This is a genomic window from Methylobacterium sp. 77, from assembly GCF_000372825.1.
GTDB lineage: Bacteria > Pseudomonadota > Alphaproteobacteria > Rhizobiales > Beijerinckiaceae > Methylobacterium.
Genome location: NZ_KB910516.1, coordinates 1,464,297 through 1,575,376, shown reverse-complemented (window position 1 = coordinate 1,575,376; position 111,080 = coordinate 1,464,297). Strand labels below are relative to the sequence as shown.

The following is a 111,080-nucleotide window of genomic DNA, read 5'->3' as shown; positions in this document are numbered from 1 at the left end:
CGACAAGCTGGCGATCTGAAGCCGTGGGGGCCGCTCGAAAGGATCACGCCGGCGTGCCGATCCCTGGTCGCTCCCTCCGCTTCACCGACAGCACGTAGAAGGCGACGCTCGCCACGGATGCTCCGAAGACCATGAGCAGGGTGTCGGATGCCCGCATCGCCGCCGCTAAGAGGGCGAGGAGATGATGGAGGGCGAAGTCATCCCTCCACCACGTCCCGAGCTTCATCACGCAGACCAACGAACCGACGATGACGGGCGCCGCGAGGCTCCATGGCATGAGGTGTCGTTCGATCGAGCGCTTGCACACCACGCCGCAGCCGATCGCGATGAGGATGAACGGGCCGGCGACGAGGAAGCCGAGCGGAACGAAAATGACCGTCGCGGCGAAAACCTGCAGCGCGTCGAGCGCCAGCGATCCGGTCGACTTTGCGCGACCGGCAACGACCCAGTGGCCGAGGACGAGGAACACCGCAGCGACCACGCCGATGAACCCGCAGACGAAGATGCGCGCGGAAATGGGCCAGGACGCGGAGTTGCCGATCATGGCCGACCCTCCGCTGGCGTGATCCGGCGAAGGCCCAGGCGCGGCATCAGATCGCCCGGCTGCTTCAACTCCGAGACCAGCCCGAGGCGTCGCATCGCCAGCAACGCCCACCAGCCCGGATCGTGCTGGCCCGGCTCGATCCCGAGCCGGGCGGATTCCGGCCAGGCATGGTGGTTACCGTGCCAGGCCTCGCCGAAGGTGATGAGCGACGCGGCGGGAAGATCGTGTCCCTGCACCGCGACCCCGTCCACCGCCCAGCCCTGCGGGCCGCGTCGATGGGTCAGGTGCCCGACGAGCCAGTGCCCGGTGAGGCTCACGGCGATACGGACGGGAATGCCCCAGACCAGCCACGGCATTCCGCCGAGGGCATAGAACAGGATCGCCCACGGGATCTGCTGCGCCATCCATGTCGCCTCGACCCAGCGCAGGAATCCGTCCCGGACGAGCCGCTCTTCCGGCACGAAGCGAGGAGGGTGCGCGAGGTCGAGACGGCAATGCATCTGCCACCATGCGTCGACCATGAAGGGCGCGCGGTGCGCGTGGAGGTCGTGGCACACGGCCTGTCGCTGTGCCCGATCGCGGGTGTCGTGAAGCCGGACCATGCCCATTGGCCCGGCCATGCCCACCAGCGTGCCGAGATAGATCAGCCCATGCTCCACCCAGAGCGGTGCGGACAGGCTGCGGTGAATGAGAAGGCGGTGCAAGCCGATGGAATGGCCGAGACAGAGCGTGACCGCGCTCGTCACGAGGAAGAGCATCACGGCCCCCGGCGTAACGTAGGCCGGGGCCAGACCGATGGCGGCGAGGGTCATGCCTCCGGCCCAGAGCGATCGGGCGGGCGCCCAGCGCACCCGCCCCTCCGTCGCGGATGTATCCGGCCCTGCGATGATGCGGGGCGTGGAGAGAAGCGCCATGTCGTCCTCCTGTTGATTAGGCAATTACCTAATTACGCCAGCATGCGATTTGTCAATCGTTAGCTCATCACCTAAATACCGGGACACATCGAGGTCCGACCCCATGCAGCGCGTCTTCGAGGCCCTGACGTCCCCCGTTCGCCGGAAGATCCTCGCCTATCTCGCGCATACGGAATTGAGCGCGGGCGAGATCGCCTCACGCTTCGACATGTCGAAGCCCTCGATTTCACAGCATCTCTCGGTTCTGGAAAATGCCGGTCTGGTTGCGAGCGAGAAGCGGGGCCAGTTCGTGTTCTACCGGCAGGTCGAGGGTAACCTCGCCAACACCCTCGCCGGCTTCGTGCAGGAGGTCTGTCCGGTGGGCCGTCCCCTCAGGCACGAGAGCGCTTCCCTGGCTGCCGACCGCAAGGCGGGCAAGGACGGCTAGCCCGATCCGGCAGCCGTCTCCCGGGACGACGCGTCCCGGCGCGACGAGCATTCGCCGGTGAATTCCAGACCCGCGCCTGCGGAACCGACGGGCTCGCCCGCCATCCAAGGCGTTTAGACGTTCGACTTGGCGTTTAGACCTCCGGCTTGGCGTTTAGACTTGCGACTTGGCGTGTGGACTTCCAGCTTGGCGTGTAGACTTCCGGCTTGGATCGGAGCCGTGCCGCCATCATGCGATTCGTCGTCCTCGCACTCGTCCTGTCACTCGCGACCGCGACAGCGGCATGGAGCGCCGACGATCCGGTGATCGCGGCGGCGACGGACCTGACCGGAGAGGTCATGTTCCTCGAATCCGGCGCGCCCGGCATGGTGCTGGTGGTCGTCCGTGGCGACGGCACCTTCATTCGCGGCTACGGCGAAACCGAGAAGGGCAATGGGATCAGGCCGGACGGAGCGAGCCTGGTGCGGCTCAATTCCATCACGAAGGTCTTCACCACGGAAGTCCTGGCCTCCCTCGTCGCGGAGCGAAAGCTCGCCCTCACCGATTCGCTGCAGCGGTTCGCCCCCGGGATGCAGGTCCCGGCCTTCGCGCAGCGGCCGATCACGCTCCTCGATCTCGCGACCTATTCGGGCGCGCTTCCGCGCGAGATCGGACAGGCGCCGGAGGGCGCGAATCCCCGTGCATGGCCGACCCATGACGACCGCTGGGCGTGGCTGCGCGGATACACGCTGCCTTGGGCCCCCGGCACCGTCACCTCCTATTCCAATGTCGGGTTCGACCTTCTGGCCGATGCGGTCGGGACGGCGGGTGGCGCGCCCTACGCCCATTTGCTGAACAGCCACGTCACGATGCCGCTCGGCATGACCGATACGGGTCTCTCGCCGACGCCGGACCAATGCGCGCGATTGATGATCGGCTCCGGCCTCGGCGGCCCCGCGACCTGCGTCGACACCCAGGCGACCGGTGGAAGCGGCGGCCTCTACAGCACGGGCAACGACATGGCGCGCTGGCTGCGCCACAACCTGTCCGCCGCGAGCGGCGTGCTCGCCCTGAGCCACGCGGTCTATCGCCAGCGCCAATCGATGCCAGCGGCGATCGGCTTCGATGAAGCCTCGCCGATGGCGGGCCTCGCGCTCGGCTGGGTGTCCGTGGCGGCCAAGGACAGCGAACCGGCGCTCCTGGTGAAGAGCGGGGGAGGCGCCGGTTTCATGAGCTACGTGGCCTTCGCGCCCGGCCGCGACGTCGGCGTGTTCGTCGTGGTGAACCGCATCGATTTCGCGATGTTCGCCACCTTGACCGGCGTGACGCACAAGCTGATCGCCGGCCTCGCCACGCGCTGAGGCCAACGGCGCGGCGCGCGGAGCGTCCCACCCGGTTCGGCACGGGACGAGCGACGCATTGCCGGTTGCCTCCCTTGTCCGCCTATGGTCTTCCAGCGGCCTTATCCGGAACCGGCCTGAAGGCTTGCCATGCGTCGTGCCCTTCCTCTCATCTTCTTCGCCCTCGGGCTCGTGGCGCTCGGCGTCGCGGCCACCGTGATGCTCGTGCCCAATGCCGGGCAGGTGACGACCAGCAACGTCGGCGGGCCGTTCACCCTGACCAACCAGGACGGCCGGCGCGTCACCGAGCGGGACTTCGCCGGGGCGACGCATCTCGTCTTCTTCGGCTTCACCCATTGCCCCGATATCTGCCCGACGACGCTGCAGCAGATCGGCGACGTGCTCCAGGCGCTGGGCCCCAAGGGCCGGGACACCAAGGCGCTGTTCATCGCCGTCGACCCTGAGCGCGACACGCCGGACGCGCTGAAGACCTATCTCGCCAGCTTCGACCCGCGCATCATCGGCCTCACCGGTTCGTCGGACGAGGTGGCCGCCGTCGTGAAGGCCTACCGCGCCTATATCCGCAAGGTACCGACCAAGGAGGGCGACTACACGATGGAGCACACGGCGCTGGTCTACATCATGGATGCGAAGAACCGCTTCGTCAGCGCCCTCAACCTGACCAAGCCGGCCGACCAGACAGCGGCGGACCTCGCCAAGGTGATGTGACGCCTCACGGTGGGGGCCGCGGTTTCAGCGCCCCGCTGCGCGAGGTCCGGGACAGGCCGTGCTCGGTCTTGTTCCAGCGGTCGGGCGCGAGGACCAGCTCGATCACCCCGCGCCACGCCGCGAGGCTGACGAGCAGGAAATAGACCGGCAGCAGCGGCACGAAGGGGATGAGGTCGTGCCATCCCCGGCGCCGGCAGCCGATATAGGCCGGCATGAGCATCGCCACGAAGCCGGAGACGAGCACCGTGATCGCAGCGCCCGTGGGCAGGTTCGACCAGAAACTGGTCCCCGCCTCGATCCGGCTCGGCCAGAGCGAGACCAAAGCCGGCAGCATCAGGAACGGATAGGCCAGGGCCGAGGCCACCGTGCCGGGGATGAGGGCCAGCGCGCACAGGCTCGCCAGCGGTCCGAGTTCGCGGACGGCGACGAGCGGGTTGCGGCCATGGGTCAGGCTCGTCTGGAGAAAGCCCTTCATCCAGCGGGTGCGCTGGTTGAGCCAGGCCTTGTAATGGGCCGGCGCCTCCTCGATCGTGCTGCTCGGCAGGTCACCCACATCGTAGCCGGCCCGCGCCAGACGCAGGCCTAGATCGGCATCCTCGGTGACGTTCCAGGCATCCCAGCCATGGACCGCGCGCAGGATATGGGTGCGGAAATGGGTGGATGTTCCCCCCAGCGGCGTCGGCAGACGCCAGGCCGCGAGAGCCGGGCCGAGCACGTCGAACAGGGCGGTGTATTCGAGGGCGAAGCATCGCGTCAGCCAGGAATCGCGGGCATTGTCGATGACGAGGCGCCCCTGCAGGCAGGCGGTACGCGGGGAGGCGCGGGCGAAGGCCTCGGCCGCCGCGCGCAACTGGCCGGGATCGGGCACGTCCTCCGCATCGTAGACGACGAGGCAGCTTCCGCGCGCCAGCGGAAGGGCCGCGTTGAGGGCACGCGGCTTGGTCTTGGGAAGGCCCGGCGGCACCACGACGACGTCCACATGCGCCGGGAGGGCGAGGCGGGCGAGCGCCGCTGCCGTGGCGCCGTCATCGGCCTCGGTGAGGAGTTTGATATCGAGCTTCGTCACCGGATAATCGAACTGCGTCAGCGCGCCGAGGAGACGGGGGACCACCGCCGCCTCCCGGTAGAGCGCGACGAACACCGTGTAGACCGGCAGGTCGGCATCCGGCAGCCGCTGGCCGGGAGGCCGATCCGGCTCGACACCGCTCGTCGGTCCGATGGCGGCCACGCGAAAGGTCAGCAGGGCGAGGAACCCGACCTGCACCAGGATCCAGACCGCCGTCATGAGCAGAGCCGGAAGGCTGGCGGCGACGAGGACGACCGCGCCGAAGAGGAGGCTCGCGAGGGCAATGATGGGCGCCGCCGGGGCGGCATTGTAGGCCCAGTCCGGCCGGCGCCTGACCAGCTCGTCCGAGGCATGGGCCGCGATGGCCGCCGGCCGTTGAGCGAAGATCGCGCGGCGCAGGGCCGTCGGGGTCGTGATCGCCGGCATCAGCCCGGTGGGGCTGCGCCCCTCCAGCAATTCGACGACCGCGCGCCCACGCGGTGCATAGACGAAGGCCGCGCCCATCCCCGGGGCGAGGGGAGCGACGCCCGCGATCAGGCTGTCGGGAAACCGCGCGCCCGCACCGAGGGGCAGGGCGTCGCCGAGAAAGCGCGCGCCGAGAGTGAGCGCCAGGACACGGTAGAACCTCTCCTCCTCGATCAAACCCGACTGGATCAGGGCGGTGGCGGCATCGGTGCCGCTCGCCCGCGCCAGGGCGGCGGCTTTCGCCAGCAGCATCGGTGAGACGGCATGGCCCAGGAGAAACGCGATCTCCGGCGGCAGCGCCACCGTTTCGCCGCGCAAGCTCCTGAAACCGAGGATCGACATCGGAACCGGCTCCCCGCGGCCCGGGAACGTGGTAGGGGGAGAGCCGTGAGCCAGACGATTCCCGCGCACAACCAGTGCGATACGAATACAACCAGCGCGTCAAGCCGCCTCAAGCGGGGCGTGGCCGCCTTGCTGGTGGCGGCATTGCTCCCGGCCTGGCCGGCTGCGGCGCAGGAGGCGGCGGCTCCGGGGGTGACGATCCCGAATTTCTGGAACCCGCGCAGCCGTCTCGAACGGATCGAGGCGCCGCAGACGGCACGCGCCATCCGTTTTCTCACCGACGACGAATTCCCGCCCCTGCATTTCGCGGGGCCGGACGGCGCGCCGACCGGTTTCGTGGTGGAGCTCGTTCGGGTGGTCTGCGAGCGCCTGTCGATCAGCTGCACCATCCAGGCGCGGCGGTTCGATACGCTGCTCGACGCCCTGGCCGAGCGGCAGGGCGACGTGGTCGCGGCCGCGATCCCGCTGACGCCGACCCTGCGCAGCCGCTTCCTCGCCACCCGCCCGTATTTCCGCTGGCCGGCGCGCTTCGCCGCCCGCAGCGACAAGGGCCTGCCCGCCCCCTCGGCCAAGGCGCTCGCGGGCAAGTCCGTCGGCATCGTCGGCGGCAGCGCCCATGCGGCCTACCTCAAGGCGTTCTTCCCGAAGGCGGAGGGCCGCGAATTCACCGACCTCGCCACGGCCGAGGGCGCGCTCCGGCGCGGAGATGTCGATTACGTCTTCGCCGACGGGCTGAACCTCGCCTTGTGGATCGGCGGCATCGACTCGTCGAATTGCTGCGCGCTGGTGGGCGGCGACTATTTGGAGAACCGCTATTTCGGCGAAGGCATCGGCCTCGTCACGAGGCGCGAGGACACCGCCCTGTCGCGCGCCCTCGACGAGGCCCTCCAACGGGTCTGGGACGAGGGAAAATACGCCGAGCTGTATCTGCGGTTCTTCCCCGTCAGCCCGTTCTGACCCGGGCGCCTGCCGACCGGCGGGCGGTTCTACCGGCAGATATTCAGGATTCCACGCGCCTCCTCCGCCAGTTGCCGCGTCAGGTCCGCGGCGCCCAACTCCCGCGCCAGCGATGCCGCCTGTCCCGACCAGAGCGGTGAGAAGTCGCCGACGCCCTGCGCCTCCGCGCGCTGGCGCAGGGGCTGGAGGGCCACGGCGGCCGTGGGAAAGGCCGGCGCCTCAGGGCTCACCGGGCCGAGTTCCCGCATGGCCCGGTTCAGGAGCCCCCGCGCAGGGCGGCCGGTGAACACATTGGTGAGCGCGGTGTCCTCGTCGCGCGCCGCCCGCAGGGCTGCGAGATGGACGGCGGAGGTGCCGGCTTCCGGGCAGAAGAGGTAGGCGGTCCCGATCTGGGCGGCCGAGGCGCCGAGCACGAGGGCGGCCGCGACGCCGCGCGCATCGGCGATGCCGCCCGCCGCGATCACCGGAACGCGGACCGCGTCGACCACCTGCGGCACCAGCGAGACGGTGCCGACCTGGGATTCGAGCGCCTCGGCGAGGAACATGCCGCGATGGCCGCCGGCATCCGCGCCCTGCGCGATGATCGCGTCCACGCCGCGCTCGTCGAGCCAGCGGGCCTCGCGGACCGTGGTGGCCGAGGAGAAGACGAGGCAGCCCGCTGCCCTGACGCGGCGGAGCAGGGCGTCGTCAGGCAGGCCGAAATGGAAGCTGACCACCTTCGGGCGAACCTCTTCCACCACCGCGCAGAGCGCCTCGTCGAAGGGCGCGCGGTTGGCCATCGCGATCGGCGCCGCGGGATCGAGAGCGAGCTCCCGATAATATGGCGCCAGCCTCTCCCGCCATGCGGCTTCGCGGGCCGGATCGGGCGCGGCCGGCGCGTGGCAGAAGAAGTTCAGGTTGAACGGGCGGTCCGTGCCCTGGCGGATCAGCGCGACCTCGCTGCGGACCTGCTCCGCATTCAGGGCCGCGCAGGCCAGCGACCCGAGACCGCCGGCACCGGAGACGGTGGCCGCGAGCCCGGCCTTCGGTCCCACCATCGGGGCCTGGACGATGGGATGCTCCAGACCGACGAGATCGAGAAAACGTCTGTCAGGCCACATGATGCGCATTCCTTCCGGGCGGGGAGGGCGTCCGTTCTACACCATCGGACCGCGACGGACCCGTTCTCACTGCGAAGGACAGGGTTCAGGTCCGCAGCCACCTTCCGCTCGCGGCGACGCCGACGAGCAGGCCCGCGACCACGAGGAAGGCGATCGACAGGCTGGTCACGTGGGCGAGGAAGCCGATGGCGGCGGGTCCGGCGAGAATGCCGGCATAGCCGAGCGTCGTCACCGCCGGGATCGCGAGGCGGGCCGGCATCACGTCCTGGCGCGCGGCCGCCGTGAACAGCACCGGCACGATGTTGGCGCAGCCCGCGCCGACCAGGGCATAGCCGATGAGGCCGGCGGGCCAGGACGCGATGCCGGTGACGAGGAGAAGGCCGGCGGCGGCGACGAGCGCGCCGAGCACGACGATGCGGGCGCGGCCGATACGGGCCACGACGGCATCGCCCGTGAGCCGTCCCACCGTCATGGTCAGGGCGAAGGCGGCGTAGCCGAGGCCGGCCTGGGACGGAGAGAACCCGCGCTCCTGAATGAGGAAGACGGCGCTCCAATCCAGCGCCGATCCTTCGGTCAGGAAGACGACGAAGCAGAGCAGGCCGATGAACAGCACCGATCCGCGCGGGATCGCGAAGGACGGTCCGCCGTCGCCGCCCTCGGCGGGTATCAAACCGGGCAGGGCGGCGAGGAGCGCGGCGGCGATGCCGGCGACCACCACGAGGGTCGCGGTGATGGGCGAGAGCCCCGCGCTCAGCATCGCGCTGAACCCGGCCGCGCCCAGGATGCAGCCGAGGCTGTAGAGACCGTGAAAGCCGGACATGAGCGGGCGCCCGGCCCGGCGCTCGACCACCACGGCCTGGATGTTCATCAGGCAATCGAGGACGCCCAGGCCGGCGCCGAACAGCATGAGCGCGGCGGCCAGCAGCAGGGGCGGAGAGGCGAGGGCGAGAAGCGGCAGCGTCAGGCCGATCAGGGCCACGGCGGCGATCAGCACCGGACGCGTGCCGAAGCGCAGGGCCAGCGCACCGGCCGCCGGCATGCCCAGGAGGGAACCGATGCCGAGGCACAGGAGCAGCAGGCCGAGGCTGCCGTCATCGAGCCCGGCCCGCGCCTTCACGAACGGCACCAGCGGCGCCCAGGCCGCGATGCCGAAGCCGACGATGAGAAACAGCAGGCGGGTGGAGCGGCGTTCGGATCGGGCGGGGGCCGGGGTTTCGGTGAAGGCGGTGGTGGCGGTCGTGGTGGTCGTGGTGGTCGTGGTGGTCATGGAGCTTTCTGGGACACGCGGATGTCACGGGAGGCGATGCCGCACTCTCTCCGTCGGACGCGGCAAACGTATGAACCGCGCATGCAAGCGCGGCGGCGAGGCTCCGCCCGTCAGGAACGGCCGGGATTGACCCTCGGGTCGGCCTGGAGCCGCGCCACGGCCAGATCGATGAAGGCGCGGACCTTGGCCGGAGCGCGCCTCCCCTCCGGGCTGACGATATGGACCGGCATCGGCGCCGTGTCGGGATCGTCGAGGATCAGCCTGAGCCGGCCCTCGGAGACCGACGGCGCGACCTGATAGGACAGCAGACGTGCGATGCCCTGGCCGGCGAGGGCGGCCGCGAGGGCGGCGTCGATCGTGTTGCAGACCAGCCGGGGATGCAGGGCGCCGCCCGCTCGTTCCTTGCCGCTGGACAGTTCCTTGCCGCCGGACCTGCCTTCGCCCGGCGATCCCGTGCTCATCGAGCCGATGATGGCGTGGTCCCGAAGATCCCGCATCGTCGCGGGTGTCCCGTGCCGGTCGAGATAGCCGGGCGTGGCGCAGAGCACCCGGCGGACGGTGCCGACCCGGATCGCCACGATCCCGGAATCGGCGAGATGGCCGATGCGGATGCCGACATCGGCGCCTTCCTCGACCATGTTGATCACGCGGTCGAGGAACAGGGCGCGCACGCCGACGGCGGGATGGCGCGCGAGATAATCCAGGATGACGGGCAGCACGTAGAGCCGGCCGAATTGAACCGGAGCGGTGACCGTCAACGTCCCCGACGGGGTCACGGAGGAGCCGGCCGCGACGGCTTCCGCCTCCTCGATCTCCGCGAGGATGCGCCGGCAATCCTCCAGGTAGCGTCCGCCCGCCTCCGTGAGTTTGAGGGAGCGCGTGGTCCGCGTCAGCAGCCGCGTCCCGATCTGGTCCTCGAGCGACGCCACCGCACGGGTGACGGCGGGCGGACTCATGTGAAGCTGGCGCGCGGCACCCGCGAAGCTGCCGTTGTCCGCGACCCGAACGAAGACCCGCATCGCCTGCCAACGATCCATGCCGTCCTCTCCCGCTTCCGCCGATTATTCCATTCTACGGAACAGTCGATTGCAGGGAATGCCGGTTCACACAATCCAGGGAAGGGTCTCTGATGCGGATGCCGCCGGCGCCTTGGTCCGGTCATCGAGGAGATCCGTCATGAAGCTGTTCCACATGTCGCTGTCCGGGCACGCGCACCGGGCTCGCCTGTTCCTGTCCCTGGTCGGCGCTGCTCACGAGATCGTCGAGGTGGATCTCGCAGCGGGTGCTCATAGGGCGCCCGAATTCCTGAGGCTGAACTCGTTCGGGCAGGTGCCCGTGCTCGTGGACGGCGACACCGTCGTTCCGGATTCGAACGCGATCCTGGTCTACGTGGCAAAGAAGCTCGGGCGCTCGGATTGGCTGCCGGAGGATGCGTCCGGCGCGGCGCGGGTGCAGCGCTGGCTCTCGGTCGCTGCCGGCCCCATCGCCTTCGGACCGGCCGCCGCCCGCCTCGTCACGGTGTTCGGCGCCGCCTTCGACGCGGCGGAGGTGATCGCCCGAGCCCACCAGATTCTCGGCCGCATCGAAGCCGAACTCACGGGCCGGGACTGGATCGCCGCCGACCATCCGACGATCGCGGATGTGGCCCTCTACAGCTACATCGCCGCCGCGCCCGAGGGGAATGTCGACCTGACGCCCTATGCCGACATCCGCGCCTGGCTCGCCCGCATCGAGGCCTTGCCCGGCTTCGTGCCGCTCGCCGAAACGCCGGCCGGACTGCGCGCCGCCTGAAACCAACCCCTGTCACGGGAGAACCCCCATGTCGTTATCGGAACACGATCCAGCCTCGCCCTGGCATCCGGGCGAGGTCGCGATCCAGAAACATGTCGGCGTCGCCGAGCGGATGGGCGAACTCGGCCCGCGTGTGATCCGCGACCGGATGATCGATCAGCATCGCGACTTCTACCGGCGCTTGCCCTTCGTGGTGCTGGGGGCGGTGGACCCGGCCGGCGAGGTCTGGGCGACGCTTCGCACCGGTCCGCCGGGTTTCCTCGATGCGCCGGATCCGTTCCATCTCCATGTCCGGGGAACCGCCGATTCCCGCGATCCCGCCGAGGCGGGTCTCATAGACGGCGCCGCGATCGGTCTTCTCGGGATCGATCTCGCGACGCGCCGACGCAATCGCCTGAACGGAATCGTCGGGCGCCGGGACAAGGACGGTTTCGAGATCCGCGTGCAGCAGAGCTTCGGCAATTGTCCGCAATACATCCAGGTCCGAGACGTCCAGGTCCGAGACATCCGGGTTCGAGAGGCGTCCCACTCCATGGGTGATCGTGCCGAGGCCGCTCCCGCCCTCGCGCATCGCCTCGACGACGGCGACCGCGCGCTCATCGCCGGCGCCGATACCTTCTTCGTCGCCAGCTATGTCGAGGGGGACGATGGCGAGAGGCAGGTCGATGTCTCGCATCGCGGCGGCCCGAAGGCATTCGTGCGGATCGGCGAGGACGGTGTGCTCACGGTCCCGGATTATTCCGGCAACCGGTTCTTCAACACCCTCGGAAACATGCGCGCCAATCCCCGCGCCGGGCTCGCCGTCATCGACTTCTCCACCGGCGATCTGCTGCAGATGACGGGACATGCCGAGGTGCTTCTCGACGCTCCCGAGATCGCGACCTTTCCGGGTGCCGAAAGGCTCTGGCGCTTCACGCCTCGGGCTCTGATCCGGCGCGCGGGCGCATTGCTCGCGTCACCGCCTCGGCCCATGCGTTGACCCTCCAAGGCACGCTCCCTAGGGTGCCCGGCTTCGCCGGCTCGTTTCCAGGCTTCCCGCATCTTCTCGCAGAACTGACGCTGTTCCCATGTCCGCCCCGACCGCTTCGTCCCCGCTCGTCCTCGACCCCGCCTCCGTGGAGGCCGCCGCCCATGCAGCCGCCTGGCCGTTCGAGGAGGCGCGCAAGCTGGTGGCGCGGCTGGAGCGCAAGCCGAAGTCGGAGGTGCTGTTCGAGACCGGCTACGGGCCGTCGGGCCTGCCGCATATCGGCACGTTCGGCGAGGTGGCGCGCACCTCGATGGTGCGCCACGCCTTCCGCGTGCTGACCAACGACAGCGTTCCCACCCGCCTCATCGCCTTCTCGGACGACATGGACGGCCTGCGCAAGGTTCCGGACAACGTGCCGAACAAGGAGATGCTGATCCGGGCGCTCAACCAGCCGCTGACCAGGGTGCCCGACCCGTTCGGCACGCATGACAGTTTCGGCGCGCACAACAACGCCGAACTGCGCCGCTTCCTCGACGCGTTCGGCTTCGACTACGAGTTCCGTTCGGCCACCGAATGCTACCGCTCGGGCGTGTTCGACACCGCGCTTCTCACCGTGCTGGAGCGGTACGAGGCGGTGATGGCGATCATGCTGCCCTCGCTCAGGGCCGAGCGCTCGGCGAGCTACTCGCCGTTCCTGCCGCTCCACCCGGAGACGGGGGAGGTGATGCAGGTGCCCATCGACGAGGTGCGCGTGAGCGCCGGCACCCTGGTCTGGCGCGACCCGAAGACCGGCGAAGCCTACGAGACCCCCGTCACCGGCGGCCATGCCAAGCTGCAATGGAAGCCCGACTGGGCCATGCGCTGGGTGGCCCTCGGTGTCGATTACGAGATGGCCGGCAAGGACCTGATCGATTCGGTCAAGCTTTCGGGCGAGATCGCGCGGGCGCTCGGCGGCGAGCCGCCGGAGGGATTCAACTATGAACTCTTCCTCGACAAGGAAGGCCGGAAGATCTCGAAGTCCAAGGGCAACGGCCTGTCGATCGACGACTGGCTCGTCTACGGCACCGCCGACAGTCTCGCCCTGTTCATGTACAGCAAGCCGCGCGAGGCCAAGCGCCTGTTCGTGGAGATGATCCCGCGTCAGGTCGACGATTACCTGAACTTCCTCGAGAAGTTCCCCGGCCAGGAGCCGGCGCAGCGGCTCGGAAACCCGGTCTGGCATCTCCATGCCGGCCATCCGCCCGCGGCCGAGGCCGTGGGCAAGGGCGGCGCCTTGAACTTCGCCATGCTGCTCAACCTCGCCGCGGTGGCCAACACCGAGGACCCGGCGGTGCTGTGGGGCTTCATCCGCCGCTACGACCCGGAGATCGGTCCGGAGACCCATCCGGTCCTCGACCGGCTGGTCGGCCACGCGCTGGCCTATTTCCGCGACCTCGTGCGGCCGGCAAAGGTCTATCGGACGGCGACGGAGGAGGAGAGGGCGGCCCTCGCCGACCTGTCGGCGACCCTGGACGCCCATCGGGGATCGACCGATCCCGAAGGGCTGCAGGCTGTGGTCTACGAGGTCGGCCGGCGGCACTTCCCCGACCTGTCGGGCAAGGCCAAGAGCCCGGACGGACGCCCCGGCGTGTCGCAGGCGTGGTTCACCACGATCTACAACGTGCTGTTCGGCGAGGCACGCGGGCCGCGCTTCGGTTCGTTCGTCGCGCTCTACGGGGTCGCGGAGACGCAATCGCTCATCGAGCAGGCCTTGTCCGGCGCGTTCGTGCCGGCTTCGTCCGAGGCGGCCGCTGCCGTCTCGTAACCCTTGATGTGATCGATCATCCAGCGACCCGCCGGACCCGGCGGGGCGTCGGCGCGGTAGATCGCGTAGACCGGCATCTCCAGCATGGCCGCCTCGGGCCCACCCGCGATCCGCAGCGGCACCAGGGTCCCGGCGGCGAGATCCCGCTCCACGGCGGAGAGCGGCATGCCGCCCCAGCCGAGCCCGGCAAGGAGGAACGCGTGCTTCGCCCCGAGGTCGGACAATCGCCAGGTCCGGGGCGAGAAGACCCCGTATTCCCGCCCTTCCGACAAACGCGAGCGGTCGCTGAGGACGAGCTGGGTGTGCCGGGCAAGGATCTCCATGGGGATCGGAGCGGCCTCCGCCGCGAGCGGATGCGTGGGTGCGGCCACCATCAGCAGCTTCACGCGCAGCAACGGCTCCTTCACCAGTCCCGGCGGCAGGAGAGGCAGGCTCACGAACATCCCGAGGCGGCACCGCCCCTCCAGCACCGGTTCGGCCACCGCGCCCAGGGCCTCGACCTGCAATCGAAGCGGAACCGAGGGAAACGCCTCGGCGAAGGCACGCGCCGCCGCCGTCAGCACCGGCATCGGAAACAACACGTCGGCGACCAAGGAAAGTTCCGGTTCGAGCCCGGCCTGGAGGCCCTTGGCGCGGACCTTGAAGGCGTCGATGCTGTCCGCCACGTCGCGCGCATCGGCGAGAAGGCTGCGTCCGCGCTCGGTCAGGACCGGCACGCGGCCGGTCCGCTCGAACAGAGCCAGGCCGATCTGTCCTTCGAGATTGGCGATCGTCTGGCTGATGACGGATTGAGCCCGCCCGAGCTTGCGCCCGGCCGCGGAGAAGCTCCCGGCTTCCGCTGCCGCGATGAAGGTTCGGAGCTGGTCGAGGGAGAAACCGTCGAGCATGGTATCGGCAAAGACGATGGATCGGATCGAGAATGATAGGCTACGCCGGAAGATAGAGGAAAGCTAGACCGGCTTCAGAGCCTCACCACGCGCTCGAAGACGAAGGGTCCTTGCCATGTCGACCATCACCGCCAACACCGTCCCAACCGCCTCGAAAGGCTTCGCCATCACCTCATGGGCGGTGCGCCTCCTCCTCGCCGCCGCCTTTCTCGCCGCAGGAAGCGCCAAGCTCGCCGGAATCCCGATGATGGTTCAAACCTTCGACGGAATCGGCATCGGCCAGTGGTTCCGCTATCTCACCGGCGCCATTGAAGTGGCGAGCGCGGTGCTGCTGCTCCTGCCCTCCACGCGTCTCGTCGCGGCCATCGCCCTCGCCTGCACCATGCTCGGCGCCATCGTCACCCATCTGGCCATCATCGGCGGAACGCCCCTGCCGGCCGGGATGCTGCTGGTTCTGACCCTCGTCGTGATCGGCCTGCACCGGTCGGACAGCGATCGTCTCAAGGCCCGCCTGCGCTGAACCCGTGACCGATCCTACACCGACAGCCCGAGCTGCCGCAGGCTCAAGGCCCAGACGCGTTCTTGAAGATCGTGGTCGCGGCCGATGCTCGAGGTCGGGACCGGGCGGCATCTGGAGAAGTACAGTCCGCTGACGGTCTCCACCTCCGGCGATGTCGCGAGGTGGAGCGACGTCGCGGCGCCATCGGCGGGGTTGGCCAGGAAGGGCCGGATCAGCGACCAGCCGAAGCCGAACCAGCCTCCGGTGCCGCCGGCGAACCCGCTGGCGATGACGCCCGGATGGAGGGAATTCGCGGTGACCCCGGTGCCGACGAGGCGGCGGGCGAGGGCGGCCGTGAACAGCACGTTGCCGAGCTTGGCCTGCGCATAGGCCTTCAGCGCCCCGTAACGCCGGGCACCGTCGAGATCGTCGAAGTCGGTCCGGCCGCGTTTATGCGCCATCGAAGCGACGTTGACGACGCGGGCGGGCGCGCTCGCCTTCATCAGGTCGAGCAGTTCCAGGGTCAGCAGCATGTAGGCGAGATGGTCGAGGGCCCAGGTCCGCTCGAGCCCGTCGACGGTGAGATGCCGAGAATCGAAGATGGCGCCGGCATTGTTCACCAGCACGTCGAGACGGGCGTAGCGCCCCCGCACCTCGGCGGCGAGGCGCCGGATCTCCGCCTGCGAGGAAAGGTCGGCGAGGAAGACGTCGATGGAGGCGCCGGCCACGGCCTCTCGGAGGCGAGCGGCCGTGGCATCGGTGCGGCCGGCATCGCGGCCGACGATCCCGACCCGGGCACCGGCCCGCGCCAGACCCAGAGCTGTCTCGTAGCCGATGCCGGAGGTGGCGCCGGTCACGAGACAGGTTTTCTCCGGGATAGACGGCACGGGCGCCGTCATGGCCGCGGGAAGCGATCCGGGATCAGAAGATCATCTTTCCGGCAGCAATGGCCAGCACGACGATGACGATCGCGATCACCAGGAACACGCCGAACAGGATCCGCGACAGCGAGCGCGCGCCGGACGCGATCCCGGTAAAGCCGAGGCCGCCCGCCAGGAGCGAGATGACGAAACAAATGAGGGCCCATTTCAAAAGGGTCATGCGCGCAGAACTCCACCGTGCGGAACGACCGATAACCGTCTCGTCGGAAAAGCGTTCCGCTCAAGCTTGTCACGCGGTCCGCACCACCGGCGGGGGGGCGGGATCGGCATTCGCCAGGATGGTGGCGGCGAGCGCGTGATAGAGCCCCTCGCGGCAGATCAGCTTGGAGACCGCATCCGCGATCAGGGCGGTGACCATGAGCGGAATCATCATCGAATGGTCCTGGGTCATCTCGGTGACGATGACGAAGGCGGTGATCGGCGCCTGCAGCGCGCCGGTGAGGTAGGCGACCATGCCGATCAGCACCAGCGCGCCGATGGGCACGTCGACGAACAGGCCGTGCAGCCAGACGCCCATCCCCGCCCCGATGCTGAGCGAGGGCGCGAACAGGCCGCCGGGTATGCCGCTGATGGAGGAGAAGACCGTCGACAGGAACTTCAGCGGGGCGTAGGCCGGATTGCCGGCATCGGTGCCGTGGAGCATGGCGCGGGCCTCCTCGTATCCGGTGCCGTAGACCGTGCCGCCGGAGGCCAGCCCGCACAGGGCGACGCCGAGCCCGCACAGGCCGCCGAACACGATCGGATGGCGACGGATGGCGCCGCCGATCCGCCCGGGCAGCCCCCTGGCGAACAGGATGGTGACGCGGCCGAACACGCCGCCGGCGACACCGCCGAGCACGCCGAGGATCGGCACCGCGATCCAGCCGGGGCCGAAGGGCAGGAGAGCCTTGGTGGTGCCGAAATAGGTGTAGTCGCCCTGGATCGCGAGCGCCGTCAGGCCGGCCGCGATGACCGTGGCGACGATGAGCCCGCTGGTGCGCGCCTCGTAGGTCCGGCTCAGTTCCTCGATGCCGAAGACGATGCCGGCGATGGGTGTGTTGAAGGCGGCCGCGACCCCCGCCGCTCCTCCTGCGAGGATGACTCCGGGCAGGCGATCGGCGTCGAGCCGGCCGACGGCGGCCATGATCGCCGCCCCCACCTGCACGGTCGGCCCCTCGCGCCCCGTCGAGGCGCCGCAGGCGAGGCCGAAGGTCATCACCAGAATCTTGCCGAACGCGGTCTTGAGGGAGACCAGGGCGCCGCGGATCTCGGGATCCTCGGTATGGCGCGCGGCGATCACCTGAGGAATCCCGGACCCTTGCGAGTTCGGGAACACCCGGATCGACAGCAGGATCGCGATGGCGAAGCCCAAGGGCGTCACCACCAGGGCGATCAGGGGGGAGGGCGCCAGCACCCAGCGGAACACGTCCTGGGCCCAGTCCGCGAGCTTGGCCATCGCCACGGCGGCAAGCCCGACGCAGAGGCCTCCGAAGAGAAACAGCAGGCGTTGCCGCCAGAGCGGCGCTGCGTCGAAGGCCGCGCCGCGCAGGCGGGACAAACGCGTCCGCGAGGGAGGGGAGGCGGGGTTGGGCTCAAGCACGGGAACCGGCCCCGACAAACTCCGCCCTCACGACAAACTTCGACATCACGGCGACACGCTCGATCGACCATCCGAGGGGTGGAACTGGAACGGAACCGGCCCCGTCATGTCGGCCTCGGAACGACGGAGGGATGACACGGCCCATCCGCCGGAACGAGCCCGAACCTTCAAGGCGAAGTCAGAACCTCGGGAGTGCTCGTCACGCAAGGCGCATACCGTCTTTCAGCTTCTCTTGCGCACCGTCTTCTTCACCTCGCCCTCGGCCGCGCAGAGCTCGCCGACGGTCTTGAGATAGGCTTTGGCGTCGAACTTCCTCAGCGAGTTCTCGCTCTGGTACCGCACCGTTCCGAAGATCGGCCGGCGCGCCCAGGGTCGGTCATGCAGGCCGTAGACCCAGGCGACGTTGGTGAAGGAATTCGCGTCGCGGCCATCGAGGAAGTAGCGGTTGTTGAGCCGCAGGGTGCGCTTGAACCCCTCCTCCGCGCTCGGGGACCATTCGAGGATCTTCTTGCCCCAGTACATGCGCAGGTGGTTGTGCATGTAGCCGGTCACCCGCATCTCGGCCTGGGCCGCGTTCCAGTATTCGTCATGGGTCTTGCCCTCGGCGAGCTGCGCCTCGGAATAGAGGTGCGGGCGCTCGTCATCGGCATGGTCGGCCAGGGCTTTCCGCGCCCATTCCGGCACCGCATGGGCGAAGCTGTCGTAGCGCTCGGTATAATGGACGTGGTTCATCGCGAGCTCTCGCCGCACCACGAGTTCTTCGAGATAGGAGGCCCTGTCCTCGGAGACGCCCGCCTTCGAGGCTCGCACCGCGAGGGCGATCTCCACCGGCGAGATCTGTCCGAAATGCAGGTAGGGACTCATATGCGAGGCGGCGCCGGCCTCGGGCCGGTTGCGGTCGCTGCCATAGGAGCGGAACGGCCCGGCGAGATAGGCTTTGAGGCGCCGGCGCGCTTCGGTTTCGCCGCCGGTGAAGCGTTTGACCGGGTTCACCTCACGGTCGAGGCTCATTCCGGCCAGCACCGCATCCGGGTCCGAGATGTCGATCTCGCTCTTGGGCAGGCCGCGCTTGGGCGATCCGAGCCCAGCCTTGTGGGTCACGTCGCGGGGTTTGAGCGCCTCGACATATTCGTCGAGGAGCTTCGTGATCTTGGGGCGAAGGGTCCGCGCCGCGTATTCGTGCTTGGGCGATGCGGTCTCCACCGGCACCACCACATCCCCCTCCACCTGAACGATGCGGACCTTGGCCGCCTTCACGATCTCGCCGTACCAGCGCTTCTGGATGGCGAGGTAGCCACGGTCGAGGACGAGGAGGGCCGCCTTGTCGGACAGCGCGATGGCGATGTCCGCCGGGGACGCCTTGCGCATCACGAAATGGATGCCGCGCGCCTCCAGCCCCGCCTTCGCATCGGCGAGCCCCTGCAGCAGGAAGGCGTAATGGCGGGCATTGGCCTCGGGAAAGCCATTCGTGCCGTCGAGCAGACCGAAACAGGCGACGACGGGAAGACCGAGCCGATTGGCTTCCTCGATGGCGAATTCCAGGGCCGGATTGAAATGCGCCCGGTTGGCCTGTTGCATCAGGTAGAGGACGTAGGATGCACCCGTATTCGGGTCGCCGTCTTTCAACTCACGGATACGCTTCGCCTGAATCGCCATCGTATGAAACCGACCTCATGGTCTGGTGAAATCCGCCCCGCCTGGCGCGAGAGCAGAAATTAAGGATTTGGTTACGAGTCGGCCGCGAGGAGCGGCGGGCGTTGCATTCGCGGCCCTGAATTCAATGCAAAGGCAATGACTTGGATGCCGATCATTGCCACAGACGATGCAGACGAGGCGGAATACTAAGGCCGAGCTTGAACTGAGACATTTTCGTTACAGAAGGATTTGGAAGTGTGCCGGCGCACGAAAAGAGATCGCCGCGTTGCGCGAACGACCTTGCAATTTTGAGTGGGACGATCAGATTGTGCATTGCGGGAACGCGATGGCGTCGCGGTCCTGCTGCCCTTCTTGGGCGTTTCCTCCCTAGACTTCGGGCCGCTCTTCGGAGCGGCCTTTTTTCTGGTCGCAGCCGATTGTCCGGCCGCAGCCGCGGGACGGTCATCCGCGGGCTCGCGCCCGGATCATGAAATTGTCGTAGGTGTATTCCGCCACCTGGAACCAGAGATATTCCTCGTTCCGGAACGTCTTCATCGCCTCGTAGATGCGCTTGAAATCGGCATTCTTGGCCGAAATCTCGCCGTAGACGTCGTTGGCGTGCTTCAGCGCCGCTTCCATCACGTCCTGGGGGAAAGGGCGAAGCTGCGCGCCGCCCGCAACGAGGCGGCGAAGCGCGCGGGGATTGCGGGCGTCGTACTTCGCCTGGACCTCGGCATGAGCCTGCGCGGCCGCCGATTGAAGGATCGCGCGATAGGCTTTCGGCAGGGCCTTCCACGCCTCCGCGCCGATCCAGAAGTGCAGCATCGCGCTGCCTTCCCAGAAACCGGGGTAATGGTAGGTCGGCGCCACCTTCTGCAATCCGAGCTTCTCGTCGTCGTAGGGGCCAATCCACTCGGCCGCGTCGAGCGCCTTCGATTCCAGCCCCGCATAGATCTCCGGCCCCGGATTCCCCTGCGGCACGGCACCGAACTTCGCCAGGACCTGCGCGCCGAGGCCGGCGATGCGGATCTTGAGGCCCTGGAGGTCGGCGACGCTCTTCACCTCGCGACGGAACCAGCCGCCCATCTGAGCCCCGGTATTGCCGCCGGGCAAGCTCACCACCCCGTGCTTGGCGAAGACCTCCGCGAACAGGTCGGCGGCGCCGCCCTGGAGCCACCATGCATTCTGGCCGCGGGCATTGAGGCCGAAAGGCATGGCGGTGGCCAGCGCGAAGGTCGGGTCCCGACCGGTCCCGAGGGTCGCCGGCGCATGCCCCATCTCCACCGAAGCGCCGGACACCGCATCGATCACGCCCTCGGCCGGCACCGGCTCGCCCGGCGGCAGAACCTGAATCTGGAACCGGCCATCCGTGGCCTCGGCGACGAGGCGGGCCAGGGTCTCCGGCGCGCCGAACAGGATGTCGAGGGATTTCGGGTAGTGCGAGGCCAGCCGCCAGCGCATCTCGGGCATCGCCTCGGCCCGTGCCGCCCCCGTCGACAAGGCTGCGGCGGCACCGCCGAATCCGGCGGCGAGCAGGCTGCGTCGCGCAGGGTGTGAGGCCATGAAAACTCGCTTCGCCCTTATCTCGGTTCGTTCACGAACGGGGCAGGAGGCAAATCGATCCGCTTTTCGTCCCGCTCCCCGCCCTCTTCGTCCGGCCCGCTCGCACCACCGCGCAGGATGGATCAGGGCGGGCTGGCATAGGTGAAGGTCCCGTCCTTCCACACATAGAGCACATAGCCCTGCGCCGTGACATCGCCCTTGCCGTCGAATCCGACCGGGCCGAGGACGAGGTCGAAGCGCTCGGTATGCAGGGCCGCCGCGATGCGCCGCGCATCCGTGCTGCGCGCGAAATTGCCCGCCTCCACCAGCGCCTGAAGAGCGGCATAGCCGTAGATCGTCGAGCCTTCCACGTCGCCGCCGGCGGCCTTCAAGGCCTGGACGACGGCCGCCGCCTCGGGCTTGCGCCGCGGATCGAGATAGAAGGTCATCAGCACGCCGTTGCTGGCCGGGCCCGCGGCGGTGGCGAAGTCCTGCGTGGCGATGGCAGAGGTGCCGAACCATTGCGGCCGGAAGCCGCGCTCGGCCGAGATGCGCACGAGCCGGCCCATTTCCAGGGCGTCGCCGCCGTAATAGGCCACGGCGATCCCGGCATCCCTCAGCCGGTCGGCGAGGGCGGCGTCATCCGCATCGCTCGCGACGAAGGCCGTGGCCAGCGCCTCGTTGATGCCGATCCGGTTGAGGTTGTCCTTGGTCGCGGCGGCGAGGGCGCGCGAGCCCGGGCTCTGGTCGTTGAGAATCGCGATCTTCTTGTCGCGGAACCGCTCGGCCAGCGCGGTCGCGGAGAGCTTGGCCTGGTCGTCGTCGCGCCCGCAGACACGAAACACGTTCGGCAGGCCGCGATCGGTGAGCTTGGCCGCGACGGAGGCCGCGGTGACCATGGTGATGCCGTTGGCGGCATAGACCTCGGAGGCGGCGAGCGAGGCGTTGGAACAGACATGCCCGACGACGAGGCGCACGTCGCTCAAGGCGTAATGCTTGGCCACCGCCACGGCCTTGTTGGAATCGCAGGAATCGTCCTGGACGTCGAGCTGGATAGTCTGTCCGGCAAGGCCGCCCTTGGCGTTGGCGTCGCGGACGGCGGCGCGGACGCCGCGAAGGACCTGCTCGCCGACGGCGACGTAGGCCCCCGATTGCGGAACCGCCACGCCCACCGTCACGTCGGCCCGGGCGGCGGAACCCAGGAAGGCGAGGGCTGCAACGGTGACCAGGAGCCGGGAGGCGAGCGCTCCCGGCGCGGCGACAGCGCCTCGGTTCAGGGTCGCGCGCAGGGTCGCGCGAAAGTCCCCGCTCGCCGGCCCGAAGAAGCGGGCCACCCGTCTCATCCTCATGTCGCCCCGCCCCAAAACCCGTCCGGCCCACCGAAAGACAAGCAGGCCCCGCGAGTTACCCCCCGGCTCCCATGGCATGGCGGAGCCGTGCGGCAAGGCCGGCCAGAACGCAAGTCCCTCGGAACCCCATCGTCACATGCTCGGATGCCCATGCAGACCCGCCACCCGAAGACCGGTCGGGATCGTCCCGATCCACGCGCGATCGGGAAGGCCTCAATCGAGCGCAGTCCCGACGCGCACGCCGGTGGTGATCGGCGAGGCGGCGGCGGCGAAGACGGAGAGCACCTTCTTGATCTCGGTGAACGGCGCGTTCGAGACATAGATCATGTCGCGGTTGCGCATGCGGAAGGCCTGGGTGAGGAACAGGCTGTTGGGATCGCGCATGTCGACCCGGTAGACCACCGGCACGAGAGGCGTGCCGAGAAGCGGGCTTCCCGGCTTGAGGCGGCGCACCACCGGGGCCGGCTCGAAGCGGAAGATGAAGGTGCCGGTCGGATCGGCATCGACATCGCGCTGGCCGCGCGCCTTGGCGAGCGCCTGCGCCAGGGTGATGCCCTCGGCCTGGAACGGGATTTCCGTCGCCTGCCCCAACGCACCCACCGCCAGGAAGGTCTGGGGATCGCGGACCAAGGTGAGGTTGTCGTTGGGCCGCAGGTAGATGTTCTCTTTCGGGTTCGAGACGACGGTGGTCAGCGGCACCGTGGCCGTCGTTCCGCCGCGCGACAGGCGCACGAAGGTCTCGTTGACCGGCGTCTTGACGCCTCCGGCCGTGGCGACGACGTCGAGGATGCGGTCGCCCTGGGCACCGAGGGGGACGCGGGCGCCGCCGATGGATTCGCCGCCCACCGTCACCGATTGCGAGACCGGACGGGTCACCGAGACGATCACCTGGGGCTGGATCGCCTTGCCGGCGAGCTCGGTCTCGATCAGCGACTGGACGTCCTGGGCGCGTCGTCCCGCCACCTGGATCCGGCCGGCATAGGGCACCGAGATGGCGCCGTCGCGCGAGACGATCTGCTCGGGCAGCTGCGCCGCCTTCGAGCCGGCGGAGAACGAATTGACCGTGAGAGGGCCCGAGAACAGCCCGCCCGACCCCGCCTCGAACACCGAGACGGAGACGGCATCGCCGACGCCGATCACCGGCTCGGCCGGCAGGCGGCGGTCGCCGAAGGACGCGAACAGGCTGTCGAGGGGACGCCCGCGCATGGCCTCGACCACGGCGGCGTTCATCTCGATGAGTTCGTAGCGGGCGAAGGTCCCCTCGCTCGTCGCCTGATCCGCCCCATCCACCACGGCCGAGGTCGACGGACCGGCAGCGGGCAGGAAGGCGTTGCATCCCGACACCGAGAAGGCGGTGAAAAGGACGATCGGCAGAATGCGCATGCAGTTTCGCCTGACGGTTTCTCTCATCCGCTGCCTAGACCAAAGCCGCGTCACTGTCCGTGGCGAGCCGGTCACACTGCCGGCCCGACGGGCCGAATGGGACGGCTCGTCCCCGATACCCACACCCGCCATACGTCCAATCTGATGCGTCGGGCACCGGCGCGGCGCATGGCGAGGTTCGAGACCCGGCGGAGGCGTTTGGCCCGAATTCGCTCCCTTCCCTCGGCAAAAGCGATCGCCTCATCGAAAGCGCTCGACGCTGAGTGGACGTCCATGCGAATTTCCGGAGCACGAGCAGGGGGCGCCTGCGAGGATACACGAGCGACAAGCAGGGCACCTTTGTCTGACACCATACCCGACGGTCCTCCCAGCCGATCCGCGGAGAGCCCTCGCGCCGACAGCCTCCAAAGCCCCGTGCGGCGGCGGCACGTCTTCTATGTGCCGGGCTACGATCCGGAGGGGCGCACCCGCTACCGCATGCTCTTCGTGCGCGAGCTGACGCTCTATGCCAAACGGTTCGGAGAGCCCAAGCGCCGCCCCGGACGCGCGGTCATGGGCGAGGACGGGCTGTCCCAGCGCTGGACGGTCGCCGCCGAACCGGCGGTGGCCGGAGCGGAGACGAGCTACGACGTGCTCCTGTGGGACGACATCGTGCTCAAGGATTTCGCCCGCTGGCGCATCCTCAGCGTCCTCCTGCTGTTCATCGGCAGCCTGCACGCCATCGTGTCGGGCATGATGGTGAAGTTCTACCGGCTGAACTGGAAATACGGCAACGTCATCCTCTATCCGCTCGGCCTGATCCTGCTCCTCACCATCGTGAGCGGCCTGATCGCGCATCAGGTCCATGCCCATCTCGGCGAAGGGTTCGGGCACAGCCTGCGCTGGCCGATCTGGCTGACGGTGCCGCTGGCGCTCATGGCCGGCATCGTCTGGATCAAATCCCTCGACGCCGTGCTCGAACGGGCCTTCTTCTGGCAATTGCTCAACGACTGGGTGTTCAACTGGCAGCACGGGCAGGGCTGGCGCCCGGATTACGAAGCCCGTGTCGATGACCTCGCCGCCCTGGTCGTGGCCAGGCTCGCGACGTTCCGGGCGGAGGGGATCGAGCTCGACGAGGTGCTCATCCTGGGTCATTCTACGGGCGCGCTCACGGCGGTGGAAGTCGCCGCCCGCGTGCTCGCCGCCGATCCGGTGATCGGCACGGGGGCGACCTCGCTCGCCTTGCTGACCCTCGGCTCGGGGCTCCCGATCGTCGCGATGCAGAGCAGGGCGCGCCGGGTGCAGTCGGACATCGCGAGCCTCGTCGTCTCGGACCGCGTCGTCTGGGTCGATTATTACGCCCCTCAGGACTGGATGAACTTCCCCGATTTCGATCCGGTGGAGCGGTTGCCCCTCGATCTCGGCGGCCACGCCCCGCGCAACCCTCTCGTGCGCTCGGCCAAGTTCCGTGAGATCATCGATCCCGCAACCTACCTCAAGGTACGATGGCGGCCGTTCCGGATGCATTTCCAGTTTCTCTTCGCCAACGATCGTCGGGGCGACTACGATTTCTTCGCCATGGCGCTCGGCCCGCAACGCCTGCGCGACCGCGTGACCGGGCCTCGGGTCGCGGCTGCGACCGAGACGGCGACGAAGCCTTGAGCGCGGAACCGGGCCGGCAGATGCCTCGGGTCATCGTGGTGATGGGCGTCTCGGGCTCGGGCAAGAGCACCGTGGCCGGCCTGCTGGCCGGTCGCCTCGGCTGGGACTTCGTCGATGGCGACGCCTTCCACACCCCGGCCCATGTCGCCAAGATGCGGGAGGGCCACGCCCTCGACGATGCCGACCGCGCCCCCTGGCTCGAAGCCATGGCGGCCTGGATCGGCACTTGCCTGGAGACGGAGAGGCCGGGAATTCTCGCCTGCTCGGCGCTGAAACGGGCCTATCGCGACGCGCTCGTCCGGGGCCGGGCCGGCATCCGTATCGTCTATCTCGAAGGCGACCGCGACCTGATCGCGACACGGGTGGCGGTCCGGACCGGCCACTTCATGCCGGCGACCCTGCTCGACAGCCAGTTCGCCATCCTCGAACCACCGAGACCGGAGGAGGGGGCCCTGGCGGTGCCGATCGTCGGCAGCGCCGATGCGATCGTGGCAACGATCCTGAGCGAACTGGGTTTGCACCCCGACGCGTCAGTTCCGCAGGATTCAGCATGACATCGGGCCGCCCCTCCGACGATCGGCAGATCGCCTTCGTGATCTCCGACGTGGACGGCACCCTCGTCACCTCCGACAAGATTCTGACACCCCGCAGCATCGACGCCGTGCGGCGGCTCGCGGCGGCAGGCATCGGTTTCACCATCGCGTCCGCCCGACCGCCCATGGGGCTCACGTCGCTGATCGCCGAGCTGGAACTGGAACATCCGATCGGTGCCTTCAACGGCAGCACCCTGATCGACCCCGACGGAAGCGTCATCGCCGAGCATCTCATTCCGGAGGAGACGGCGCGCGATGCCGTGCGGCTCTTCGGCGATCTCGATCTCGACGTCTGGGTCTTCGCGCGGGGTCGATGGAACCTGCGCGACCCGCAGGGGGCCTATACCGATCTGGAGCGGCGGACCCTGCAGGCCGAGCCCACCGTCGTCGCGGATCTGGGAACTCTCCTCGACGGGGCATCGAAGATCGTCGGCGTCAGCGCGGATGCCGATCACCTGGCCGAATGCGAAACGAAAGTCGCCGAGGCTCTCGGGAACGGGGCCGATGTCCACCGCTCGCAGGCCTATTACCTCGACGTGACGCCGCACGGGCTGGGGAAGGGAAGCTTCGTCGACGAGATCGCCCGCCGTCTCGGCATCCCCCATGCCCGGATCGCCACGTTCGGCGATGCCGACAACGACGTCCCGATGTTCGCGCGAAGCGGGTTCTCGGTCGCCATGGGCAATGCACAGGATGCCGTGAAACGGGCCGCCTCGGCGGTGACGGCGGGAAACGACGACGAGGGGTTCGCCAAAGCCGTCGACGAATTTCTCTTGACGCGCTGAAGCGCGACCCTTCGCACGGCGCGTCGCCGCGACCCAGCCCCTTGGCATTGCTCGCAAAACCACCCGACTAGGCGCTACCGAAGACACGTCGCCTGTGCCATGTGCGCCACAGCACACGGGGAAACGGCCTCGCTTCCCCGCAATCATGGCAGCGGAGCCGCCTTCCGGCCTCAATTGGCCTCGACCCTGGCCGTCAGATCAAGAACGACGCCACCGGGTCTTCGAATGAATCAGCGCCTTTTGCTTCTCGCCGTAGCTGCGGTCGTCCTGCCGGGCCCGGTTCTCGGTCAGGGCACTGCGGCGCGCGACAACATCGATGCTTTGATCGAGGAGCAGGCGAAGGCAAACGGGGTCCCGGCGAGCTTCGTCCATCAGGTCGTCAAGCGCGAGAGCAACTATAACCCGAATGCGAAGGGCGGCAGCGCCCTCGGGTTGATGCAGATCAAGCACGCAACGGCGAGGGGCCTCGGCTATCGCGGCGACGCGGCAGGACTCTACGATCCGAAGGTCAACCTGCGCTACGGCATCGCCTATCTCGCCGGTGCCTATCGCACCGCCAAGGGCAACATCCACCAAGCCTATACCTACTACAACCGCGGCTATTATTACGCCGGCAAGCGCGAGGGTACGCTCGTCGCCGGCCTCCAGGATACCACGCCGGCCACGCCGCAATCGGGTGCCGCCTTCGGCGACGTCTTCGCCCGCGGCTTCGGCGGCCAGCGCACCACGCAGCCCGATGCCAATATCACCGCCGCCGCCACGGCCCTGGCCTACGCTCCGAGCCCCACTCTGCAGACCGTGCCGACCGAACTGGTCGAGGTCCCGCTGCCGCCCCGGCGTCCGGCCGCACTCTCCGGCCTCGCACCGGCAGTGGCGGAGATCGGTCCCGCCCATGCGCCGGCGGTCACTCCCCAGGCGAAAGCCCTCGCGGCGCTGTCGCTCGATCCGGTCGTCGCCCATTCGGCCGCCGCGACGGTAACCGCCGAGACCACCCTCACCGAGACCGTGGAAGTTCCCTTGCCTCCGCGCCGCCCCTCGGCGATCGTTCTCGCCTCGGCCGGCCGGCCGGTCGTCGCCAAAAAGGCTCCGACCCCCGGCACCGTCATGGAAGCCTCGGCGCTTCCGCCGAGCCAGTAAGGCTCCCGAACCGTTCCGCTTCCGAAGGCTCGTCTGGGGCGGGTAGGCAAGGGGTGAGAAGGCCGGACGCGTCTCGACCTAGGTGCCGTCATCTCACTCCGTGATACACGAGCTTCGCTGTTCGAAGATCAGGCCCGCGAACGCTTGCCATGGCGTGGCAATTGCGGTGGAGTATGCCCATGTCCCACTTGCGCGAAGGCAGCTCCAAACTCACATGTTGCAGTGCGGCATAACGAGGCTTAAGGCTTGCGAGATCGGTCTTTCGACGAGAGACTCGAAATCGTAATTCCCAACCTCATACTGTGTGCTGACGAGGGCAGGGCGTGCTCACGGGCCTGATCGTGGTCGAACGGCCATGGGACCATGGCACGCGACCACGTCACACGAGCCCGTCGTGATAGACCCTGTCCGCATGGATTGGTGCTGTGGCGGGGCCGCTCGGCGGGGTATGATGAGATCAATCGGCATCCGGCGTGGTCAGGCCTGGGATGCGAACACGGAAGACGGACGACGGGGCATGGCCGGCGCGGCTGAACAAGAATCGATTTTCCTGGCCGAGCTCGGTCGGCGCGTCAGGCATGCGCGGACGGTGCGCGGTCTCTCGCGAAAACTCCTCTCCCAGACCTCGGGGCTGTCGGAGCGCTATATCGCTCAGCTCGAGAGCGGGCAGGGCAACGTCTCGATCATCCTGTTGCGCCGCGTGGCGGATGCGATGGGCGTGCGGCTCGACGACATGATCGCGGTCCAGGACACGCCGCCGGATTGGCATGTGATCCGTGACCTCCTCGGCACGGCCTCGGCGGAGCAGATCTCGCTGGCGAAGGGCATCCTGTCCGGTCACTCCCCCGCCAATGGCGAGACGCTCCTGCCTCGGGTCGCCGTGGTGGGCCTGCGCGGAGCGGGCAAATCGACCCTCGGCCGCCGGGTCGCCGAGCGCCTGGGCTGGACCTTCATCGAACTCAACGCCGAGATCGAGCGCGAGAACGCGCTGTCGGTGAAGGAGATCTTCGCGATCTACGGCCAGGAGGGATATCGCCGCCTCGAACAGGCCGCCCTCCGCCGGCTCACCGAACATCCCGGCCCGATGATCCTGGCCACCAGCGGCGGAATCGTCGCGGAGCCCCTCACCTACGATCTGCTCCTGCAGGCCTTCTTCACGGTCTGGCTGAAGGCGAAGCCCGAAGAGCACATGCAGCGCGTGCGCGACCAGGGCAAACTCGCCACCACCGGCGACCATGCCTCGGCCATGCAGGAATTGCGCGCCGTGCTCCTCAGCCGCGAACCCCTCTATGCCCGCGCCCCGGCCGTGGTGGACACGTCCGACGTTCCGGTCGACGAAATGGTCGATCGGCTCGCCGCCGTGATCGAGGCGCGTTTCGGAGCGGTCGATTACCGGCGCATCGCCTGACGCGGCATCGGAATGGTCCACCCCCCTTGATCCGGGGGGTGTGTTTCCCCACGCTATAGGACACGATGAAGGGAACGGAGTGCTCCGTTGCTCTTTGCCCCGAGGGAGAGAGTTCTCCCGTCTTTGTTTCCGGCAACGCCTGTCCCGGCAAGGTCGAATCTGACGGCTCGCGGCGAGCGAGACGTTCGGGTCACCGCTTGCCAAAGACCCCGCGATGCGGAGGAATCCATGTCCGCCAGCCCTTTCCCGAATCCCGCGACAGGACACGAGTCCATTGCCGGGACCGTCGATCCGGTCTGGTCGCGCCTGCGTGGCGAGGCCGAGGCGGTGGTGCGCGAGGAGCCTCAGCTGGCTTCGTTCATCGTTGCGACCATTCTCAACCATGCGACCCTCGAAGCCGCCGTGTCCCATCGCGTCGCCGCGCGGCTGGGCCATGCCTCGCTGCCGGCGGAGCTGGTGGCACATGGATTCTACGAGGCGATCACTGCGGACCCGCGCATCGGCGACAGCTTCCGTGCCGATATCGGGGCGGTGCTCGATCGCGATCCGGCGGCCGGCCGCGCCCTCGAACCCGTGCTCTACTTCAAGGGCTTCCATGCCATCCAGGCACATCGACTGGCGCATTGGTACTGGACCAGCGGACGCCGCGACCTCGCGCTCTACCTCCAGAGCCGCTCCTCCGAAGTGTTCCAGACCGACATCCATCCCGCCGCCCGCGTCGGGCGCGGCATCTTCCTCGACCATGCCACCGGCGTCGTCGTCGGTTCCACCGCGGTCATCGAGGACGACGTCTCGATCCTGCACGCCGTGACCCTCGGCGGCACCGGCAAGCAGGGCAGCGACCGACACCCGAAGATCCGCCGTGGCGTCATGATCGGCGCCGGTGCCAAGATTCTGGGCAATATCGAAGTCGGCGAGTATGCCCGCGTGGCCGCCGGCTCCGTCGTCCTCCGACCGGTCCCGGCACACACCACCGTGGTGGGAGTGCCGGCCCGCGTGGTCGGCACCGCAGGCTGCGCCGAGCCGGCCCGCGCCATGGATCAGTTCGTCAATCTCGATCAGTTCATCCACATGGCCGAGGGGATCTGAACCCGTCCACTCGCGCTTGCCCGTCGCGAAGCGGCATGGCAAGCGGTGCCCATCCCGAGGCACCGGCCCGTTCAAGGCGATCCGGCCTCGACCGACCAGCGACGAAGCGAGAGGCGAAAGCGTGAACAAGACCGACATCACGAAGGTCCAGGACTATATGCGTCGGACGTTCGCCAACACGAACATCCGCATCGTGGCTCGCCCGAAGAAGGACGATTCGGCCGAAGTGTATATCGGCGAGGAATTCCTCGGCGTGGTCTCCGTGGACGACGAGGACGGCGATCGGTCGTACAATTTCGCGATGGCGATCCTCGACATCGACCTCGAAGACTGAGCCCGCGACTGCCGGGCCCGGAAGCCTGATCGCAAGCTTTTTCGGGTGCAGGCTCCTCTGCACGCACGTATTTTGACCTGTGCGTCGGTTAACCCTGACGCCGGGAAGTCCTTAACGTTTCGTAAACCCTCTGGCAGAGTGCGTGCTTAACCCGTCGTTAACGGTCGAGCGTGCGCCATGGACATCAGCCCCTCCGCCATCGAATCGATCCAGACGCTGTGTGTCGGCCTCGCCTTGTCGGGCCTGCTCGCCAGCGCCTTCGAGCTGTTCTCCGACCGTCGCGCCAGTTTCAGCCTGCTCGAGCGCGGCGGCGTCGGTGCCGTGGCGGCCCTGCCGATCCTCGCCTTCGGCGCGCCCTTCATCATTCTCCGCAACACCGTGCGCGGCCGCCGCATCGAGCGCCGCCCGATCCCCTTCGTGATGATCGCGACGATCATCGCCTGTGGCTGGAGCCTGCTCTCGGGCCGCGTGGCCCTCGACCTCGCCCATTTGATCGCCGGTTGAACCAAGCCGGTCTCGCGTCATTCCGCGCCGGGCCATCGGTAGGGTTCCGCTGCGCCGTCTCCGCAGGGAAGGGCCGCTTCGTGGTCCCGATCAGCGGTTGGCGGTGGCGACCGGTGAGGCGACGCCGTTGAGCGAAACCCACGCCATGCTGTCCTGGCCCTCACGCTTGACGTAGGTGTAGCCGGTCCGCGGCGCGGAGAGGATCGCACTGGTCTTGTTGTCGAGGATCAGGTCGCCCTTGTCCGTGCGCACCATCAGCACGGCATGACCCTCGCCGATATCATCGATGACCACGGTCATCCGCAGGGCACGGCGCGGCAGGCCGCGCTCCACCAGCATCCTGCGCTTGAGAAGCTGGAAATCCTCGCAATCGCCGAAACCGTCATCGGGAAAATCCCAGCGGTCGACGACGCCCCAATGCGCCATGTCGGTGATCGGATGGATGCGGCTGTTGACGCGTCGGTTGACGCTGGTGAGCGTCCGCCAGATCGCGGGGTTGAGGGTGATGAAGGCCGGCTGCGACGTGTCGACCGCGCATTCGGCGGGATACTTGGCGCAGAACCCGTTCCAGGCCGCCACCGGCCTGGCACCGCCCGTCTCGCCGACGCTGGTCGCATCGGGAATGGCGGCGACGGGGCGCGCTTGCGTTGCGGCCCCACCAAGGAGCAGGATCGAGCCCACGAGGGACAATCTGGCCGCACGGCCAACCCGACGCCACAGCCCGCTTCCCGAGAAGCTTTCACCGCCGACGCTTCGCAGAACCGCGTGCCGCATTCCGGTCGCCCTGCCATTCGTTGCCGAAGGAAAGAAACTGGCACGCCCGGGGCCGGGGCTCAATCCAAAAGTTAAACCCGAATTAACTTCCCACGCCGGCAGAGGTTCCATGACGGAGAAGTGATGTTTTCAGGCCACCCGAGAGAATCGTTTTATCGATTCGCGGTGGTGACCGGAGATGTCACCCCTCCAAGCGAAACCCAGGCCACGGAATCCTGACTCTCACGTTTGATGAAGACGTAGCCGGTCCGGTACCAGGGCAGGATCTCGCTGGTCTTGTTGTCGAGGATCAGTTCGCCGCGGTCGGTGAGGAGCGTCAGCACGGCGTGACCCTCACCCTTCTCGTCGATGACGACGGTCATCCGCATGGCGCGGCGGGACAGGCCGGCATCGGCGAGGCGCTTGCGCTTGAGGAGCTGGAAATCCTCGCAATCGCCCATGCCGTCCTCGGCGAGGTCCCAGCGGTCCGCTTCACCCCAGTGATCCATGTCGGTCACCGCGCGCAGGCCGGTATTGACCCGGCGGTTCACCGAGACGACGAGGTTCCAGGTCGCGGGCGTGAGGGCGATGCGCGCCGGTTCGTTCGCGTCGATGGCACATTCGGCCGGATAGCGCTGGCAGAACGAGACCCAACCGATGATCGGGCGGGCGGCGCCGAGAACATCGGCGGATTGGGACGGCGAGGGCAGGGCGGCCAGGGTCTGAGCCTGCGCGCTTCCGGCGCCGAGCATCGCGAGCCCTGCGAGCATCCCGAGCAAGAGTGACTTCGTCCGACCCATCGCGACCACCTCGTCCAACGAGGGACACGATGCCGCCACGCTTCCTGTGCCGCGCTGAAACCGATACGCGCAATTTTATCGATTCGGCATCGGGACCGGGCTGCTGCGGGACAGGGCCAACCGCCGGCTGAACCGAAAGCTCGGATTGATGCGACCGGGCTCAGGAAGGCGTAACCATGGCGAGGCGCGATGGGCGGCGCAGCCTCGACCGCGACGATGGCGAGCGCAACGTCCCAGATCGGTCAGGCCTGGGATCGATCATCAGGAATGTCGTCGCGACGGGTCTCGATCACGTCGCCATCGCCGTCCATGAGGACAGCTCGGCCCCGAGCGGACAGGGCTGTCACGGCAATCCCGGACCGGGGAAGCCTCACGCGATCGATTGGACGTCGCCGGGGCCTGAAAGCCCGTCAGCGTCGGGCATACGCCACGGATCGGGACCATCTCCCGCCCCATCTCGGGCGGGATGCCGATCTCAGAGGATCAAGCCGTCATGGAACAGGTCCGGCGAGATCGGGAGCATGAAGCTCACGCCGATGCCGCCCTCGAAATAGCGCACCACACGCCCCGGCGTCCGCCCGACCATGAGGCTCGCTCCGATCGACGGCGTCGTCTGGGTCGAGAGGGCGACGCCCGACATGGAGACGTCGATGATGCGGGCGGCGACCTCGCGCCCGCTTTCCAACTTGAGCACGACACCCGCATGCTGCGGCGTGAGACGCTCGTGGTTGCGCCCTTCGGGCAGGCCGAGAGCCTCGCGGTTGGCGATCCAGGTGAGCTGCGACGCGATCTTGTCGCGCTTGCGCTGGGTGGCGATGAGGCGAACCGCCATGCCGCCGGTGGGGAACCGGGCGATGGTCCCCTCGATGCGCCCGATGCTCTCGAGATACAGCACCACGCGCTCGTCGAGGGCCCCCAGCACCGCACAGGTCAGGCGAACGCCGCCCGGCGACATGTCCACGGTCTGGCACGGGAATTCGCGGCGGTCGGCGAGCATGTAGCGGCCGAGAAGGGCGACCGCGACGCGCTGGTGACGGCGCTGATCCGACGGCCGCAACACGCGGACCGGCTTCGCTTCAGTCTGTGCGAAAGCCTCGATCATCGGATATGTCAGCACTCGGGTTCGGTTGTGTCGAAGGAACCCTACGTGCCGGTTGGTTACGAAAATCTTTGCCGGGGGCAGATGAGTCTCATCACCCGTCCAGTAAAGTCGGATCAGGCCCTTCCGCCGGGATGGACCATGAGATGGCCACGACGCACCGGGACGCTGTCATTGGCCGGTTCCGGCAGGTTCCTGAGGCCGGCCGCGGCTCCGTTCCCGGCGAGATCGATGACGTCGTAGGTCGGGTCGAGCACGCGCAGGGACATCGATTCGAGCCGGACCACCGGCCGAAGTCCGAGCCATTGCGGCACGACCTGCTGGCTGAGGGCTCCGAGCATGCGGACCTGGGTCTGCCCGCGATGACGCAGGGGCAGGAGCAGGAGTTCGAGGTCGATCTGTTCGTCCTCTCGCGTCATCCCGCGCAGGCCGGCGACGAGTCCGACCGTATCGACCGCGACGGTCTCCACGAGACGCCAGGGATCGGCTTGTCCCACACCCCAGATGTCGGCGAAGGCGCTGCCGCGCAATTCCCGTCCGAACAGGGCGCAGACCCGTGTTCCGGCGAGCCGGATCGTCACGGCCGAGCGCGCCATGTCGAGCTCCAGGATGAGGCTCTCCGCCAGGAGGTTGCGGATCTCACCGGGCTCGATCTCGCTCCTCTCCGGCGCGGCACGCGCGCCACGAAGACGGTCCCAGTATTGGTAGAGCATACGGCTGGTCGGATGCTTCATGGTGTCCCGTCGTGGCACGGTCCCGGGGGGACCTGTTCGAAATCGGGCCGTTCCGCTGAGTGCTGGGCACACGATCGGTGTTGGCTACCGAGCCTGCCGCACACCTTATGCCCCTCCAAGGCGACACGCCTCCTTAAGCTTTGGTTAAGGTTAACAAAAGGTGGACGTTGCCGGCAGGCGGCATACGGGCGACACTCCGCTGGTTGATTGAAGCGAGACCGCCTGCGCGGTCGCTCTTCTTGCGAAGTCATCGGAAGGGCGGGGCTCGAACCCGAACGGCCTGCTGGTCCAGGCCGTCACCGTCTCGGCGGATCCTTCGCTTGGGGGAGGGCGTGAAAACGTCCTCCCTTCTTTTTTGGATCCTCCCTTCTTTCTCGCCGCCTCGCGTATTTCGGGAACGATGCCTCTCCCGACAGGCGTCATAGTCGGCCGCTCGCCTGAAATTGCATGGCTCGGGGCTTGCGGCAGCGGCATCCGGCCCGACATGGTGGCGCCATGGATGCCACGCCCGAACTTCCGCGCCAGAGCCGCGTCCCGGTCTTCAACATGCCGGCCGCCGTCACGGCCTCGATCGGCCTGCTGCTCGGCCTTCACGCCCTGAGAGAGTTCGTCCTGCCGGACGAATGGGACATCACGCTCCTCCTCAACCTGGCCTTGATCCCGGCCCGATGGCTCGTCTCGGTGGACCCGGACCGGGCCGCCGAGGTCCTGTCCGCCGCATCCTCGGCCGTCGGCGATACGGCGGTGGTCCAGGCACGCGCGGCCTTCGCCCAGTACGTGGTGGCCAACCCTTCGGCGAGCCTCTGGACCTTCGCCACCTACGCCCTGCTCCATGGCTCGTGGACGCATGTCATCTTCAACGTGGTCTGGCTCGCCGCCTTCGGCTCCCCCGTCGCACGGCGATGCGGCCCCTGGCGCTACGGTCTCCTGGGGCTCATCGGCGCGGTGGCCGGAGGCATCCTGCATGTGGCGATCGATCCGCTGAGCACCGCTCCGCTGATCGGCGCTTCGGCGGGAGTGTCGGCACTGATGGCCGCCGCCGCGCGCTTCGTGTTCCAGCCACCGCCGCCGTTCCTCTCCGGCCAGCCCTGGCAACGCGCCGCGCATCAGCCGCTGCAGACCATTCCCGAACTGCTGAGGAACCGCACGGCGGTGATGTTCCTCGGCATCTGGCTCGTGACCAATTTCGTGTTCGGGATCATCTCGCTGCCGTTGGGAGCCGAATCCTCCACCGTGGCTTGGGATGCCCATCTGGGCGGCTTTCTGGCAGGATTTTTCCTTTTCCCGGTTCTGGACCGTTTAGGGAGCACGAAAGCGTAATTTTTCCGCAGGTTTCCGCATCGGAATACGGGTCTCGTGGGTTGTCTCGCCGAGCCTTGCGTCACACAATTCCGTGATGCGCCGGGGACAACCCGGCCAAGCCGCGGGCCTCCGGCCGGCGCCCAGCACAATACGGGAGACCACGTTCATGACCGTCGCACGCATTCTGGCCGAGAAGGGCGGCTCCGTCGTCACGGTGGAGCCGCAACGGACCCTCGACGAAGCGATTCATCTCCTTGCCGAGAAGCGGATCGGTGCCATCGTCGTGAGCAATGACGAGGGCGCCGTCCTCGGCATCCTGTCAGAGCGCGACATCATCCGCGCCTTGTCCCGCCAGGGGGCCGGCGCCTTCGATGCGCCGATCTCCCAGCACATGACCGCGACGGTGACCACCTGCACCCGCGCCAGCACCGTCGAGGAGGTCATGCAGCTGATGACCGACGGGCGCTTCCGCCACGTCCCCGTGGTCGAGGACGGGCGCCTCGCCGGCCTCGTCTCCATCGGAGACGTGGTCAAACGCCGGATCGCCGCCGTCGAGGCGGAGCATCAGGCCATGCGCGACTACATCACCATGGCCTGACGGATCGACCGATCCGTCCGCATTCGCGCGATTCCTCCCCAGACGCCCGAGGGTGTCTGGGTCTCGCCCCCGCCAACGGACCAGTCCACGGCGTTCCACCAGCGGCGTGACGATGCGGGTTCAGGCCCGCTCAGCCGCCAAGGCGACCAGTTCCCGGATCCGGGGCAGTGCCGCCCTGGCCGATTCCCGCCCGAGGAGAATGGCCTCCTCGGCGCGATGAAATTCGAACAAACCCATCTCGGCGAGGCGCGGAGACAGCATCAGGTCCGGCGGATCGCGCTCCAGCCGCGCCCGCGAGATGCGGTCCTGGGTAATGTTGAAGGCATCGAACATCACCCTTCCCATGCCGGGAGGCCCCGGCTCGCGAGGGGAGGCGGGACGTGAGCCCGCCACGCGCCGGTTGCCGCCGCGCATGCGTCGCAGGAGATCCCAGCCCCGCCGCGACGAGGGAAGGGGCATGGCCGGCGACGCGATGCCCTCGGTTTCCGGCCCGATCACCAATCCCGGCTCGGTGCGCGGGTCGCCATTGAGATTGACGCAGATGACCAGTTCGGCTCCGAGCCCGCGCGCCAGCTTGACCGGAACCGGATTGACCAGCGTCCCGTCCATCATCAGGCGCCCGTCGAGGCGCACGGGCGGGAACAGGCCGGGCAGGGCGTAGGAGGCCCGGATCGCCTCGACCAGGGACCCTCGGGTCAGCCAGACTTCGTCGCCCGAACCGAGATCCGTGGCGACACTGGCGAAACGGATCGGCAGATTCTCCACCCGCCGCGTTCCGAGATCCTCGTCGAGGCGGCGCTTCAACCGCTCGCCGGCGATGAGGCCCGAGCCCAGGCGCAGGTCGAGCAGCCCCATGACCCTGCGCTTCGTCAGCGACAGCGCGAAGTCCTTGAGGAGATCGAGCTTGCCGGCGGCGTAGCAGCCGCCGACCACGGCGCCGATGGAACAGCCGGCCACCATGTCCGGATGGATGCCGGCCTCTTCCAGCACCTCGATCACGCCGATATGCGCCCAGCCGCGAGCGGAGCCGCCGCCGAGAGCGAGACCGATCCGCGGTCGAGGCGGCGGCTGTTCGGCCACGGGCTCGACGCTGCCATGCGGGAAGACCGGACCGCGCGACAGGTGGGACAGCATCCCCTGGCGGTAGAGGGCGACCCCGCGAAAGGACAGCCCATCCCAGGTCATGGCCCGGCGGGCCCGAGCAGCGCCTCGCCGCTCGCCGGATCGAGGGAGACCGCACGATAGAAGCAGGAGCGGCGCCCGGTATGGCAACATCCGCCATCGCCGCCGACCTCGACGGAGATCAGGAGCGCATCCTGGTCGCAATCCACGCGCATCTCGACGACGCGCTGGATCTGGCCGCTGGTGGTGCCCTTGTGCCAGAGTTCCCCGCGCGAACGCGACCAGTACCAGGCCTCGCCGGTCTCCAGGGTGAGCCGCAGCGATTCGGCGTTCATATGGGCCAGCATCAGCACGCGCCCATCATGCGCGTCGACGGCGATGCAGGCGACGAGCCCGTTCGCGTCGAAGCGCGGCGTGAGCCGCGTCCCTTCCTCGATCTCCTTGCGTGGACCCGGCGGGGCGAACCCACCCGGCAGGGGAGAACCTTGGCTCGCCGTCATCGCCGAAGGAGCCCGTGTCAGTTCTTGCTGTTGCGGACGAGGGTGAGGAACCGGACCTGCTCGTTGGCATCGTCCTTGAACGCGCCGCGGAACTGCGTGGTCAGGGTCGAGACGCCGGCCTTCTGCACACCGCGCATGGCCATGCAGAGATGCTCCGCCTCCACCATCACGGCGATGCCGCGCGGCTTCAGGATGCTCTCGATCACGTCGGCGATCTGGGCCGTCATGGTCTCCTGCGTCTGCAGGCGGCGGGCGAAGGTATCGACCACGCGGGCGAGCTTCGACAGGCCGACCACGCCCTTGGTCGGATAATAGGCGATGTGGGCGAGGCCCATGAACGGCACCATGTGGTGCTCGCAATGGGAGTAGAACGGGATGTCGCGCACGAGCACGATGTCGGAATAGCCCTCGACCTCCTCGAACACGCGCTCGAGCAGGGCGTCGGCATCCTGCTCGTAGCCGCCGAAGAGCTGGCCATAGGCTTTCACCACGCGGGCGGGGGTGTCCCGCAACCCTTCGCGGCTCGGATCGTCGCCGGCCCAGCGCAACAGAGTGCGGACGGCCGCCTCGGCCTCCTCGCGGCTCGGTCGGCCGGTGGCGACGGCATCGGGCACGCGCTTGGCCGAGGCGGGCAGAGGCGCGACCTCGGCGGGCGTCTCCACGACGCGGGCATTGTCGTTGCGCATCCCGTTCAGGGGCGCGGGGGCAGCTTTGGCAGTCGGGTCCATTCCCTGATCATCCGTCTCGGTCAGCCGGTAGGACAGGGACTTGAGCGCGGCATCCATGGCATCTCCCGCCCGGGCGACACGGGCCTTCATCGTCGTGCTGTCTGGCTTTGCGTACATCGTCGAGCCATCTCGGTCGCGTTGTCAGCCGCGTTGCCGCAGGCCGGCGCCCGAAAGGTCAGTTTTCCTTGGCCGTGGGCGCGACCCTGGTCGACGAGCCGCCTCCTCGCGAAACGGCACGCTGGCGCCTATATCGTCGTTATCGCGCCGCCGCGCAATGCGGGGAATGCGGATCAGACCACCGAGATCGGAAGCCGGCTCTTTCCGGCAGGACGCGCCCCATGCTCGACGACATCTACAATCGCCGCATCCTCGAACTCGCGGCCGATATCCCCCGCCTCGGCCGGCTGCCCGCGCCGGATGCCAGCGCCACCGCCCATTCGAAGCTCTGCGGCTCGACCGTCACCGTCGATCTCTCGGTGGAGGACGGCACGGTCACCGACTTCGCGCATGAGGTGAAGGCCTGCGCGCTCGGCCAGGCCTCGTCCTCGCTCATGGCCCGCCACGTGGTCGGCGCGAAGGCCGACGATCTGCGGACCTTGCGCGACACGGTGCGTCGGATGCTCAAGGAGAACGGTCCGGCACCGCAGGGCGACTGGGCGGATCTCGTCGTGCTCGAGCCGGTGCGGGATTTCAAGGCGCGCCACGCCTCGACGCTCCTCACCTTCGACGCCGTGGTGAACGCCCTGGATCAGGTGGCCGCCAAGGCGCAGGCCGCCGAATAAAATCATGCCGCGCCACGCACCATGATCCGCCGCGCGGCCCATTGGGCGATCCGGGGCTACCAGCTCACCCTGTCGAGCCTGATCGGCCGGCAATGCCGGCACTGGCCGTCCTGTTCGGACTATACCGACGAGGCGATCCGCCGGCACGGCTTGTGGCCGGGCGGCTGGATCGGATTCTCGCGCATCTGCCGCTGCGGCCCGTTCGGCACCCACGGGATCGACCTCGTCCCCGTGGTCCTGCCGGCGCGATCGGCCTGGTTCGTCCCCTGGACCTATGGGCGCTGGCGCGGGGTGAACGCCCCGCCGTCGCCCTTCGTCTGTGATGCCCCGGAGGGCGATCGCCGTTGACGGTGACGCCTGCGGACCACCCATCTCCAGAACGAGAGAGACGAGGCATGTCGACCCATCTGGCAGACGTCGCCTGGGCCCTGAAGCCCGGCGAGGATTTCGCCGCCGGGCGCTACGGCCGCGGGCACACGGTGCGTTTCGATGGCGGCGTGACGCTCGCCGGTACCGCATCTGAGCACGTCGTCGGGAAATGGGCCGCCCCCGAGGCCGTCGACCCGGAGGAGATGCTGGTCGCGGCTTTGTCGAGCTGCCACATGCTGACCTTCCTCCACGTCGCACGGCTCGCCGGCTTTAGCGTCGCCGCCTATCGGGACCATGCCGAGGGCGAGCTGCGGGAGACGAGCCCCGGCCGTCGCTCGGTGACGCGGGTCACGCTCCATCCTGACATCACCTGGGCCGGCGACGCCCCGGATGCCGGGCGGCTCGCCGAGCTCCACGAGGCCGCGCATGAGGGCTGCTTCATCGCGAACTCGGTCAGGACCGAGGTGGTCGTGGCCGCGCCCCTCAGCCGCCCGCGCCGATCCAGCGCATCACCACCAGCGTGCCCGTGACGGTGAGGGCGCCGCCGATGCGCGGGGCGATCTGAGCGAAGGGCATCAGCGCCATGCGGTTGGCCGGAGGCTGGATCGGGTCTGCCCGGATCTGCCCCTTCGGCACCCACGGCATCGACCTCGTGCCGGAAGCCCTGCAACGCCGCGCCCCCTGGTTCACGCCCTGACGCTCTAGCCGCTGGCGTGGGCCCAAAAGACCGGCCGGACAATCTGGAGACGCCGGGCAGGGCCTGAGCGGGCCTTGATTCGTCAGGCGACCTGCCGGGACGGGACGGAGCCCGACGTGCCGACCTGGACCCGGTTGCGCCCCGTCTGCTTGGCCCGATAGAGGGCGGCATCCGCGATGGCGATCAGGGTGGCGTGTGGCAGGCCGGGATCCGGCACCAGGGCGGCGCAACCGATGCTCACGGTGAGGCCGATACCGCCCGGAGGGCCGTTCGGGACGGGAATGCACGCGGACGCGACGGCGACGCGGACGCGCTCGGCGAGCAGGGCGACCTGCCCGGCCTCGGAACCGCTGAGCAGAATCGCGAATTCCTCGCCTCCGTAGCGGAACGTGGCGGCGGCGCTGCCCGTGGCGGGGCCGATGAGGCTCGCCACGGCGCGCAGACAGACATCGCCGCCGAGATGCCCGTGGGTGTCGTTCAGGCGCTTGAAACAGTCGATGTCGATCATCATCAGGGCGATGGCCGATCCGGCCTTGGCCCCGTCCCGCCAGAGATCCTCCAGGGTGGCGTCGAAGGCGCGCCGGTTGCCGACGCCCGTCAGCCCATCGGTGCCGGACAGGCTCAGCAGGGTCCGGTTCCGCGCCAGCAGGCGCTCCGAGCGCAGGGTGTCGCGCAGGGTCAGGAGGTAGAAGCGCCGCTCGTTGATCTCGTTTCGCAGGGTGGCGACCGTCAGGTAGCCCGCCATGCTGACATTGAGCGTGACCGCGTAGAGGCCGCTTCCGAGGTCGAAGCCCGGATGCAGTACCACGGCGACCGTGGTGAGGATCGCGGCGCCCGCCGCCACGGTGGCGGCCTGCGCCACCGGAAGCGGAAGGGCGATACTGCTATGGACCGTCACCATGGGAATGATGAAGGCGAGCAGGATCGCGCTCGGCGCGCGCGAGAGCAGCATCATGCCCAGCATCGTGCCGATGATCAGGAACAGGAAGATCGTGCTGCCATGGGTGGCCGAGAGGAGCCGCCGTCGCATCAGCGGAATCATGGCCAGGAACAGCGGGGTCAGGACCAGGAAACTCAGGATGCTCGTCGGGACGACGACGTCGGGGATGACGAGGCCGCTGAAGTGGCCGAAAATGTCGAAGAGCAGCATCCCGGCGACGTTGCAGAGGATGTAGCGTTGGATGCGGGCCGGCTCGCAGACGCCCTGGTAGAGGGCCTCGATCTCCGGACCGAAGGCGATCTTCGACCGAGGCCGCCGCAGTTCCGCCTCGACGCGCTCCAGCAGGTGCCCGTCCCCGTCTTCTGCCCACACCGTTTCGGTCGCCATCAGCGCAGGCCCCGCCCGGCCGGCGATGTCCGGAGATCGCGGACCATCCTCGGACCACGCAGCGGGCCCGGACGAGGTTCGAGGGAGACAGGCATCAGCGCACCGGCAAGATCAGGCTGGCCTTAAATGTCGAGGCCACCGTGATCTCATCCGAGATATCTTAAGATTGATTGCGTAAGGACGCCTCGGATACGGCCTAACCTGAATTTCCCGGGACATTCCGGCAGTCCCATCACCGGATTTATCGTCCGGCCGGTGCCGTGGCCCGTCAGGTTCAGCCGGTGGTGAGCCAGCGCATCACCACCAGCGTCCCGGTGACGGTGAGGGCGCCGCCGATGCGGGTGGCGATCTGGGCGAAGGGCATCAGGGCCATGCGGTTGGCCGCCGTCAGGATCGCCACATCGCCGGTGCCGCCCTGGCCGCTATGGCAGGCATTCACGATGGCCGTCTCGATCGGATACATGCCGAGCCGCCGCCCGACCACGAAGCCGGTGGCCATCAGCGTGACCACGGTGGCCACGATGGTGATGAGGTTCGCCAGCGTGAACGCCGCCACCAGCTTGTCCCAGGGCGTCATCGCCACGCCGACGGCGAAGAGCAGCGGGTATGTCATGCTGATCTGCACGAACTTGTAGGCGACGAAGCCGCCGGCCTGGAGGCGCGGCGAGACGGCGCTGCCGAGCTTGGCGAGCACGGCGAGGAACAGCATCGCCACGGGCGCGGGCAGGCCGGTGAGGTGATGGCACATCACGCCGAGCAGGTAGAGCGTCACCGCGGTGAGGGCGGCCGCCCCGACGGTCGCCGCATCCACCGGAATGTCCTCGACCTTGGCGGCGGTGACGTCGTTGTCCCGGTCCGGCTGCAGGCGGCCCTCGCCGGTGAGATGGGGCATCTTCTTCCCCACCGCGTTGAGGGTGCCGGCGAGCACGATCGCGGTGAGGCTGCCGAGCATGACCGGGGGCAGGACCTGCGCGAAGACGTCGCCCTGGGTCTGACCGAGGATCGCCGCGTAGCCGATGGAGAGCGGGATCGCGCCCTCGCCGACGCCGCCGGCCATGATCGGCACGACGAGGAAGAAGAATGTGTTGTAGGCGCCGAGGCCGAGCAGGGTGCCGACGAGCGTGCCGACGCAGGCCGCGACCACGGAGCCGGCCGCCAGCGGCACGAAGATCTTGACGAAGCCCTTGATCAGGACCTCGCGGTCCATGCCGAGGATGCTGCCGACGATGATGGTGGCGATGTAGAGGTAGAGGAAGTTGGTGAACTTGGTGAAATCCGTGATCGCCTTCACGATCGGCGTCGGGATCAGCATGTAATAGACCAGCGCCGAGGGAATGAAGGTCGCGAAGATCGCGCCCGCCCCGATCTGCCGCAGGACGGGCAGGCGCTTGCCGATCTCGGCGCAGGTGAAGCCGCCCAGCACCAGCACCGCGATCATTGTCGGCGCGTCGGGCTTGATCTCACCCTCCGAGGTGAGGACGACGAGGAGGCCCACGAGGATGACGTAGACCGGCAGCGGGATGATGCCGATCTTGAAGTCGACGAGCCGCCACCAGCCCTGCGGCCAGAACCGGCGCGCGGGCGGATTGGCCGCCGGAGCGGATTCGGCGGAAACGGTGCCGGGGCTCGACATGAAGGTTCTCCCGTAAGCCCGGTCGCGCCAGACGCCGGCCTTTCTCGTCGGCCTTTCATGGAGCGGAGCGTGTCGGCGCGAGCGCCCCCATCCCTCACCCCCGAGGCCGTGTGGCGGCAATGGGCAATTCGCGACCGCGCCTTGTCAATTGCGGGGGGTATCACTTTCACCGGATCGTCAGGCGGAGGGCCGGCAGCGCCACGATCGATCACACGCGCAGTCCCCGGATTTCATCCGCCTGCGAAACGGTCTAAACCGCGCCGCACGCGGCGACGCCGCGTAGCGCCTCAAACCCATATCGGCTTACCTGCCTCGTTCGCAGGAGTGAGCCTCAGGAGACCCGATCGCGATGCCCATTCTGACATTCCCCGACGGCAATACCCGCAGCTACGACGCCGCGGTGACCGGCCGTACCGTCGTGGAGGGCATCGCCAAGAGCCTCGCCAAGCGCACCGTGGCGATGGCGCTCGACGGCACCGTCCGTGACCTCGACGACCTGATCGACGGCGACGTGCGCATCGAGTTCCTCGACCGCTCCGACCCGCGCAGCCTCGAGCTGATCCGGCACGATTGCGCCCACGTCCTGGCGGAGGCCGTGCAGTCCCTGTGGCCGGAGACGCAGGTCACCATCGGTCCGGTGATCGAGAACGGGTTCTACTACGATTTCGCCCGGGACCAGCCGTTCACGCCCGAGGACTTCCCCAAGATCGAGGCGAAGATGCGCGAGCTCATCGCCCGCGACGCCCCCTTCACCAAGGAGGTGTGGAAGCGCGACGACGTGCGGGCGCTCTTCGAGGCGAAGGACGAGAAGTACAAGGTCGAGCTGGTCGACGCGATCCCGCCCGGCGAGGACCTGAACATCTACCGCCAGGGCGAGTGGTTCGACCTCTGCCGTGGCCCGCACATGACCTCCACCGGCAAGGTCGGCAGCGCCTTCAAGCTGATGAAGGTGGCCGGCGCCTATTGGCGCGGCGATTCCAACAATCCGATGCTGACCCGCATCTACGGCACCGCCTGGGCCACAAAGGAAGAGCTCGACGCCTATCTCCATCGCCTGGAGGAGGCCGAGCGCCGCGACCACCGGCGCTTGGGCCGCGAGATGGACCTCTTCCACTTCCAGGAGGAGGGCCCCGGCGTCGTGTTCTGGCACGCCAAGGGCTGGACCATCTTCCAGGAGCTGATCGCCTATATGCGCCGGCGCCTGAAGGGCGATTACGCCGAGGTGAACGCTCCGCAGATCCTCGACAAGTCGCTGTGGGAGACCTCCGGCCACTGGGACTGGTACCGCGAGAACATGTTCGCGGCCCAGTCCGCCGGGGACGAGGCCGAGGACAAGCGCTGGTTCGCGCTGAAGCCGATGAACTGCCCCGGCCACGTGATGATCTTCAAGCACGGCCTGAAGTCCTACCGCGATCTGCCTCTGCGCATGGCAGAATTCGGCATCGTCCATCGCTACGAGGCGTCGGGCGCCATGCACGGACTGATGCGGGTGCGCGGCTTCACCCAGGACGACGCGCACGTCTTCTGCACCGAGGACCAGCTCGCCGCCGAGTGCCTGAAGATCAACGACCTGATCCTCTCGACCTACGATGATTTCGGCTTCGGCGACATCGTGGTGAAGCTCTCCACCCGCCCCGAGAAGCGGGTCGGGTCGGATGCCCTGTGGGACCATGCCGAGGAGGTGATGACCCGCGTCCTCGCACAGATCGAGGAGCAGTCGGCCGGCCGCATCCGCACCGAGATCAACCCGGGCGAGGGCGCCTTCTACGGGCCGAAATTCGAGTACGTGCTGCGCGACGCCATCGGCCGCGACTGGCAATGCGGCACGACGCAGGTGGATTTCAACCTGCCCGAGCGCTTCGGCGCGTTCTACGTCGATGCCGAGAGCCAGAAGAAGGCGCCGGTGATGGTGCACCGGGCGATCTGCGGCTCGCTGGAGCGCTTCACCGGCATCCTGATCGAGCATTTCGCCGGCCATTTCCCGCTCTGGCTGGCGCCGGTGCAGGTGGTGGTGGCGACGATCACGCAGGACGCGGACGGGTATGCCCGCGAGGTGGTGGCGGCGCTCGACCGCGTGGGGCTGCGGGTCGAGGCGGATCTGCGCAACGAGAAGATCAACTACAAGGTCCGCGAGCATTCCCTCGCCAAGGTGCCGGTGATGCTCGTGGTCGGCCGCAAGGAGGGCGAGGAGCGCACCGTCTCGATCCGCCGGCTGGGCAGCCAGCAGACCCGCACGGCCTCCCTCGACGCGACGATCGCGGACCTCGTCGCCGAGGCGACCTCGCCGGACATCCGCCGGGCGCAGGCGGTGCAAGAGAGCGTGCCTAGCGCCGACGTGGCGCTGGACGGGCAGCACGGGGAGAGCCCGACGCCGTAAGGCCGGTCTGACTTGGTCGGGCTGGCTTGGCCGGGAACGAAGACCTCATCCTGAGATGCCCGCTCGAACGGGCCTCGAAGGAGCGCTTCGCTGCGGCGCCTCGGGATGGGGCGGTGAGCCGGAAGAAGATACCGCTGGGCGGCGCGGTCGTCGGCGCCGCCCTCCGAAGACCTACGGCACTTCGTTGCCGGCGTAGTTGATCGCGCCGTCGGCGCCCTTCTTCCAGACGTACATCACGTAATCCGGCCGGGTGATGTCGCCCTTCTTGTCGTAGGAGATGTCGCCGATCACGGTGTCGAACGGCTTGCCCTGCTGCATGTAGGTGGCGATCTTCTGCCCGTCGCTGGACTTGGTCGCCTCCATCGCCTGTTTCAGGATCTGGACGGCGGCGTAGGAATAGAGGGTGTAGCCCTCGGGGTCGAAGTTGATGGCCTTGAAGGCGTCGATCGTGGCCTTGGCCTTCGGGTTCTTGCGGGCGTCGGGCGAGAAGGTCATCAGGGTGCCGTCGGAACCCGGACCGCCGACCTGAGAGAACTCGCGGTCGGCGATGCCGTCACCGCCCATGAGCGGGGCATTGAGGCCCTGGTCGCGCATCTGGCGGATGAGCAGGCCCGCTTCCGTGTAGAGGCCGCCGAAATAGATCACGTCGACGCCGGCCTGTTTCAGCTTCGAGACGAGGGAGGAGAAGTCCTTCTCGCCGGGATTGATGCCCTCGAAGATGACGTTGGTGCCGCCCTTGGCCTTCAGCGCCTTCAGGGTCTCGTCGGCGAGGCCGCGTCCATAGGGCGTCTTGTCGTGGACGAAGGCGATCTTCTTGCCCTTGAACTTGTCGGCGAGGTAGGCGCCGGCGACACCGCCCTGCTGGTCGTCGCGGCCGCAGGTGCGGAACGTGTTCCAGTTGCCGCGCTCGGTATACTTGATCGCCGTCGAGGCCGGGCTGATCTCGATGATGCCGGCTTCCTGAAGCACGTCGGAGACCGGGATCGAGACACCGGAATTGAACGCGCCGACGACGGCTTTCACGCCCTCGGAGGCGAACTTGTTGGCCACCGAGACGCCCTGTTTCGGATCGGAGGCGTCGTCGCCCACCGTCATCACGAGCTTCTCGCCATTGACGCCGCCGGCCTTGTTGATGTCGGCGATGGCCTGGGTCGCGCCGGTCTTGATCTGCGCGCCGAAGGCGGCGTTGGGACCGGTCACGGGGACGACCACGCCGATCTTGATCTCGGCCTGGGCGGCGCTTGCCAGCATCAGCGCCCCGAGGGCCACGCCTACTGCCATTCCGTTCTTCATGGTCATTTCCCCTTCAGAAGCGCCGCGGTGTCGAACCTTGCCCGCAGGGCGCATGGTTACACGAAGATGTGTCGGGCTCACGTCCCCGGTCCGACGCGCAAGATCAGCGCTCGCGCCAGGTGAGAGGGCCGGTCCGCTCGTAGAGCCAGCGATACTGGGTCGTCATCTGCCGGGTGCGGGTGACGCGGTAGCCCAGCGCCCCGATGGCGAGGGCCACGGCCGCGTCGAGCGCGTAGCCGGGCACCGACAGAAGCGTCCCCGAGAACAGGGCGTAGTGGAGAAAGCGCGAGACGGCGGCGATGGCGAGGCTCGCCAGCACGCAATGCCAGAATGGACGCCAGCCCCTGGCGAAACTGCTTCCGGCCATCCAGGCGGCACCCCCGCCCATCGCCAATGTGACGAGGAGGAAAATGCCGAGATTGGGCGTGTCGAGGGACAGGGTCTCGGTCAATGCTGGCCCCCTTCGAGATAGGCCGCCTTCACCTGCGGGTCGTCGAGGAGTTCGCGCCCGGTGCCGCTCATCGTCACCGCGCCCGTCACCATGACGTAGCCGCGATGGGCGAGCTTGAGAGCGTGATAGGCGTTCTGCTCGACGATGAAGACGGTGAGGCCCTCGCGCTCGTTGAGTTCGCGCACCGCCGAGAAGATCTGCTTGACGATGAGCGGCGCGAGCCCGAGCGACGGCTCGTCGAGCATCAGGAGCTTCGGGCGGCTCATCAGCGCGCGGGCGATGGCGAGCATCTGCTGTTCGCCGCCCGACATGGTGCCGCCGCGCTGGTCGAGCCGCTCCTTCAGGCGCGGGAACAGGACGCACATGCGCTCCAGATCTTCCGCGAAATGCCGTCCGCCATGGACGGCGGCGCCCATCTGCAGGTTCTCGCGCACGCTCATCCGCGAGAAGATGCGCCGGCCCTCCGGCGACTGGGCGATGTTGAGCCGCGCGATCTCGTGGGTGGCCATCCGGGTGATGTCGCGGCCGGCATAGGTGATGCTGCCGGTGCGCGCCTGCGGCTGGCCGAAGATCGTCATCATCAGCGTCGACTTGCCGGCGCCGTTGGCGCCGATCAGGGCGACGATCTCGCCCTCGTCGACATGGAGATCGACGCCCTTGAGGGCCTGGATGCTGCCGTAATAGGCGGAGACGCCGCGCACATCGAGGAGGGGAGCCTTGGGCTGGGAGGCTCGGGCCTGCTCTGCCTGCAGGGCGCGGGTCTCCTCCACGAGGACGTTGATGCCGGCGACGCTCATGGTTGGGCCTCCGCATGGGTCAGGCCGACTTCGGCCTCCACCGCCGCCACCTCCTCGTCGTCGACGCCGAGATAGGCCGCGATCACGCGGGTGTCGGTGCGGATGTCGTCGGGCGTGCCGTCGGCGATCTTGGTGCCGTAATCGAGCACCACGATCCGGTCGGAGATCTTCATCACCACCGACATGTCGTGTTCGATGAGCAGGACCGAGGTGTCGTACTCGTCGCGGATCAGGCGCAGCAGGGTGTTGAGCTCGGCGGATTCGCGCGGGTTGAGCCCGGCGGCCGGCTCGTCGAGGCAGAGCAGAACCGGATCGGTGCACATGGCGCGCGCGATCTCCAGGCGGCGCTGGTCGCCGTAGGGCAGGTCGCCGGCGGCATCGTCGGCCCGCGCCGTGAGGCCGATCCGGTCGAGCCAGGCCGCCGCCTTCTCGATCCCCGCCTTCTCCGCGCTGCGATAGGCCGGCAGCCCGAGGATGCCGAGGATGCTGAAGCCGGAGGCGCGCATCAGCGGCTTGTGCATGGCCACCAGCAGGTTCTCCAGCACGGTCATGCGCGGGAACAGGCGGATGTTCTGGAAGGTGCGGGCGACGCGGGCGAGCCGGTTGACGTCGTGGCCGGGCAGGCGCTCGAGCAGGTAGGTCTCGCCGCCCTTCTGCACCAGGCGGATCATGCCCTCGGTCGGCTTGTAGAAACCCGTGATGCAGTTGAAGACCGTGGTCTTGCCGGCGCCGTTGGGGCCGATCAGGGCGGTGATGTCGCCGCGTCCGACCTTGAACGAGAGGTCGTTGACGGCGGTGAGGCCACCGAACCGCATGGTCAGGTGATCGACGACGAGGACCGGATCCGCCGGCCCGCCGGGGATCGCGGCGGCGGGAGCGTCCTGCACGGTGGCGAGCCGGTTCATGCCCGTGGCGAGGGTCATCGGCCGCGCTCCGCGATCGTGACGGAAGGCGTTCGCTCGGAGATGAGGCCGCGCGGGCGGAACACCATCATCGCCACCATGGCGAGGCCGAACAGCAGCAGGCGGTACTCGCTCGGGTCGAACCCCTCGCCGAACACCGCCTTCAGGAAGCCGAGGTTGCGCAGGAGTTCGGGGCCTCCGACCATGACGATGGCGGCGATGGCGACGCCGATCTGGCTGCCCATGCCGCCGAGCACGACGATGGCGAGGATGATGGCGCTCTCCAGGAAGTTGAAGCTCTCCGGCGAGACGAAGGCCTGGCGCACGGCGAAGAACGAGCCGGCGAAGCCCGCGAACATCGCTCCCAGCGCGAAGGCGGTGAGCTTGGTGATGGTGGTGTCGATGCCGAGTGAGCGGCAGGCGATCTCGTCCTCGCGCAGGGCCTCCCAGGCGCGGCCCAGGGGCAGGCGGCGCATGCGCAGGGTCACGAGGTTGGTGATCAGCGCCAGGATCAGGATCAGGTAATACAGGAAGACCAGCCGGTGCATCGGGTTGAAGGCGAGCCCGAAGGTCGCAGCGAAGCCGTTCTCCCCCGCCGTGAAGGGCAGGCCGAAGAAGCTGACGCGCGGGATCGAGGAGATGCCGGCGGCCCCGCCCGAGAAATCGGTCCAGTTAATGAGGACGAGGCGGATGATCTCACCGAAGGCGAGCGTCACGATGGCGAGGTAATCGCCGCGAAGCCGAAGCACGGGAAAGCCCAGCAGCACGCCGAAGGCGGCGGCGAACAGGCCGGCCATCGGCAGGCAGACCCAGAAGGACAGGCCGAACACCGTGGAGAGCAGGGCGTAGGAATAGGCCCCCACCGCGTAGAAGGCGACGTAGCCGAGGTCGAGGAGTCCCGCGAGGCCGACCACGATGTTGAGGCCCCATCCGAGCATGACGTAGGTCAGGATCAGGATGCCGAGATCGATCCAGTAGCGACCTTCGCCGAGAGAACCGGTGCCGAGAGCGGCGAGCAGGGGCAGGGTGAGGGCGAGCCCGAGGGTGAGGGGGGAGAGGATGGCGGCGAGGCGGCTCGCTCCTTCCGCGACCGGCGCTTGCGCGGCACGCCGGCGCGTCCGGCCGGTGAGGTAGAGCTGCTGCAGCAAGCGCAGGACGAAGATCGCGCCGCACAGCGCGGCGACGGTGCCCCAGCGGCTGGTGATGACGAGGCCGATGCCCTGGCCGAGATCGGTGCGGTAGCTGACGATGGGCACGCAGAGGCCCAGCGTCACCAGGGCGAACAGCGCCGCATCCTTGATCAGGCCGGGGAGCACGGAGGCCTCGGCGCGCACGCTCGCGGCTCCTGCGGCGATGGGGGTCGTCGAACCGGATGCCACGTCAGACCTTCTCCACTTCGGGCCGGCCGAGAATGCCCGAAGGCTTGAAGATGAGCACGACGATGAGGATGAGGAAAGCGGCCACATCCTTGTACTCGATGGAGAAATAGGCCGACCAGAACGTCTCGATCAAACCGATGATGATGCCGCCGATGACCGCCCCCGGCAGGGAGCCGATACCGCCGAGCACGGCGGCGGTGAAGGCCTTCACGCCGGGCACGAACCCGTCCGAGAACGAGACCACGCCGTAATAGAGCAGGTAGAGCGTGCCCGCGACCGCGGCCAGCGCCGCGCCGAGGACGAAGGTCAGGGAGATCGTGCGGTCGACGTTGATGCCGAGCAGCGCCGCCATGCGCCGGTCCTGTTCCACCGCGCGCTGGGCGCGGCCGAACGGCGTTTTTTGCACCAGGTACCAGAAGCCGGCCAGCAGCACGGCCGTCGTGATCATGATGATCGCCTGCTTGTAGGACAGGGTCACCGTGTACTGCTCGTTCTCGTAGAGGACGATCACGTCGCGGACGAGGGGAGGGACCGGCTTGTTGCGCGCGCCCTGCACCACCTGGACGAAGTTCGACAGGAAGATCGACACGCCGATCGCCGAGATCAGCGGCGCGAGGCGGAACGAGCCGCGCAGGGGCCGGTAGGCGACCCGTTCGATCGCCCATCCCCACAGGGACGTCAGCGCCATGGCGACGACGAGGACGATGAGGAAGACCAAAGCCACCGAGGACAGGCCGAGCCAGGTGGTGAGGATGAGGAAGGCGATGAGCGCGATGAAGGCCGAGACCATGAACACGTCGCCGTGGGCGAAATTCACCATGCCGATGATGCCGAAGACCATCGTGTAGCCGATGGCGATCAGGCCGTAGATCGACCCGAGGGTCAGGCCGTTGATGAATTGCTGGGCGAAGAATTCCATCGATGGGCTTTCGCGAATGGCATGCCAGATGGCCGCGCGGGAATGCCCCGAGCTTGCCCGCCGCCACGCTTGGGCGAGTGGTGCGCGGGCGAGGGGAGTGTCCGCAAGAACGCTCCGGGGTCAATGCGGTAAACGCCACGGTCCGAAGGGATTCCGAGGCGCCATCACAGGACGCGGCTCATGAGCACCCGGCCGGCACGGGGAGATGGATCCGCTCCTGAAGCAACGCCGCTTGGAAACGCCAACCATCGCCCCTACGGATTCCCGTAGTACGCAAGCTGACCGTGCCCTGCCAGAAACAAGCCGGATAACGAGAGGCCGGCATGATCCATATTATCACACCCGCCAATGAAGCCAAGTATCGCGACGAGATGGAACAGGCATGGCGCCTGCGCCATGACGTCTTCGTGACGGAGAAAGGCTGGTCCGACCTCGCCAAGGCTGACAGCCGCGAGATCGATCAATTCGATACGCCGCACGCCATCCATTTTCTGGCGATCGAGGACGGCAAGGTCATCGGCTATAGCCGGCTTCTGCCGACGACGCGGCCTCATCTTCTATCGGACATCATGCCTCAACTTTGTGAGGGCGATCTCCCGCGCGGCAGCGATACCTGGGAATGGACGCGCCAAGCCGTGGCGCGCTCGCACCGGGCACGGGGCAAGGTGGTCAACCCGGTCTCCCTCGCCCTTCTCACCGGCATCGTCGAATGGGGGATGAGCCACGGCGTGAACCGGCTCGTGCTGCAGATGCCGACACTCTACCTTCTGCACGTGGTGCAGCTTCATTTCCGCGCCCGCCCGCTCGGCCTGCCGCACGCGATCAGCGGCGAGGACATCATCGCGGCGACGGCGGAATTCGACGAGCGCACCCTGGCGCGGCTGCGCGGCGTCAGCGGCAACGCGGAATCCGTGCTCGCACCCACGTCATACGAGTATCTCGCGGCTTGAGCGAAGTCTGCTCGGCAGACGCTCGAAACCCTTCGAAGACGGCGCTCTTCGACAATAGAAAAACAAGGGCCTGACATCATGTACGCACCGGTCATCGACGGGAACGAAAGTCTCGACATCTTGGCGGGACATTGCATCGCAGCGCGGAAAGTCATCGACGAATCGGGCACGTCTGTGATGCGGCAATTGATCGATCTCCTGTTGTTCGAGATCGGAGTCGCCATGGCGAAGGCCGCCGAAACCGAACACCAGCCGACGCGCAGCAACTGAAGCGCAACGACTGAAAGCACAGGGGGGACGACACCGAATTCAGGGACCGCCTCATTTCGGCCCCGACGCGGCGGTCTGGTACAGGTCAGGGCGACAGGGTTCGTCGCCCCCCGAGACGTTTTCGATGAGTCAGCCGGATCATCCCGAGACTTCGCCGACCCGGACGGTATCCGCCGAGGATGCCGCCGCGATCGGCTATCGGCGCACGGTCTGGATCATCGCGGCCGGCACCCTGGCCTTCGCGCTCTGCGAAGCGCTATGGGCGCACGTGATCGGATCCGCCGACCTGATCAAGGATGCGAGCGGGTTCGGATACGACATCGCGCTCAACGTGGTCGCGGCCTCGGTGTTCGGGCGTGGGGCCAGGATCGAGAGCCTGTCGGCCCTCGTCATCGGCGGCCTCCTCGCCGCCACCGGAATCGACGGCCTGATCGATTTCTGGACGGAAGTGCAGAATTCCACCGTGGAGAGCATGGAGGAGGTCGTCACCTCGAACGGTGTCGCCACCGCGGTCTCCTGCCTCGCGATGGCGGCGCTGATGCGTTTCCGCGACGACGAGAACCCTCTGATCAAGGCGACATGGCTGAATGCGCGCAACGACGCCGTCGCCGCCCTCCTCACCTCGGGTCTGAGCGTCTTCGCGCATCTCGCCCCGGTGCGCTGGCCAGAATACGCGCTGGACCTGATCGCGGTCATCTTCTCGTTCCAGGCCGCCTACACCGTCCTGCGGACATCCTGGCCGGATATCCGCGCCGCGCTGCCGGAGCGCGCCGCCGTCGCGCGGGTGTTCCGCTCAGGGTCCTGAACGGCCGTAGCGGTCCGGGTAAGGGCCGGGCCGGGATGAACCAGGGGCCGCCCGCATGTGTTGAGGTCCGGTAGATCGTTCCCGATCGATTGGAAGAACCGACATGCCGGCACTGGTCCGTACCCTTGCGCTCATCCTCGCCGTCGCGGCGGCGCCGGCTCTCGCGCAGGATGCCCAGGGCGGCAAATCCGCTTTCCTCACTCAGGCGCCTCTCGGCAGCTTCAAGGCATCCAAGGTTATCGGACTGCGCGTGGTCGGACAGGACCACGTCAAGGTCGGCACGATCGAGGATGTGATGATGGACGGGAACGGCCGCATCCAGGCCGTGGTGATCGATGTCGGCGGCTTCCTCGGAGTCGGAGGCAAGCGGATCGCGGTCCCGTTCGACCAGATGGCGTGGAACACCGACGCGAAGGCGGGGCAGGCGCCGGACCCGTCCATCGTCAAGCCGAAGGATGCTCCCTCGGAAGCCCAGGCGGCCAAGGTGACGCCGGAGACCATGCCGGGCGCCAAGTCCGGCGACGCCGTGCTCAACGCGGAGACCACCGGCGACACCGGCCAGGCGACGGGACCGGCGGGACCGGCCATCACGACCGATGCCACGAAGGGGCCGGCGACCATCCAGATCGGCGAGCCCATCGAGGCGGAGATCCGCCAGACCAAGGCGGACCTGCAGGCCGCGCCGACCTTCACCTACCCGACGCAGAAGGCGCCGTGAGGCCGAGGCTCAGTCGCTCAGCCTCCGGACCGATCGACCTCCGAACACGACCTGCCGTCGCAGGGCCGGCGTGAACAGGGTGTGGAGCATGCGCGGGGGTGCGATGCTCGGCCGACAAGTCGACATCGAGCGCGGCGACGTTGTCGGTCACCTGCTCAGCCCGACTCACGCCCATCAGCGTGGAGGCGATCCCCCGCCGGCCCATGACCCAGGCCAGGGCGATGCGTCAAATGCTCAGGAACCCGAAATCGTCCGCATGAAGTGAGGACGCGGCAACGTCGTGAAGGATGATCTTGGTGCCGGCCTCCGCTCCGGCGAACGTGATGAGGGTGCCGCTGGCGAGCGTGGTGAACTCGATCTGATCGAAACTGTCGACGAGGGCGGACACATCGAACCGGTCGGTCCCGGCGACGAAGTTGTAAATGTTGTCGCGGCCGAAGCCCGTCTCGAAATGGAAGGTGTCGGCGCCCGCGCCGGCGAACAGCTTGTCACCCCCTGCACCGCCTTCGATGGTGTCGCCACCCTTGCCGGCCTGGATGCGATCGCTGCCGGACGTGCCGATGATCTCCACATGATGGCCGTTCGTCGACTGCGAGACGATCTTCGAGCCGGTCTCGACCGCGGACATGTCCAGCGTCGTGTCGTTGCGGACGTAGACGGTCTCGATGCCGGTGAACGCGGCCTCGGCGAGGCTCACCGTGCCGCCGCCCGTGACGAAGAGAAGGTCCTTGCCGGTACCGCCATCGATGAACGCCGGTGCATCGGTGATGACCAGGCGGTCGTGACCGTCCATGCCATATAGCGCATCGCCGCCACCGTTGCCGACGAGCGTGTTGTCGAGATTGTCACCGGTCAGGCTGTCCGCGTGTGCGCTGCCGACGAGCTTCTGGATCTGGGTGAGGGCATCGCCTGCGGCGTCTCCGCCGGTGGTGTCGCCGGTGGTGAGATCGACGGTGACACCGGACGCGGAACGGTCATAGCTCGCGGTGTTGAACCCGTTGCCACCATTGATAATATCGGCGCCCGCCCCGCCTTCCAGAACGTCGTTCCCGTCGCCACCATTCACCGTGTCAGCATTCGAGCCCGCGCGCAAAACGTCGCCGAAAGTACCGCCCGTCAGATAGACGACGCCGGTGTTGTCCGACAGATCGGCAGATATGGAATATTCGGTCCCGGTGATGGTCTTTGGAATGGGACCGAACAGATCGACGTCCAGGTGCTGGGCGTCGGTAAAATAGGCACCGGAGGCCTGATAAAATCCCGAGTTGTTCAGGACGAATCGATCCATGAAAAACGGACCGATCGTAATAGAAACGCTCGGACTGGAGTTAATATTCAGTGCGTTTTGATCCAAGACAACGGTATCGCCAGGATCGTAATCGGCGTGATAAGTAAACGATACCGAAGCCATGATCGCATATCCTATATGATATGATTCATCCGATGCATATCCGTGATCGGTCTGCGGCATTTAGAATAATCAGGATTGAAATTCAGTTACGAAACACGAGCGCAAAACTTGAAACAGCGAATATTTGTGGAATCCTACGTCGGAGGCGAGTGGGACGATGCGGAGAAGGCGTCCGCGGAGCCAGGGGACATGTGCCGGATCGCCGGTCGTTGCCGCAGGATCCGGCCCGAAACGAAACGAACCCGCTCCCGATCGTCGAAGAGCAAACCGCCTATGAGGCGCGGACCGGCCATGCCGGTGGAGGCCGGATGAACGCCGCAGGACATCGCGACGGTCACCGACCACACGCTGGCATCCGTGAACAAAATTTGGAGCTGTCTCTGGCCCGCACTTGGGCCTTGGCGCAGAGCGCGATCGTGACGCTGAACGCTCACCGTAGAAACGCGGAGCGAACGTCGCTTGCTAAAGATTTTGCAAAAAACACAGCCGGCCCGAAGGCCTGGACCGCTCTGACGCCGGGGAAACAACAACTCGAATGAGTTGGTGCGGCCAAGAGGACTCGAACCTCCACCCCTTGCAGGACTAGCACCTCAAGCTAGCGCGTCTACCAATTCCGCCATGGCCGCATCGGTACCACTCGGTACGCCGCGATCTCCGCCGGAGGGCGGTGCGGGCGTTTCGTGTGGCGCGGCGCAGCGGATAACAGATCGATTCCGCCACGACAAGCGCCGTCATGCGACTCAGATGAGATCGACCGGCCCGTCGAGGATCGGAACGGCGCCGTCGCCGATGGTGACGCCGGGAATGCGCACGACTTCCGCCTTGCGGATCAGCTCGGTGATCTCCACCGAGATCCGGTTTCCGGTCACCACGATCTGGCCACGCGCGATCGGGTGGTCGTTGGCGAGAATCTCGACCATATCGGTCTCGGTGGATTCGAGTTCGATCACGGCACCGCGTCCCATGCGCAGCAGCATGTGGAGCGGCATGTGGCTGCGCCCGAGCACCACCGAGAGATCGACCTTCAGGTCTTCGAGAACCGCCACGCGCCACGAACTCCTTCGACCCGTCCGGGGCCTGCATCGGCGGAGTGTTCCTGAAATAAGGTGAAGCCTTGGTAAACGACCCCGCCGTCACCGACCGTCTCTCCGTTTCGACGGTCGATTTCCGGCCGAGGTCCGGCACAAGGCCGGTCCTGTGGCGGATCAGTGACACGCCCGTCCCCTACGACGAGGCCGTCGCCGCGATGGAGGCGCATGCCGCCGGGATCGCGAGCGGGAAGGCTCCGGAGATGGTCTGGCTGCTCGAACACCCGCCGCTCTACACCGCGGGAACCTCGGCGAAGGCGGCCGACCTCGTCGAGCCGGACCGTTTCCCGGTCCATGCCACGGGACGGGGCGGGCAATATACCTATCATGGGCCGGGCCAGCGGGTGGCCTATGTGATGCTCGACCTCAACCGGCGCAGACCGGACCTGCGCGCCTACGTCTCCGCCCTGGAGGCCTGGATCATCGCCACGCTCAGTGCCTTCAACGTGCGCGGCGAGCGGCGCGAGGATCGTGTCGGCGTCTGGGTGCGCCGGCCCGAGAAGGGGGAGGGTGTGGAGGACAAGATCGCGGCGATCGGCATCCGCGTGCGGCGCTGGGTGAGCTTCCACGGCATCAGCCTCAACGTCGAACCCGACCTGTCTCATTTCACCGGCATCGTGCCCTGCGGCATCAGCGGCCACGGGGTGACGAGCCTCGTCGATCTCGGCCAGATCGTCACCCTGCCGGAGGTGGACATGGCACTGCGTGCCTCGTTCGAGGCGATCTTCGGGGAGACCGAGGCCGAGGCGTGATCGCCGGCGCGACGCACATGGCGCGCGCCGACGTGTCGTGATGACATGAGGCCATGCCGTTTCCGACAATCGTCACGGCACGACCGGTCTGGTAGGGCGCCGCCATGATCGTCCGCACCACCATGACCGTCCGCACCGTCCTGTTCCGCGTCCATTGGCTGCTCGGCCTCACGGCCGGTCTCGTCCTGGCCCTCGTCGGCGTGACCGGCGCATTGCTGAGCTACGAGGAGGCGGTGACGGAATGGGCGAATGTCGACCGCGCCTTCGTCACCGTGAGCCCCGCCCCCCGCCTGTCGCCCTCCGCCCTGAAGGCGCGGATCGAGGCGCAGCGGCCGGGCCTCACGATCAATTCCCTCACGCTCTGGGGCGATCCCGAGCGGAGCCCGCGCATCCGCTTCGTCAGCGATCCCAAGCTGGAGGCGAGGCCGCCCACGGTCTATCTCGACCCCGTCGATGGGCGGGAACTCGGCGAGATGCGGCTCGAGGACGCCTTCGCCACCATTCGCAAGCTGCATCGCTGGCTGCTCCTGCCGGGTGACGGCAAGGGCTGGGGCCGCAGCATCACCGGTCTTTGCACCATCGCCCTGCTCGTGCTCCTGGCGACGGGGCTCACCCTGCGCTGGCCCAGGATCCACTCCTGGCGGATCTGGCTGAAACCCTCCCTCAAGCGGCCCGGCCGGCCGCGCTGGTGGTCTCTGCACGGCATCGCCGGGACCTGGCTCCTGCCGCTCTACGCCGCCATCGCCCTGACCGGGTTGTGGTGGTCCTACGACGCCTACAGGACCGCCGCGACCTGGCTGCTCACGGGCGAGATCCGCGCCGCCAAGCCGGGCCGCCCCCCGAGCCCCGCCGCACAGGCGAGCGCCACGGCCCTCGACGCGGCCTGGGCGGCCTTCAGCGCCGGGGAGGGGGCCGGCGCCCATATGGCCCTCATCGCGCTTCCGGGGCCGGACCTCGCGACGATCCGCATCCGCTTCCTCGCCACCGCCTCGGACCTGCCGAAAGCGCGCGACGAGATGACGTTCGACCCCGTGACCGGCGCCCGCCTCTCGCAGGCCCGTTTCGCGGACAAGCCCCTCGGCCGCCAGATGGCCGAGAACATGCTGGAAGTGCATCGCGGACGCTTCTTCGGCGGGATCGTCGCGTTCCTGTTCTTCACTGCCGCCCTGTCGATGCCGCTCTTCGCGGTCACCGGCCTCGTCCTCTACGGCCTGCGTCGCGGTGCCCGGCGGCGCAGGACGATGGCGCAGGCCCCTGTCGACGCGAGAACGATCGGCGCCTGAACCACGGATCGGGAATCGCGCGGATCGAGGCACCGGCGCCTGCATCGATCACGGGACCACACCGGCCTCGACCGAACCGACCTCGCCAGGATTCACACCACCAGCACGTCCGAAGCTGCGAGCACCGGCTTGCCGAGGAGCGTCGCGATCAGAACGGCCTCGTGGGCCGTGCCCGAACCGTCGGCATCGTAGGAGAGATTGCCCTTGGCGCTGTCGTAGATGATGCGCTGGTCGACCGTGGTCGCGGTGCCGAGGGCGAAGGCATCGTTCGACAGGGTGCCGCCGGACAAAGCCGTGAAGGTGCTCGAATCGAAGGCGAGGGTATCCTCGCCATGGCTGAAATCGACGATCCGGTCCTTCTCGCCGGCGGGTGGGAGGACATCGAAGACGAAGCTGTCGGCGCCGCCATCGCCGCGCAGCACGTCCGTCCCTGCACCGCCGGTCAGGGTGTCGTCGCCACCGCCGCCGAACAGCCGGTCGTCGCCGGCACCGCCGAGGACCTGGTTCTCGCCCGCATCGCCCCTGACGGAATCCGCGAAAGCCGAGCCTTTCACGATCTCGAAGCCGGAGATTCCGCCCGTCCCCGTGGCCCTGCCGCCGTCGAGGAGAACGCGCGCCGAGGAGCCGTAATCCGAGTAGTCCAGGGTATCGGTGCCGTCGCCGCCCAGACTCGTGCCGCGGATGGACGAGCCGGTCTCGAGACCGAGCGTGTTGTCGCCGGACCCGAACTGGATGGCCGTGCCGCCGCCGCTCAGGATGCGGCCCGAATTGACGATCGTGTCGTCGAGTTCGCTGACGATCTTGATGGCGATGCCCGATCCGCCCTGGATGAGCCCCGCATTCTCGATCGTCGTCAGGAACGGCGCGTTCCCCTGCGAACTGTCGTCGATCAGGATGCCGAGGCCGGCGCCGTAGATGCGCGCACCGGAGACATTCGTGATCTCGCCGCCGCCCGCCGCGATGCCTTCGGCGGTGTTGGGCAACCCGTCCGAGCCGGTCCCGCCGGCACCCAGGCCGCGGATGACGCCGTGGTTCTCGATCGTCGCCCGGAAATCGATGTCGATTCCGTCGCCGTCGCCGTCGTTGACGCCGTCCGGCCCGCCGCCATCCTCGACCCCCGGCGTCGATCCGTTGACGTCGGAGCCGGCCGCATCCGCGAAGGACCCCGTGATGATTCCATAATTGACGACGGTCGCGGTGCCGTCCGAGCCGATGCCCGAACCGTTGCCGCCGATGATGCTGGCCCCGGCTTCGTTCGTCACCGTGGCGAGGCTGCCCTCGCCCATGTTGATGCCGTGACGGTCGCCGAGGATGGCGCCGCCCCCCATGTTGCGGATCGTCCCGCTCGCGTTGTCTTCCAACTGGATGCCGTCGGCGCCTTGGACATAGCCGGACGCGGAGCCGCCCTGGATCGTGCCGGCATTGCCGAGATCGAGCGTGGCGCCGATGCGCAGGCCGTCGGAGACGAGCGACAGCAGCGATCCGTCATTGTCGATATCGGCCAGGAAGTCGCCCGTGGTCGAGGCGAGGTCGAGCGCCTGGCCCTGGTTGGAGACGATGCTGGAACCGGCCGCATTGGTGATCGTCAGGGTGCCGGCAGCGACGCTCCCCGCCTGGATCTGCACGGCGTCGTCGACGGACAGGATATCGCCGCCATTGTCCAGGGTTGCGCTCAGCGTCGCGCCGACGCCGCTCTCGAAGCGGATGGCGCGGCCGCCCGAGGCGGTGTTCTCGATCAGGCCGTCATTGCGGATCTCTGCGCCGTCCGGGGCGGTCGTGAAGCGCACCGACTGCGTGTTGCCTAACACCGAGAGCGTGCCGTCGACCTGGAGCGTATCGGCAGCCGCCAATGTCAGCCGGGCGGATTGTGTCGTGCCGGCGGCAACCGAATAGGCGGTCATGCTGTCTCATCCCGATCCGTGAACGTCGGCCGGATGGCGGACGTCGATTCCTCGAAGCGTGGCGGACGCTAGAGGGGATGGATGACAGGCGGACGACCGCGCGCGGCTCCGGTCGCCTCAAACGACCGGCACGCCACGTCCCTTGGCGTGCTCGGCCGGCTCCACGTGGATGACGACGACGGCGCCCTCGATGGCGCCCTCGATGGCGCTCTCCAGCCGGTCGCAGATGTCGTGCGAATCCTTCACCGTCATCTCGCCGGGCACGACGAGGTGGAAGTCGATGAAGGTCGCCTGTCCGGCATGCCGCGTGCGCACGTCGTGCGCTTCCAGCGCGCCCTCGCCGTGGTCCGAGATCAGGGTCCGGATCTTCGCCACCATCTCCGCCGGGGCGGCCTTGTCGAGGAGGCCGCTCACCGAATCGCGCACCATGGTCCAGCCCGACCACAGGATGTTCAGGGCGACGAGGCCGGCGATGAGCGGATCGAGGATCAGGGTTCCGGTCAGCGCCACCAGCGCGACGCCGGCGATCACCCCGCCCGAGGTGACCACGTCCGCCATCACGTGGCGGGCATCGGCGACCAGGGCGGGCGAACGCCAGGCCTTGCCGCGGCCGAGAAGCACCATCGCCCAGGCCCCGTTGATCGCCGTGCCGACCGCATTGACGGCAAGGCCCAGCATCGGCGCATCGAGGGGCTTCGGGTCGAGGAGGCCGTGATACGATTCGCGCAGGATCAGGATGGCGGCCACGATGATCAGGGCGCCCTCGATCACGGCCGAGAAATACTCGGCCTTGTGGTGGCCGAACGGGTGGTCGTCATCGGCGGGCGCCGCGGCCACGCGCAGGGCGATGAAGGCGAAGGCCGCCGCCGCCACGTTGATGATGCTCTCCAGCGCGTCCGAATAGAGCGCGAGGCTGCCGGTGAGCCAGTAGGCGGCGAATTTCAGCGCCATCACGACGGTGCCGATTCCGGCGCTCGCGAGGGCGGCTTTCTGGGTGCGGTCCATCTCTGGTGCGAATCCGTGACGGGCCCGATCGATGACGGGGCAAGGCGAGGCGCGAGGCAGCCCCGCCCATACGATCATCGGCGCCGACAAGGCCACGGCAAAGGTTGAACCCGCCGGTGAAGGGTTTAGTCGCGGCTATGTCTCGCTCTCGCCCTCCGGCACGGTGCCGATCCCGCGATCCGCCTCGCGCGCGAAGCTGCGGGCACCCTGGGCTCGCGCCCGCTCGGCCTTGCGCGTGTAGGTCCGGGCCATCCAGCCCCAGCGGGCATTGGCCGCCAGGGTATCGAGACGCCGGGCCTCGCGGTCCCAATAGGACATCAGCTGCGAATCCAGCGTGATCCGGCGCCGGGGTATCTTGTTCTTGGCCGCATCGGCCTTGAGATTTTCAGTCATCGCACGAACCGAATCTACCTAAATTGGCCGAACACCTCGCCGATCATCCAGCGTGTGGTCAAGGTTGTTTTCGGCTTGGACAATGTTCGACTTGTGTCATTGAAGAGGGAACGAGCGCGACGGTTGCGGCCCAGCACAGTTCGGCCCCTTCGCGCCACCGGTCCGGTGTCACGACCCGTCACGATCCGCTCCGACCGAACCGGCTCCGGCCAAGGCCGTGCGGGTGGGCCATTGATCCCAGGGCCGGAACCGTGCTGTTGGCGCCCGATGCGCGTCGACCTCTTCGATTTCGATCTGCCCGAGGCGAGCATCGCCCTCCGGCCGCCCCAGCCCCGCGATGCCGGGCGATTGCTGCTGGTGCGTCCCGGCGAAGCCCTGGAAGACCGCGCGGTGCGCGATCTCGCCGACCTGCTGCGGCCGGGCGACGCCCTCGTCTTCAACGACACCCGCGTGATCCCCGCCCGCCTCCACGGCATCCGCCACCGCCCCGGCTCACCCGGCCTGCGGATGGAGGCGATGCTGCACCTGCGCGAGGCGTCCGACCGCTGGCGCGCCTTCGCCCGGCCCGGCAAGCGCCTCGCCGTCGAGGACAGGGTGAGCTTCGGACGGAGCGGGGAGGGCGCGGCCTGCGCCCTCGGCCTCCTCGACGCCACGATCACGGAGAAAGGGGAGGGTGGCGAGATCGTCCTGCGCTTCGACCTCTCCGGCCCCGCCCTCGACGAGGCCATCGCGCTGGCCGGCGAATTGCCCCTGCCGCCCTACATCGCGGGCAAGCGCGCCACCGACGCGCAGGACGCGGTGGATTACCAGACGGTCTACGCCCGCCAGGCCGGCGCGGTCGCCGCCCCCACGGCGGGCCTGCATTTCTCCGACGATCTCCTGGCGAAGATCGACGCCGCCGGCATCCTGCGCCACAGCGTGACGCTGCATGTGGGCGCGGGCACGTTCCTCCCCGTCAAGGCCGACGATACCGACGGCCACCGCATGCATGCCGAGATCGGCATCCTCGACGAGGAGACCGCGAATGCCCTCAACGCAACGCGGGCGGCGGGCGGCCGCATCGTCGCGGTGGGGACCACCGCGCTGCGCCTCCTGGAGAGCGCGGCCGACGAGGATGGTCGGCTCCGGGCGTTTTCCGGCCCCACCGAGATCTTCATCACGCCGGGCACCCGCATCCGCGCGGTGGACGCGCTGATGACCAACTTCCACCTGCCGCGCTCGACCCTGTTCATGCTGGTCTCGGCCTTCTCGGGCCTGGAGACCATGCGCGACGCCTATGCGCATGCGATCGCGAACGGCTATCGTTTCTACTCGTACGGGGATTCGAGCCTGCTGTTTCCGGTTCCCTGACGATCCCAGCGGGTGCCGGGCGTCGGAACCGGTGCTAAGAGGCGCCCATGTCCGACACCGCCGCCCTTCCGAAAGACTTCACCTTCCGCGTCGACGCCACCGACGGGCAGGCCCGCACCGGCGCCATCTCGATGCCGCGGGGAACGATCCGCACGCCGGCCTTCATGCCGGTGGGAACGGCGGCCACGGTCAAGGCGATGTATCCCGGCCAGGTCCGCGAGCTCGGCGCCGACGTGGTGCTCGGCAACACCTACCACCTGATGCTGCGCCCCGGCCCCGAGCGCATGGAGCGGCTCGGCGGGCTCCACCAGTTCATGAACTGGCCGCACCCGATCCTCACCGATTCCGGCGGCTTCCAGGTGATGTCGCTCTCGGCATTGAGGAAACTCGACGAGCAGGGCGTCACCTTCCGCTCGCATGTGGACGGATCGAGCCACCACATGAGCCCGGAGCGCTCCATCGAGATCCAGGGCCTGCTCGGCTCCGACATCCAGATGCAGCTCGACGAATGCGTGCGGCTCCCCGCCGAGCGGGCCGCCATCGAGAGCGCCATGCGCCTGTCCCTGCGCTGGGCCGAGCGCTGCCGGGTCCAGTTCGGCGAGCAGCCCGGCAAGGCGATGTTCGGGATCGTCCAGGGCGGCGACCTGCCGGACCTGCGGGTGGAGAGCGCCAGGGCATTGGCGGATCTCGACCTCAAGGGCTACGCCATCGGCGGCCTCGCCGTGGGCGAACCGCAGGCCGTGATGCTGGCGATGATCGAGACGGTGGAACCGCATCTCCCGGCCTCGAAGCCCCGCTACCTCATGGGTGTCGGCACGCCCGACGACCTGATGCGCTCGGTCCAGCGCGGGATCGACATGTTCGACTGCGTGATGCCCACCCGCGCCGGCCGCCACGGCCTCGCCTATACCCGCCACGGCCGGATCAACCTGCGCAATGCCCGCCACGGCGAGGATACGAGGCCGCTCGACGAGACCTCGTCCTGCCCGGCCGCGAGGGACTATTCCCGCGCCTACCTCCACCACCTCGTGCGGACGGACGAGATCCTCGGCATGATGCTGCTGACCTGGAACAACCTGTCCTATTACCAGGACCTGATGGCGGGGATGCGCGCGGCGATCGCGGCAGGCGGCCTCGCCGATTTCTGCGACGCGACCCGCGAGGGCTGGGCCCGCGCCGAGGCCGAGCGCGCCAGCACCGGTTGACCCCTCCGATCCAACCCCCTATTGCGAGCCACGCTTGCCGGAACGGTCGGCCCGACCTCCGGTCGGGATCGCGTTGCGGGCAGGCGAGCGCGTAGCTCAGCTGGTAGAGCAACGGACTTTTAATCTGTAGGTCTTGGGTTCGAGCCCCAACGCGCTCACCATCATTTTAGCCCGCCCGGTCAGTGACTTGGCGGGCTTTTTATTGTCACGGGAAGTGCTGTCGCTTGTTGCCAGAGCGTAGGACACAACTCCATGTGTTACGGTGGCCTACAACCTGCCCGGAGCTAGGTGTTCAGTCCCGAGGTGAGAGCCGCTTGGGCGGCCGCAATGGCTCTGTTAGACCCAGATCCGCACATCAGCCCGGCAAGAGCAGCGGGATGGCCTTCCTCATCCGGGAGTAGCCGCGCGTCGCCGAGGGCCATGCCTTCTCGTCCCAGGCCCGCCGGACGCGCCGGCACCCCGTCGGCAGCGCCATTGCCGATGGGCCGATGGTGGCCCAAGCGGTCAGGACCGGCAGGTCGCCGGCCCAACCGTTCTCGGCACGCCCGGCCGGGCAGCCGAAATGGGCAGCCGCTCGCGCCAGGGCATCGGCCATCGCGGCCTCGTCCGCGGCCCTGAGCCGGTCGGAGGCACCATCGGCGTGAGCGACGAGGCCGCCGATGCGGACGACGTTCGCGGTGCCGAGGGGCAAGCTCTCCGGGTGCAGGTCGTCGAGATGGAGGAGAAGCGCGACGTCGCCGGCCGGCTCGTGGTCGGCTGGCGGCAACGGGACCTCTCGCGGCGGCATCGGCTCGTCGAGGGCATCGGGGTACTCGTCGAGGCCGACCGGGTCGAAGCGGCCAGTGGTGTACCGCCGGATGTTCTCGGCGCGGGCGACGTAGTGCTTGCCTCGGGTATGCAGGCCGGCGACCCAGCGCCAGGACAGCGTGTTACTGGCCGGATCGCCGTCGACCAGATGGCGCATGAAGACGTCGGCCCCGAGGGCCCAGGGCAGGCGCAGGGTGAAGATCCAGATCGAGGCGAACCACATGCGTGCGTGGTTGTGGAGCCAGCCGGTCGCGACGAGTTCGCGGGCCCAGGCATCGAAGCCATCGATGCCGCTCCGCCCCTCGACCGCCGCCGCATAGGTCCGCCGAAGGCCCGCCTCGGCGGCGAGCCGCTGATGACCCTCGGCGGCGAGCGCGAGATACTCCGTCCAGGCCGTGGGATGGGTCTCCAGATGGCCCTTGAAGTAGGTCCGCCAGAACACTTCACTCACGAACTTCTCGGCCCCCTCGTCGCCGAAGGCGGAGACGGCCGCAGCGACGACCTCGGCCTCGGTGATCAGGCGCCGACGCAGGTAGGGCGACAGCACCGAGGTCGTGGGACGCGCTTCGGGCCCGAGGTCGACATTGCGGGCTGCGGCATAACTCGCTCCTCCCTCTTCGAGGAAGGCGGCGAGGCGTTCGAGCCCGGCGGCCCGGGTCATGGGAAAGATCCGATCCATCGCCGGGAGCTAGCGCGCGACGGCCGGAAACCGATGCGACCAATTCCCGAAGATCGGGACAGCCATATAGCGGCGAGGCCCGTGGAAGCCTGACGCCCCCCCGCCTGACCATATGGCGGTGACGCAGTCCCCGGCCATGCGGACGTCCTCTTCAATGTCGAGGCGCAGAAATTCAGTATCGGCAGACAAAATCGACTGGATTTATCGCCATGCCTTTAACCCACGCCTCAATAGACTCATCGGACAACGGGCATGTCCTATCCTTATCTGATCAAAACGAATGTTAACGATTTGTTAAGTATAGCTCAATACTTTTCGGAGGCACGAGAGGCTGGACATGCTCGAACACCGCAGAACGCGCACGGTCGAGCGCCCACGCTCCCTGGAACCCATCGGTCGCTATCTCGCCAAAGCGAACGCGCATCTGGCGGCGGGCCGCTTCCAGAAGGCGAACCGGAACCTCCAGCTCGCGCTCGAACTGTCCCCGGGGGATGCCAGCGCGCATTACCATCTCGGTCTCCTCACCTGTAAGACCGAGTCGCCCGGGCCGGCGATCCCGCATTTCGTCTCCGCCCTGAGGGCCGCGCCCGAACGGCCGGCTTACTGGTTCGCCCTGGTCGGTGCGCTTCTGGAGGTGGATCGGGTCGGCGAAGCGCATGCCTTGATGGAGCGCTTCCGGGATCGGGGCCTGTCCGACGACGAGTCGCGATCCACCTTCAAAGACGTCCTCGGCCATGCCATGTCCCTGGCACAGGCGCGCTTCGACACGCACGATTTTCCCGCCTCGGAGACGTTGCTGAATTTCGTCCTCGCTCTCGACGAGACGCATTCGGGCGCGACCTATCTGGCAGGGGTCGTCGCAGCGCAGACGGGTCGCCTGCAACAGGCCTTCGATCTCTTCAGCATCGTGATCGACCGCGAGCCGGAAAATGGCTCCTATCTCAGCAGCCTCGGCGCGATCCTGGCCCGAATGGAAGACCATGGCGGTGCCATCTGGGCACTGGAGAAGGCCATCGCGCTCGCTCCGGATCTCGCCCTCGCGCATTCGAACTTCTCCGGCGTGCTCGAGAGGATTTCGCGCCACGGCTTGGCGGTGAGCCACGCGCGGCAGGCGATCGCGCTCGATCCCGGCTTCGTCGGTGCCTACATCAATCTCGGCTCCAGCCTGAAGAGCCTCGGCCATCTGCCCGAGGCGATCGACAGCTTCGATCGGGCGCTCGCCCTCGACCCGTCCAACATGGCGGCCCATTCCAACCGCCTGTTCGCGAAGCTCTACGCCGAGGGCGTTTCGGCCGTCGACTACGCCGCCGACGCCAGGGCCTTCGGTCTCCGCTTCGCCGAGCCCTTCCTGAGGCGGCGCCCTTTCGCCAACGACCGGAACCTCGAACGGAGGCTGCGCATCGGGTTCGTCTCCGGCGATCTGTATACCCATGCCGTCGCCCGGTTCATCGAGCCGTTTCTCCGGCACTTGGACCGGACCCGATTGGACGTGCGCGCCTACATGACACGCGCCAAGGAGGACGAGATTTCGGCCTCCCTGCGCACGTTGTTCGACGGGTGGCACAACGTGTCGGGAATGAGCGACGACGCGGTCGCGGATCTCATCGAAGCGGATGCCATCGACATCCTCGTCGATCTGTCGGGGCATAGCGCCGGCCACAGGTTGGCGGTCTTCGCGCGCAAGCCGGCGCCGGTTCAGGTGACCTGGATCGGTCATCCCGCGACCACGGGATTGCGGGCCATCGATTACCGCCTGACCGACCGGGTGCACGACCGCCCCGGCCTGTCGGAGGCCATGCACACCGAGGCGCTCTGGCGGTTGCCCGGAGTCTCGGCGACCTACCAGCTGCGCGGCGATCCTCCGGAGGTGCGCGGCCGCGCGCCGTTCGAGGACAACGGCTACGTCACCTTCGGCGTGTTGAATCGCTTCGAGAAGATCAGCGACCGGGCGTTGCAGACCTGGGCCGGCATGCTTCACGCACTTCCCGATGCGCGCCTTTTCATGGTCATCGCGGATGTCGGTGAGCCCGACATCCTGACCGAGGTCGAGGAGCGCCTGGCGAAAGCCGGATTGCCGCTCGACCGGGTGCGCCTGCATCCGCGGGTCTCGACCGGTTACTTCGCGCTCTATCACGAGATCGACATCGCGCTGGACTCGTTCCCCTACAATGGCGGAACGACGAGTTGCGACACGCTCTATATGGGGGTCCCCTTCGTCACCTTGCGGGGAGACAGCGCCGTTGCGAGCGCTGGCGCGGCGGTTCTGACGGCCGTCGGACTCGAGGAACTCGTGGCCGAGACTCCGGAGGCCTATGCCGCCTGTGCGCTGGACCTCGCGCGAGATCCCGATCGACTGCGGGATCTCCGTGCCGGACTGCGTGCGCGCATGCTCGCGAGCCCCCTGATGGATCATGCGCGCCTGGCCGCCGACATCGGTGACGCGTTCCGTGCGATGTGGAGGCGCTGGGTCGATGACAACCGCTCTGCCTAAATCCACGCCCGCCCTCGACGACGGCCCTTCGCACGATCCGCAGGGCGTCGCGCTGACGCCGATCCAGACCACGCTGCAGAGGCTGGAGCAGGAATTCGGACGGATCCTCGAGACGGCCGCGCTCGCCGCCGCCACGCCCGGTCCGAGCGGCGCCGGCGACGCGGGGAGCGCGACGGACGGGCCCATCTACGTCACGCGTCCATTCCTGCCCCCGTTCGAGGAAGTCGAACCACTTCTGCGGCGCATCTGGAAGACGCGGACTCTGACCAATGGCGGCCCCTTTCATCAGGAGCTGGAGGGACGTCTCCGCGACTATCTCGGCGTTCCGCAGGTCGCCCTGTTCAACAATGCGACCACGGCGCTGATGGTGGCGTTGAGGGCGCTGGGACTATCGGGCGAGGTGATCACGACCCCTTATTCCTTCGTCGCGACGTCCCACGCCTTGCTTTGGTGCGGGCTTATCCCCGTCTTCGTCGATGTCGATCCCGTCACGTTGAACCTCGATCCGGCCCGCATCGAAGCCGCCATCACGCCGCGCACCAGCGCGATCCTGCCCGTGCATTGCTACGGCCATCCCTGCGACGTCGAGGCGATCGACGCGATCGCCAAGGCCCATGGGCTCAAGGTGGTCTACGACGCGGCCCACGCCTTCGGCGTGCGCTATAAGGGCCGCAGTGTTCTGAACTACGGCGACCTGTCGGTCCTGAGCTTTCATGCGACGAAGGTGTTCAACACCTTCGAGGGCGGTGCCATCATCTGTGCCGATCCAGTTCGAAAGGATCAGATCGACAAGCTCAAGAACTTCGGCCACGACGGCGAGACATCTGTCGTGGATGTGGGCCTCAACGGCAAGATGAGCGAGATGAATGCGGCCCTCGGCTTGGTTCAGCTCAACCATGTCGACGCCGCCCTGACGCGCCGACAGGCCATCGACGCGGCGTATCGGGAGGGGCTTCGCGAGGTCCGCGGCGTCCGTTGCATCGATACGGCCGGCGAGGACGCGGCGAACTGCGCCTACTTCCCGATTCTGCTCGGACCCGACTACCCGATCGGTCGCGAGGCGCTCATCGACGCCCTCAAGCGCGAGGGGATCCATCCGCGGCGCTACTTCTACCCGCTCATCTCCGAATACCCGATGTATCGGACGCTGCCCTCCGCCCGGCGCGAGCACCTCCCCGTGGCGGCAGCGGCCGCCGACCGGGTGCTGTGCCTGCCGATCTATCCGGACTTGGACGAAGCGGTCGTGGCACGCATCGTTGCGCGGATCGCCAATCCATGACGGCGACCGCGCCTTCGGCCGCGGCACGTCCGTCCGCAGTGGCGATCATGCAGCCTTACCTGTTTCCCTATATCGGCTATTTTCAGTTGATCGCGGCCGTCGATGAGTTCGTGATCTACGACACGGCGAAATATACCAAGAAGGGCTGGATCAACCGCAACCGCTACCTTCGTGATGGCGAGCCGATCGTCTTCACCCTGCCGCTCGAGAAGGATGGCGACCATCTCGACATCCGCGAGCGCCGGGTGGCGGCGAGCTACGCGCCGGACAGGCTCTGCGCCCAGATCGCTCAGGCCTATCGGCGTGCCCCGCATGTCGACGAGACCATGCCGCTGGTCGAATCGGCCCTGCGCTACCAGGGCGCCACTCTCTTCGACCACCTGAGGAATGCGCTGGTCCGAACCTGTGCGCATCTGGGGATCGACACGCCGATCCGTATCGCCTCGGAGATCGAAGGCGACACGGACCTGCGCTGTCAGGATCGCGTCCTCGGCCTCTGCGAGCGGCTCGGCGCGACGAGCTACATCAATCCGATCGGCGGCACGGCGCTCTATGATCCCGTCGCGTTCGCGCGGCGCGGGATCGCCTTGCGCTTCCTCCGTGCCCGGCCCGTCGCCTATGACCAGGGCCCTCGTCCCTTCGTGCCCTGGCTGTCGATCATTGACGTCATGATGTTCACCCCGCGACCGTCGCTTAGGGCCATGCTGACCGAAAGCTACGACCTCCTCGTCGGGGAAGGGCCGGGTCCTGCCTCCCAGAGCCTCGGTGAGCCTGCGGCCCTCCCGGCACCGCGGTGCGCATCCGCGGCTGCCTGACCGAAACGCTTCAGCTTGAGGAATGAGATATGGCCGGTCCCGCCGCACGCGACATTGATTGGTTCGACGAGCAGTTCCAGCGCAAGGGTTGGGTCCTGCTCGAAGGTATCGTTCCCGCCGAGGACCTGGCGGCCATCCGCACAGCCGTGCTGAAGACCGTCGACGATTGCGGCCGGCGCCAGGTCGAAGGGGGCGCGACCGCCTCGCCCGATGGGACGGCCCATCATTCCGTGGGTCAGTACGCGGCCCTCGACGGCTTCCTGGAACGAGACTGGGTCGATACCCTGGTCGCGCATTATTTCGGCGGCGACGCCTACATCCTCCATGCGTTCAACCCAGCCAGCGTCGGACCGGCGGCGACGAGCTATCTCCACCGCATCCATCGCGACGTGCGTACGTTCGGGGGCGACCTGCGGTTGATGCTGAACATGCTGGTCATGGTCGATCCCTTCACCACCGAGAACGGCGCCACGCACGTCCTGTCCGGCTCGCACCATTCGCCGACGCCTCCGCCGGAGGACGTGTTCTGGGCGGAATCCGATCGCCTCGTCGGGCCTGCCGGCAGCATCGTGCTGTTCGATTCGAACCTGTGGCACGCAGCCGGCAGCAACCGCACCGACACGATCCGCACCGCGCTGACGCTCAGCTTCAGCCGGGCCTTCGTGAAGCAGCAGATGGACTATCCCCGTTTCCTCGGCCGTGATTACGGTGAGGCGGCCTCGCCCCGGATGCGCCAGTTGCTCGGCTTCAACGCGATGGTGCCCGTGTCGTACGAAGAATTCTATCAGCCGGCCGCAAAGCGGCTCTACAAGGCGGACCAGGGATGAGCGAACTGCGCGACTACGACCGCGAGGCGGCGCAGATGGGCGACCGGCGCTACAATTACGACTTCGACGCGATTACCCGGCGCTACATGATGCGAGCCTTCGCACCATTCCTGCCATCCGGCCGCGCCCTCGAACTCGGGTGCTACCAGGGCGAATCGACCGAATGGCTGGCCGGACTTTATCCCGATCTGACGGTGGTCGAGGCTGCTCAGACCCTCGTCGATGCCGCACGGCATCGCCTGGGCGACGGTCCCCGCTTCCTCTGCTCGACATTCGAGGATCTGGCGCTGGAGGAGACATTCGATGCGATCTTCCTGATCAACACGCTCGAACACCTCGACGATCCCGTGCTGGTCCTGCGCCGGATCGAGCGCTGGCTTTCCCCCACCGGACGCCTGTTCCTCTTGGTTCCCAACGCGAATGCGCCATCGCGGCAGATCGCCGTAAAGATGGGACTCATTTCGCACAACAGCGCCGTGACGCCGGCGGAGGCGGCGAACGGGCATCGGAACACGTTCTCTTTCGATACGCTGGAACGAGCGACCCGCGCAGCCGGTCTCTCGACATTGCATCGCGGTGGCCTGATCTTCAAAGCCTTGGCGAACTACCAGTTCGACGCTGCGCTGGCCGCCGGCATCATCTCCGACGCCTATGTCGAAGGCTGCTATCAACTGGGAAATCAGTACCCGGATCTGACCGCCAGCATCTATCTGATCTGCGAACGCGGCGACGGCTGAGCATCGACGGCGATCAGTAACATGGCTGAGGATCGCCACCGCGAGCCCGGTATCGCCTCCGACTCCGGGAATTGGCCGCAATTCCATCGCAACCGCTCTCGGTCAGGCGATGTCCTCGCGCACCTCACCGCCTGCGACGCGGCCTTTACCCCACCGCTCGGTCAGCGCGTGCCACTGGCCGACTATGCCGCGAAGCTCGTGGCGCGGGCAGAGAGGTTCGAGGCGTGGTCGGGCTCGGCCCTCGTCGGACTGGTCGCCGTGTATTGCGACGATCCCGAACGGAACTGCGCCTTCGTCACAAGCGTCAGCGTAAATCCGGATCTGACACGCGCCGGCCTCGGGCGCCGCCTTCTCGAGCAGGCGATCAGCCATGTCCGCAGCCTCGGCTTCCATCGGGTTACCCTCAGCGTCGATCGGAAAGCCACTGCACTCCGCCTTTACGGCAGGCTGGGCTTCACGACAGATGCCGAGGCGGAGGAGACCTTGCAGTTGTCGCTCTATCTGGTGCCTCAGCTTGAGAAGCGGAACTAAGCGGTCAGCATTAGAGACGATGCGCCCAGAATAGCCTTTCGGGATGCCCGATCCCGTTCGTCGGCACTATCGGTTCCGTCGAGGCCTTGTAAAGTGCGACCGCCGTCCATTCCTTGGCTTGCAACGAATCGGCAAGTCTAAAGCTCAAAGATCAGAATTTCCTACCCTGCCAAGACTCCCGCGGAGGCCACGACATCTGCGTCACCGACGCCCGGACGGTGGAATGCCGCGATCTCGCGGACCAGGTCGTGACGCTGCTCGTCCACGAGGGCGGAAAGAATGTCGTTCTTGTTTTTGTCGATCACCGACAGCAATCGAATGTGAGGATACGTACCCTCGAAAATCACCAACACCTCGTCCTGCGCATAGGAGTCAAAGGGATCGAGGCAATAATGATTGGCCATCCGACGCTCCACGTTAGTCTGACAAGGAATGGAAGTGCACTGTTTGAGCGTTTTCACGAAGATGGCTCAGGCTGCCCGCCGGCGTAGCAACGTCTCCCTCGTCGACGATGACCGCGTCGCAGAACGCAACCCTCGCCGCATGGCGGGGAGGTGCCTTATCCTCCGCTGCAAGCCGGCTCGAACACATGGCGATCTCCGTGCAACAGCCCCTCTCGCACGATCCGTTCGTGTTGGTCGTCCCAACGTTCCGGTCAGTCGTCTTGAAGCTTAGCGGAAAGAAGCGATCTGTCGCATCACCCATTTGGGGGGGATCGACAAACTCTCGGGAATGTCCGGATCGCCCATCGAGCGTATCGACATGTCGGTCGCCGCCTGGAAAACCCCGGCTCGGCGCCATGACATTGGCAGCATTCCATACCCGTAACGGCGGTACCGACTGGCATGACGGATCATCATATTGACAACTATAGTCTGAAAACGAACTATAGTCCGATGTGTCGGCTCAAGAGAATCATCAATCCCGTCTGACTGGACGTGTCGGTCTTGGCAAAGATCTGTTTCAGATGCGCTCGGGTCGTATGGATCGACATTTTGAGCCGATCCGAAGATTCGCTGACGCTGGAGCCCGCCACGAGAGCCTGGCAAAGCTCCGCTTCCCTCGGGGTCAGTCCGTATAGCGTTCTGAGGACGCCGCTATCCACCTTGCCACTCTCATTCAGATCACCGATCGTGAGGATGGCGCGGCAACCGTCGAAATATTCCAGACCGGCTTTGCGGAGAGGCTGGGCGCGAAGAACGAGGGGTCGACCGGCCGCCCTATCAACGATCACGGGCGCCAAGGCCGGTGATGCGACCTTCAGATCGGACCATAGGGCTGCCGCGATGTGAGACCGGAGCCTCGCCGTCGTCTCTGCGTCGGATGGAACGATGAGTTCGCCCCGTCGCACATCGAGGTCAGGGCCGAGGAACCGTTCCGCGCTGGCGCTGATCCGTATCACGCGCCCCGCCCTGCTCAAAAGCAGGCTCGGCGACCGCATGGTGTCCAGAGTGTCCGCGATACCGGTCAGCCGGGCCTCTCCGAGGCTGTGCGCAAGCTGAGCGGCGCGATTCAGCGGCGCGATCAGCCGGCGCAATGCGGCTTGTTCTTTGAGCGTATAGGGACCCTGCTCGATGGTCCGCTGCAGCATCATGGCCCAGGCATCGCCGCCCGCTTCCACCATCAGGCCGGCCGACCATTGGAACCCGTGCCGCTTCAGGTAGTCCGCGTAGAACGGCTCGGACCGCATCGCTTCCGGTGTCGCATAATCCTGATCGACGAACAGACCGGTGGTCAGGAGCTTGGGAATCCCTTTCGCCCGGTAGTCATTCTGCCACCAGCCGCCGCGAAAATAGCCGTCCCCCAACGCTTCGAGACTGGCGCTGATCGGCAGGCCCGGCACGCGCCCCTTCAATGGAATGGCGACGACCCCTCGCGCTCCGGTCGCGGAGGCGATCCGGGACACCGTCTCCTCCCACCTGTCCGACCGAATCGCCGCATGGGTCAGGGAATTCTCGATGTCGCGGAGTGTCTCGTCATCGAGGTACATCGAAGCTCCTGGGTTGAATCAGGGGTTCTTTCACGACCGGACATCCATGCCACCCAGGGGCGTGCCCCATCGATTGCTCCTACACAAGTGGTGCCGAAGCGGATTGCCCATGCCGGTCCGCAAGTTGGAGGGAGATCGGGATCAAGTCACGGCGCCATGGAGGCGGTACAAACAAAGTAAGATGGCAACCTTCGCGCCCTGTCGATGACGACAGTGCCGAATTTTGCGGGCCGCGAAGAGCGTGACATGGGCGCAACGCGGAATTGATATCTTCCATACAGCGAAATCCGATGCACACAATTCCATGGAGCGGATCGATTCGCCCGATAGGCAGGGCCGTGCCGCGATCCGTGGGGCACGGAGCGTTCGCGAGTTCGACGTCGCCGGGGCGACCGACTCGGCGAGGTCGAGCGTGGCGATGGGCAACACCGGCAGAGCCGTCTCGAACCCGTCGCGCATCGTCGGCGGCGGTCGGCGATTGTCGCTCCGTCACGGAGTCCTATCTCATGCTCCGGCGGGTGTGGCGCTGTTTTTAGGGATCACCCGCGTTCAGGACGCGATGTGTCGATGCGAGGGGATGCATGAGCGAACGGAATGACCGGAGCCTCCTGCTCCTCGTGGGCGATGCGATCGGCGAGACACAGATCCTTCTCTCCAAGCAGATCGTCCTGTTTCAGGCCGAGATCGCGGCGGCGGTCAGGCAGATCGCTGTTCCGCTCTCGCTGTTCCTGATGTCGGCGCTCTTCGTCCTGGCGGGCTTGCTGGTGCTCCTGGTGGCGACCGTCAGAGGGCTGGCGCTCCTCCTCGGTTCGGACCTGATCGCGTCCCTGGTCGTCGGAGGCGCATTCGCCGCCGTGACGCTCGCTCTCTTCGTGGTCGGGTATCGCCTGATGTCCCTCTCGAATCTGGAGCCGATGCGGACGCGGCGCCAGTTCGCGCGGGATCGGGACGCCTGGAAAACCCGCTGATGCCGGTTCAGGAACGCGTCCCGTCTCCGGTTTCGCGGTTGTGGCCGAGGATCGACCGTTTCTCGATCACCGCCCCGTGCTCGTCGAAGCGATAGACCTGCATCTCGGCCGTCGCGAGATGGACATCCGCGACCTCGTCCGCGCCGATCCGGTCGAGATGCATGATCAGCGCCCGCAACGAATTGCCGTGCGCCACGAGCAGGACCCGCTTGCCCGCCCGGACCTGCGAACCGATCTCGTCGCGATAGTACGGGATCAGCCGGTCGGCGGTCATCGCGAGGCTCTCGCCTCCCGGCGGAACCGCATCGAAGGATTTCCGCCAGGTGCGGACCTGCTCGGCGCCCCAGCGCTCCTGGGATTCCCTCTTGTTCAACCCGGCGAGCTGCCCGTAATCGCGCTCGTTCAGCGCGGTGCTCCGTCGAACCGCGAGGTCCGTCTGTCCGAGTTGCGCCAGGATGAGGGCCATCGTGCGCCGTGCCCGCGTCAACTCGCTGGTGAAGGCGAGGTCGAAGGAGAATCCGAGCTCCCTCAACCGGCGACCGGCAATCTCCGCCTCCTCGACGCCGCGTCCCGTCAGATCGGGGTCCCGGATGCCGGAGAAGAGATCGCGCTCGTTGTCGAGGCTTTGTCCGTGACGGACGATGACGAGCGTGCGGGCCTGAACGGGCATTCGGGAGCAAGGTCCAAATTGAAGAGGGTCGAGTGAAAGTCTCGCGGGCGCGGCCGCCCTGTGGGGTTCCGCTGCGTCAGCGCTTCCGGCTGCCGCGCGGACCGGTGACGACCGGAGTATTGGCCCGGTTCTCGTCGAGGAGCTTGCGCCACCGGGTCAGCCGCTCGGGGTCGAGGCTGCCATCGGCGACCGCGGCCTGAACGGCACAGCCGGGCTCGTGGGCATGGGTGCAGTCCCGGAACCGGCACGAGGGGGCCAGTTCGACGATCTCGGCGAACAGGGTGTCGATGCCGTCCGCGGCGTCGCTGACATGCAGCGTGCGCATCCCCGGCGTATCGATGACCCAGCCGCCGCCCGCGATGGCGTGAAGCGAGCGCGCCGTCGTGGTGTGGCGCCCCTTGGCATCGTGTTCGCGGATTCCCCCGGTTTCCTGCGGAAGTTCCTGATCCGGGCCGGCGAGTGTGTTGACCAGGGTCGACTTCCCGACCCCCGAGGAGCCGACGACCGCCACGGTCAGGCCCTCGCCGCACCACGGGGCGAGGATCGCCACGGCGTCTCGCAGGCGCGGATTGACCATCACGACGGCGAGCCCGCGCTGCAAGTCGGCGGCCTGCCGCCGGAAGGTCTCGGCATCGGGGGTCAGATCGGCTTTGGTCAGGACGATGACCGGATCGGTCCCGCCCTGATTGGCGAGCGCCAAGTAGCGCTCCAGCCGGGCGATGTTGAAATCCGCGTTGCACGAAGTGACGACGAACAGGGTATCGACGTTGGCGGCGGCCAGTTGCAGCGGACCTCCGCCCTCGTTGCGCCGCTGCAGGACGCTCTTGCGCGAGAGCCGGCGACGCATCGTGCCGGTCTCGGATTCGACCAGTACCCAGTCGCCCACCGCGAAATCGCCGGTCTGGGTATGGACCGGAAGCACGAGACCGACGGGACCGGCGAGGGACAGGGCGGTCAGGCGGGAGCGGTGGACGGTCGCGATCCGCATCGGCACGAGATCGGCCTCGGCCGGCTCACGCTGCTCCTCGAAGAAATCGGACCAGCCGAGACGGAGGGGTCGCACGGGGTTGGGGGCGCTGAGATCATCTGTCACGCGGGAAGCCATGACAGGGCCTCGCGGGAATGACCAGCGCGCGGGGACAGCATGTCGACGGATGCGCGTCCCCTTGCTCACCGGCGGCAAGATGCGGATCATCGGCGGACAGATACCGGTGATCGGCGGCAAGATGCCGGCCTTCGGTGGCAAGATGCCGGTCTTCGGCGGGACAGATTCGAGCGGTGGGTGAGGCGATGTCGAAACTGGACGAGAAACGCGAGGAGATCGCGGCCCTGATCGCGCTGGAACTCGGCCTCGGCGAGCTCGCCGGGTTGAGCGAGGCGGAGCGTGCGGCGGTCGACCGGCAGACCTCGGAGACGATCGAGGGCTGCGCCCCCGATGCGGACGCGCCGGCCGATTGCGAGGAGGCGGGCTCGCAACTCCGGCTGCGGCTGCGGGAATACCGTGCCCTGACGGAATTGCGGACGGACGAGGCGAATGCGCGGCTGGCGGAAGAGGGAGAGGTCTTCAGCCGCGAAGACGACGCCTGACGATCGCAGGCGTTGCGAGGGGGAAGGTCGAGCAAGGCAATTAGTTTCTAACAATCCGGTTCGCGCTCCGCTCTAACCGTCGTGGTCCCCCCGGTTCTCATCGAACCGCCGGGTACGACCAGGAGGAAGCGATGGCGGCAATCCCGCGCGAGATCAGGCTGACGGAGGGGGCCCGGCGCCTCGACGTCCAGTGGGAGGACGGGACGACCTCGTCCCTGTCGGCGGCGACCCTGCGCGCCGGGAGCCGCAGCGCCGACATGGTGCGCGCTGCCGTCGATGCCTTGCCCCCGGCCTTAGCCGCCGACCTCGCGATCCGCGATGTCCTCCCGGTCGGCGCCTACGCGGTGAATCTCGTGTTCTCCGATGGCCATGATCGCGGGATCTTCCCCTGGCCCTACCTGCGCGCGCTGGCCGAGCGCGCCGACGCGCGCATCTGAGGCCTGCCATGGACGAGATTCACGACGCGACCTCCGAGGTCGCCTGCGACGTGCTGGTGATCGGCGGTGGCACGGCCGGCCCGATGGCAGCCCTGAAGGCGAAGCTGCGCAACCCGAAGGCTCGGGTCGTCCTGCTGGAGAAAGCCAACGTGAAGCGCTCGGGCGCGATCTCGATGGGCATGGACGGGCTGAACAACGCCGTCATTCCGGGCTACGCCACGCCGGAGCAGTACACCAAGGAAATCACCATCGCGAATGACGGCATCTGCGATCAGGCGCCGGTCTACAAATACGCCGAGCGCTGCTACGACATCATCCAGGAACTCGACCGTTTCGGCATCCGATTCCAGCGCGACGGAAACGGCGATTACGACGTCAAGAAGGTGCACCATCTCGGCACCTACGTCCTGCCGATGCCCAATGGCGAGACGGTGAAGAAGGCGCTCTACCGGCAGTTGCGCAAGGCGCAGGTTCTGATCTCGAACCGTTTCATGGCGACCCGGCTCCTCAACGCCCCCGATGGGTCCATCGCGGGCGCCGTGGCGGTCAACACCCGCAGCGCCGAGTTCCTGGTGATCCGCGCCAAGGCGGTGATCCTGTGCCTCGGCGCCGCCGGCCGCCTCGGCCTGCCGCAATCGGGATATCTCTGGGGAACCTACGAGAACGCCACCAATTCCGGCGACGGCTATAGCATGGCCTACCATGCGGGCGCCGGGCTCGCGAACCTCGAATGCTATCAGATCAATCCGCTGATCAAGGATTATAACGGCCCGGCCTGCGCCTATGTCGCCGGTCCATTCGGGGCTTACACCGCCAACAACGAGGGCAAGCGCTTCATCGAGTGCGATTACTGGTCGGGCCAGATGATGCAGGAATTCTACAACGAGTTGCAGAGCGGCAAAGGGCCGGTCTTCCTCAAGCTCGATCATCTCCATGCCGACACGGTCGGTGAGATCGAGACAATCCTGCACAAGGTCGAGCGGCCCTCGCGGGGGCGCTTCCACGAAAACCGCGGCACGAATTATCGCAACCGGATGATCGAGATGCACATCTCGGAGGTCGGATTCTGCTCGGGCCACAGCGCCTCGGGCGTCTTCGTCGACGAATTCGCGCGCACCACCGTGCCGGGGCTCTACGCGGCCGGCGACATGGCCAACGTGCCTCACAGCTACATGCTCGGCGCCTTCACCAACGGAGCCATCGCGGGCGAGGACGCCGCCGATCGGGCGGCGCAGATCGACTGGCCTGAGATCTCGCAGGACGACATCGCCCACGAGCGCGACCGGGTGCTGGCTCCGACCCGACGCGAGGACGGCATCCCGCCGAACCAGATCGAATACAAGACCCGGCGCTTCGTGAACGACTACCTGCAGCCGCCCAAGGTGACGGCCAAGATGGAGATCGGCCAGCGCCGTTTCGCCGAGATTCGCGAGGATCTGGAGACCCGCATGGTCGTCCGGGACAGTCACGAGTTGATGCGGGCGCTGGAAGCCTCGTCCATCCTGGACTGCGCCGACATGGCGGCGGCGGCCTCGCTGTACCGCACCGAGAGCCGCTGGGGCCTCTATCACAACCGCACGGACCATCCGGAGAAGAACGACGCGGATTGGTTCTGCCACACCATCCTGCGCAAGGACGAGGGCCGCATGGTCAGCGAGAAGCGCCCCGTCACCCCCTACATCGTGCCGATCGCGGAGGACGAGCGCGGCGCCTACGACCGCCAGCGCGTCCGCAAGCAGGCCTGAATACAAGGCCGAGAAGGAACCTCGCGATGCCCCTCGCCCACGCCCCGAGCACGGTGCCCGTCACCGTGGATGAGTCCAAATGCATCGCCGACAAGGGCTGCAGCGTCTGCGTCGATGTCTGCCCCCTCGACGTGCTGCGGATCAGTGACCTGACCGGGAAGGCCTACATGAAATACGACGAGTGCTGGTACTGCATGCCCTGCGAGACCGATTGCCCGACGGGCGCCGTCAGCGTCCAGATCCCCTACCTGCTGCGGTGATCACGATGGCCGCGACCGATCCCTTCGAGGAATTCGGCGACGTCGCCGAACTCGCCCTCGGCCTCGCCGATCCCGATCCGGCGGTGCGCCGGGTCGCCGTGCTAGGGCTCGCGGAGACCGCGGACCCGGACGCGATCCCGCATCTCGCCGATGCCGTCACCGACCCGGATGCCGGAATGCGCCGTCAGGTAGCCGAAGCCCTCGGAGGCTTCGATGGCCCGGCGACGGCAGCCGCGCTGGCCATCGCCCTCGCAGATCCCGATTCCAGCGTGGCGGCGGCGGCGGCCGAGAGCCTGACCGAGTTGAAGGATCCGGCCGCCGGCGCGCCGTTGCTGCACCTCGTGAGGCATCCGGACGCCTTCGTGCGCGCCGCGGCCCTGAGAGGCCTGCGCAATCTCCGCCTCGCGGATTCCCTCGGTCCCGCCGTTGCGGCGTTGGGCGACCCGGAACCCGTGGTACGCGCCCAGGCGGTCGGCGTGATCGCCTACCTCAAGCGCGAGGAAGCACTGCTCTCTCTCATCGGAGCCACGCGCGACCCGGATGCCGAGGTCCGGCGGGCGGGCGTCGGTGCACTCGCCTTCTCCCGCCATGGCCATGCCGTCGATGCGATCGCGGATGCACTCGGCGATGCCGATTGGGGAGTGCGCGAGATCGCGGCGGATGCCCTTGGACGGACAGGGCAGGGCGGCCGCCACGCCGCTCTGCGCGACGCGCTCGGCGATGACTATTGGCAGGTGCGCCAGAAAGCCCTGCGCAGCCTCGGCAAGCTGAAGGAGCGACGCGCCGTCGCCGCGATTCTTGCCATCCTCGGCGATGAGCGGGCGGCCCTGCGCAAGGAGGCCGCGGCGGCGCTGGGGGAGATCGCCGACCGAGAGGCGCGCGCGGGGCTCGAGGCCATCGCGGAGGATCCCGATCCCGAGGTGCGCAAGACCGCGCGCTGGGCCCTCGACCGGTTGCAGGCCTGATCCCGGACCTCGATGAGCGCGACTCGTCGAGGTCTGCCCGCGCGGCAGTTTTCGCCCGACGAACCTTACTGGGCCTGGCATGAGGCGTCAGCCCTCGGTCAGCACGATCTCCTGCAGCCGTCCCGGTCGCAGCAGGCGGATATGCGCCTTGTCGACCGCGACGATCCCGTCCTGCTGGAAGCGCTTGAGCATCATCGTCACCCATTGCCGGGTCGAGCCGACGAGCGCGGCGATCTCGTCATGGGTGATGCGGCGATGGATCACCACCGTGCCCCCCTCCTGTGTCCCATAGAGATCGCCGAGATTGATGAGGAGTTGGGCCAGGCGCTCGATCACCGAGCGGGTGCCGAGCATCTGCGCCATCGCGGTATAGCAGCGGCCCTTGGCCTCCAGCGCCGCGATCAGGCAGAGGGCGAAGCCCGGCATCTGGCGGATCAGGCCGCGCAGGGTCGCGCTCGACAGGACCGTGACGCGCACCGGTTCGATGGCGATCCCCGACCATTGGTGGGAGCCGCCGCAATGGATGCTCGGGCCGCCGACGAAATGGCCCGGCGTCCAGTAGGCGAGCGTCACCTGGCGACCGGACGGACCGGAATAGAAGACGCGGACACGCCCCTCCTCGATGAGGAAGATGCCGGCATGCGGCGCCCCTTGGGTGAACACGCTCTCTCCCGGCGCGAGGGTCAGAGATCGACCCGCCGCCCGCACCCGGGCGGTCTCCGCCGCGGTCAGGCCATCGAGGAAGTTCGCGCCGTCGTCGAGCCCGTCGATGGTCTCGCTGAGAAAGAGCGCACTCGCGATCAGAGTGGCCGGTTTACGGGATTCGGGCTGTGCGATCGCCGCCGAAGACATCATGGACATTGCTCTCGGGCGATCGGTACGGCGGGGAATCGACCGTGACGCGAGGGGTCACGCTGCAACGCGATTATCCGATCGGGGCGGTCTGGAGCAATTCCAAATCAAGCTCTCGCGACAACAGGAATTTCTATTCTTGCCTAATCGAAGAGATATTATTTTCGTCGCGTCGAAAAAGCTTCGCTTCACCTCAAGACATCTCGCCCGAATGAAATTAATTGCTCGCCGCAATGCGGTCGGACGCCGCTAGATGGGTCCGTCGCTGCGGCTTCGAGGTGCCGACCGGATGCCGGTCCGGACCCGAATGGCGGCGACCTTCCACTCCGATGGAGACCGACGCGTGACTCACTCCAGCCCGCTCGCCCGAAACCTCACCCGCACGGTCGCCGCTCTCCTCCTCACCGGCACGGCCCTCGGCGCTGCTCGGGCGGAGACGATCCGCATCGCGGTCGGCACCCAGGATACCACGATCAATTGCGCCACCGGCGGTTTGCTGATCCGCGAATTGAAGCTTCTGGACAAGTTCCTGCCTCGTGACGGCAAGTACAAGGATGTGACTTACGCCATCGAATGGCGCAATTTCACCAGCGGCGCGCCGCTCACCAACGAGATGGTCGCCGGCAAGCTGGATCTCGGGGCCATGGCCGATTTTCCCGGCTCCCTCAACGGATACGCCTTCGACAAGGCCGGGCGCAGGAGCCTGTTCATCAGTGTGCTCTCGGGCAGCGTGAAGGGCAGCGGCAACGGCATCGTGGTGCCGAAGGAATCGCCCGTTCAGCAATTTGCCGACCTGAAAGGAAAGACCATCTCCGTACCCTTCGCCTCCACCGCGCATGGGCTGCTGCTCAGGGCCGTGAAGGCGCAGGGATGGGATCCGGCGCGGGACGTGACCATCATCACCCAGGCGCCGGAGGTGGCGGGCTCGGCGCTCCTCGCCAACAAGATCGACGCTCACGCCGACTTCGTGCCCTTCGCCGAACTGTTTCCCTGGCGCGGCTTCGCCCGCAAGATCTACGACGGCTCGCAGGCCGGCGCCCCGACCTTCCACGGCGCGCTCGTCGATGCGGATTACGCCGAGACATATCCGGAGATCGTCACGGCCTATCTGCGGGCGGGAATCGAGGCGGACCGCATCATCGCCGCCGAGCCCGAGAAATACGCGGAGTTGATCGAGAAGGTCACCGGGATCGAGGCGGAAGTCGCCTACCTGTTCCATGGCCCCCTCGGCCTCCAGACCCGCGACGTCACCTGGAAGCCGGAATACCGTCAGGCGGTGAAGACCTCGTTCGAGACCCTGAAGCTTCTGAAGAAGGCCGATTCCGACATCGATCTCGATCGGTTCGTCGATGACCGCTTCATCCGGGCCGCTGCGGCGCAGGCCGGCGTCGACTACGAGGTTCGCCTCAGGGATTACGCGCAGACGCCGCTGGTCGCGGCGGATGCGGGGACCGGGCAGCCGATCACCGATCCCACGCGGGTGGCGCAGGTCTGGATTCGCGGTGAGCCGAAGGTCTGGCATTACGCCTCGCCGGAGGCGGCCTTCGCAGGCCTTGCCAAGGCCGAGCGCGAGGGACGTGTCGCCCGCGCCTTCTACGCCCAGGACCGGCAGTCGGGGATCAAGCTCCTGGCGACCCAGGCCTGGTTCGTGCGCGATGCCGACAAGCGCCTCGACGCCTTCCTGCTCAAGGGCGACGCCGAGGCCTACGCCGCGCGGCACGGCGGCGAGGTGATCGACTTCGCCGCGGCGCGCTCCGGCGGCGCGCGGCTGAGCGCCCGGTGAGCGCCTCTCTCACGGATTCCCTCGGGTCGCCGGTGACCCGCCCGGGGGTGGCCGGAAGAGGACGTCGACGGGCGCGGCTTCGCTACCCCGGACGGCGTCTCGCCCTGCGAGCCGCTTCCCTCGCCGCGAGCCTGGCCCTCTGGCATCTGGCGGCCAGCGGCAAGGTCGATCTCGGCTTCGTCAGCTTCCGCAACGTGCCGACGCCCATCGAAGCCGCACGCGCGGCCCTGGCCCTGGTCCGATCGCCCGCGCTCTGGCCGCATCTCGGAGCGAGCCTCACGCGGGTCCTTCTGGGCTTTCTGGCGGCGCTGGCCGCGGGGATCGGCCTCGGGCTCGCCATCGGCCGTTCCCCGCTCGCGAGCGACCTCCTGCTTCCACCGCTGGAGGTGCTGCGCCCGATCCCCGCCGTCGCCTGGATCCCCCTGGCGATCCTGATGTTTCCTTCCTCCGAACTGTCGATGGCGTTCATCACCTTCACGGGCGCGCTGTTCCCGATCCTCCTCAACACCATTCACGGCGTCGAGAACGTCAGCCCGCGGCTCGTCGCATCCGCCCGCAGCCTCGGCGCGGGCTGGGGCGCGATCCTGCGCGAGGTGATCCTGCCCGGCGCGACGCCGAGCATCGTCACGGGTGCCGCGATCGGCATGGGAACGGCCTGGTTCTGCCTCGTCACCGCCGAGATGATCTCGGGTCAATACGGGATCGGTTACTTCACCTGGGAATCCTATACGCTGCAGAACTACGACGACATCGTCGTCGGCATGCTGCTGATCGGCTTGCTCGGGATGGGATCGAGCCTGCTGGTGCGCCGGATCGGTGCGCTGATGACGCCCTGGGTCGCTGCGGGAGGCGGACGATGAGCGCGGCGGTCGCGGCCGGGATCACGGAACCGCCAGCCTCGTTCGGCGGCCATGTCGCCATGGCGGGCGGCACCATCCGGCTCGGCCGGGGAGCCGCCGCCTTCGATGTCGTCGAGACCATCGATCTCGATATCGCGCCCGAGCAGTTCGTCTGTCTCCTCGGTCCCTCGGGCTGCGGGAAATCGACCTTGCTCGGTGCCGTCGCCGGGCATCTCGCCCTGCATCGCGGCAGCGTCGGCCTCGACGGGCAGGCCATCACCGGTCCACACCCGGATCGCGGCATCGTCTTCCAGCATCACACGCTGTTTCCCTGGCGCAGCGTGATCGACAACGTCGCGTTCGGCCTGAAGATGAAGGGCGTTCGAAAACGCGCTCGCCTGGACCAGGCCCGCGATTTCCTTGCCCAGGTCGGGCTCGCCGGCTTCGAGGATCGCTATCCGGCGGAGCTTTCGGGAGGGATGCAGCAGCGCGTCGAGATCGCCCGCGCGCTCATCACCCGCCCCCGCGTCCTATTGATGGACGAACCTTTCGGCGCCCTCGATGCGCAGACCCGCATGACGATGCAGGAGCTTCTGCTCAAGGTCTGGAGCCAGCATCGCACGACGATTCTCTTCGTGACCCACGATATCGACGAAGCGATCTTCCTCGCCGACCGCATCCTCGTCATGACGCCGCGACCGGGTCGCATCCTCGACGATCTCGCCATCGATTTCGCTCGCCCGAGGCAGCGCGATCTGGTCGCGGATCCGGAATTCAAGAGCCTGAAGCACTATTGCCTGAAGCTGCTGCATTCCGACCCGAACAGTCTGCCGCTGCCGCGCCTCACGCCCATCGGCGTTCCGGGGAGGCACGGAGCGACCTGAGGCGAGGATGCGCCGCGCTGCCCGTCCGGTTCAGGCGAGACGGCAGGCGACCGGGTGCCCCGTCTCCGCGATCGCTCGACCGCGACGTGGAGGACGTCACGTCGCGGATGCCGTCTCCGTCAAGGATCCTGTCTTGGCCGGGACCGGCGCGCCGTCGAGCCTCACCCGGCTCCAGTCGATCCGAGCCATAGCGTCAAGCCGTTCCAGCAGAACCCGATGCATGCCCGTCCAGACCCCCGCCTTTTGCCAATCCCGCAGGCGGCGCCAGCAACTCATGCCCGAGCCACAGCCCATCTCGGCCGGCAGCATCTCCCAGGGCAGGCCGGAACTCAGGACGGACAGGATGCCGGTCAACGCGGCGCGGTCACCGATGGGCGGACGACCGCCCTTCGGACGGGGGCGGGGAGGGGGAACCAGCGAGGCGATCTCGTTCCAGAGATCATCGGTGAGAAGGGACGAGCCGGGCCAGACCGACGTTAAAAACGATGTCTCGCGCAGGTCCGTTCGACACCCTGAATCAGGATCAAGTAATGGTCGCCATGGCACGATGGCACAACTTGACCCGAAAGATTCCACCGAGTCCATGAGCACCTCCTGCTGCAAGAACACCGATTCCTCAAGTTTAATGATAAATCCGCGCCCCATCAATGGCGGCAGCAACAGCAGACAATCGGATCGGCCGAATGAAGCGTCGTCGTTCCGCTCGCAGCACAGCGAAGCCAGCGATCCCGGTGCCGTCCACGTCGCCGCCGAGACGGGAGATCGACCACGACAAGACCGGGCTATATTCACCTGCACCGGCGATGTGCGCCCCGAACCGGGGCAGCAATCGTCACGACCTGAGACGCAGCCGATACGCGTAGGCGTCGCCACGAAAGAGCCCTTCGACATACTCGATCATCCGGCCGTCGCGACCGTATGAACGGCGCTTGATCAGCAGGCATGGGAGCGGCACGGAGAAGCCGAAGATCGCGCATTCCTGCGTCTCCGGCGAAGCGGCCTCGATCGTCTGTTCGCAATCGACCAGGGGGGCACCGCATTCGACGAGACGGGCGTAGATCGACCCCGACAGATCTCCCTCCGCCAGATCCGGGGCAGCGCCGAGATCGTACCAGGCCTTCTCCACCGACAGAGGCATGCCGTCGCCCATGCGCACGCGCACGAGCCGCAGGAAGCGGGCTGCGGAGGCGAGGCCGAAGATCGAGGCGATGGACCGGTCCTCGCCGACCGATTGTTCGAGAACGCGCGAGGAGGCGACGCGGCCAAGCTCGTGCATCTCCTGCGTGAAGCCCTTGAGGCGCTCCATGCCGGGCTCGACGCGGCGGAAGCCATCCTCGACGAGATAGCCATGACGCCCATGAGCGCTCACCAACCCCTGGATGCGCAGGGCGTCGTAGCCTTGCTGGACGGTCTTTCGGCTGACTCCGAGGTCGAGCGCCAGCTTGCGCTCGGCGGGCAGGGTGGTGCCCGGCGCAAGCGTGCCGTCGACGATCATGGCCCGGAACTGGTGCTCCAGCTGCCGATACATCGGTAGCGCCGTGTCGTTCTGTATTCGGAGTGTCCCGAAAAGGCTTGGTGTTTTGGTCAATGCAGCAGCATCGTGTCGAGGGCGTGCGGACGGGGCACGTCACGGTCAACGTCGCACATGATGTTACATCAGACGAGCCACGCGAGAAGCGCCTTTGTGCTCGGGAGTTTCGTCGCGGCGGGCACGTTCCATGTCGACCGGCTTCCGCGCCCAGGCGAATCGCTCATCGCCTCCTCCTTCGCCTGGGATGCCGGCGGCAAGGGGTTCAACGTCGCCGCCGGTCTGAGCCGGCTCGGAGTTCCCGTGGAGGGCCTGATTCCGATCGGAACCGATCACCTCGGGACACTGGCCGAGGCCGCGCTCGAGCGAGCGGGGCTGTCCGCCTCAATGCTGCGTCTCCATCCCGGCAGCACCGGCATCGGCGTGGCCTTCGTCGGAGCCGATGGCGAAAATTGCCTGGCGATCCAGCCGGGTGCGAACCGGCTGCTGTCGCGGGAGGCCGTCCGTTCGGCGGCGGCCGGCATCACCTCCGCAGCCATGGTGCTCGCCCAGTTCGAGATCGGCGACGATCCTGTCGCCGAAGCCTTTGCGATCGCGCGGAGCGCCGGCATCCCGACGCTTCTCAATGCATCGCCGTTCCGGATGCCGACCGACGAGATCCTGGCATCGACCACCATCCTCGTCGTGAACGAAACCGAGGCCGAGGCTCTTCTCGGTCCGCGGCTTCCGCAAAAAGCCGGCCTCGCGGTCCTGCGCGCGGAGGCGACACGCCTCGCGGACGTGCTGTTCGAGCGAGGCGTCGAAGCGCTCGTCATCACCTTCGGCGCGGAAGGGGCGAGGATTGTCCTGGCAGGTTCGACGGTCCTGGATCAGCCGGCCTACCCGGTCGACGTGGTCGACACGATCGGCGCCGGAGACGCGTTCACCGCCGGTCTGGCGGCCAGCCTCCTCGCGGGCCGGCCCTGGGATGCGAGTTGCCGGATGGCTGCCGCCTGTGGCGCCATCATGGTGGCGCGCCACGGTGTCCTCGACGGCCTGCCGACCCAGGCCGAGGTCACGGACTTCCTGCGCGCGCATACGCCCATGACGGAGGGTTCCGTCCCGTTCGACCTTGCATCGCCGGCAGCCAAGCATCGGCCGAAGGGATAGTGATCAGGGCAATAGGGAATGCGCCGTGTAAGAACATCGGTTCCGGATGAGTTTTTCGACGCTTCTCCCAGAGCACAAAACCTTTATTTCTGCCGTTATCTCGGCTATCAGTTCACTGCCGCATGAGTATTGGTGAACACGCCGATTATATGGGGACTTCCATGTTATTGCGCGCAGTCCGAATTGTTGTTTCGATTGCCTAGATCTGCCACCATCGGCTTTCGAGCATGGCGATGGAGCGATCGACCCCTGCTTCACAACCGATCCGTTCATCCAGGGTTCTTCGCAGGAAGCCTGCTTCCGAAATACTATCGCGCCATGCCCCAGCGGCGGACGGTGAGCCGCTCGAAGGCCGCGAACACGATGTTCTCGACGACGAGGCCGATGACCACGACGAGGACGAGGCCGGCGAAGACGCGGTCGGTGTAGAGTTCGTTGCGGTTCTGGAAGATGTACCAGCCGAGTCCGCCGCGTCCCGAGGCGGCGCCGAAGACGAGTTCGGCCGCGATCAGCGTGCGCCAGGCGAAGGCCCAGCCGATCTTCAGGCCGGACAGGATCGCCGGCAACGCGGCGGGGATCAGGATCTGAACGACGTAGGACGGCCCGCGCAGGCCGTAGTTGCGCCCCGCCATGCGCAAGGTTTCGGGCACACCCTGAAAGCCCGCATAGGTGTTGAGCGCCATCGGCCACAGCACCGAGTGGATGAGTACGAAGATCAGGCTGCCCGAACCGAGGCCGAACCAGAGCAGGGCCAGAGGCAGCAGCGCGATCGCCGGCAGCGGATTGAACATCGCCGTCAGGGTCGAGAGCAGGTCGCGGCCGAACTGGGTCGAGACGGCCAGCGTCGTCAGCAGGAAAGCCAGCACGATGCCGACGAGATACCCCTGCAGCAGCACGACGAGGGAGATGCGCACCCGGTCCAGCAATTCGCCGTTCACCAGTCCATCGACCAGGGCCGACATCGTGTCGACGAAGCCGGGCAGCAGCAGATCGTTGTCCTGCCAGCGCGCCAGCCCCTCCCAGATGAGGGCGAGGGCGACGAGGATCAGACCCTTGCGCAGCCAATCCTGCTGCCAGAGCCGGGCCGAGAGCGGCAGCGCCCGCTCCACCGGCAGCTCGACGAAGGGGGGAAGCACATGGTCGTATTCCGGTCGGACCGGCGGGACGAGAGGCCGGTTCGCGAGACTGGCATTGGTCATGCGGTCGCCCCCGTGACTGCGGCGGTCTCGGGAGCGGTCTCGAACAGGCGGGAGTGCAGGCGTTGCACCGCGTCCTGGAAGTCGCGGCTGCCGATGCTGGTCAGATCGAAGGCATGGCTGTTGAACTCGGCCCGGACCCGGCCCGGATGGGGCGAGAGCAGCGCCACCCGGTTTCCGACCACGAGGGCCTCCTCGATGGAATGGGTGACGAAGAGCAGGGTGAAACGGGCCTCGTCCCAGAGGGACAGTAACTCCTCCTGCATCCGGCGCCGGGTCAGGGCGTCCAGAGCGGCGAAAGGCTCGTCCATCATCAGGACCTTCGGCTGCATCGCCAGTGCCCGCGCGATCGCGACGCGCTGCTTCATGCCGCCGGAGAGCTGGTGCGGGTAGCTGTCCGCGAAGGGCGTCAGCCCGACCTTGTCGATGTAGTGGCGCGCCCGGTCCATCGCTTCGCGCCGGCCGAGGGACCGCGCGGCGCGTAAAGGGAAGGCGACGTTCTGGGCCACCGTCTTCCAGGGCGGCAGCTGGTCGAATTCCTGGAAGACGACGATGCGGTCGGGCCCCGGCTCGCGCACGGGCACGCCGCCGAGGGTGATCTCACCCTCGACGGGGCGGATGAAGCCGGCCGCCGCCTTGAGCAGGGTGGACTTGCCGCAACCGGACGGCCCGAGCAGGACGAAGCGATCCGCCTGATGGATATCGAGGTCGATGCGATGGGTGGCGCGCACCACCCGCTCCGGCGTGCGATATTCCAGTGTCACGCCCTGGATCCGCAGCAGCGGGATCGCCTCGGCTGCGACGGAGGAACGGGCACGCGCGTCCTCGCGCCGCGTGGAACCGCGCGAGCGGGATTCCGGCAGTTCGGTGATGGCGAAATCGGAACGGGGAGCCACGGCGATCATGGTGTGCAGGCTCAGCTGCCGCTGCTGATGCGCGGGTCATCGAAGAAGTAGTCGCCTATCGCCAGCGGCTCCGCCTTGATCGCGCCGACCCGGTGCATGAACTTGCCGAGCCCGATCGTGTTCTCGGGCGTGACCTTGAAGGTCACGGCCGGGTTCGTGATGATCTTGGTCAACAGCGCCGGGTCGAGCTTGCTGTTGTTGATCCGAAGATAGATCTCGGCCGCCTTCTCGGGGTTCTCGGTGATGAACTTCGCCGCATCGTCGAGGGCGTCGAGGAAGGCTTTGTAGGTCTTCGGGCTGTTCTTGTAGAACTTGTCGGTGGCGTACAGCACGGTCGAGGAGGCCGGGCCGCCCTGAACGTCGTAGGAATTGAGGACGATCCGGGCCTTCGGGTTCTCGGCGAGCTCCTGCTCCTGGAACGGCGGGTTGCCGAAATGACCGGAAATCTCGGTGCCGCCCTTGATGATCGCGGCCGCCGCTTCCGGATGCGGGACGGCGACGCTGATCTTGTCGAGCCTGGCGAATTCCTTGTCGCCCCATTGCTTGGCCGAGGCCAGCTGAAGAATCCGCGCCTGAACCGAGACGCCGACCGCCGGCAGCGCGATGCGGTCCTTCTCGGTGAAGTCGGCGATGGTCTTCACGTCGGGATTGTTGGTCACGAGGTAATACGGGAAATTGCCCAAGGACGCGACGCCCTTGACGTTCTGCCGGCCCCTCGTGCGGTCCCACAGGGTGAAGAGCGGGCCGACACCGGCACCGGCGATCTCGATATTCCCCGACAGCAGCGCATCGTTGACGGCCGGGCCGCCCGACAGCTGGACGTACTCCACCTTGATGTCGAGGCCCGCTTGCTTGCCGTGCTTCTCGATGAGCTTCTGGTCCTCGACGACGTTGAGGAGCAGGTAGACCACCCCGAATTGCTTGGCGATGCGCAGTTGGCCTTCATTGGCGGCGACATTGCCGACGGTCGCCACGGACAGCGCGAGCCCTCCGAGGAAAGCCACGGCCTTCCGGCGCGAGACGGGATGGCGTCGGTCGGTCATGGAAAAGCCTGTTGCAGAGTTCGGCTCCGAGACTTGAAGCCGGGACTTGAAGAGGCCTGCAAATCTGCCCGCCGAAGACCGCATCGTCAATGAAATCGTCCTCTTTATAGAACAGCACGGAGAGACGATTCGTCTCCAAACCAGGACTTTTGCTAAAATAATTCGGCTCTTTGCTTTGCCGCGAACGATAATGACGCTTTGGCCGGATGACATGAAGAGAGCGAAGGCCGATGCGCAGCGCGGATCGTTCGTTTTACGAGACGTTAGCCAATGGGATCAGGCCCGGCGGACGCGCCGGTTGAGGCGGGCGGCGAAACGCTCGCCGATGGTCTGGACCGCCTGAACCAGGATGATCAGCACGACGACGACGGCGAGCATCATCTCGGGGCGGAAGCGCTGGTAGCCGTAGCGGATGCCGAGATCGCCGAGGCCACCGCCGCCCACCGCGCCGACCATGGCCGAGTAGCCGAGCAGGGACACCACCGCGAGGGTCAGGCCGAGAAGGATGCCGGGAAGCGCCTCCGGTATCAGCACCTTGCGGATGATGGCGAACGGACCGGCGCCGAAGGCACGCGCCGCCTCCACGAGGCCGGTATCGACCTCGCGGATCGCCGCCTCCACGAGGCGGGCGATGAAGGGCGTTGCCGCCACCGTCAGCGGGACCGTGGCCGCCCACAGCCCTATGGAGGTACCGGCGACGAGCCGGGTGAACGGGATGATGGCCACTACCAGGATGATGAAGGGCGTCGAGCGGGTGGCGTTGACGACGAGCCCCAGCACGCCGTTGAGCCAGGGCGCGGCGAGCAATTCCCCGCGCCGGCTCGTCGCCAGGAAGACGCCGAGAGGCAGGCCGAGCAGCGTCCCGAGCAAGGCCGCCACGGCCACCATGGCGAGGGTATCGCCCGTGGCCTGGAGCAGCAGGCGGATCATCTCAGGCGACACGGCGATCCTCCACGCTGTGGGCCGGCAGGTAGCCGAGGAGATCGGAGACGAGCCCGTGGGCATCGAGGAAGACGCGCGTCCGCGCGACGACATCCGGCCCCGCGGGCAGACTGACCGCCAGGGAGCCGAAGGGTCGTCCGGCGATCTCGTCCACGGTGCCGGACAGGATGTTGGCCTCGATGCCGGTCTCGCGCGCGAGGCGCGCGATGATCGGGTCGTTGGCGTGAGCGCCGCGGAAGGCGATGCGCAGAATCGCGGCGGCGCCGGGGACCGGTCGGGCCTCGATCCGCGCGCTGAGCGCCGCCGGCAGCGTCAACCCCATCTCGCCCGCCAGCAAAGTCCGCGTCATCTCCGCCTGCGGCCGGGTGAAGACCTCGAACACGTCGCCCTGCTCGACGATGCGCCCCGCCTCCAGCACGGCGACGCGGTCCGCCACCGCGCGGATCACCGACATCTCGTGGGTGATGAGCACGATGGTGAGGCCGAGATCGCGATTGATGCGGCGCAGGAGCGCCAGGATCGACCGGGTGGTCTCGGGGTCGAGGGCGGAGGTCGCCTCGTCGGAGAGGAGGACGCTCGGTCCGGTAGCCAGCGCGCGGGCGATGCCGACGCGCTGCTTCTGTCCGCCCGACAGTTCGGCGGGATAGCGGTCGCGCTGGTCTTCCAGTCCGGTCAGGGCCAGCAATTCCTCGACGCGGGCGCGGATCGCGGCCTTGCCACGCCCTTCGATCTCCAGGGGCAGGGCGATGTTGCCGAAAGCGGTGCGCGACGAGAGCAGGTTGAAATGCTGGAAGATCATGCCGATGCCGCGTCGCACCTGGCGCAGGGCGCGCTCATCGAGGGACGAGACCTCCGCATCCCCGACCCGGATCCTGCCGGCACTCGGGCGCTCCAGGCCGTTGATGAGCCGGATCAGGCTCGACTTTCCGGCACCCGACCGACCGATCACCCCCAGCACCGAACCGGCCGCCACCGACAGGTCGATCTCGCTCAGCGCCGCGACACCGGCGCCGTCACGGGTCGAGTAGGTTTTCGCCACCCGCTCGAAACGGATCAGCGCGTCCGGCGATGGCGGGACGGCATCGCCACGGCGCTCGTTCTGAATTGCAGGCACTCACCAAACCTCGTGGACCCGGCACGCGCTTTCACGATGCGGAACGACCAGAATGATTATCGGTTATGCTCCGTTTTTATGGACTATACTTGGAGCGTTCAATGGAATCGATTGTCGAATTGTTCGCCGATCGGACAAGATCGATCCCCGCGATGGCGCTGCGAGGGAACGATCGTCCTGGCGACGATCCGTTCCGCGCCGGGGCGGCATGCCTCACCCGAGGCACGGAGATCTCGGCATCATCCGACCGGCCGGGCTCGATCCGGAAAATCGCGTTGCCAAACACGCGTTTCGGGGAAAGCCCTGTCGGACTCTCACAAGAAATCGGAAATCCATTCCGTTGATCGCGAGCGCCGAATACGGTCCAATGAAGATGATCGATAGCGCTGCGAGCGTCTTTCTCTGTCGCCACAAACCTTGATCCTGTGCTTCGCGTTCTCCCCCGAGCGCCCATTCGGACCCCGTCTTCATGTCGTCTGACACATTGCGCGAACCGCATCGGTCATCGAGCCGGCGCGGTTTCCTTCGGCTGGCCGGCGGCGCGGCGGGCGGGATCGGCATCGCGACGGCCGCCCGGAGCCTGGAATCGGACGATCCCCTGGCCGTCCCGGAATGGAGCCGTACACCCGGAGCGCCTGTGGCATCGCCGCCCTATGGACGGCCATCGCCTTACGAAAATCTGGGTCGCAGATCGCGGACGCCGCCGACCTTTCCGGGCGCCGCCTCCACCGGCACGCCGCTCCAGCACCTCCATGGGATCATCACGCCCAATGGCCTGCATTTCGAGCGCCACCATGCCGGTGTGCCGGCCATCGACCCGGAGCGCCACCGGCTGGCGATCCACGGCCTCGTTGAACGGCCCCTCATCCTCACCATGGAGGATCTGGTGCGGATGCCCTCGGTCTCGCGCATCCACTTTCTCGAATGCTCGGGCAACACGCCGTGGCTCGGGGCCAAGCCGGGCTGGACCCTCCAGGAAAGCCACGGCCTCCTCTCCTGCGCCGAATGGACCGGTGTCGAACTGGCGACCCTGCTCGACGAGGTCGGGGTGAAGCCGGGGGCCGCGTGGATCCTGGCGGAAGGGGCGGATGCGGCCGGCATGACCCGGAGCATCCCCCTCGACCTCGCGCGGGACGGCGCGATCCTGGCCTACGCCCAGAACGGGGAGCGGCTCCGCCCGGAACAGGGCTATCCGCTGCGGCTGTTCGTGCCGGGGGTCGAGGGCAACCTCAGCATCAAGTGGCTGCGCCGGCTCAAGGTCGGAGACCAGCCGTTCCAGACGCGCGAGGAGACCTCGAAATACACCGACCTGATGCCGGATGGCTCGGCACGCCAGTTCACCTTCGCGATGGAAGCCAAATCGGTCATCACCTCGCCATCCGGCGGCGAGCGGCTGCGCACACCCGGCTTCCATGAGATCCGTGGTCTCGCATGGACGGGACGCGGACGGATCACGGGCGTCGAGGTCTCGACCGATGGCGGAACGCGATGGCAGGCGACCACCCTCGAGGGACCGATCCTGCCGCGCTGCCTCACCCGGTTCCGGCTACCCTGGCGCTGGGAGGGCGGCCCCGCGCATCTCCTCAGCCGGGCGACCGACCAGACGGGCTACGTCCAGCCGCCGCGCGAAACGCTGGTCTCGATCCGGGGCACCCAATCCTTCTACCACAACAACGCGATTGCCGGCTGGCGTATCGCCGCCGAGGGAGGCGTGAGCCATGCGGTTTAACGGCCTCGGTCTTCTCGCCTGCCTGATGGCGACGGGGGCCGCCGTGGCGGATCCCTCCGGGCCTGTCTCCCTGGCACGGACCGGAACCGGCCAATTGGGGATCGGGCGCCCGGCGCTTCCCGCCATCCTGGGGGCCTGGGACATCGACGTGCGGGCCGACGGGCAGGGGCTTCCGGCCGGCCACGGCAGCGTGCGCGAAGGGGAAGCGCTGTTCGGCGCGCGCTGCGCCGCCTGCCACGGAGCACTCGGAGAAGGAGGCACGGCGGACAAGCTCGCCGGCGGCCAAGGCAGCCTCGCGACGGGAAAGCCCGTCCGGACAGTGGGTAGCTTCTGGCCCTATGCCACCACCCTGTTCGATTACATTCGCCGCGCCATGCCCTACGACGCGCCGCAATCCCTGAGCGCCGACGAGACCTACGCGCTCAGCGCCTATGTCCTGCATCTCAACGGCATCCTGCCGGAGGGGGCGGATCTCGACGCCGCCTCGCTGCCGACGGTGCGGATGCCGAACCGGGACGGCTTCACCGCCGATCAACGGCCCGACATTCCCGTGCCCGCACGCGTCGGTCAGGCGCCCCGCACCCGGATCACCGAACCGCGATAGCGCTCGCAGATGAAGCCGGCGATCTGGGTCGATTGCAGCAGGGATGAGAGCCGGACGATGCGCGCGTCCGGGGCCAGGGCCTGCGTCGTGACGAGCACGTTGGCGTAGGGGTTGCCCTCCGCCCGCTCGAGCGCGAGGGAATCCCTGGCCGGGTCGAGCCCGGCTTCGAGGGCGTAGTTGCCGTTGATCACCGCCAGGGCGACGTCGTCGAGGGAGCGCGGCAGTTGCGGCGGCGCCACCTCGACGAAGCGCAGGGATTTCGGGTTCTCGGCGATGTCGCCGGCCGTGGCGAAGGTGCCGTCACCGCCGGGCCGGAGGCGGATGGCGCGCCGCCGGCAGGACGAGCTGTGGGAGCTGGTGCCGGTGGAGTACAGCCTCGCGGGCACGCTTCAGATCGAACCCGAACGGCTCGACCTCGACAAGCCCCTGCCGGATGCCCTGTCGCTGCCGGCCAATGCCAATCACACCATGTTCCAGGGCACCGTGGCCCTCGCGCGCCGGGACAATCTGACGGTGCGCGAGCTTCTGCGGGCGCTCAGTGGCGGTGTCGGCCACCGCATCATCGTCGGCACCCCGGAGCAGGTCGCAGACGATATCGAAGCGTGGTTCCGGGCCGGCGCCGCCGATGGCTTCAACCTGATGCCAGACGTGCTGCCGGACGGGTTGGAGACCTTGGTCGACGCCGTGGTGCCGATCCTCCGGAAGCGCGGCCTGTTCCGCACCGAGTATACAGGCACGACCCTGCGGGATCATTTCGATCTGGACCGGCCCGCGAGCCGCTACGCCGTGGCCGAGGCGGCCCCAATCTCGGCCTGAGTGACCGATCCGTGTCCGGCGGGGGATCGGGGAAGGGCCATTCCTTCCCCGCGCAGCTACCAGACCGGCTCGAGGAAGCCCTTGTAGGTCCGGTCGATGTAATCCCGCACCTCCGCCGAGCGGAAGCTGCGGATGAAGGCGGTGAGACGCGGATCGTCGCGATTGTCGGGGCGGGCGACGAAGCTGAGCGTGTAGCGCCGGTCGCCGACGCCATCGGTGATGAGGGAGGTCTTCGGGTCGCCGCCGGCCGCGATCAGGTAGGTGAAGCTGACCTGGGCCAGGGTCACGTCGTCCATGGCGCGCGGCAATTGCGCGGCTTCGAGTTCGAGGATGCGCAGATGCTTCGGGTTGGCGACGATGTCGGCGACGGAGGCCTCGTCGCCGACCCCCGGTTTCAACGTCAGGAGCTTGGCGGTCTCGAGGAGGCGCAGCCCCCGCGCCGCGTTGACGGGATCGTTGGCGATCGCCACCGAGGCTCCATCGGGGACTTTGTCGAGGCTGGTCACCGTCTTCGAGAACAGTCCGACCGGCAGGACCATGGCGCCCTCCACCGGCACAAGCTTGTAGCCTCGGGCACGGATGGCGCTCTGGAGGTAGGGCACGTGCTGGAACAGGTTGGCGTCGATATCGCCCGAGGCCACCGCCTCGTTGGGCGTCACCCAATCGGTGAACTCGACGATCTCGACATTCTGACCCTGTTTTCGGGCGAGATCGGCGGCAAAGGCCAGCGTCTGCCCGACGGGGCCAGGCGTCGCGCCGATGCGCAGGGGCTTTTCGGCATAAGCGGGGCCGGTCGCCAGGGCGAGCATGAGGGCCGCGAAGCCGAGGAGGCTGCGGCGGGCACGGAACGGGGGCATCGTGGAGCCTGCTGTCGGGGGAAGGAGAATGGAGGACGGCGTCAGGCGGCGGAGGCGCGAGCCTCGGCGCCGGTCCGGCGGAAGCGGGCGCCCGGATGGGTCGCCTTCAGATGGGCGCCGCCATCGGGAAACAGCTTTTCGCGGAGCGTGCCCTCGCGGTAGCGGGTCTTGAACGCGCCGCGCTCCTGCAATTCGGGCACGACGAGATCGACAAAGGACTCGATCGTCTCCGGCGCGACGGCGCGGTTGAGGTTGAAGCCGTCGATATCGGCCTCGTCCGCCCAGGCCAGCAATTCGTCGGCGACCTCGGAGGGCGAGCCGACGATGAAGGGCGTCCGCGCGCCGCGCGGCCCGAACTCGGCGAAGTCGGTGCGGGTGAAGGGGCGTTCGCCCGGAAGCGTCAGGTTCTCGAGCAACGACTGCATGGCGTTGGTCTTGACGTAGGCGAGCCCTTCATGGGGATCGAGCTCGGACAGGTCGATCCCGGTCCAGCCCGAGACGAGGGCGAGCTGGCCTTCAACGTCGAGATATTGCGCATACTCGTCGCGCAGGTCGAGCGCCTCGGCCCGCGTGGGCGCGACGATCACGGTAGCCCCGAGGAACATCCGGATATCGTGCGGATCACGGCCGGCCTCCTTCGCCGCCTGTCGCGTGCCGCGGACCGCCCTCGCCGCGATCGCCCTGGTCTGGCCGTTCAGGAAGATGCTCTCGGCGTGGCGGGCGGCGAAGAGGCGCCCGCGTGAGGAGGCTCCGGCCTGGTAGAGCACGGGGGTCCGCTGCGGCGACGGTTCGCTGAGGTGTTGCCCGTCGACCCGGTAGTTCGGTCCGTCATGGGTGACGCGGTGAACCTTGGCCGGCTGCGTGAACAGGCCGCCCGCGCGGTCGCGCAAGGCCGCGCCGTCCTCCCAGCTTCCCTCCCAGAGCTTGTAGGCGGCCTCCAGGAAATCCTCGCCGGCATCGTAGCGCGCATCGTGCTCGCGGGCCTGCGTCAGGCCCATCCCGCGCGCGCCGCTCTCGAGATAGCCGGTGACGACGTTCCAGCCGATCCGACCGCCGGTGAGGTGATCGAGGGTCGAGACCCGCCGGGCGAAACTGTAGGGATGCTCGTAGGTGAGGTTCGCCGTCACCCCGAAGCCGAGATGCGTCGTGGCATGGGCCATGGCGGGCACGAGCAGGAACGGATCGAGGTTCGGCGCCTGTGCCGCCCGGGCGACGGCGGCCTCCGGGCTGGCGCCGTAGACGTCGTAGATCCCGACCACGTCGGCGAGGAAGATCCCGTCGAACAGGCCACGCTCGGCGGTCCGGGCCAGGGAGACCCAGTAATCCAGGGTATTGTACCGCGCCGCCGTATCGCGCGGATGCCGCCACAGGCCGGCCCAGGTATGGCCCGGCGCTCCCATCTCGAAGGCGTTCAGCCTCAACTCGCGGCGTGTACTCATGACGATCCAGACAATGCGGGGCAGCTTTGGGGTGCGATCGGGACTCTGTGCATGTCGCGCGACCATGCATGTCGCACGATCATGTCGCGCCAACCGCGAGGCATCGATCGTCGCAAGCGTAGTTGGAGACGAGATCAGGTCAACGAGAATGATCTTTTTGTAATTCACCTGATCGGAAATACATCATCCATTGATGAGATGACGACGAGGTCATATCTTCCAATTACGTGCGAACCATTGATTTATACTTGCCTCCGAGGGGTGGATTGCCGATCACGGGCGATGCCGTGCCGGGCGCTTTCGAGACGGGTCAGCGACCGTCGGCGTCGCGGCATCGGGTGGATGGGATCGGCTGAATGTCTCAGACGGAAGCGGGATGGGGTGCAGGGCCGAGTGCGGGCTACGAGGAGCTCGCGGCCGGCTTCCGGCCGGTCTTCGCCCGCATCCGCGCCACCGCCATCCCCCGCGACCTCGCGCGTGGACTGCCCCATGACGAGATCGGCTGGCTGAAGCAGGCGGGCTTCACCACGTTGCGTCTCGCCCGCAGCGAGGGCGGTCACGGAACGAGCCTGCCAGAGCTGTTCAACCTGCTCATCGAATTGTCCCAGGCCGATCCCAACGTCACCAATGCCCTGCGCGCGCATTTCGGCTTCACCGAGGACATGTTGTGCTCGTCCTCCGCCGAATGGCGGGCGCGCTGGATCGGCCGGATCGGCGATCGCCAGACCATCGGCAGCGGCGTGTCCGAGACCGGCGAGGCGAAGGTCGGGCAGTTCGACACGATCCTGCGGCCGCAGGGCGGGCGATGGCTGCTCAACGGCCGGAAATTCTACACCACCGGCTCGCTCTTCGCCGACTGGATCCACGTCTCGGCCCAGGACGAGGCCGGCGCATCCCTGGTCGCGGCCGTGCCGGTGCGGGCGCCGGGCGTCGAGATCGTCGATGACTGGGACGGATTCGGTCAGGCGCTGACCGCGAGCGGCACGGCCAACTTCCAGGATGTCCTCCTCGGCCCCGACCTGATCAAGCCCGACCCGGAGCGCTTCCCCTACGCCATGGCCTTCTTCCAGCTCGTGCATCTGGCGACTTTGGCGGGGATCGGCCGCTCGGCGGCCCTCGATGTGGCGCAGCTCGTGGCCGAGCGGACGCGTGTCTACAGCCACGGCAATGGCGGCCGGTCCGGCGACGACCCACAGGTGCAACAGGTGGTCGGGCGCGTTCGCGGCGCGGCCTATGCGGCGGGCGCCATCGTCCTCAAGACCGCGGACTCGCTGCAGCGGACCTACGAGGTGCATCGCGCGGGAGGATCGGCCGACCATGCGGCGGGCATCGCCGATATCGAGGTGAACCAGGCGGTGAGCGTGGTGACGAACCTCGTCCTCGAAGCCACCACGACCCTGTTCGACGCGCTCGGCGCCTCGGCGGTGAAGAGCGGCCTCGGGCTCGACCGGCACTGGCGCAACGCCCGCACCATCGCCTCGCACAATCCCCGGATCTACCGCGACCGCACGGTGGGTGATTTCGCCGTGAACGGCACCGCCGCGCCGCGCCAGTACCGGGTCGGATCGGCCTGACCCGCGGCCGCTACCCTCAAGAACGACAGATCTAAGGATACCGCCATGGCACGCCGTCGGGACAAGATGCGGCTCGGCGCCTTCCTCTATCCGGGCGGCCACCACGTCGCGGCGTGGCGGCATCCTTCGTCGCAGGCGGATGCGGGCGTCGATCCGGCCCATTACCGTCGCCTCGCCGAAGTGGCGGAGGCCGCGAAATTCGACCTCCTGTTCCTGGCCGACGGCGTCAGCATCCGGGGCGACGACATCGACGCCCTGAGCCGCACGGCGATCCGCTATGTCGGGCAGTTCGAGCCGCTGACCCTGCTCTCCCACCTCTCCGCCGTGACCCAACGCATCGGCCTCGTGGCTACCGCCTCGACGACCTATAACGAGCCGTTCCACGTGGCGCGCAAATTCGCCTCCCTCGACCACCTCAGCGGTGGCCGCGCGGGCTGGAACCTCGTCACCTCGGCCGACCCGCGCGAGGCCTATAATTTCAGCCGCGACAGCCATCTCGCCCATGCCCGACGCTATGCCCGCGCCGAGGAGTTCGTGGATGTGGTCGCCGGGCTCTGGGACACGTTCGAGGACGATGCCTTCGTCCGCGACCGCGAGGAGGGCCGCTTCTTCGACCCGGCCAAGCTGCACGTGCTCGGGCACGAGGGCGAGCATTTCTCCGTGCGCGGGCCGCTCAACGTGCCCCGTCCGCCGCAAGGGCACCCGGTGGTGGTGCAGGCCGGCTCCTCGGAGGCCGGGAAGGCGCTGGCGGCCCGCACCGCCGAGGTGATCTTCACGGCCCAGGCCACCCTGGACGATGCCACGGCCTTCTACGCCGACGTGAAGGGCCGGATGGCCCGGCACGGTCGCGAGCCCGACGCGCTCAAGATCCTGCCGGGCGCCTTTCCGGTGGTCGGCCGCTCCGAGGCCGAGGCCCAGGACAAGTACGGCGCGCTGCAGGAGCTGATCCATCCCGTGGTCGGCCGCTCGCTCCTGGAACAGCTCGCCGGGCTCGACCTCTCCGGCTATCCCGACGACGCGCCGGTTCCGGAGGCGAAGGGCACCGAGGGCGGCAAGAGCCGGCAGGACCTCCTCGTCACCATCGCCCGGCGCGAAGGCCTGACCATCCGCGAACTCTACCTGCGCATCGCCGGAGCGCGCGGGCACTGGACCCTGATCGGGACGCCCGCCCAGATCGCCGATGCCCTTCAGGAACGCTTCGAGGCCCATGGCGCCGACGGGTTCAACATCATGCCCCCGACCCTGCCGGGCGGGCTCGATGATTTCGCCTCCCTGGTGATCCCCGAACTACAGCGGCGCGGCCTGTTCCGCACGGAATACGAGGGGACCACCCTGCGCGAGAATCTCGGCCTCGACCGCCCTCTCCATCGCCGCCACGCCCGTCGGACGGGATAAAGCCCGCGCTCTGGTCACGCGCTTCCCCAAGCCCGGCTCCAGGCGCAGGGCGGCTCGAAATCCGGCCACTCACCGGGACGACGACGTGGGCGACCGCCTCAGCGCGGGGGCCGCGCGATCTCCCGCTCGGCCGTGCGAAGCGCGGTTCGGCAGGTGCTCGGCTTGCCGGCCGCCTCCGCCCGGCGGGCCGTCTTGAGCGCGGCGACGGCGCGTCTGCCGGCCGGCCAGCCATCGTAACGGCTCTCCGCCGCCGCGATGGTGGCGGGGGTCGGCTGCACGCCGCGCGTGGCGCGGGCGCTTTCGGGGGCGAAGGATCCGGCCGCCGCGCGGGCCTCCAGAGCGCGGTCGAGGCGCGCCTGCATCCGGTCGATGCCTTTGGCGCAGGAGCCGGCCTCGGCCGCGCCGCCCGAGACCAGGAGGAACACGATCAGCAGGCAAGACAGGAGGAGGGAGGACAGGAGGATGGACCGCGGCATTTTCCGGCCCGAGATCGACCCGTTGCTCATGGCGCCCTCCGCATGCGGCCCGTCCGACCGATCCTCGGCCGTAACGATAGTCCGATCATGCAAAGCGGAGCCGGGCGAGTAAAGCCGGTCGGGCGGCCATCCACGGACGACATCACCGGACCGACCGGTCAGTGCTCGCCGAGAATGTCGAGGATGCGTCCGCGCAGGCTCACGAGGGTGGGGTCGTCGCGGCGACGCGGATAGGGGGCGTCCACCGCGATCTCGGTCCGGATGCGCGCCGGGCGGTCGCTCAGGACGATCACCCGTTGGGCGAGGATGAGCGCTTCCTCGACATCGTGGGTGACGAGGAGCGCGGTGAAGCGGCTCTCCTGCCAGAGTCGGACGAGTTCGCCCTGCATGGCGAGGCGGGTGAGGGCATCGAGCTTGCCGAGGGGCTCGTCGAGAAGGAGCAGGCTCGGATCGTTGACCAGCGCCCGGGCCAAGGCCGTACGCTGGGCCATGCCGCCGGAGAGCTGGTGCGGATAGGCCTCGGCGAAGGCGGTGAGCCCGACGAGGTCCAACGCCTCGTCGATCCGGTGGCGATGCCGGCGCAGCAGGCCGCGCGCTTCGAGACCCAGCGATACGTTGCCCCGCACCGTGCGCCAGGGATAGAGCGTCGGGTCCTGGAACACGAGGAGCCGCTCCGGATCGGGGCCGGTGATCGGTACCCCGTCGAGAGCGAGGGTGCCGGATTCCGCCGTTTCGAGCCCGGCGGCGAGGCGCAGCAGCGTCGACTTCCCACAGCCCGAGGGGCCGAGCAGGGCGACGAAGGAACCCGGCGCGATGGACAGGTCGATCTCATCGAGGACCGGCAGGCGCGTGCCGCCGATGTCGAAAGCGTGGGAGACGCCCGCGACCGTGAGGGCACCGCCCCGATCGCGCGCGTCGATCGGCGATTCGAGGGAAACGGCTACCATTGGACCAGCCCCTTCTGCCAGGACAGCACGCGGTCGCGCAGGCGGAACAGCAGGGTGATCAGCGTCGAGCACATCAGCGCCATGGCGATGAGGGCGGCGTACATGTTGGCATAGGCCGCCCAACCCTGCGCCCATTGCAGGTACCAGCCGAGGCCGGATTTCACGCCCAGCATCTCGGCCACGACCAGGACCGCGAAGGAGGCGCCGAGCCCCATGAACAGGCCGACGAAGACATGGGGCAGGGCGGCCGGAATCGCGACCTTGCGGATGAGGAAGCTCTGCGAGGCGCCGAGGGTCCGGGCGACGTCGTAATAGGATTTGTTGGCCGCCGCGATCCCGGACCAGGTCAGCACGGTCACCGGGAAGCCCGTGGCCAGAGCCACGAGGAAGGTGCTCGCCGACCCGGACGAGGGGAACACGAAGAAGGCCAGCGGCAGCCAGGCGGTGGCGGGCAGCGGCCCGACGAAGCGCAGGATCGGGTGGACCCAGTAGCCGGTCGCGCGCGACCATCCCACCGCCACGCCCAGCACGAAGCCTGCGGCGGCACCGATCGCGTAGCCGCCGGACAGGAGGATGATCGAATTGACGATGCTGCCGCCGAGTTTCGGCCAATCCTCGGCGAAGACTTCGAGGATCGCCTGGGGCGGCGGGAAGAACGGCATCGGCAGCCATTCGAGCTTCGCCGTCACCAGCTCCCAGGAGGTGAAGCCGAGGCCGATCGCGACGATCCACGGCCCCCAATGGCGCAGGCGGGCACCGACCCGGCCGAGAACCGGGAGGAGGGGGCTCGCCAGCAGCAGGGCCGCGCCGACCAGCGCGGAGCCGTAGCCGAAGGGCGCGGAATAGGGAAAATCGCCGTTCTCCGGCAGGCCCAGGGTGAGGGCCGCGAGGTTGAGCCAGACGGCGCCGGCAAGGAGGCCTACCCACCAGAGCCCGGCGAGGCGTCCCCAGGATACGGACCCGATCGAGGATTCGGCCCTCGCCCCGGCGGTCTCGCGGAGCCCGCCGCCCAAGGCGCCCGTCACGGAACTTGCCATGGCGATACCCCTCAGCTCAGTACGTCGGCATAGACCCGGTCGGCGAACTTCGCCGTGTCGGTCGAGCGGCGGATGACGTTCACGCGCTTCAGCTCCTCGCCGTAGAGGGCGATCTCCTGCTTGAGGGTCGCGCCCACCGGTCGGTGATCGTGGGTATGGCTGCGCAGCATCGCCGCCAGATCCTCCACCGAGCCCTTGCCGCCGTAATTCGAGAAGATGCCGGCGGCATCGACAGGGTCGGCCGCGACGCGGTGGCCGCCTTCCAGCACGGCGCGGGTGAGGGCGGTCGCCACGGCCCGGTCGTTGCGGATCAGGCTGCCGCGCAGGGCCACCACGCAGCAGGAGCGCGCGGCGAAGGCGCCGGACAGGTTGGTGGCGACCTCCGTGAAGCGCGGGTCCTTCAGCCAGATCCAGGTGCGCGGGTCGGCATCGGCCAGGGCCTGGGCCTCGCCCTTCTCCACGGCGAGGTTGAGGAGGTCGGCGGGGTATTGCCGCCACTCCACCTCGCGGTCGGGATCGATGCCGGCATCCGACAGGAGCAGGGCGAAGAAGTTCTTGGCCGGGCTCGCATGGTCGCTGATCGCGATGGTCTTGCCCTTCAGCGAAGCGATGTCGCCGATGCCGGCGGATTTCGCGCCGAGCAGCCTGAGGCAGCCGCCATGGAGGCCGGCGGTGATCTTGACGTCGAACCCCTGTTCGAGCGGTTTCAGCCAGCGCAACGCCATGCCGATGCCGGCATCGGCTTTGCCGGTGGCGATCGCCTCCAGCAGGGCCTCGGTGGACCCGCCGAAATTGATGAACTCCACGTCGAGACCGTGGGCCGCGAAGATGCCGCGCTCCTTGGCGACGGGGGCGGCGGCCGTGCAGACGGCATTTGCGTTCCAGGCGAGCTTGACCGGCCGAAGCGGGCCGGTCGCGGTCTCGGTCGCCGCCGCCGCCGCCGGAACGCAGAGCGGGCCGGGATCGAAGGGCACGGCGGGGCCGGGAGCCCAGGCACGTCCCGCGGTCGCGGTGAGGCCGAGGGGCAGAGCGGCCGCGACGGCGGCACCCGCTCCCAGCAGGCGGCGTCGGGATAGCAGGTCGTCGGTCATGGTGGTCTCCGGGGCCGCGCGCGGCCCGCCATCGTGGATAAAATGTCGGGCGTCAGGCCGCGGCGTAGCTGAGATAAGCGACCATCATCTCGGCCACGGCCCGGTGGGCGTAGTCGTCGACGCTCTCGCCGCCATCGACCGGGAAAGCTTCGACGACGCGGCGTCCGCCGAGCACTTCGGACAGTTCCTCGGGCATCAGCCCGTTCTCGATGGCGGCGGCTACCGCCGCCCCGCCATAGGCGCGCCGGAAATGGCGCTGCGCGATGGCGCCCGCGAAGGCCCCGGCGCTCCCGGACCCTGCAACTTCAAATCTCGCGTCGTGATAACCCATGACCGTAAACCCCGTTCGCCACGTTCACCCCATGATGAGCTCCGCCGAAATCGGCGAGACAGCATCGGTCACAGCAGCGAAAGTGTTCGGGGTAGGGGATCTTCATTTCGCCCTCGCATCGGCAACCGGCCGATAGACTTGATGACGAGGGAGACTATAGGCGCGGACGCACGAAATGTGCTTCCAAATGTCCAGCGATCGGAAGGTGAGACGTCTCACTCTCCGGACCGTTCGGGAAAGTTCCTGATCTCGCCGCCGCAGCGGCGGCTGGATCAATGGGCGGCGGCGGGGCCGGAGATCGGCGCGGCGGCAGCCTCGTCGCGGGCGCCGACGAAGCGTCCGAACACGCGCCCGAGGAGGTTGCCGAGGCTGTCCATCAGCAGGAACACGGCGGGCACGAAGACCAGGGAGAGCAGGGTCGAGACGATGAGGCCCGAGATCACCGCCACCGCCATGGGCGCGCGGAACTCGCCGCCGATGCCGAGCGCCATCGCCGAGGGGACCATGCCGGCGGCCATGGCGATGGTCGTCATCACGATGGGTCGCGCGCGCTTGCGGCCGGCATCGACGATGGCGGTGACGCGGTCGACGCCGCGCGCCATCTCCTCGACGGCGAAATCCACCAGCATGATCGCGTTCTTGGTCACCAGCCCCATCAGCATCAGGATGCCGATGACCACGGGCATCGAGATCGGCATGTTGAGGATGAGGAGACCGAGGATCGCGCCGCCGATGGAGAGCGGCAGCGAGAACAGGATGGTCAGCGGCTGCAGGAACGAGCCGAACAACAGCACCAGCACGGCGTAGACCATCATGATCCCGGCCCCCATCGCCAGGAGGAAGCCGGAGAAGACCTCGCCCATGATCTCGGCATCGCCGGTCTGGCGGATGGTGACGCCCGGCGGCAGGTTCTTCGCGGTCGGCGTTTCCAGGGCCTGGGCGATGAGGGAGCCCAGCGCGTCCGAGCCCTCCATGTTGGCCTCGATCGCGACGCGGATCACGCGGTCGTAGCGCTCGATGGCGCCGGGGCCCTGGTCGAGCTCGATATCGGCCACGGCGGCCAGGGGCACGGCGGTGCCGTTCTTGGCCGGGACCTTCAGGTTCTCCAGCCGCGAGACCGCGCCGCGCGTCGTCTCTGGCAATTGCACGCGGATCGGGATCTGGCGGTCGACGGCGTTGAACTTGGCGAGATTCAGGCCGATATCGCCGATCGTGCCGACCCGGACGGTCTCCGCGATGGTGTCGGTGGAGACGCCGAGATCGGCGGCGGCACCGTCCTTCGGGCGAATGCGGACCTCCGTGCGGTTGAGCGGCGCGGTCGACATCACCGAGACGAGGTGCGGGATCGCGGCCATGTCGCGCTGGAGCCGGGCCGCCACCTCGGCGACCACGTCGGCATCGGGACCGCCGACCACCAGGGCGAGGTCGCGCTGGCCGGAATCGCGCAGGGACCAGGAGCGGATGTCGGGCTCCTGCGCCAGAAGAGCCGAGATCTCCGTCTCCACCGCTGCCTGCTTCCTGGCGCGCGTGTTCTTCGGGGTGAGGTTGACGATGAGGGTGGCGAGCCGGGTCTCCTTCTTGCCGCCGACCTGACGACCGCCATCGACGAAGACCGAGGTGACTTCCGGCAGGGAGCGGATGCGTTCGACGACGCGGTCGGCGACCGAAACGGTGTCGGCGAGCTTCGCCCCGGGGGCGAGTTCCACCATGAACAGGGTGCGGGCATTGTCCTGCTTCGGCACGAAGCCGGAAGGCAGTAATCCGGTGGAGGCGAGCGAGCCGGCAAACAGCCCGAGCCCGACGATCAGGGTGATGACGCGGTGGCGCACGGACCAGCCCACGAGCCGGCCATAGCTGCGCATCACCCATCCCTCGCGCTCTTCCGCATGGGCGTGGTCGCGCAGGAAATAGGCGGCGAGCATCGGCGTGATCAGCCGCGCCACCAGCAGCGACATGAAGACCGAGACGGCGATGGTGAGCCCGAACTGGATGAAGTAACGCCCGGCGATGCCGCCCATGAACGAGACCGGCGCGAACACCGCGATCAACGTCGCGGTGATGGCGATGACCGCGAGCCCGATCTCGTCGGCGCCGTCGATCGCCGCGCGGTAGGCGGATTTCCCCATCCGCATGTGCCGGACGATGTTCTCGATCTCGACGATGGCGTCGTCGACGAGGATGCCGGTGACCAGCGTGATCGCGAGAAGGCTGATGCCGTTGAGGGTGAAGCCCAGCGCGTCCATCGCCCAGAAGGTCGGGAAGACCGAGAGCGGCAGGGCGACCGCCGCGATCAGCGTCGCGCGCCAGTCGCGCAGGAACAGGAACACGACGATGACGGCGAGGACGGCGCCCTCGATCAGCGTGTGCATGGCGGAATCGTAGCTGCCGATCGTAGCCGAGACCGAGGAATCGATGGTCTCGAACGCCACGTCCGGATAGGTCTTGCGGAACTCGTCGATGCGCTTCTCGACACCCGCCGCCACCTCGGCGTCGCTGGCGCCCGAGCCGCGCGAGACCGCGAAGGCGACCACCGGTTCGCCGTTGAAGCGGGCGAAGGTGCGCGGCTCCTCGATGGCATCCTGCACGAAAGCGAGGTCGTCGAGGCGAACCTTGCGTCCTCCCGGCAGGACGATGGACGTCGCCTTGAGATCACGCAACGTGCGCGAGGCGGCGAGCGTGCGGATCGATTGCTCGCGTCCGCCGACCTCGCCGCGCCCGCCCGCCATGTCGGCGGAGGTGAGGCGCAGCTGCCGGTTCACGTCCGCCGCGGTGATGCCGAGGGCGAGCAGGCGGTCGGGCTGGAGCACGACGCGCATCTCGCGCGCCACGCCGCCGACGCGCTCGACGCCGCCGACGCCCTTCACTCCCTGGAGCGAGCGGGCGATTCTGTCCTCCACCAGCCAGGACAGGTCGGCGGGCGTCATCGCCGGCGCCTTCACGCCATAGATCAGGATCGGCAGGCCCGCGATCTCGACGCGGCTGATCACCGGCTCGTCGATGGTGCGCGGCAGGTTGATGCGGATCTTCGAGATCGCGTCCTTCACGTCGTTGACGGCGCGGTCGGTATTCACCTCCAGGCGGAACTCCACCGTGGTGACGGACGAGCCCTCGGTGATCGCAGACGTGATGTGCTTCACCCCGCGCACGCCGGCGATGGAATCCTCGACCCATTTCGTCACTTGGGTCTGGAGTTCGGACGGGGCCGCGCCGGCCTGCGTGATCGCCACCGAGACGATGGGCACGTCGACATTCGGCATCCGCGTGACGGCCAGCCCCCGGAAGCTGACGAGGCCGAGCACGATCAGCACGAGGAACAGGACGAGGGGGCCGATCGGCTTGCGGATCGCCCAGGCGGAGACGTTGAGGCGCATCGGGACAATCCGCGTTCGAAGACAGGAGAGAGGTCGGTCCGGGCCTCAGGGGATGCCGGCCTCGGCGGATTCGCGCGGGGAGGGGGCGGTCGCCACGGCCGGGACGGGCACGGCGACGGGGATGGCGCGGACCCGGTCGCCGTCGCGCAGGAAGCTCCCGGCACGTGCGACCACGGCCTCGCCGTCGTTGAGGCCGGTGCGGATCTCGATATCGTCGTCGTCCGACAGGCCGGTGCGCACGGCACGCGCCTCCACCGTCCCGTCCGAGACGACGAGGACGCTGCTGCGCTTGGGGCCGCCATAGAGGACCGAGGCCTGCGGCACGGTCACGCCCCGGGTCCGGGCGATCTCGATGGCGCCCCTGGCGAAAGTGCCGATGCGCAGGCGCGGGTCGGGATCGAGCCTGACGCGGACCTTGCCGAGACGGCTCGCCTTGTCGACCTCCGGGTAGACGGCGCGGACGCTGCCCCGCACCGGCTCGCCGTTGGAAAGCTCGATCGAGGCGGGCGTGCCCTCCCGCAGAAGCGGCAGCTTGGTCTCGATGACCTCGCCTTCGAGCTCGATCTCACCGCGGGCGATGAGCCGGAACAGGGGCTCGGCGGAAGACGAGGCCGCCATCCCGACGCGGGCGGTCCGGCGGCTGACGATGCCGGCTTCGGGAGCGCGGATCTCGGTGCGGGCGAGGCGCAGGTCGAGTTCGTCGCGCACGGCCTTCGCCTGGGCGAGTTCGGCCCTGGCGATGACGAGGCCGTTGCGGGCGAAAGCGAGCTTGCCTTCCGTCTGGCGCAGGGTGGCGGTGCGTCCTTCCATGATCGCCGCCGTGCCGTTGCCGCTGGTCAGGAGCTGCTTGGCCCGGTCGAAAGAGAGGCGTGCCTCCATCTCGGCGGCCTCGGCCTGTTCGATACTGCTCTGGGCCTGCGGCACGGCGGCATTCGCCTTGTCGACGAGGGCGTTCTGCTGGGCGATCTGCCGGTCGATCAGGTCGCGCGAGAGCCGCGCCAGGACCTGACCGCGCTCCACGCGCATGCCCTCCTCGGCCAGCACCTCGGTGACCCGGTAGCCCTCGATCTCGGGCGTCACCAGGATCTCGTCGCGGGGGACGAGGGTGCCGGTGACGACGACCTGTTCGACGATCTCGCGGCGCTTCGCCTCGACCACGGTGACGGCCGGCATCAGCTTGGTCGCGGGGGCAGGGGCGACTTCCGCGCGGGCCGGCAGCCCGAGGCAGAGGCAGAGGCCGGGAAGCGCGAGGGCGGCGGCCCTGGAGATCGTTCTCATCGGCTCGCCTCGGGGTCGGGTCTGGAGGAGGTCGACAACCGGCCCGCGAGGCCGGCATCGATGACGGCATGGAGCTGGGCGACGGCGAGGGTGGAATCGTAATTCGGCGCCAGGGCGCGGTTGACGATGATGCCCTTCATCAAGGCGTCCATCGTCTCGTACAGAGCGGCCGGGTCGCAATCCGGCGAGGTGGCGAGCCCGCCCAGCAGATCGATGAAGAACGCACGTCCCTCCTCCTCGAACCGCTCGTGCATGGTGGCGATGGCGGGGTTGCGGGTCGCTTCCGACCACAGGTCGATCCGGAGCACCGCGACGTCGCGCGGGATCTCCGCGAAATGCTGGGCGATGATGCCGGTGAGGATCGCCCGCCGGTCGCCGGCCCGGGCGAGTTCCGCGACGAGGGCGGCGCCACGGGCGCGCT

At 67.7% G+C, this 111,080-nt stretch carries 111 protein-coding genes, 2 tRNA genes and 3 pseudogenes (2 of these 116 cut by a window edge); 56 read left to right on the top strand and 60 right to left on the bottom strand.

What is annotated here, in order from left to right:
- Positions 1–19 carry the final stretch of a siroheme synthase CysG gene (cysG, locus tag A3OK_RS0107485; protein ID WP_026597031.1) on the top strand. 1,475 nt of this gene lie to the left of the window's left edge, so only the last 19 of its 1,494 coding nucleotides appear in the window; its start codon lies beyond the left edge, outside the window; the stop codon is at positions 17–19.
- Between the two features lie 24 nt (positions 20–43).
- On the opposite strand, the gene A3OK_RS0107480 is transcribed toward cysG, so the two are convergent.
- Positions 44–544: a hypothetical protein gene (locus A3OK_RS0107480; RefSeq protein WP_019904323.1), complete on the bottom strand. Its 501-nt coding sequence runs from the start codon at positions 542–544 to the stop codon at positions 44–46.
- The gene (locus A3OK_RS0107475) at positions 541–1,458 is read right to left on the bottom strand and encodes an acyl-CoA desaturase (protein ID WP_019904322.1); all 918 of its coding nucleotides are present in this window, start codon (positions 1,456–1,458) and stop codon (positions 541–543) included. The genes A3OK_RS0107480 and A3OK_RS0107475 overlap by 4 nt, the downstream gene beginning before the upstream one ends.
- Positions 1,459–1,561: 103 nt before the next feature.
- Here A3OK_RS0107475 and A3OK_RS0107470 point away from each other — a divergent pair, with 103 nt between their 5' ends.
- The 3 genes from A3OK_RS0107470 (at position 1,562) to A3OK_RS0107460 (ending at position 3,933) form a co-directional block, all read left to right on the top strand.
- On the top strand, positions 1,562–1,885 hold the full coding sequence (locus A3OK_RS0107470) for a metalloregulator ArsR/SmtB family transcription factor (protein WP_019904321.1): 324 nt from the start codon (positions 1,562–1,564) through the stop codon (positions 1,883–1,885).
- A 230-nt stretch (positions 1,886–2,115) separates the two neighbouring features.
- On the top strand, positions 2,116–3,225 hold the full coding sequence (gene ampH / locus A3OK_RS0107465) for a D-alanyl-D-alanine-carboxypeptidase/endopeptidase AmpH (protein WP_019904320.1): 1,110 nt from the start codon (positions 2,116–2,118) through the stop codon (positions 3,223–3,225).
- 129 nt (positions 3,226–3,354) lie between these two features.
- The gene (locus A3OK_RS0107460) at positions 3,355–3,933 is read left to right on the top strand and encodes an SCO family protein (protein WP_019904319.1); all 579 of its coding nucleotides are present in this window, start codon (positions 3,355–3,357) and stop codon (positions 3,931–3,933) included.
- A gap of 4 nt (positions 3,934–3,937) precedes the next feature.
- Here the strand turns inward: A3OK_RS0107460 and A3OK_RS0107455 are convergent, their stop codons facing one another.
- On the bottom strand, positions 3,938–5,806 hold the full coding sequence (locus A3OK_RS0107455; protein WP_019904318.1) for a glycosyltransferase family 2 protein: 1,869 nt from the start codon (positions 5,804–5,806) through the stop codon (positions 3,938–3,940).
- 120 nt (positions 5,807–5,926) lie between these two features.
- Here A3OK_RS0107455 and A3OK_RS0107450 point away from each other — a divergent pair, with 120 nt between their 5' ends.
- On the top strand, positions 5,927–6,763 hold the full coding sequence (locus A3OK_RS0107450; RefSeq protein ID WP_019904317.1) for a transporter substrate-binding domain-containing protein: 837 nt from the start codon (positions 5,927–5,929) through the stop codon (positions 6,761–6,763).
- Between the two features lie 29 nt (positions 6,764–6,792).
- Here A3OK_RS0107450 and A3OK_RS0107445 read toward each other — a convergent pair whose 3' ends face one another.
- The 3 genes from A3OK_RS0107445 to A3OK_RS0107435 all read right to left on the bottom strand — a co-directional run bounded on the left by A3OK_RS0107445 (position 6,793) and on the right by A3OK_RS0107435 (position 10,167).
- Positions 6,793–7,863, bottom strand: coding sequence for a nitronate monooxygenase family protein (locus A3OK_RS0107445; protein WP_026597030.1), 1,071 nt, complete (start codon positions 7,861–7,863; stop codon positions 6,793–6,795).
- A gap of 85 nt (positions 7,864–7,948) precedes the next feature.
- On the bottom strand, positions 7,949–9,130 hold the full coding sequence (locus A3OK_RS0107440; protein WP_019904315.1) for an MFS transporter: 1,182 nt from the start codon (positions 9,128–9,130) through the stop codon (positions 7,949–7,951).
- Between the two features lie 110 nt (positions 9,131–9,240).
- The gene (locus A3OK_RS0107435; protein WP_019904314.1) at positions 9,241–10,167 is read right to left on the bottom strand and encodes a LysR family transcriptional regulator; all 927 of its coding nucleotides are present in this window, start codon (positions 10,165–10,167) and stop codon (positions 9,241–9,243) included.
- Positions 10,168–10,306: 139 nt separating this feature from the next.
- On the opposite strand from A3OK_RS0107435, the gene A3OK_RS0107430 reads away from it, so the two are divergent.
- From A3OK_RS0107430 to A3OK_RS0107420, 3 genes are all read left to right on the top strand, one after another.
- On the top strand, positions 10,307–10,921 hold the full coding sequence (locus A3OK_RS0107430) for a glutathione S-transferase (protein ID WP_019904313.1): 615 nt from the start codon (positions 10,307–10,309) through the stop codon (positions 10,919–10,921).
- 28 nt (positions 10,922–10,949) lie between these two features.
- Entirely contained in the window at positions 10,950–11,900 is a 951-nt protein-coding gene (locus tag A3OK_RS0107425; protein ID WP_019904312.1) for a pyridoxamine 5'-phosphate oxidase family protein, read from the top strand.
- An 88-nt stretch (positions 11,901–11,988) separates the two neighbouring features.
- Positions 11,989–13,692, top strand: a complete 1,704-nt coding sequence (locus A3OK_RS0107420; protein ID WP_019904311.1) for a lysine--tRNA ligase — start codon at positions 11,989–11,991, stop codon at positions 13,690–13,692.
- On the opposite strand, the gene A3OK_RS22485 is transcribed toward A3OK_RS0107420, so the two are convergent.
- Positions 13,599–14,579 carry a LysR family transcriptional regulator gene (locus tag A3OK_RS22485; protein ID WP_019904310.1) on the bottom strand — a complete coding sequence of 327 codons (981 nt, stop codon included), beginning with the start codon at positions 14,577–14,579 and terminating at the stop codon, positions 13,599–13,601. The two genes, A3OK_RS0107420 and A3OK_RS22485, sit on opposite strands and share 94 nt — an antisense overlap.
- A gap of 115 nt (positions 14,580–14,694) precedes the next feature.
- Between A3OK_RS22485 and A3OK_RS0107410 the strand changes: the two genes are divergently transcribed.
- A complete protein-coding gene (locus tag A3OK_RS0107410; RefSeq protein WP_019904309.1) occupies positions 14,695–15,099 on the top strand; it encodes a DoxX family protein in 405 nt (134 codons plus the stop codon).
- Positions 15,100–15,113: 14 nt separating this feature from the next.
- Here A3OK_RS0107410 and A3OK_RS0107405 read toward each other — a convergent pair whose 3' ends face one another.
- The 7 genes from A3OK_RS0107405 to A3OK_RS0107375 form a co-directional block, all read right to left on the bottom strand.
- Positions 15,114–15,977, bottom strand: a complete 864-nt coding sequence (locus A3OK_RS0107405; protein ID WP_019904308.1) for an SDR family oxidoreductase — start codon at positions 15,975–15,977, stop codon at positions 15,114–15,116.
- A 22-nt stretch (positions 15,978–15,999) separates the two neighbouring features.
- The gene (locus A3OK_RS0107400; protein ID WP_019904307.1) at positions 16,000–16,179 is read right to left on the bottom strand and encodes a DUF1328 domain-containing protein; all 180 of its coding nucleotides are present in this window, start codon (positions 16,177–16,179) and stop codon (positions 16,000–16,002) included.
- 69 nt (positions 16,180–16,248) lie between these two features.
- Positions 16,249–17,598: a chloride channel protein gene (locus A3OK_RS0107395; RefSeq protein WP_026597028.1), complete on the bottom strand. Its 1,350-nt coding sequence runs from the start codon at positions 17,596–17,598 to the stop codon at positions 16,249–16,251.
- A gap of 222 nt (positions 17,599–17,820) precedes the next feature.
- A complete protein-coding gene (locus A3OK_RS0107390; protein ID WP_019904305.1) occupies positions 17,821–19,254 on the bottom strand; it encodes a deoxyribodipyrimidine photo-lyase in 1,434 nt (477 codons plus the stop codon).
- A gap of 441 nt (positions 19,255–19,695) precedes the next feature.
- Positions 19,696–20,796, bottom strand: coding sequence for a TRAP transporter substrate-binding protein DctP (gene dctP, locus A3OK_RS0107385; RefSeq protein ID WP_019904304.1), 1,101 nt, complete (start codon positions 20,794–20,796; stop codon positions 19,696–19,698).
- A gap of 122 nt (positions 20,797–20,918) precedes the next feature.
- Positions 20,919–22,004 (bottom strand): branched-chain amino acid ABC transporter substrate-binding protein, encoded by a 1,086-nt coding sequence (locus tag A3OK_RS0107380; RefSeq protein WP_026597027.1) that lies wholly within the window; start codon positions 22,002–22,004, stop codon positions 20,919–20,921.
- Between the two features lie 333 nt (positions 22,005–22,337).
- Positions 22,338–23,507 (bottom strand): polysaccharide biosynthesis/export family protein, encoded by a 1,170-nt coding sequence (locus tag A3OK_RS0107375; protein WP_019904302.1) that lies wholly within the window; start codon positions 23,505–23,507, stop codon positions 22,338–22,340.
- A gap of 414 nt (positions 23,508–23,921) precedes the next feature.
- Between A3OK_RS0107375 and A3OK_RS22480 the strand changes: the two genes are divergently transcribed.
- From A3OK_RS22480 to A3OK_RS0107335, 8 genes are all read left to right on the top strand, one after another.
- Positions 23,922–25,148, top strand: coding sequence for a hypothetical protein (locus A3OK_RS22480; protein ID WP_019904301.1), 1,227 nt, complete (start codon positions 23,922–23,924; stop codon positions 25,146–25,148).
- 20 nt (positions 25,149–25,168) lie between these two features.
- Positions 25,169–25,702 carry a gluconokinase gene (locus tag A3OK_RS0107365; RefSeq protein ID WP_019904300.1) on the top strand — a complete coding sequence of 178 codons (534 nt, stop codon included), beginning with the start codon at positions 25,169–25,171 and terminating at the stop codon, positions 25,700–25,702.
- Positions 25,699–26,526, top strand: a complete 828-nt coding sequence (locus tag A3OK_RS0107360; RefSeq protein WP_019904299.1) for a Cof-type HAD-IIB family hydrolase — start codon at positions 25,699–25,701, stop codon at positions 26,524–26,526. Before A3OK_RS0107365 ends, A3OK_RS0107360 begins: the two co-directional genes overlap by 4 nt.
- A gap of 225 nt (positions 26,527–26,751) precedes the next feature.
- The gene (locus A3OK_RS0107355; protein ID WP_019904298.1) at positions 26,752–27,663 is read left to right on the top strand and encodes a transglycosylase SLT domain-containing protein; all 912 of its coding nucleotides are present in this window, start codon (positions 26,752–26,754) and stop codon (positions 27,661–27,663) included.
- A gap of 355 nt (positions 27,664–28,018) precedes the next feature.
- Complete coding sequence (locus tag A3OK_RS0107350; RefSeq protein ID WP_348625422.1) at positions 28,019–29,071, top strand: helix-turn-helix transcriptional regulator; 1,053 nt, start codon at positions 28,019–28,021, stop codon at positions 29,069–29,071.
- A gap of 228 nt (positions 29,072–29,299) precedes the next feature.
- Positions 29,300–30,160, top strand: a complete 861-nt coding sequence (gene cysE / locus A3OK_RS0107345; RefSeq protein WP_019904296.1) for a serine O-acetyltransferase — start codon at positions 29,300–29,302, stop codon at positions 30,158–30,160.
- A gap of 121 nt (positions 30,161–30,281) precedes the next feature.
- Positions 30,282–30,494, top strand: a complete 213-nt coding sequence (locus tag A3OK_RS0107340) for a DUF3126 family protein (protein ID WP_019904295.1) — start codon at positions 30,282–30,284, stop codon at positions 30,492–30,494.
- A gap of 177 nt (positions 30,495–30,671) precedes the next feature.
- Positions 30,672–30,998 (top strand): hypothetical protein, encoded by a 327-nt coding sequence (locus A3OK_RS0107335; RefSeq protein WP_019904294.1) that lies wholly within the window; start codon positions 30,672–30,674, stop codon positions 30,996–30,998.
- A 90-nt stretch (positions 30,999–31,088) separates the two neighbouring features.
- Here the strand turns inward: A3OK_RS0107335 and A3OK_RS0107330 are convergent, their stop codons facing one another.
- The 4 genes from A3OK_RS0107330 to A3OK_RS0107315 all read right to left on the bottom strand — a co-directional run bounded on the left by A3OK_RS0107330 (position 31,089) and on the right by A3OK_RS0107315 (position 34,384).
- Entirely contained in the window at positions 31,089–31,772 is a 684-nt protein-coding gene (locus A3OK_RS0107330) for a transglutaminase-like cysteine peptidase (RefSeq protein ID WP_026597025.1), read from the bottom strand.
- Positions 31,773–31,924: 152 nt separating this feature from the next.
- Positions 31,925–32,551, bottom strand: a complete 627-nt coding sequence (locus A3OK_RS0107325) for a transglutaminase-like cysteine peptidase (protein WP_036302665.1) — start codon at positions 32,549–32,551, stop codon at positions 31,925–31,927.
- Positions 32,552–33,026: 475 nt separating this feature from the next.
- A complete protein-coding gene (locus A3OK_RS0107320; RefSeq protein ID WP_019904291.1) occupies positions 33,027–33,653 on the bottom strand; it encodes a PilZ domain-containing protein in 627 nt (208 codons plus the stop codon).
- 113 nt (positions 33,654–33,766) lie between these two features.
- Positions 33,767–34,384, bottom strand: a complete 618-nt coding sequence (locus A3OK_RS0107315) for a PAS domain-containing protein (protein ID WP_019904290.1) — start codon at positions 34,382–34,384, stop codon at positions 33,767–33,769.
- A gap of 495 nt (positions 34,385–34,879) precedes the next feature.
- On the opposite strand from A3OK_RS0107315, the gene A3OK_RS0107310 reads away from it, so the two are divergent.
- Positions 34,880–35,704: a rhomboid family intramembrane serine protease gene (locus tag A3OK_RS0107310; protein ID WP_019904289.1), complete on the top strand. Its 825-nt coding sequence runs from the start codon at positions 34,880–34,882 to the stop codon at positions 35,702–35,704.
- A 148-nt stretch (positions 35,705–35,852) separates the two neighbouring features.
- Positions 35,853–36,284, top strand: coding sequence for a CBS domain-containing protein (locus A3OK_RS0107305; protein WP_019904288.1), 432 nt, complete (start codon positions 35,853–35,855; stop codon positions 36,282–36,284).
- 120 nt (positions 36,285–36,404) lie between these two features.
- Here A3OK_RS0107305 and A3OK_RS0107300 read toward each other — a convergent pair whose 3' ends face one another.
- Genes A3OK_RS0107300 through folE form a run of 3 tightly spaced genes read right to left on the bottom strand, consistent with a single transcriptional unit; the run spans position 36,405 to position 38,751 of the window.
- Complete coding sequence (locus A3OK_RS0107300; protein ID WP_026597024.1) at positions 36,405–37,418, bottom strand: patatin-like phospholipase family protein; 1,014 nt, start codon at positions 37,416–37,418, stop codon at positions 36,405–36,407.
- A 47-nt stretch (positions 37,419–37,465) separates the two neighbouring features.
- On the bottom strand, positions 37,466–37,882 hold the full coding sequence (hisI, locus tag A3OK_RS0107295; protein ID WP_026597023.1) for a phosphoribosyl-AMP cyclohydrolase: 417 nt from the start codon (positions 37,880–37,882) through the stop codon (positions 37,466–37,468).
- A 41-nt stretch (positions 37,883–37,923) separates the two neighbouring features.
- Positions 37,924–38,751, bottom strand: coding sequence for a GTP cyclohydrolase I FolE (folE, locus tag A3OK_RS0107290; RefSeq protein WP_026597022.1), 828 nt, complete (start codon positions 38,749–38,751; stop codon positions 37,924–37,926).
- A gap of 221 nt (positions 38,752–38,972) precedes the next feature.
- On the opposite strand from folE, the gene A3OK_RS0107285 reads away from it, so the two are divergent.
- From A3OK_RS0107285 to A3OK_RS0107275, 3 genes are read left to right on the top strand one after another with little or no spacing between them, the layout of a single operon-like run.
- On the top strand, positions 38,973–39,416 hold the full coding sequence (locus A3OK_RS0107285; protein WP_019904284.1) for an iron-sulfur cluster assembly scaffold protein: 444 nt from the start codon (positions 38,973–38,975) through the stop codon (positions 39,414–39,416).
- Positions 39,417–39,437: 21 nt separating this feature from the next.
- The gene (yidD, locus tag A3OK_RS0107280; RefSeq protein ID WP_019904283.1) at positions 39,438–39,764 is read left to right on the top strand and encodes a membrane protein insertion efficiency factor YidD; all 327 of its coding nucleotides are present in this window, start codon (positions 39,438–39,440) and stop codon (positions 39,762–39,764) included.
- A 47-nt stretch (positions 39,765–39,811) separates the two neighbouring features.
- The gene (locus A3OK_RS0107275; RefSeq protein WP_019904282.1) at positions 39,812–40,315 is read left to right on the top strand and encodes an OsmC family protein; all 504 of its coding nucleotides are present in this window, start codon (positions 39,812–39,814) and stop codon (positions 40,313–40,315) included.
- Here A3OK_RS0107275 and A3OK_RS24790 read toward each other — a convergent pair.
- Entirely contained in the window at positions 40,269–40,370 is a 102-nt protein-coding gene (locus A3OK_RS24790) for a 2-hydroxycarboxylate transporter family protein (RefSeq protein WP_019904281.1), read from the bottom strand. The genes A3OK_RS0107275 and A3OK_RS24790 overlap by 47 nt on opposite strands.
- Positions 40,371–40,374: 4 nt before the next feature.
- On the opposite strand from A3OK_RS24790, the pseudogene A3OK_RS24545 reads away from it, so the two are divergent.
- Positions 40,375–40,470: pseudogene (locus tag A3OK_RS24545) on the top strand (membrane protein insertion efficiency factor YidD); the annotation flags it as partial.
- A 94-nt stretch (positions 40,471–40,564) separates the two neighbouring features.
- Here A3OK_RS24545 and A3OK_RS23270 read toward each other — a convergent pair.
- Together A3OK_RS23270 and A3OK_RS0107255 are read right to left on the bottom strand one after the other, a co-directional pair.
- Positions 40,565–41,809 (bottom strand): GGDEF domain-containing protein, encoded by a 1,245-nt coding sequence (locus A3OK_RS23270; RefSeq protein ID WP_019904279.1) that lies wholly within the window; start codon positions 41,807–41,809, stop codon positions 40,565–40,567.
- A 274-nt stretch (positions 41,810–42,083) separates the two neighbouring features.
- Positions 42,084–43,442: a 2-hydroxycarboxylate transporter family protein gene (locus A3OK_RS0107255; protein ID WP_019904278.1), complete on the bottom strand. Its 1,359-nt coding sequence runs from the start codon at positions 43,440–43,442 to the stop codon at positions 42,084–42,086.
- A 349-nt stretch (positions 43,443–43,791) separates the two neighbouring features.
- Between A3OK_RS0107255 and thrS the strand changes: the two genes are divergently transcribed.
- Complete coding sequence (gene thrS / locus A3OK_RS0107250) at positions 43,792–45,819, top strand: threonine--tRNA ligase (RefSeq protein WP_019904277.1); 2,028 nt, start codon at positions 43,792–43,794, stop codon at positions 45,817–45,819.
- Between the two features lie 171 nt (positions 45,820–45,990).
- On the opposite strand, the gene A3OK_RS0107245 is transcribed toward thrS, so the two are convergent.
- The 6 genes from A3OK_RS0107245 to A3OK_RS0107220 all read right to left on the bottom strand — a co-directional run bounded on the left by A3OK_RS0107245 (position 45,991) and on the right by A3OK_RS0107220 (position 51,560).
- Positions 45,991–47,112, bottom strand: coding sequence for a branched-chain amino acid ABC transporter substrate-binding protein (locus A3OK_RS0107245; protein ID WP_026597021.1), 1,122 nt, complete (start codon positions 47,110–47,112; stop codon positions 45,991–45,993).
- Between the two features lie 103 nt (positions 47,113–47,215).
- Complete coding sequence (locus A3OK_RS0107240) at positions 47,216–47,563, bottom strand: DUF6867 family protein (protein ID WP_019904275.1); 348 nt, start codon at positions 47,561–47,563, stop codon at positions 47,216–47,218.
- Complete coding sequence (locus A3OK_RS0107235) at positions 47,560–48,360, bottom strand: ABC transporter ATP-binding protein (RefSeq protein WP_019904274.1); 801 nt, start codon at positions 48,358–48,360, stop codon at positions 47,560–47,562. Before A3OK_RS0107235 ends, A3OK_RS0107240 begins: the two co-directional genes overlap by 4 nt.
- Complete coding sequence (locus tag A3OK_RS0107230; RefSeq protein WP_051092985.1) at positions 48,357–49,175, bottom strand: ATP-binding cassette domain-containing protein; 819 nt, start codon at positions 49,173–49,175, stop codon at positions 48,357–48,359. The genes A3OK_RS0107235 and A3OK_RS0107230 overlap by 4 nt, the downstream gene beginning before the upstream one ends.
- Positions 49,176–49,279: 104 nt before the next feature.
- Positions 49,280–50,641: a high-affinity branched-chain amino acid ABC transporter permease LivM gene (livM, locus tag A3OK_RS0107225; protein ID WP_019904272.1), complete on the bottom strand. Its 1,362-nt coding sequence runs from the start codon at positions 50,639–50,641 to the stop codon at positions 49,280–49,282.
- A gap of 1 nt (position 50,642) precedes the next feature.
- The gene (locus A3OK_RS0107220; RefSeq protein WP_019904271.1) at positions 50,643–51,560 is read right to left on the bottom strand and encodes a branched-chain amino acid ABC transporter permease; all 918 of its coding nucleotides are present in this window, start codon (positions 51,558–51,560) and stop codon (positions 50,643–50,645) included.
- Between the two features lie 323 nt (positions 51,561–51,883).
- On the opposite strand from A3OK_RS0107220, the gene A3OK_RS0107215 reads away from it, so the two are divergent.
- The 4 genes from A3OK_RS0107215 to A3OK_RS0107200 all read left to right on the top strand — a co-directional run bounded on the left by A3OK_RS0107215 (position 51,884) and on the right by A3OK_RS0107200 (position 54,303).
- The gene (locus tag A3OK_RS0107215; protein WP_019904270.1) at positions 51,884–52,510 is read left to right on the top strand and encodes a GNAT family N-acetyltransferase; all 627 of its coding nucleotides are present in this window, start codon (positions 51,884–51,886) and stop codon (positions 52,508–52,510) included.
- Positions 52,511–52,588: 78 nt separating this feature from the next.
- A complete protein-coding gene (locus A3OK_RS0107210; RefSeq protein WP_019904269.1) occupies positions 52,589–52,780 on the top strand; it encodes a hypothetical protein in 192 nt (63 codons plus the stop codon).
- A 124-nt stretch (positions 52,781–52,904) separates the two neighbouring features.
- The gene (locus A3OK_RS22465) at positions 52,905–53,585 is read left to right on the top strand and encodes a cation transporter (RefSeq protein ID WP_019904268.1); all 681 of its coding nucleotides are present in this window, start codon (positions 52,905–52,907) and stop codon (positions 53,583–53,585) included.
- A 103-nt stretch (positions 53,586–53,688) separates the two neighbouring features.
- On the top strand, positions 53,689–54,303 hold the full coding sequence (locus A3OK_RS0107200) for a PRC-barrel domain-containing protein (RefSeq protein WP_019904267.1): 615 nt from the start codon (positions 53,689–53,691) through the stop codon (positions 54,301–54,303).
- Positions 54,304–54,529: 226 nt separating this feature from the next.
- Here A3OK_RS0107200 and A3OK_RS0107195 read toward each other — a convergent pair whose 3' ends face one another.
- Positions 54,530–55,714 carry a calcium-binding protein gene (locus A3OK_RS0107195; RefSeq protein WP_026597019.1) on the bottom strand — a complete coding sequence of 395 codons (1,185 nt, stop codon included), beginning with the start codon at positions 55,712–55,714 and terminating at the stop codon, positions 54,530–54,532.
- 209 nt (positions 55,715–55,923) lie between these two features.
- Here A3OK_RS0107195 and A3OK_RS23930 point away from each other — a divergent pair, with 209 nt between their 5' ends.
- Complete coding sequence (locus A3OK_RS23930) at positions 55,924–56,253, top strand: hypothetical protein (protein ID WP_155911972.1); 330 nt, start codon at positions 55,924–55,926, stop codon at positions 56,251–56,253.
- Between the two features lie 2 nt (positions 56,254–56,255).
- On the opposite strand, the gene A3OK_RS0107190 is transcribed toward A3OK_RS23930, so the two are convergent.
- Both A3OK_RS0107190 and A3OK_RS0107185 read right to left on the bottom strand, forming a co-directional pair.
- A tRNA-Leu gene (locus A3OK_RS0107190) sits at positions 56,256–56,340 on the bottom strand.
- 114 nt (positions 56,341–56,454) lie between these two features.
- Positions 56,455–56,760, bottom strand: coding sequence for a FliM/FliN family flagellar motor switch protein (locus A3OK_RS0107185; RefSeq protein ID WP_019904265.1), 306 nt, complete (start codon positions 56,758–56,760; stop codon positions 56,455–56,457).
- 68 nt (positions 56,761–56,828) lie between these two features.
- Between A3OK_RS0107185 and lipB the strand changes: the two genes are divergently transcribed.
- Together lipB and A3OK_RS0107175 are read left to right on the top strand one after the other, a co-directional pair.
- Positions 56,829–57,554: a lipoyl(octanoyl) transferase LipB gene (gene lipB / locus A3OK_RS0107180; protein WP_019904264.1), complete on the top strand. Its 726-nt coding sequence runs from the start codon at positions 56,829–56,831 to the stop codon at positions 57,552–57,554.
- Between the two features lie 104 nt (positions 57,555–57,658).
- Entirely contained in the window at positions 57,659–58,837 is a 1,179-nt protein-coding gene (locus A3OK_RS0107175) for a PepSY-associated TM helix domain-containing protein (RefSeq protein ID WP_019904263.1), read from the top strand.
- Between the two features lie 92 nt (positions 58,838–58,929).
- On the opposite strand, the gene A3OK_RS0107170 is transcribed toward A3OK_RS0107175, so the two are convergent.
- The 3 genes from A3OK_RS0107170 to A3OK_RS22460 all read right to left on the bottom strand — a co-directional run bounded on the left by A3OK_RS0107170 (position 58,930) and on the right by A3OK_RS22460 (position 62,136).
- Positions 58,930–60,738, bottom strand: a complete 1,809-nt coding sequence (locus A3OK_RS0107170) for a M10 family metallopeptidase C-terminal domain-containing protein (protein ID WP_019904262.1) — start codon at positions 60,736–60,738, stop codon at positions 58,930–58,932.
- Between the two features lie 117 nt (positions 60,739–60,855).
- Entirely contained in the window at positions 60,856–61,743 is an 888-nt protein-coding gene (locus A3OK_RS0107165) for a cation diffusion facilitator family transporter (RefSeq protein ID WP_019904261.1), read from the bottom strand.
- 135 nt (positions 61,744–61,878) lie between these two features.
- Positions 61,879–62,136: a hypothetical protein gene (locus tag A3OK_RS22460; protein ID WP_019904260.1), complete on the bottom strand. Its 258-nt coding sequence runs from the start codon at positions 62,134–62,136 to the stop codon at positions 61,879–61,881.
- A 267-nt stretch (positions 62,137–62,403) separates the two neighbouring features.
- Between A3OK_RS22460 and queA the strand changes: the two genes are divergently transcribed.
- The 3 genes from queA to A3OK_RS0107145 all read left to right on the top strand — a co-directional run bounded on the left by queA (position 62,404) and on the right by A3OK_RS0107145 (position 64,852).
- The gene (gene queA, locus A3OK_RS0107155; RefSeq protein WP_019904259.1) at positions 62,404–63,486 is read left to right on the top strand and encodes a tRNA preQ1(34) S-adenosylmethionine ribosyltransferase-isomerase QueA; all 1,083 of its coding nucleotides are present in this window, start codon (positions 62,404–62,406) and stop codon (positions 63,484–63,486) included.
- Positions 63,487–63,533: 47 nt separating this feature from the next.
- The gene (tgt, locus tag A3OK_RS0107150) at positions 63,534–64,691 is read left to right on the top strand and encodes a tRNA guanosine(34) transglycosylase Tgt (protein WP_019904258.1); all 1,158 of its coding nucleotides are present in this window, start codon (positions 63,534–63,536) and stop codon (positions 64,689–64,691) included.
- A gap of 85 nt (positions 64,692–64,776) precedes the next feature.
- Positions 64,777–64,852 (top strand) — tRNA-Lys (locus tag A3OK_RS0107145).
- A 194-nt stretch (positions 64,853–65,046) separates the two neighbouring features.
- On the opposite strand, the gene A3OK_RS0107140 is transcribed toward A3OK_RS0107145, so the two are convergent.
- Complete coding sequence (locus A3OK_RS0107140; protein WP_019904257.1) at positions 65,047–66,159, bottom strand: FAD-binding domain-containing protein; 1,113 nt, start codon at positions 66,157–66,159, stop codon at positions 65,047–65,049.
- Positions 66,160–66,514: 355 nt separating this feature from the next.
- Here A3OK_RS0107140 and A3OK_RS0107135 point away from each other — a divergent pair, with 355 nt between their 5' ends.
- The 6 genes from A3OK_RS0107135 to A3OK_RS23265 are packed head-to-tail and all read left to right on the top strand — an operon-like array spanning position 66,515 to position 72,857.
- Positions 66,515–68,668, top strand: a complete 2,154-nt coding sequence (locus tag A3OK_RS0107135; protein ID WP_019904256.1) for a tetratricopeptide repeat protein — start codon at positions 66,515–66,517, stop codon at positions 68,666–68,668.
- Positions 68,649–69,947 (top strand): DegT/DnrJ/EryC1/StrS family aminotransferase, encoded by a 1,299-nt coding sequence (locus A3OK_RS0107130; protein ID WP_019904255.1) that lies wholly within the window; start codon positions 68,649–68,651, stop codon positions 69,945–69,947. The genes A3OK_RS0107135 and A3OK_RS0107130 overlap by 20 nt, the downstream gene beginning before the upstream one ends.
- A complete protein-coding gene (locus A3OK_RS22455; RefSeq protein ID WP_019904254.1) occupies positions 69,944–70,762 on the top strand; it encodes a WbqC family protein in 819 nt (272 codons plus the stop codon). Before A3OK_RS0107130 ends, A3OK_RS22455 begins: the two co-directional genes overlap by 4 nt.
- 29 nt (positions 70,763–70,791) lie before the next feature.
- Entirely contained in the window at positions 70,792–71,589 is a 798-nt protein-coding gene (locus tag A3OK_RS0107120; protein ID WP_019904253.1) for a phytanoyl-CoA dioxygenase family protein, read from the top strand.
- Complete coding sequence (locus A3OK_RS0107115; protein WP_019904252.1) at positions 71,586–72,326, top strand: class I SAM-dependent methyltransferase; 741 nt, start codon at positions 71,586–71,588, stop codon at positions 72,324–72,326. The genes A3OK_RS0107120 and A3OK_RS0107115 overlap by 4 nt, the downstream gene beginning before the upstream one ends.
- 21 nt (positions 72,327–72,347) lie before the next feature.
- Complete coding sequence (locus tag A3OK_RS23265) at positions 72,348–72,857, top strand: GNAT family N-acetyltransferase (protein ID WP_019904251.1); 510 nt, start codon at positions 72,348–72,350, stop codon at positions 72,855–72,857.
- Positions 72,858–73,018: 161 nt separating this feature from the next.
- Here the strand turns inward: A3OK_RS23265 and A3OK_RS0107105 are convergent, their stop codons facing one another.
- Both A3OK_RS0107105 and A3OK_RS0107100 read right to left on the bottom strand, forming a co-directional pair.
- Positions 73,019–73,261: a hypothetical protein gene (locus A3OK_RS0107105; RefSeq protein ID WP_019904250.1), complete on the bottom strand. Its 243-nt coding sequence runs from the start codon at positions 73,259–73,261 to the stop codon at positions 73,019–73,021.
- Positions 73,262–73,743: 482 nt separating this feature from the next.
- The gene (locus A3OK_RS0107100) at positions 73,744–74,763 is read right to left on the bottom strand and encodes a helix-turn-helix transcriptional regulator (RefSeq protein WP_245259327.1); all 1,020 of its coding nucleotides are present in this window, start codon (positions 74,761–74,763) and stop codon (positions 73,744–73,746) included.
- A gap of 665 nt (positions 74,764–75,428) precedes the next feature.
- On the opposite strand from A3OK_RS0107100, the gene A3OK_RS0107095 reads away from it, so the two are divergent.
- Positions 75,429–75,815 carry a phage holin family protein gene (locus A3OK_RS0107095; RefSeq protein WP_019904248.1) on the top strand — a complete coding sequence of 129 codons (387 nt, stop codon included), beginning with the start codon at positions 75,429–75,431 and terminating at the stop codon, positions 75,813–75,815.
- Between the two features lie 7 nt (positions 75,816–75,822).
- On the opposite strand, the gene A3OK_RS0107090 is transcribed toward A3OK_RS0107095, so the two are convergent.
- Together A3OK_RS0107090 and rsgA are read right to left on the bottom strand one after the other, a co-directional pair.
- Entirely contained in the window at positions 75,823–76,485 is a 663-nt protein-coding gene (locus A3OK_RS0107090) for a 2,3-bisphosphoglycerate-dependent phosphoglycerate mutase (RefSeq protein ID WP_019904247.1), read from the bottom strand.
- A 76-nt stretch (positions 76,486–76,561) separates the two neighbouring features.
- Positions 76,562–77,578 (bottom strand): ribosome small subunit-dependent GTPase A, encoded by a 1,017-nt coding sequence (gene rsgA / locus A3OK_RS0107085; RefSeq protein WP_245259326.1) that lies wholly within the window; start codon positions 77,576–77,578, stop codon positions 76,562–76,564.
- Between the two features lie 61 nt (positions 77,579–77,639).
- On the opposite strand from rsgA, the gene A3OK_RS24710 reads away from it, so the two are divergent.
- The 6 genes from A3OK_RS24710 to A3OK_RS0107055 all read left to right on the top strand — a co-directional run bounded on the left by A3OK_RS24710 (position 77,640) and on the right by A3OK_RS0107055 (position 81,479).
- Positions 77,640–77,771, top strand: a complete 132-nt coding sequence (locus tag A3OK_RS24710; RefSeq protein WP_019904245.1) for a hypothetical protein — start codon at positions 77,640–77,642, stop codon at positions 77,769–77,771.
- A gap of 4 nt (positions 77,772–77,775) precedes the next feature.
- On the top strand, positions 77,776–78,072 hold the full coding sequence (locus A3OK_RS0107075) for a hypothetical protein (RefSeq protein WP_019904244.1): 297 nt from the start codon (positions 77,776–77,778) through the stop codon (positions 78,070–78,072).
- Between the two features lie 131 nt (positions 78,073–78,203).
- Complete coding sequence (locus A3OK_RS0107070) at positions 78,204–78,509, top strand: DUF971 domain-containing protein (protein ID WP_019904243.1); 306 nt, start codon at positions 78,204–78,206, stop codon at positions 78,507–78,509.
- A gap of 8 nt (positions 78,510–78,517) precedes the next feature.
- Positions 78,518–80,254, top strand: coding sequence for a fumarate reductase/succinate dehydrogenase flavoprotein subunit (locus tag A3OK_RS0107065; RefSeq protein WP_019904242.1), 1,737 nt, complete (start codon positions 78,518–78,520; stop codon positions 80,252–80,254).
- Between the two features lie 26 nt (positions 80,255–80,280).
- On the top strand, positions 80,281–80,514 hold the full coding sequence (locus A3OK_RS0107060) for a ferredoxin family protein (protein WP_019904241.1): 234 nt from the start codon (positions 80,281–80,283) through the stop codon (positions 80,512–80,514).
- Between the two features lie 5 nt (positions 80,515–80,519).
- Entirely contained in the window at positions 80,520–81,479 is a 960-nt protein-coding gene (locus A3OK_RS0107055) for a HEAT repeat domain-containing protein (RefSeq protein ID WP_026597015.1), read from the top strand.
- An 87-nt stretch (positions 81,480–81,566) separates the two neighbouring features.
- On the opposite strand, the gene A3OK_RS0107050 is transcribed toward A3OK_RS0107055, so the two are convergent.
- Positions 81,567–82,331 carry a Crp/Fnr family transcriptional regulator gene (locus A3OK_RS0107050; protein WP_026597014.1) on the bottom strand — a complete coding sequence of 255 codons (765 nt, stop codon included), beginning with the start codon at positions 82,329–82,331 and terminating at the stop codon, positions 81,567–81,569.
- Between the two features lie 343 nt (positions 82,332–82,674).
- On the opposite strand from A3OK_RS0107050, the gene A3OK_RS0107045 reads away from it, so the two are divergent.
- The 3 genes from A3OK_RS0107045 to A3OK_RS0107035 are packed head-to-tail and all read left to right on the top strand — an operon-like array spanning position 82,675 to position 85,837.
- A complete protein-coding gene (locus tag A3OK_RS0107045; protein WP_026597013.1) occupies positions 82,675–84,114 on the top strand; it encodes an ABC transporter substrate-binding protein in 1,440 nt (479 codons plus the stop codon).
- A 47-nt stretch (positions 84,115–84,161) separates the two neighbouring features.
- A complete protein-coding gene (locus A3OK_RS0107040) occupies positions 84,162–84,974 on the top strand; it encodes an ABC transporter permease (protein ID WP_245259417.1) in 813 nt (270 codons plus the stop codon).
- Positions 84,971–85,837, top strand: coding sequence for an ABC transporter ATP-binding protein (locus A3OK_RS0107035; protein ID WP_019904236.1), 867 nt, complete (start codon positions 84,971–84,973; stop codon positions 85,835–85,837). Before A3OK_RS0107040 ends, A3OK_RS0107035 begins: the two co-directional genes overlap by 4 nt.
- A gap of 126 nt (positions 85,838–85,963) precedes the next feature.
- Here A3OK_RS0107035 and A3OK_RS22445 read toward each other — a convergent pair.
- Both A3OK_RS22445 and A3OK_RS0107025 read right to left on the bottom strand, forming a co-directional pair.
- Positions 85,964–86,335, bottom strand: a pseudogene (locus A3OK_RS22445) (transposase); the annotation flags it as partial.
- Positions 86,336–86,669: 334 nt separating this feature from the next.
- Positions 86,670–87,365 (bottom strand): GntR family transcriptional regulator, encoded by a 696-nt coding sequence (locus A3OK_RS0107025; RefSeq protein ID WP_019904234.1) that lies wholly within the window; start codon positions 87,363–87,365, stop codon positions 86,670–86,672.
- Between the two features lie 117 nt (positions 87,366–87,482).
- Here A3OK_RS0107025 and A3OK_RS0107020 point away from each other — a divergent pair, with 117 nt between their 5' ends.
- Positions 87,483–88,514, top strand: coding sequence for a ribokinase (locus tag A3OK_RS0107020; protein ID WP_051092909.1), 1,032 nt, complete (start codon positions 87,483–87,485; stop codon positions 88,512–88,514).
- A gap of 308 nt (positions 88,515–88,822) precedes the next feature.
- Here the strand turns inward: A3OK_RS0107020 and A3OK_RS0107015 are convergent, their stop codons facing one another.
- The 5 genes from A3OK_RS0107015 to A3OK_RS0106995 form a co-directional block, all read right to left on the bottom strand.
- Positions 88,823–89,713, bottom strand: a complete 891-nt coding sequence (locus A3OK_RS0107015) for an ABC transporter permease (RefSeq protein ID WP_019904232.1) — start codon at positions 89,711–89,713, stop codon at positions 88,823–88,825.
- Complete coding sequence (locus tag A3OK_RS0107010) at positions 89,710–90,615, bottom strand: ABC transporter ATP-binding protein (protein ID WP_019904231.1); 906 nt, start codon at positions 90,613–90,615, stop codon at positions 89,710–89,712. Before A3OK_RS0107010 ends, A3OK_RS0107015 begins: the two co-directional genes overlap by 4 nt.
- A gap of 11 nt (positions 90,616–90,626) precedes the next feature.
- Positions 90,627–91,658 (bottom strand): ABC transporter substrate-binding protein, encoded by a 1,032-nt coding sequence (locus tag A3OK_RS0107005; RefSeq protein WP_019904230.1) that lies wholly within the window; start codon positions 91,656–91,658, stop codon positions 90,627–90,629.
- 276 nt (positions 91,659–91,934) lie between these two features.
- Positions 91,935–92,600, bottom strand: a complete 666-nt coding sequence (locus tag A3OK_RS0107000; protein ID WP_026597012.1) for a methionine ABC transporter permease — start codon at positions 92,598–92,600, stop codon at positions 91,935–91,937.
- Positions 92,590–93,714, bottom strand: coding sequence for a methionine ABC transporter ATP-binding protein (locus tag A3OK_RS0106995; RefSeq protein WP_019904228.1), 1,125 nt, complete (start codon positions 93,712–93,714; stop codon positions 92,590–92,592). Before A3OK_RS0106995 ends, A3OK_RS0107000 begins: the two co-directional genes overlap by 11 nt.
- Before the next feature lie 469 nt (positions 93,715–94,183).
- On the opposite strand from A3OK_RS0106995, the gene soxC reads away from it, so the two are divergent.
- Positions 94,184–95,443, top strand: a complete 1,260-nt coding sequence (gene soxC, locus A3OK_RS0106990; protein ID WP_051092908.1) for a sulfite dehydrogenase — start codon at positions 94,184–94,186, stop codon at positions 95,441–95,443.
- Positions 95,433–96,047, top strand: a complete 615-nt coding sequence (locus A3OK_RS0106985) for a cytochrome c (protein WP_019904226.1) — start codon at positions 95,433–95,435, stop codon at positions 96,045–96,047. Before soxC ends, A3OK_RS0106985 begins: the two co-directional genes overlap by 11 nt.
- On the opposite strand, the gene A3OK_RS0106980 is transcribed toward A3OK_RS0106985, so the two are convergent.
- Positions 96,011–96,433 (bottom strand): MetQ/NlpA family ABC transporter substrate-binding protein, encoded by a 423-nt coding sequence (locus A3OK_RS0106980; RefSeq protein WP_245259325.1) that lies wholly within the window; start codon positions 96,431–96,433, stop codon positions 96,011–96,013. The two genes, A3OK_RS0106985 and A3OK_RS0106980, sit on opposite strands and share 37 nt — an antisense overlap.
- Between A3OK_RS0106980 and A3OK_RS0106975 the strand changes: the two are divergent.
- Positions 96,372–96,863: pseudogene (locus A3OK_RS0106975) on the top strand (LLM class flavin-dependent oxidoreductase); the annotation flags it as partial. The gene A3OK_RS0106980 and the pseudogene A3OK_RS0106975 sit on opposite strands and share 62 nt — an antisense overlap.
- 56 nt (positions 96,864–96,919) lie before the next feature.
- Here A3OK_RS0106975 and A3OK_RS0106970 read toward each other — a convergent pair.
- Positions 96,920–97,720, bottom strand: coding sequence for a MetQ/NlpA family ABC transporter substrate-binding protein (locus tag A3OK_RS0106970; protein ID WP_019904223.1), 801 nt, complete (start codon positions 97,718–97,720; stop codon positions 96,920–96,922).
- 41 nt (positions 97,721–97,761) lie between these two features.
- Positions 97,762–99,159: an LLM class flavin-dependent oxidoreductase gene (locus A3OK_RS0106965; RefSeq protein ID WP_026597011.1), complete on the bottom strand. Its 1,398-nt coding sequence runs from the start codon at positions 99,157–99,159 to the stop codon at positions 97,762–97,764.
- Between the two features lie 356 nt (positions 99,160–99,515).
- Here A3OK_RS0106965 and A3OK_RS0106960 point away from each other — a divergent pair, with 356 nt between their 5' ends.
- Positions 99,516–100,733, top strand: coding sequence for an acyl-CoA dehydrogenase family protein (locus A3OK_RS0106960; protein ID WP_019904221.1), 1,218 nt, complete (start codon positions 99,516–99,518; stop codon positions 100,731–100,733).
- A gap of 45 nt (positions 100,734–100,778) precedes the next feature.
- A complete protein-coding gene (locus A3OK_RS0106955) occupies positions 100,779–102,128 on the top strand; it encodes an LLM class flavin-dependent oxidoreductase (RefSeq protein ID WP_019904220.1) in 1,350 nt (449 codons plus the stop codon).
- Between the two features lie 98 nt (positions 102,129–102,226).
- Here A3OK_RS0106955 and A3OK_RS22440 read toward each other — a convergent pair whose 3' ends face one another.
- The 8 genes from A3OK_RS22440 to A3OK_RS0106915 all read right to left on the bottom strand — a co-directional run.
- Positions 102,227–102,634 (bottom strand): hypothetical protein, encoded by a 408-nt coding sequence (locus tag A3OK_RS22440; RefSeq protein ID WP_019904219.1) that lies wholly within the window; start codon positions 102,632–102,634, stop codon positions 102,227–102,229.
- 128 nt (positions 102,635–102,762) lie between these two features.
- Positions 102,763–103,551: an ABC transporter ATP-binding protein gene (locus A3OK_RS0106945; protein WP_019904218.1), complete on the bottom strand. Its 789-nt coding sequence runs from the start codon at positions 103,549–103,551 to the stop codon at positions 102,763–102,765.
- Entirely contained in the window at positions 103,545–104,588 is a 1,044-nt protein-coding gene (locus tag A3OK_RS0106940; protein ID WP_019904217.1) for an ABC transporter permease subunit, read from the bottom strand. Before A3OK_RS0106940 ends, A3OK_RS0106945 begins: the two co-directional genes overlap by 7 nt.
- A gap of 11 nt (positions 104,589–104,599) precedes the next feature.
- Positions 104,600–105,679 (bottom strand): ABC transporter substrate-binding protein, encoded by a 1,080-nt coding sequence (locus tag A3OK_RS0106935; protein ID WP_019904216.1) that lies wholly within the window; start codon positions 105,677–105,679, stop codon positions 104,600–104,602.
- 52 nt (positions 105,680–105,731) lie between these two features.
- Positions 105,732–106,010: a hypothetical protein gene (locus A3OK_RS22435; RefSeq protein ID WP_019904215.1), complete on the bottom strand. Its 279-nt coding sequence runs from the start codon at positions 106,008–106,010 to the stop codon at positions 105,732–105,734.
- A gap of 272 nt (positions 106,011–106,282) precedes the next feature.
- Entirely contained in the window at positions 106,283–109,381 is a 3,099-nt protein-coding gene (locus A3OK_RS0106925) for an efflux RND transporter permease subunit (protein WP_019904214.1), read from the bottom strand.
- A 45-nt stretch (positions 109,382–109,426) separates the two neighbouring features.
- Positions 109,427–110,650, bottom strand: a complete 1,224-nt coding sequence (locus tag A3OK_RS0106920) for an efflux RND transporter periplasmic adaptor subunit (RefSeq protein WP_026597010.1) — start codon at positions 110,648–110,650, stop codon at positions 109,427–109,429.
- A gap of 5 nt (positions 110,651–110,655) precedes the next feature.
- Positions 110,656–111,080 carry the 3' portion of a TetR/AcrR family transcriptional regulator gene (locus tag A3OK_RS0106915; RefSeq protein ID WP_019904212.1) on the bottom strand. The gene runs 208 nt beyond the window's last position, so only the last 425 of its 633 coding nucleotides appear in the window; the start codon falls outside the window, past its right edge — the gene reads right to left on this strand; its stop codon occupies positions 110,656–110,658.

Bases quoted from the DNA above. Each gene is read 5' to 3' on its own strand.
- A3OK_RS23265 (WP_019904251.1), top strand. From the start codon at position 72,348: ATGGCTGAGGATCGCCACCGCGAGCCCGGTATCGCCTCCGACTCCGGG.
- A3OK_RS0107220 (WP_019904271.1), bottom strand. From the start codon at position 51,560: ATGGAATTCTTCGCCCAGCAATTCATCAACGGCCTGACCCTCGGGTCG.
- A3OK_RS0107215 (WP_019904270.1), top strand. From the start codon at position 51,884: ATGATCCATATTATCACACCCGCCAATGAAGCCAAGTATCGCGACGAG.
- A3OK_RS0107315 (WP_019904290.1), bottom strand. From the start codon at position 34,384: ATGAAGCATCCGACCAGCCGTATGCTCTACCAATACTGGGACCGTCTT.
- A3OK_RS0107445 (WP_026597030.1), bottom strand. From the start codon at position 7,863: ATGTGGCCTGACAGACGTTTTCTCGATCTCGTCGGTCTGGAGCATCCC.
- A3OK_RS22485 (WP_019904310.1), bottom strand. From the start codon at position 14,579: ATGCTCGACGGTTTCTCCCTCGACCAGCTCCGAACCTTCATCGCGGCA.
- A3OK_RS0107455 (WP_019904318.1), bottom strand. From the start codon at position 5,806: ATGTCGATCCTCGGTTTCAGGAGCTTGCGCGGCGAAACGGTGGCGCTG.
- A3OK_RS0107170 (WP_019904262.1), bottom strand. From the start codon at position 60,738: ATGACCGCCTATTCGGTTGCCGCCGGCACGACACAATCCGCCCGGCTG.
- A3OK_RS0107165 (WP_019904261.1), bottom strand. From the start codon at position 61,743: ATGGACCGCACCCAGAAAGCCGCCCTCGCGAGCGCCGGAATCGGCACC.
- folE (WP_026597022.1), bottom strand. From the start codon at position 38,751: ATGTACGCAAAGCCAGACAGCACGACGATGAAGGCCCGTGTCGCCCGG.
- A3OK_RS0107390 (WP_019904305.1), bottom strand. From the start codon at position 19,254: ATGGCGATTCAGGCGAAGCGTATCCGTGAGTTGAAAGACGGCGACCCG.
- A3OK_RS24710 (WP_019904245.1), top strand. From the start codon at position 77,640: ATGCGCGTCCCCTTGCTCACCGGCGGCAAGATGCGGATCATCGGCGGA.
- A3OK_RS0107175 (WP_019904263.1), top strand. From the start codon at position 57,659: ATGATCGTCCGCACCACCATGACCGTCCGCACCGTCCTGTTCCGCGTC.
- A3OK_RS0106985 (WP_019904226.1), top strand. From the start codon at position 95,433: ATGCGGTTTAACGGCCTCGGTCTTCTCGCCTGCCTGATGGCGACGGGG.
- A3OK_RS0107105 (WP_019904250.1), bottom strand. From the start codon at position 73,261: ATGGCCAATCATTATTGCCTCGATCCCTTTGACTCCTATGCGCAGGAC.
- A3OK_RS0107310 (WP_019904289.1), top strand. From the start codon at position 34,880: ATGGATGCCACGCCCGAACTTCCGCGCCAGAGCCGCGTCCCGGTCTTC.
- cysE (WP_019904296.1), top strand. From the start codon at position 29,300: ATGTCCGCCAGCCCTTTCCCGAATCCCGCGACAGGACACGAGTCCATT.
- A3OK_RS0107430 (WP_019904313.1), top strand. From the start codon at position 10,307: ATGAAGCTGTTCCACATGTCGCTGTCCGGGCACGCGCACCGGGCTCGC.
- A3OK_RS0106965 (WP_026597011.1), bottom strand. From the start codon at position 99,159: ATGAGTACACGCCGCGAGTTGAGGCTGAACGCCTTCGAGATGGGAGCG.
- A3OK_RS0107035 (WP_019904236.1), top strand. From the start codon at position 84,971: ATGAGCGCGGCGGTCGCGGCCGGGATCACGGAACCGCCAGCCTCGTTC.
- A3OK_RS0106955 (WP_019904220.1), top strand. From the start codon at position 100,779: ATGGCACGCCGTCGGGACAAGATGCGGCTCGGCGCCTTCCTCTATCCG.
- A3OK_RS0106945 (WP_019904218.1), bottom strand. From the start codon at position 103,551: ATGGTAGCCGTTTCCCTCGAATCGCCGATCGACGCGCGCGATCGGGGC.
- A3OK_RS24790 (WP_019904281.1), bottom strand. From the start codon at position 40,370: ATGGCGCTGATGCCCTTCGCTCAGATCGCCCCGCGCATCGGCGGCGCC.
- A3OK_RS0107130 (WP_019904255.1), top strand. From the start codon at position 68,649: ATGACAACCGCTCTGCCTAAATCCACGCCCGCCCTCGACGACGGCCCT.
- A3OK_RS0107335 (WP_019904294.1), top strand. From the start codon at position 30,672: ATGGACATCAGCCCCTCCGCCATCGAATCGATCCAGACGCTGTGTGTC.
- A3OK_RS0107350 (WP_348625422.1), top strand. From the start codon at position 28,019: ATGGGACCATGGCACGCGACCACGTCACACGAGCCCGTCGTGATAGAC.
- A3OK_RS0107090 (WP_019904247.1), bottom strand. From the start codon at position 76,485: ATGCCCGTTCAGGCCCGCACGCTCGTCATCGTCCGTCACGGACAAAGC.
- tgt (WP_019904258.1), top strand. From the start codon at position 63,534: ATGTCCGACACCGCCGCCCTTCCGAAAGACTTCACCTTCCGCGTCGAC.
- A3OK_RS0106940 (WP_019904217.1), bottom strand. From the start codon at position 104,588: ATGGCAAGTTCCGTGACGGGCGCCTTGGGCGGCGGGCTCCGCGAGACC.
- A3OK_RS22455 (WP_019904254.1), top strand. From the start codon at position 69,944: ATGACGGCGACCGCGCCTTCGGCCGCGGCACGTCCGTCCGCAGTGGCG.
- ampH (WP_019904320.1), top strand. From the start codon at position 2,116: ATGCGATTCGTCGTCCTCGCACTCGTCCTGTCACTCGCGACCGCGACA.
- A3OK_RS0107330 (WP_026597025.1), bottom strand. From the start codon at position 31,772: ATGCGGCACGCGGTTCTGCGAAGCGTCGGCGGTGAAAGCTTCTCGGGA.
- A3OK_RS0107470 (WP_019904321.1), top strand. From the start codon at position 1,562: ATGCAGCGCGTCTTCGAGGCCCTGACGTCCCCCGTTCGCCGGAAGATC.
- A3OK_RS0107255 (WP_019904278.1), bottom strand. From the start codon at position 43,442: ATGTCGAGCCCCGGCACCGTTTCCGCCGAATCCGCTCCGGCGGCCAAT.
- A3OK_RS0106960 (WP_019904221.1), top strand. From the start codon at position 99,516: ATGTCTCAGACGGAAGCGGGATGGGGTGCAGGGCCGAGTGCGGGCTAC.
- A3OK_RS22435 (WP_019904215.1), bottom strand. From the start codon at position 106,010: ATGGGTTATCACGACGCGAGATTTGAAGTTGCAGGGTCCGGGAGCGCC.
- A3OK_RS0107325 (WP_036302665.1), bottom strand. From the start codon at position 32,551: ATGGGTCGGACGAAGTCACTCTTGCTCGGGATGCTCGCAGGGCTCGCG.
- A3OK_RS0107410 (WP_019904309.1), top strand. From the start codon at position 14,695: ATGTCGACCATCACCGCCAACACCGTCCCAACCGCCTCGAAAGGCTTC.
- A3OK_RS0106935 (WP_019904216.1), bottom strand. From the start codon at position 105,679: ATGACCGACGACCTGCTATCCCGACGCCGCCTGCTGGGAGCGGGTGCC.
- A3OK_RS0107140 (WP_019904257.1), bottom strand. From the start codon at position 66,159: ATGACCCGGGCCGCCGGGCTCGAACGCCTCGCCGCCTTCCTCGAAGAG.
- yidD (WP_019904283.1), top strand. From the start codon at position 39,438: ATGATCCGCCGCGCGGCCCATTGGGCGATCCGGGGCTACCAGCTCACC.
- A3OK_RS0107400 (WP_019904307.1), bottom strand. From the start codon at position 16,179: ATGACCCTTTTGAAATGGGCCCTCATTTGTTTCGTCATCTCGCTCCTG.
- soxC (WP_051092908.1), top strand. From the start codon at position 94,184: ATGTCGTCTGACACATTGCGCGAACCGCATCGGTCATCGAGCCGGCGC.
- dctP (WP_019904304.1), bottom strand. From the start codon at position 20,796: ATGGCCTCACACCCTGCGCGACGCAGCCTGCTCGCCGCCGGATTCGGC.
- A3OK_RS0107440 (WP_019904315.1), bottom strand. From the start codon at position 9,130: ATGACCACCACGACCACCACGACCACCACGACCGCCACCACCGCCTTC.
- A3OK_RS0107375 (WP_019904302.1), bottom strand. From the start codon at position 23,507: ATGCGCATTCTGCCGATCGTCCTTTTCACCGCCTTCTCGGTGTCGGGA.
- A3OK_RS0107210 (WP_019904269.1), top strand. From the start codon at position 52,589: ATGTACGCACCGGTCATCGACGGGAACGAAAGTCTCGACATCTTGGCG.
- A3OK_RS0107235 (WP_019904274.1), bottom strand. From the start codon at position 48,360: ATGAGCGTCGCCGGCATCAACGTCCTCGTGGAGGAGACCCGCGCCCTG.
- A3OK_RS0107135 (WP_019904256.1), top strand. From the start codon at position 66,515: ATGCTCGAACACCGCAGAACGCGCACGGTCGAGCGCCCACGCTCCCTG.
- A3OK_RS0107050 (WP_026597014.1), bottom strand. From the start codon at position 82,331: ATGTCTTCGGCGGCGATCGCACAGCCCGAATCCCGTAAACCGGCCACT.
- A3OK_RS0107475 (WP_019904322.1), bottom strand. From the start codon at position 1,458: ATGGCGCTTCTCTCCACGCCCCGCATCATCGCAGGGCCGGATACATCC.
- thrS (WP_019904277.1), top strand. From the start codon at position 43,792: ATGCCCATTCTGACATTCCCCGACGGCAATACCCGCAGCTACGACGCC.
- A3OK_RS0107065 (WP_019904242.1), top strand. From the start codon at position 78,518: ATGGACGAGATTCACGACGCGACCTCCGAGGTCGCCTGCGACGTGCTG.
- A3OK_RS0107425 (WP_019904312.1), top strand. From the start codon at position 10,950: ATGTCGTTATCGGAACACGATCCAGCCTCGCCCTGGCATCCGGGCGAG.
- A3OK_RS0107070 (WP_019904243.1), top strand. From the start codon at position 78,204: ATGGCGGCAATCCCGCGCGAGATCAGGCTGACGGAGGGGGCCCGGCGC.
- A3OK_RS0107285 (WP_019904284.1), top strand. From the start codon at position 38,973: ATGCTCGACGACATCTACAATCGCCGCATCCTCGAACTCGCGGCCGAT.
- A3OK_RS0106925 (WP_019904214.1), bottom strand. From the start codon at position 109,381: ATGCGCCTCAACGTCTCCGCCTGGGCGATCCGCAAGCCGATCGGCCCC.
- A3OK_RS0107010 (WP_019904231.1), bottom strand. From the start codon at position 90,615: ATGATCGCCGTGGCTCCCCGTTCCGATTTCGCCATCACCGAACTGCCG.
- queA (WP_019904259.1), top strand. From the start codon at position 62,404: ATGCGCGTCGACCTCTTCGATTTCGATCTGCCCGAGGCGAGCATCGCC.
- A3OK_RS22465 (WP_019904268.1), top strand. From the start codon at position 52,905: ATGAGTCAGCCGGATCATCCCGAGACTTCGCCGACCCGGACGGTATCC.
- A3OK_RS0107195 (WP_026597019.1), bottom strand. From the start codon at position 55,714: ATGGCTTCGGTATCGTTTACTTATCACGCCGATTACGATCCTGGCGAT.
- A3OK_RS0106970 (WP_019904223.1), bottom strand. From the start codon at position 97,720: ATGCCCCCGTTCCGTGCCCGCCGCAGCCTCCTCGGCTTCGCGGCCCTC.
- A3OK_RS0107060 (WP_019904241.1), top strand. From the start codon at position 80,281: ATGCCCCTCGCCCACGCCCCGAGCACGGTGCCCGTCACCGTGGATGAG.
- A3OK_RS0107025 (WP_019904234.1), bottom strand. From the start codon at position 87,365: ATGTATCGGCAGCTGGAGCACCAGTTCCGGGCCATGATCGTCGACGGC.
- A3OK_RS0107320 (WP_019904291.1), bottom strand. From the start codon at position 33,653: ATGATCGAGGCTTTCGCACAGACTGAAGCGAAGCCGGTCCGCGTGTTG.
- A3OK_RS22440 (WP_019904219.1), bottom strand. From the start codon at position 102,634: ATGAGCAACGGGTCGATCTCGGGCCGGAAAATGCCGCGGTCCATCCTC.
- A3OK_RS0107075 (WP_019904244.1), top strand. From the start codon at position 77,776: ATGTCGAAACTGGACGAGAAACGCGAGGAGATCGCGGCCCTGATCGCG.
- A3OK_RS0107360 (WP_019904299.1), top strand. From the start codon at position 25,699: ATGACATCGGGCCGCCCCTCCGACGATCGGCAGATCGCCTTCGTGATC.
- A3OK_RS0107305 (WP_019904288.1), top strand. From the start codon at position 35,853: ATGACCGTCGCACGCATTCTGGCCGAGAAGGGCGGCTCCGTCGTCACG.
- A3OK_RS0107200 (WP_019904267.1), top strand. From the start codon at position 53,689: ATGCCGGCACTGGTCCGTACCCTTGCGCTCATCCTCGCCGTCGCGGCG.
- A3OK_RS22460 (WP_019904260.1), bottom strand. From the start codon at position 62,136: ATGACTGAAAATCTCAAGGCCGATGCGGCCAAGAACAAGATACCCCGG.
- A3OK_RS0107405 (WP_019904308.1), bottom strand. From the start codon at position 15,977: ATGACGGCGCCCGTGCCGTCTATCCCGGAGAAAACCTGTCTCGTGACC.
- A3OK_RS0107355 (WP_019904298.1), top strand. From the start codon at position 26,752: ATGAATCAGCGCCTTTTGCTTCTCGCCGTAGCTGCGGTCGTCCTGCCG.
- A3OK_RS0107365 (WP_019904300.1), top strand. From the start codon at position 25,169: ATGCCTCGGGTCATCGTGGTGATGGGCGTCTCGGGCTCGGGCAAGAGC.
- A3OK_RS0107480 (WP_019904323.1), bottom strand. From the start codon at position 544: ATGATCGGCAACTCCGCGTCCTGGCCCATTTCCGCGCGCATCTTCGTC.
- A3OK_RS0107005 (WP_019904230.1), bottom strand. From the start codon at position 91,658: ATGACCGACCGACGCCATCCCGTCTCGCGCCGGAAGGCCGTGGCTTTC.
- A3OK_RS0107245 (WP_026597021.1), bottom strand. From the start codon at position 47,112: ATGAAGAACGGAATGGCAGTAGGCGTGGCCCTCGGGGCGCTGATGCTG.
- A3OK_RS0107095 (WP_019904248.1), top strand. From the start codon at position 75,429: ATGAGCGAACGGAATGACCGGAGCCTCCTGCTCCTCGTGGGCGATGCG.
- A3OK_RS0107420 (WP_019904311.1), top strand. From the start codon at position 11,989: ATGTCCGCCCCGACCGCTTCGTCCCCGCTCGTCCTCGACCCCGCCTCC.
- A3OK_RS0107230 (WP_051092985.1), bottom strand. From the start codon at position 49,175: ATGCGGTTCGGTGGCCTCACCGCCGTCAACGACCTCTCGTTCAAGGTC.
- A3OK_RS23270 (WP_019904279.1), bottom strand. From the start codon at position 41,809: ATGGCGACCGAAACGGTGTGGGCAGAAGACGGGGACGGGCACCTGCTG.
- A3OK_RS0107015 (WP_019904232.1), bottom strand. From the start codon at position 89,713: ATGACCAATGCCAGTCTCGCGAACCGGCCTCTCGTCCCGCCGGTCCGA.
- A3OK_RS0107300 (WP_026597024.1), bottom strand. From the start codon at position 37,418: ATGCTGTCCCACCTGTCGCGCGGTCCGGTCTTCCCGCATGGCAGCGTC.
- A3OK_RS0107120 (WP_019904253.1), top strand. From the start codon at position 70,792: ATGGCCGGTCCCGCCGCACGCGACATTGATTGGTTCGACGAGCAGTTC.
- A3OK_RS0107020 (WP_051092909.1), top strand. From the start codon at position 87,483: ATGATGTTACATCAGACGAGCCACGCGAGAAGCGCCTTTGTGCTCGGG.
- A3OK_RS0107115 (WP_019904252.1), top strand. From the start codon at position 71,586: ATGAGCGAACTGCGCGACTACGACCGCGAGGCGGCGCAGATGGGCGAC.
- A3OK_RS0107055 (WP_026597015.1), top strand. From the start codon at position 80,520: ATGGCCGCGACCGATCCCTTCGAGGAATTCGGCGACGTCGCCGAACTC.
- A3OK_RS0107435 (WP_019904314.1), bottom strand. From the start codon at position 10,167: ATGGATCGTTGGCAGGCGATGCGGGTCTTCGTTCGGGTCGCGGACAAC.
- A3OK_RS0107460 (WP_019904319.1), top strand. From the start codon at position 3,355: ATGCGTCGTGCCCTTCCTCTCATCTTCTTCGCCCTCGGGCTCGTGGCG.
- A3OK_RS0107275 (WP_019904282.1), top strand. From the start codon at position 39,812: ATGTCGACCCATCTGGCAGACGTCGCCTGGGCCCTGAAGCCCGGCGAG.